Origin of the sequence: Klebsiella sp. RC2, from assembly GCF_014192815.1 — a bacterium.
Classification (GTDB): domain Bacteria; phylum Pseudomonadota; class Gammaproteobacteria; order Enterobacterales; family Enterobacteriaceae; genus Klebsiella; species Klebsiella variicola.
Map to the genome: position 1 here is coordinate 1 of NZ_JACHYL010000002.1, position 115343 is coordinate 115343.

At 57.9% G+C, this 115343-nt stretch carries 98 protein-coding genes, 1 tRNA gene and 2 pseudogenes (1 of these 101 running past the window's edge); 54 read left to right on the forward strand and 47 right to left on the reverse strand.

All coding sequences use genetic code 11. The features are described 5' to 3' along the window. Positions 1–588: 588 nt before the first annotated feature. The 4 genes from phoH to efeU all read right to left on the reverse strand — a co-directional run bounded on the left by phoH (position 589) and on the right by efeU (position 5179). Positions 589–1377 (reverse strand): phosphate starvation-inducible protein PhoH, encoded by a 789-nt coding sequence (phoH, locus tag FHW76_RS04900; protein ID WP_002898923.1) that lies wholly within the window; start codon positions 1375–1377, stop codon positions 589–591. A 504-nt stretch (positions 1378–1881) separates the two neighbouring features. Further along, positions 1882–3165 carry an iron uptake transporter deferrochelatase/peroxidase subunit gene (gene efeB, locus FHW76_RS04905; RefSeq protein ID WP_040975248.1) on the reverse strand — a complete coding sequence of 428 codons (1284 nt, stop codon included), beginning with the start codon at positions 3163–3165 and terminating at the stop codon, positions 1882–1884. A 4-nt stretch (positions 3166–3169) separates the two neighbouring features. After that, positions 3170–4297: an iron uptake system protein EfeO gene (gene efeO / locus FHW76_RS04910; protein ID WP_183476324.1), complete on the reverse strand. Its 1128-nt coding sequence runs from the start codon at positions 4295–4297 to the stop codon at positions 3170–3172. Positions 4298–4348: 51 nt separating this feature from the next. Further along, positions 4349–5179 carry an iron uptake transporter permease EfeU gene (efeU, locus tag FHW76_RS04915; protein ID WP_008805948.1) on the reverse strand — a complete coding sequence of 277 codons (831 nt, stop codon included), beginning with the start codon at positions 5177–5179 and terminating at the stop codon, positions 4349–4351. 270 nt (positions 5180–5449) lie between these two features. Between efeU and FHW76_RS04920 the strand changes: the two genes are divergently transcribed. Then, positions 5450–6634: a NupC/NupG family nucleoside CNT transporter gene (locus FHW76_RS04920; RefSeq protein ID WP_012968585.1), complete on the forward strand. Its 1185-nt coding sequence runs from the start codon at positions 5450–5452 to the stop codon at positions 6632–6634. 31 nt (positions 6635–6665) lie between these two features. Here the strand turns inward: FHW76_RS04920 and FHW76_RS04925 are convergent, their stop codons facing one another. Beyond that, complete coding sequence (locus FHW76_RS04925) at positions 6666–7100, reverse strand: DUF3574 domain-containing protein (protein ID WP_032729931.1); 435 nt, start codon at positions 7098–7100, stop codon at positions 6666–6668. Positions 7101–7233: 133 nt separating this feature from the next. After that, on the reverse strand, positions 7234–8742 hold the full coding sequence (gene putP / locus FHW76_RS04930; RefSeq protein WP_008805945.1) for a sodium/proline symporter PutP: 1509 nt from the start codon (positions 8740–8742) through the stop codon (positions 7234–7236). Between the two features lie 421 nt (positions 8743–9163). Between putP and putA the strand changes: the two genes are divergently transcribed. Next, entirely contained in the window at positions 9164–13126 is a 3963-nt protein-coding gene (gene putA / locus FHW76_RS04935; protein WP_183476326.1) for a trifunctional transcriptional regulator/proline dehydrogenase/L-glutamate gamma-semialdehyde dehydrogenase, read from the forward strand. A gap of 246 nt (positions 13127–13372) precedes the next feature. Beyond that, the gene (locus FHW76_RS04940; RefSeq protein WP_008805943.1) at positions 13373–13768 is read left to right on the forward strand and encodes a lysozyme inhibitor LprI family protein; all 396 of its coding nucleotides are present in this window, start codon (positions 13373–13375) and stop codon (positions 13766–13768) included. Here FHW76_RS04940 and rutR read toward each other — a convergent pair. Further along, positions 13765–14403, reverse strand: a complete 639-nt coding sequence (rutR, locus tag FHW76_RS04945) for an HTH-type transcriptional regulator RutR (protein ID WP_002898883.1) — start codon at positions 14401–14403, stop codon at positions 13765–13767. The two genes, FHW76_RS04940 and rutR, sit on opposite strands and share 4 nt — an antisense overlap. A gap of 284 nt (positions 14404–14687) precedes the next feature. Here rutR and rutA point away from each other — a divergent pair, with 284 nt between their 5' ends. From rutA to rutG, 7 genes are read left to right on the forward strand one after another with little or no spacing between them, the layout of a single operon-like run. Further along, on the forward strand, positions 14688–15779 hold the full coding sequence (gene rutA, locus FHW76_RS04950) for a pyrimidine utilization protein A (RefSeq protein WP_183476328.1): 1092 nt from the start codon (positions 14688–14690) through the stop codon (positions 15777–15779). Beyond that, positions 15779–16489, forward strand: a complete 711-nt coding sequence (gene rutB / locus FHW76_RS04955) for a pyrimidine utilization protein B (protein WP_183476331.1) — start codon at positions 15779–15781, stop codon at positions 16487–16489. Before rutA ends, rutB begins: the two co-directional genes overlap by 1 nt. Then, positions 16482–16874 (forward strand): pyrimidine utilization protein C, encoded by a 393-nt coding sequence (rutC, locus tag FHW76_RS04960; protein ID WP_012542267.1) that lies wholly within the window; start codon positions 16482–16484, stop codon positions 16872–16874. Before rutB ends, rutC begins: the two co-directional genes overlap by 8 nt. Next, positions 16871–17674: a pyrimidine utilization protein D gene (rutD, locus tag FHW76_RS04965; RefSeq protein ID WP_032729923.1), complete on the forward strand. Its 804-nt coding sequence runs from the start codon at positions 16871–16873 to the stop codon at positions 17672–17674. The genes rutC and rutD overlap by 4 nt, the downstream gene beginning before the upstream one ends. Then, entirely contained in the window at positions 17671–18261 is a 591-nt protein-coding gene (locus tag FHW76_RS04970) for a malonic semialdehyde reductase (RefSeq protein WP_012542269.1), read from the forward strand. Before rutD ends, FHW76_RS04970 begins: the two co-directional genes overlap by 4 nt. 10 nt (positions 18262–18271) lie before the next feature. Next, entirely contained in the window at positions 18272–18766 is a 495-nt protein-coding gene (rutF, locus tag FHW76_RS04975) for an NADH-dependent FMN reductase RutF (protein WP_012968592.1), read from the forward strand. A gap of 21 nt (positions 18767–18787) precedes the next feature. Then, complete coding sequence (rutG, locus tag FHW76_RS04980) at positions 18788–20110, forward strand: pyrimidine utilization transport protein G (protein WP_008805937.1); 1323 nt, start codon at positions 18788–18790, stop codon at positions 20108–20110. A gap of 685 nt (positions 20111–20795) precedes the next feature. On the opposite strand, the gene FHW76_RS04985 is transcribed toward rutG, so the two are convergent. After that, positions 20796–21734, reverse strand: a complete 939-nt coding sequence (locus FHW76_RS04985) for a DMT family transporter (RefSeq protein WP_008805936.1) — start codon at positions 21732–21734, stop codon at positions 20796–20798. Positions 21735–21896: 162 nt separating this feature from the next. Beyond that, positions 21897–22070 carry a general stress protein gene (locus FHW76_RS04990; RefSeq protein ID WP_002898708.1) on the reverse strand — a complete coding sequence of 58 codons (174 nt, stop codon included), beginning with the start codon at positions 22068–22070 and terminating at the stop codon, positions 21897–21899. A 117-nt stretch (positions 22071–22187) separates the two neighbouring features. Between FHW76_RS04990 and FHW76_RS04995 the strand changes: the two genes are divergently transcribed. The 3 genes from FHW76_RS04995 (at position 22188) to FHW76_RS05005 (ending at position 23351) form a co-directional block, all read left to right on the forward strand. Beyond that, positions 22188–22289: a hypothetical protein gene (locus FHW76_RS04995; RefSeq protein ID WP_224224868.1), complete on the forward strand. Its 102-nt coding sequence runs from the start codon at positions 22188–22190 to the stop codon at positions 22287–22289. A gap of 217 nt (positions 22290–22506) precedes the next feature. Then, a complete protein-coding gene (gene wrbA / locus FHW76_RS05000; protein ID WP_008805935.1) occupies positions 22507–23103 on the forward strand; it encodes an NAD(P)H:quinone oxidoreductase in 597 nt (198 codons plus the stop codon). Positions 23104–23123: 20 nt separating this feature from the next. Next, the gene (locus FHW76_RS05005; protein ID WP_008805934.1) at positions 23124–23351 is read left to right on the forward strand and encodes a YccJ family protein; all 228 of its coding nucleotides are present in this window, start codon (positions 23124–23126) and stop codon (positions 23349–23351) included. 67 nt (positions 23352–23418) lie between these two features. On the opposite strand, the gene agp is transcribed toward FHW76_RS05005, so the two are convergent. After that, positions 23419–24666: a bifunctional glucose-1-phosphatase/inositol phosphatase gene (gene agp / locus FHW76_RS05010; RefSeq protein WP_183476334.1), complete on the reverse strand. Its 1248-nt coding sequence runs from the start codon at positions 24664–24666 to the stop codon at positions 23419–23421. Positions 24667–24818: 152 nt separating this feature from the next. Between agp and FHW76_RS05015 the strand changes: the two genes are divergently transcribed. Next, a complete protein-coding gene (locus FHW76_RS05015; protein WP_012542276.1) occupies positions 24819–25268 on the forward strand; it encodes a helix-turn-helix domain-containing protein in 450 nt (149 codons plus the stop codon). Positions 25269–25383: 115 nt separating this feature from the next. Continuing rightward, positions 25384–26172 carry an SDR family oxidoreductase gene (locus tag FHW76_RS05020; protein WP_008805931.1) on the forward strand — a complete coding sequence of 263 codons (789 nt, stop codon included), beginning with the start codon at positions 25384–25386 and terminating at the stop codon, positions 26170–26172. Between the two features lie 20 nt (positions 26173–26192). Here FHW76_RS05020 and FHW76_RS05025 read toward each other — a convergent pair whose 3' ends face one another. Then, a complete protein-coding gene (locus tag FHW76_RS05025) occupies positions 26193–26414 on the reverse strand; it encodes a hypothetical protein (protein ID WP_008805930.1) in 222 nt (73 codons plus the stop codon). A gap of 256 nt (positions 26415–26670) precedes the next feature. Between FHW76_RS05025 and FHW76_RS05030 the strand changes: the two genes are divergently transcribed. Then, positions 26671–26793 (forward strand): small membrane protein, encoded by a 123-nt coding sequence (locus FHW76_RS05030; RefSeq protein WP_002898600.1) that lies wholly within the window; start codon positions 26671–26673, stop codon positions 26791–26793. Between the two features lie 119 nt (positions 26794–26912). Here FHW76_RS05030 and FHW76_RS05035 read toward each other — a convergent pair whose 3' ends face one another. After that, positions 26913–28304: an APC family permease gene (locus tag FHW76_RS05035; protein WP_008805929.1), complete on the reverse strand. Its 1392-nt coding sequence runs from the start codon at positions 28302–28304 to the stop codon at positions 26913–26915. A 353-nt stretch (positions 28305–28657) separates the two neighbouring features. Continuing rightward, positions 28658–30079, reverse strand: coding sequence for a glutamine synthetase family protein (locus FHW76_RS05040; RefSeq protein ID WP_008805927.1), 1422 nt, complete (start codon positions 30077–30079; stop codon positions 28658–28660). A 225-nt stretch (positions 30080–30304) separates the two neighbouring features. Here FHW76_RS05040 and puuD point away from each other — a divergent pair, with 225 nt between their 5' ends. From puuD to FHW76_RS05060, 4 genes are all read left to right on the forward strand, one after another. Further along, on the forward strand, positions 30305–31057 hold the full coding sequence (gene puuD / locus FHW76_RS05045; protein WP_162494428.1) for a gamma-glutamyl-gamma-aminobutyrate hydrolase: 753 nt from the start codon (positions 30305–30307) through the stop codon (positions 31055–31057). A 25-nt stretch (positions 31058–31082) separates the two neighbouring features. Beyond that, the gene (puuR, locus tag FHW76_RS05050; RefSeq protein ID WP_002898590.1) at positions 31083–31640 is read left to right on the forward strand and encodes an HTH-type transcriptional regulator PuuR; all 558 of its coding nucleotides are present in this window, start codon (positions 31083–31085) and stop codon (positions 31638–31640) included. Positions 31641–31960: 320 nt separating this feature from the next. After that, on the forward strand, positions 31961–33448 hold the full coding sequence (puuC, locus tag FHW76_RS05055) for an aldehyde dehydrogenase PuuC (RefSeq protein ID WP_183476570.1): 1488 nt from the start codon (positions 31961–31963) through the stop codon (positions 33446–33448). Between the two features lie 2 nt (positions 33449–33450). Further along, complete coding sequence (locus FHW76_RS05060) at positions 33451–34731, forward strand: FAD-binding oxidoreductase (protein WP_008805924.1); 1281 nt, start codon at positions 33451–33453, stop codon at positions 34729–34731. Here FHW76_RS05060 and FHW76_RS05065 read toward each other — a convergent pair. Next, the gene (locus FHW76_RS05065) at positions 34728–35690 is read right to left on the reverse strand and encodes a LysR substrate-binding domain-containing protein (protein ID WP_008805923.1); all 963 of its coding nucleotides are present in this window, start codon (positions 35688–35690) and stop codon (positions 34728–34730) included. The genes FHW76_RS05060 and FHW76_RS05065 overlap by 4 nt on opposite strands. An 82-nt stretch (positions 35691–35772) precedes the next feature. Here FHW76_RS05065 and FHW76_RS05070 point away from each other — a divergent pair, with 82 nt between their 5' ends. The 5 genes from FHW76_RS05070 to FHW76_RS05090 all read left to right on the forward strand — a co-directional run bounded on the left by FHW76_RS05070 (position 35773) and on the right by FHW76_RS05090 (position 42958). Continuing rightward, positions 35773–36858, forward strand: a complete 1086-nt coding sequence (locus FHW76_RS05070; protein WP_038422320.1) for a tartrate dehydrogenase — start codon at positions 35773–35775, stop codon at positions 36856–36858. 842 nt (positions 36859–37700) lie between these two features. Beyond that, positions 37701–39308 carry a BCCT family transporter gene (locus FHW76_RS05075; RefSeq protein ID WP_004201469.1) on the forward strand — a complete coding sequence of 536 codons (1608 nt, stop codon included), beginning with the start codon at positions 37701–37703 and terminating at the stop codon, positions 39306–39308. A gap of 36 nt (positions 39309–39344) precedes the next feature. Then, positions 39345–40469, forward strand: coding sequence for a carnitine monooxygenase, oxygenase subunit YeaW (gene yeaW, locus FHW76_RS05080; RefSeq protein WP_012968597.1), 1125 nt, complete (start codon positions 39345–39347; stop codon positions 40467–40469). 18 nt (positions 40470–40487) lie between these two features. Continuing rightward, a complete protein-coding gene (locus FHW76_RS05085; RefSeq protein ID WP_183476336.1) occupies positions 40488–41936 on the forward strand; it encodes an NAD-dependent succinate-semialdehyde dehydrogenase in 1449 nt (482 codons plus the stop codon). Positions 41937–41992: 56 nt separating this feature from the next. Beyond that, on the forward strand, positions 41993–42958 hold the full coding sequence (locus tag FHW76_RS05090) for a PDR/VanB family oxidoreductase (protein ID WP_008805919.1): 966 nt from the start codon (positions 41993–41995) through the stop codon (positions 42956–42958). Positions 42959–42995: 37 nt separating this feature from the next. Here the strand turns inward: FHW76_RS05090 and ptsP are convergent, their stop codons facing one another. Continuing rightward, positions 42996–45497 carry a phosphoenolpyruvate--protein phosphotransferase gene (ptsP, locus tag FHW76_RS05095; protein WP_023297345.1) on the reverse strand — a complete coding sequence of 834 codons (2502 nt, stop codon included), beginning with the start codon at positions 45495–45497 and terminating at the stop codon, positions 42996–42998. A gap of 308 nt (positions 45498–45805) precedes the next feature. On the opposite strand from ptsP, the gene FHW76_RS05100 reads away from it, so the two are divergent. Genes FHW76_RS05100 through FHW76_RS05120 form a run of 5 tightly spaced genes read left to right on the forward strand, consistent with a single transcriptional unit; the run spans position 45806 to position 50768 of the window. Beyond that, the gene (locus FHW76_RS05100; RefSeq protein WP_008805917.1) at positions 45806–46882 is read left to right on the forward strand and encodes a PTS fructose transporter subunit EIIC; all 1077 of its coding nucleotides are present in this window, start codon (positions 45806–45808) and stop codon (positions 46880–46882) included. A gap of 20 nt (positions 46883–46902) precedes the next feature. Beyond that, positions 46903–47223, forward strand: coding sequence for a PTS fructose-like transporter subunit IIB (locus tag FHW76_RS05105; RefSeq protein ID WP_004179264.1), 321 nt, complete (start codon positions 46903–46905; stop codon positions 47221–47223). Between the two features lie 49 nt (positions 47224–47272). Further along, positions 47273–49570 carry a formate C-acetyltransferase gene (locus tag FHW76_RS05110; protein ID WP_183476338.1) on the forward strand — a complete coding sequence of 766 codons (2298 nt, stop codon included), beginning with the start codon at positions 47273–47275 and terminating at the stop codon, positions 49568–49570. After that, a complete protein-coding gene (locus tag FHW76_RS05115; RefSeq protein ID WP_064323749.1) occupies positions 49536–50411 on the forward strand; it encodes a [formate-C-acetyltransferase]-activating enzyme in 876 nt (291 codons plus the stop codon). The genes FHW76_RS05110 and FHW76_RS05115 overlap by 35 nt, the downstream gene beginning before the upstream one ends. A 15-nt stretch (positions 50412–50426) precedes the next feature. Continuing rightward, on the forward strand, positions 50427–50768 hold the full coding sequence (locus FHW76_RS05120; RefSeq protein WP_008805913.1) for a PTS fructose-like transporter subunit IIB: 342 nt from the start codon (positions 50427–50429) through the stop codon (positions 50766–50768). Positions 50769–50781: 13 nt separating this feature from the next. On the opposite strand, the gene FHW76_RS05125 is transcribed toward FHW76_RS05120, so the two are convergent. Then, complete coding sequence (locus tag FHW76_RS05125) at positions 50782–51549, reverse strand: phytanoyl-CoA dioxygenase family protein (RefSeq protein ID WP_004183607.1); 768 nt, start codon at positions 51547–51549, stop codon at positions 50782–50784. A gap of 261 nt (positions 51550–51810) precedes the next feature. On the opposite strand from FHW76_RS05125, the gene FHW76_RS05130 reads away from it, so the two are divergent. Further along, positions 51811–52644 carry a helix-turn-helix transcriptional regulator gene (locus FHW76_RS05130; protein ID WP_008805911.1) on the forward strand — a complete coding sequence of 278 codons (834 nt, stop codon included), beginning with the start codon at positions 51811–51813 and terminating at the stop codon, positions 52642–52644. Here FHW76_RS05130 and FHW76_RS05135 read toward each other — a convergent pair. From FHW76_RS05135 to FHW76_RS05150, 4 genes are all read right to left on the reverse strand, one after another. Beyond that, on the reverse strand, positions 52641–53561 hold the full coding sequence (locus FHW76_RS05135; protein ID WP_008805910.1) for a GGDEF domain-containing protein: 921 nt from the start codon (positions 53559–53561) through the stop codon (positions 52641–52643). The two genes, FHW76_RS05130 and FHW76_RS05135, sit on opposite strands and share 4 nt — an antisense overlap. A 243-nt stretch (positions 53562–53804) precedes the next feature. Continuing rightward, entirely contained in the window at positions 53805–54833 is a 1029-nt protein-coding gene (locus FHW76_RS05140; RefSeq protein WP_110191077.1) for an ABC transporter ATP-binding protein, read from the reverse strand. 1 nt (position 54834) lies between these two features. Next, the gene (locus tag FHW76_RS05145; RefSeq protein WP_008805909.1) at positions 54835–56409 is read right to left on the reverse strand and encodes an iron ABC transporter permease; all 1575 of its coding nucleotides are present in this window, start codon (positions 56407–56409) and stop codon (positions 54835–54837) included. A gap of 21 nt (positions 56410–56430) precedes the next feature. Further along, positions 56431–57447 carry an iron ABC transporter substrate-binding protein gene (locus FHW76_RS05150; RefSeq protein ID WP_115655385.1) on the reverse strand — a complete coding sequence of 339 codons (1017 nt, stop codon included), beginning with the start codon at positions 57445–57447 and terminating at the stop codon, positions 56431–56433. A gap of 403 nt (positions 57448–57850) precedes the next feature. On the opposite strand from FHW76_RS05150, the pseudogene FHW76_RS26365 reads away from it, so the two are divergent. Both FHW76_RS26365 and FHW76_RS26370 read left to right on the forward strand, forming a co-directional pair. After that, positions 57851–58465 (forward strand): annotated as a pseudogene (locus tag FHW76_RS26365) (CSS-motif domain-containing protein); the annotation flags it as partial. A 159-nt stretch (positions 58466–58624) separates the two neighbouring features. Then, positions 58625–59386, forward strand: a pseudogene (locus FHW76_RS26370) (EAL domain-containing protein); the annotation flags it as partial. 38 nt (positions 59387–59424) lie between these two features. On the opposite strand, the gene FHW76_RS05160 reads toward FHW76_RS26370, so the two are convergent. The 4 genes from FHW76_RS05160 to FHW76_RS05175 form a co-directional block, all read right to left on the reverse strand. Beyond that, entirely contained in the window at positions 59425–59763 is a 339-nt protein-coding gene (locus FHW76_RS05160) for an STAS domain-containing protein (RefSeq protein ID WP_183476343.1), read from the reverse strand. A gap of 64 nt (positions 59764–59827) precedes the next feature. After that, positions 59828–62254, reverse strand: coding sequence for a glycogen/starch/alpha-glucan phosphorylase (locus tag FHW76_RS05165; protein ID WP_055322987.1), 2427 nt, complete (start codon positions 62252–62254; stop codon positions 59828–59830). A gap of 303 nt (positions 62255–62557) precedes the next feature. After that, a tRNA-Ser gene (locus FHW76_RS05170) sits at positions 62558–62645 on the reverse strand. Between the two features lie 146 nt (positions 62646–62791). After that, complete coding sequence (locus FHW76_RS05175) at positions 62792–64417, reverse strand: ABC transporter substrate-binding protein (protein WP_055322986.1); 1626 nt, start codon at positions 64415–64417, stop codon at positions 62792–62794. 268 nt (positions 64418–64685) lie between these two features. Between FHW76_RS05175 and yccA the strand changes: the two genes are divergently transcribed. Continuing rightward, positions 64686–65345 (forward strand): FtsH protease modulator YccA, encoded by a 660-nt coding sequence (gene yccA / locus FHW76_RS05180; protein ID WP_002898458.1) that lies wholly within the window; start codon positions 64686–64688, stop codon positions 65343–65345. Positions 65346–65433: 88 nt separating this feature from the next. After that, on the forward strand, positions 65434–65763 hold the full coding sequence (gene tusE, locus FHW76_RS05185) for a sulfurtransferase TusE (protein WP_002898457.1): 330 nt from the start codon (positions 65434–65436) through the stop codon (positions 65761–65763). On the opposite strand, the gene yccX is transcribed toward tusE, so the two are convergent. Genes yccX through FHW76_RS05200 form a run of 3 tightly spaced genes read right to left on the reverse strand, consistent with a single transcriptional unit; the run spans position 65760 to position 67450 of the window. Then, a complete protein-coding gene (gene yccX / locus FHW76_RS05190) occupies positions 65760–66041 on the reverse strand; it encodes an acylphosphatase (RefSeq protein ID WP_012542291.1) in 282 nt (93 codons plus the stop codon). The two genes, tusE and yccX, sit on opposite strands and share 4 nt — an antisense overlap. A gap of 48 nt (positions 66042–66089) precedes the next feature. After that, complete coding sequence (locus FHW76_RS05195) at positions 66090–66878, reverse strand: AraC family transcriptional regulator (protein WP_008805902.1); 789 nt, start codon at positions 66876–66878, stop codon at positions 66090–66092. A gap of 17 nt (positions 66879–66895) precedes the next feature. Next, positions 66896–67450 (reverse strand): YbhB/YbcL family Raf kinase inhibitor-like protein, encoded by a 555-nt coding sequence (locus FHW76_RS05200; RefSeq protein ID WP_008805901.1) that lies wholly within the window; start codon positions 67448–67450, stop codon positions 66896–66898. A 190-nt stretch (positions 67451–67640) separates the two neighbouring features. On the opposite strand from FHW76_RS05200, the gene rlmI reads away from it, so the two are divergent. Together rlmI and hspQ are read left to right on the forward strand one after the other, a co-directional pair. Further along, positions 67641–68843 carry a 23S rRNA (cytosine(1962)-C(5))-methyltransferase RlmI gene (gene rlmI / locus FHW76_RS05205; protein WP_183476345.1) on the forward strand — a complete coding sequence of 401 codons (1203 nt, stop codon included), beginning with the start codon at positions 67641–67643 and terminating at the stop codon, positions 68841–68843. Positions 68844–68902: 59 nt separating this feature from the next. After that, a complete protein-coding gene (gene hspQ / locus FHW76_RS05210; RefSeq protein WP_183476347.1) occupies positions 68903–69220 on the forward strand; it encodes a heat shock protein HspQ in 318 nt (105 codons plus the stop codon). Positions 69221–69249: 29 nt separating this feature from the next. Here the strand turns inward: hspQ and FHW76_RS05215 are convergent, their stop codons facing one another. Then, the gene (locus tag FHW76_RS05215) at positions 69250–69663 is read right to left on the reverse strand and encodes a CoA-binding protein (protein ID WP_002898434.1); all 414 of its coding nucleotides are present in this window, start codon (positions 69661–69663) and stop codon (positions 69250–69252) included. Between the two features lie 153 nt (positions 69664–69816). On the opposite strand from FHW76_RS05215, the gene mgsA reads away from it, so the two are divergent. Beyond that, positions 69817–70275, forward strand: coding sequence for a methylglyoxal synthase (gene mgsA, locus FHW76_RS05220; protein ID WP_008805898.1), 459 nt, complete (start codon positions 69817–69819; stop codon positions 70273–70275). Between the two features lie 11 nt (positions 70276–70286). Here the strand turns inward: mgsA and helD are convergent, their stop codons facing one another. Next, a complete protein-coding gene (helD, locus tag FHW76_RS05225; protein ID WP_012968608.1) occupies positions 70287–72341 on the reverse strand; it encodes a DNA helicase IV in 2055 nt (684 codons plus the stop codon). 124 nt (positions 72342–72465) lie between these two features. Here helD and FHW76_RS05230 point away from each other — a divergent pair, with 124 nt between their 5' ends. Both FHW76_RS05230 and yccS read left to right on the forward strand, forming a co-directional pair. Further along, the gene (locus tag FHW76_RS05230; RefSeq protein WP_008805896.1) at positions 72466–72912 is read left to right on the forward strand and encodes a YccF domain-containing protein; all 447 of its coding nucleotides are present in this window, start codon (positions 72466–72468) and stop codon (positions 72910–72912) included. Positions 72913–72929: 17 nt separating this feature from the next. Further along, positions 72930–75065, forward strand: coding sequence for a YccS family putative transporter (yccS, locus tag FHW76_RS05235; RefSeq protein WP_008805895.1), 2136 nt, complete (start codon positions 72930–72932; stop codon positions 75063–75065). Here yccS and FHW76_RS05240 read toward each other — a convergent pair. After that, entirely contained in the window at positions 75053–75664 is a 612-nt protein-coding gene (locus FHW76_RS05240; protein ID WP_183476350.1) for a TfoX/Sxy family DNA transformation protein, read from the reverse strand. The genes yccS and FHW76_RS05240 overlap by 13 nt on opposite strands. Positions 75665–76014: 350 nt before the next feature. Between FHW76_RS05240 and sulA the strand changes: the two genes are divergently transcribed. Next, the gene (sulA, locus tag FHW76_RS05245; RefSeq protein ID WP_008805893.1) at positions 76015–76524 is read left to right on the forward strand and encodes an SOS-induced cell division inhibitor SulA; all 510 of its coding nucleotides are present in this window, start codon (positions 76015–76017) and stop codon (positions 76522–76524) included. 352 nt (positions 76525–76876) lie between these two features. Then, the gene (gene ompA, locus FHW76_RS05250) at positions 76877–77929 is read left to right on the forward strand and encodes a porin OmpA (protein WP_008805892.1); all 1053 of its coding nucleotides are present in this window, start codon (positions 76877–76879) and stop codon (positions 77927–77929) included. A gap of 110 nt (positions 77930–78039) precedes the next feature. Here ompA and matP read toward each other — a convergent pair whose 3' ends face one another. Further along, entirely contained in the window at positions 78040–78492 is a 453-nt protein-coding gene (matP, locus tag FHW76_RS05255) for a macrodomain Ter protein MatP (RefSeq protein ID WP_008805891.1), read from the reverse strand. Positions 78493–78677: 185 nt separating this feature from the next. On the opposite strand from matP, the gene FHW76_RS05260 reads away from it, so the two are divergent. Next, positions 78678–80435 carry a Lon protease family protein gene (locus tag FHW76_RS05260; protein ID WP_012968609.1) on the forward strand — a complete coding sequence of 586 codons (1758 nt, stop codon included), beginning with the start codon at positions 78678–78680 and terminating at the stop codon, positions 80433–80435. Between the two features lie 69 nt (positions 80436–80504). Then, positions 80505–81023 (forward strand): bifunctional 3-hydroxydecanoyl-ACP dehydratase/trans-2-decenoyl-ACP isomerase, encoded by a 519-nt coding sequence (fabA, locus tag FHW76_RS05265; RefSeq protein ID WP_012542300.1) that lies wholly within the window; start codon positions 80505–80507, stop codon positions 81021–81023. Positions 81024–81091: 68 nt separating this feature from the next. Here fabA and rmf read toward each other — a convergent pair whose 3' ends face one another. From rmf to rlmKL, 6 genes are all read right to left on the reverse strand, one after another. Then, complete coding sequence (gene rmf, locus FHW76_RS05270; RefSeq protein ID WP_002898396.1) at positions 81092–81259, reverse strand: ribosome modulation factor; 168 nt, start codon at positions 81257–81259, stop codon at positions 81092–81094. A gap of 253 nt (positions 81260–81512) precedes the next feature. Beyond that, positions 81513–82076, reverse strand: a complete 564-nt coding sequence (pqiC, locus tag FHW76_RS05275) for a membrane integrity-associated transporter subunit PqiC (protein WP_008805888.1) — start codon at positions 82074–82076, stop codon at positions 81513–81515. Continuing rightward, a complete protein-coding gene (gene pqiB / locus FHW76_RS05280; protein WP_008805887.1) occupies positions 82076–83713 on the reverse strand; it encodes an intermembrane transport protein PqiB in 1638 nt (545 codons plus the stop codon). The genes pqiC and pqiB overlap by 1 nt, the downstream gene beginning before the upstream one ends. Then, entirely contained in the window at positions 83703–84971 is a 1269-nt protein-coding gene (gene pqiA / locus FHW76_RS05285) for a membrane integrity-associated transporter subunit PqiA (protein WP_012542302.1), read from the reverse strand. Before pqiA ends, pqiB begins: the two co-directional genes overlap by 11 nt. 14 nt (positions 84972–84985) lie before the next feature. Continuing rightward, positions 84986–86893, reverse strand: a complete 1908-nt coding sequence (locus tag FHW76_RS05290; protein ID WP_183476353.1) for an ABC transporter ATP-binding protein — start codon at positions 86891–86893, stop codon at positions 84986–84988. Positions 86894–86905: 12 nt separating this feature from the next. Then, positions 86906–89011, reverse strand: a complete 2106-nt coding sequence (gene rlmKL / locus FHW76_RS05295) for a bifunctional 23S rRNA (guanine(2069)-N(7))-methyltransferase RlmK/23S rRNA (guanine(2445)-N(2))-methyltransferase RlmL (protein ID WP_008805884.1) — start codon at positions 89009–89011, stop codon at positions 86906–86908. Positions 89012–89110: 99 nt separating this feature from the next. Between rlmKL and FHW76_RS05300 the strand changes: the two genes are divergently transcribed. Then, positions 89111–90220, forward strand: a complete 1110-nt coding sequence (locus FHW76_RS05300; RefSeq protein ID WP_012968611.1) for a YcbX family protein — start codon at positions 89111–89113, stop codon at positions 90218–90220. Here the strand turns inward: FHW76_RS05300 and zapC are convergent. After that, a complete protein-coding gene (gene zapC / locus FHW76_RS05305; protein ID WP_183476356.1) occupies positions 90217–90759 on the reverse strand; it encodes a cell division protein ZapC in 543 nt (180 codons plus the stop codon). The two genes, FHW76_RS05300 and zapC, sit on opposite strands and share 4 nt — an antisense overlap. A gap of 169 nt (positions 90760–90928) precedes the next feature. Beyond that, complete coding sequence (pyrD, locus tag FHW76_RS05310) at positions 90929–91939, reverse strand: quinone-dependent dihydroorotate dehydrogenase (RefSeq protein ID WP_002898303.1); 1011 nt, start codon at positions 91937–91939, stop codon at positions 90929–90931. Between the two features lie 248 nt (positions 91940–92187). Here pyrD and ssuE point away from each other — a divergent pair, with 248 nt between their 5' ends. Genes ssuE through ssuB form a run of 5 tightly spaced genes read left to right on the forward strand, consistent with a single transcriptional unit; the run spans position 92188 to position 96432 of the window. Next, the gene (ssuE, locus tag FHW76_RS05315) at positions 92188–92763 is read left to right on the forward strand and encodes an NADPH-dependent FMN reductase (protein WP_022066081.1); all 576 of its coding nucleotides are present in this window, start codon (positions 92188–92190) and stop codon (positions 92761–92763) included. Then, entirely contained in the window at positions 92756–93718 is a 963-nt protein-coding gene (locus FHW76_RS05320) for a sulfonate ABC transporter substrate-binding protein (RefSeq protein ID WP_012542306.1), read from the forward strand. The genes ssuE and FHW76_RS05320 overlap by 8 nt, the downstream gene beginning before the upstream one ends. Next, the gene (gene ssuD, locus FHW76_RS05325) at positions 93715–94860 is read left to right on the forward strand and encodes an FMNH2-dependent alkanesulfonate monooxygenase (RefSeq protein ID WP_012968613.1); all 1146 of its coding nucleotides are present in this window, start codon (positions 93715–93717) and stop codon (positions 94858–94860) included. Before FHW76_RS05320 ends, ssuD begins: the two co-directional genes overlap by 4 nt. A 10-nt stretch (positions 94861–94870) precedes the next feature. Then, positions 94871–95662, forward strand: coding sequence for an aliphatic sulfonate ABC transporter permease SsuC (ssuC, locus tag FHW76_RS05330; protein ID WP_008805877.1), 792 nt, complete (start codon positions 94871–94873; stop codon positions 95660–95662). Then, entirely contained in the window at positions 95659–96432 is a 774-nt protein-coding gene (gene ssuB / locus FHW76_RS05335; RefSeq protein WP_012542307.1) for an aliphatic sulfonates ABC transporter ATP-binding protein, read from the forward strand. The genes ssuC and ssuB overlap by 4 nt, the downstream gene beginning before the upstream one ends. 97 nt (positions 96433–96529) lie before the next feature. Here ssuB and pepN read toward each other — a convergent pair whose 3' ends face one another. After that, complete coding sequence (gene pepN / locus FHW76_RS05340) at positions 96530–99145, reverse strand: aminopeptidase N (protein WP_060876108.1); 2616 nt, start codon at positions 99143–99145, stop codon at positions 96530–96532. Between the two features lie 326 nt (positions 99146–99471). On the opposite strand from pepN, the gene pncB reads away from it, so the two are divergent. The 4 genes from pncB to FHW76_RS05360 all read left to right on the forward strand — a co-directional run bounded on the left by pncB (position 99472) and on the right by FHW76_RS05360 (position 105289). Next, positions 99472–100674 (forward strand): nicotinate phosphoribosyltransferase, encoded by a 1203-nt coding sequence (gene pncB, locus FHW76_RS05345; protein ID WP_032691145.1) that lies wholly within the window; start codon positions 99472–99474, stop codon positions 100672–100674. A 165-nt stretch (positions 100675–100839) separates the two neighbouring features. Continuing rightward, on the forward strand, positions 100840–102240 hold the full coding sequence (asnS, locus tag FHW76_RS05350; RefSeq protein WP_012542310.1) for an asparagine--tRNA ligase: 1401 nt from the start codon (positions 100840–100842) through the stop codon (positions 102238–102240). A gap of 591 nt (positions 102241–102831) precedes the next feature. Further along, entirely contained in the window at positions 102832–103911 is a 1080-nt protein-coding gene (gene ompK35, locus FHW76_RS05355) for a porin OmpK35 (RefSeq protein WP_008805872.1), read from the forward strand. Positions 103912–104098: 187 nt separating this feature from the next. Next, complete coding sequence (locus FHW76_RS05360; protein WP_008805871.1) at positions 104099–105289, forward strand: amino acid aminotransferase; 1191 nt, start codon at positions 104099–104101, stop codon at positions 105287–105289. A gap of 76 nt (positions 105290–105365) precedes the next feature. Here the strand turns inward: FHW76_RS05360 and FHW76_RS05365 are convergent, their stop codons facing one another. The 7 genes from FHW76_RS05365 to cmoM form a co-directional block, all read right to left on the reverse strand. Then, positions 105366–106013: an MBL fold metallo-hydrolase gene (locus FHW76_RS05365; protein WP_008805870.1), complete on the reverse strand. Its 648-nt coding sequence runs from the start codon at positions 106011–106013 to the stop codon at positions 105366–105368. A 13-nt stretch (positions 106014–106026) separates the two neighbouring features. Next, on the reverse strand, positions 106027–106578 hold the full coding sequence (locus FHW76_RS05370) for a YcbK family protein (RefSeq protein WP_004201403.1): 552 nt from the start codon (positions 106576–106578) through the stop codon (positions 106027–106029). Between the two features lie 303 nt (positions 106579–106881). Beyond that, on the reverse strand, positions 106882–108672 hold the full coding sequence (gene ldtD, locus FHW76_RS05375; protein WP_012542312.1) for a L,D-transpeptidase: 1791 nt from the start codon (positions 108670–108672) through the stop codon (positions 106882–106884). 200 nt (positions 108673–108872) lie between these two features. Beyond that, a complete protein-coding gene (gene mukB, locus FHW76_RS05380) occupies positions 108873–113321 on the reverse strand; it encodes a chromosome partition protein MukB (protein ID WP_172870632.1) in 4449 nt (1482 codons plus the stop codon). After that, positions 113321–114025 (reverse strand): chromosome partition protein MukE, encoded by a 705-nt coding sequence (gene mukE, locus FHW76_RS05385; RefSeq protein ID WP_004150840.1) that lies wholly within the window; start codon positions 114023–114025, stop codon positions 113321–113323. Before mukE ends, mukB begins: the two co-directional genes overlap by 1 nt. Then, on the reverse strand, positions 114006–115328 hold the full coding sequence (mukF, locus tag FHW76_RS05390; RefSeq protein WP_008805866.1) for a chromosome partition protein MukF: 1323 nt from the start codon (positions 115326–115328) through the stop codon (positions 114006–114008). The genes mukE and mukF overlap by 20 nt, the downstream gene beginning before the upstream one ends. Beyond that, a protein-coding gene (cmoM, locus tag FHW76_RS05395) for a tRNA uridine 5-oxyacetic acid(34) methyltransferase CmoM (protein WP_016160569.1) crosses the window boundary here: on the reverse strand, positions 115325–115343 show its end. It continues 782 nt past the right edge of the window; 19 of the gene's 801 nt are visible here — the last part of the coding sequence; its start codon lies off the right edge, out of view; it ends in the stop codon at positions 115325–115327. The genes mukF and cmoM overlap by 4 nt, the downstream gene beginning before the upstream one ends.

Sequence of the window (115343 nt, forward strand, 5' to 3'; positions counted from 1 at the left end):
ATATTCTCCGCTGGGGGGATGAGAACCCCCGACCGGGGTTCGACAACTGGCAACGCCAGTTGGACAGACCGCGAGCCTGCGAGCGGGCTGCCCCGCAGGGGCGAGCGAAGCGAGTCAATCCCCCCCTCACCGCCATATTCGAGATGAGAGCCTGTACGCAAGTACGGGCTCTTTTCTTTTATATTCTCCGCTGGGGGGATGAGAACCCCCGACCGGGGTTCGACAACTGGCAACGCCAGTTGGACAGACCGCGAGCCTGCGAGCGGGCTGCCCCGACAAAAACGCCGGGAGCGTTTTTGAACAACGCCTGCGTTGGCCCCGCAGGGGCGAGGCCCATGGATGGGCCGAGTAACGGCGAGCGAAGCGAGTCAATCCCCCCTCACCGCCATATTTTAAGAAGAGCTCGTACGCATGTACGGGCTTTTTTTTCGCTTGTGGCACCGCAGACATCCCCGGGGTCGGCAGCAATGCCTCCCCCGGCTACCAGACCGTACCCGCCAGGTAGCCCGGCTAAGCGCAGCGCCGCCGGGAGGATGCCCAAAAACAACAAAGCCCGGGCTAGCCCGGGCCTTGCTCACAGTATGACGATTAATAATAGGCTTTCAGCGTCCGCTGGCAGAGAGCCGAGCGCACGCAGTCATCGGTGGTGAAACGCACGATGCCGATCATCTCGTCTTCCTCAAAACGCGCCAGCGCATCACTCAGGCCAGATCTCACACCAGAGGGCAAATCGCACTGGGTGATATCGCCATTGACGATGACCGTCACGTTCTCCCCGAGGCGGGTTAAAAACATCTTCATTTGCGCAGCGGTCACGTTCTGGGCCTCGTCCAGAATCACCACCGCATTTTCAAAGGTACGTCCGCGCATATAGGCGAACGGCGCGATTTCCACCTTGCCGATTTCCGGACGCAGGCAGTACTGCATAAAGGAAGCCCCCAACCTTTTCACCAGCACGTCGTAAACCGGTCGGAAATAGGGCGCGAACTTCTCGGCGATATCTCCCGGTAAGAAGCCAAGATCTTCATCGGCCTGCAGAACGGGACGGGTAACAATAATTCTGTCCACATCCTTATGGATCAGCGCTTCAGCTGCCTTCGCCGCACTGATCCAGGTCTTGCCGCATCCGGCTTCGCCGGTGGCGAAAATCAGCTGTTTATTGTCTATGGCATTCAGATAATGCGCCTGAGCTTCATTGCGCGCCTCAATTGGGGAAGTATCACGGCTGTCCCGCGCCATGCCAATTGCTTCTACGCCACTCATTTGCACAAGCGATGTGACCGATTCTTCTTCACGCTGTTTATGGCTACGTGAATCCCGTCTCAGCACACGTTTTGCTTCACGACGAGCTTTGATCACTGCTTTTTGTCTTCCCATGGATAGCACCTTGCGTTGTAGGTTTACATCACACGCGTCAACATCGACGCGACTATGCGCACGAACGATTGAGGTTTGGCTTCCTTGTAAGCCATTGCTTGCCGGTAGAACTGACAACGAGTCGCGGCTACGCGCACCGCGTACCCTGCCAAGGTGGTAATAATTCGAAGCGGAAGGAGAAAGGGTAAGAAAATCGCTGCCGGAAGCGGGGCTTCCGTGCTGAAGAGTACGGTCTGTGGTTTTACGTTGTCCGGTACGGGACCTTACCATTCGCGATCTCCATAGTGAAACGTCACACTGCCGGGAACTACCGCGTATGTAATAAGTACATCAAAAAAGATTCTTAATGCAACTTATTTTTCACAATGACGCAACAAATAGTTCTTAAGCAAGTGTAGGAGACTATCGGTCATTTGTATTACAGAAATATAACACATGGCAGGAAATATAATAAAAAAGAGAAAAACAGCAGAAAACGCCCTGCCCTCACGGACAGGGTCGGTATCAGGCCTGCAGCAGCGACTCTCCCAGATAGTGCTTATCATCCACTACGCCGGGTAAAACAAAGAAGTAGCCCCCGCCGATGGGTTTGACGTACTCCTCCAGTGCCTCGCCGTTAAGCCGTTTCTGCACCGTCAGAAAACCCTTTTCCAGATCGTGCTGATAGCAAACGAATAACAGCCCCATATCCAGTTGTCCGGCGTTAGTGACGCCCAGCGAATAGCTGTAGCCGCGGCGCATCATCAGGCTGGACTGGGTTTCCGGCGTGCGAGGATTGGCCAGACGAATATGGCTATCCAGCGCAATGACTTCGCCGCCAGGATCTTTACTGTAATCCGGGGTATCGTGTTCGTTTTTCATCCCCAGCGGCGCACCGCTGTGCTTGTCGCGGCCAAAGATCGTCTGCTGCTCCTTGAGCGGCGTCCGATCCCAGAACTCCACGTGAAACTGGATAATTCGCGCCGCCTGATAGCTGCCGCCCACGGTCCAGGCCGGCTCGTCCTGATCGGCTGTCACCCACACGACTTTATCCATCAGCGCGCTGTCGTGGCTCGGCGGGTTAGCGGTGCCGTCCTTGAATCCCAGCAGGTTGATCGGGGTCTCTTTGCCTTTACTGCGCGCCGCGCTGTCGGAGATAAACCCTTCCCGCTTCCAGCGCACGCTCAGCAGATCCGGCGTATGTTTGATGACATCGCGCAGGGCGTGGATCACCGTATCCTGAGTATTGGCGCAGATCTGCAGCAGCAGGTCGCCATGGCACAGGGCGGCATCCAGTGAATCGTTGGGGAAGCGGGTCATCGGCTGCAGTTTTTTCGGCGCTTTATCCGCCAGGCCAAAACGCTCATCAAACAGTGAATGGCCAACCGAGACGGTCATGGTCAGGTTATCCGGTGCAATCCACGCCCCTAAGATGCCGGAATCCATCGGCGGCAGCCGGGGATTCGGCGTATCCGGCGCCGGGCCGCCCTGGGTTAAAAAGGCGATACGCTGGGTCAGCAGCCGAAACAGACGCTCGAGGTCAGCTTTATCTGACGCCAGCACATCGAACGCCACCAGCATCATCGAAGCCTGCTGCGGCGTCAGGATGCCCGCCTGATGCGGGCCGTAGAAGGGCTGTTTTTCCTGACGGGCGTCGGGTGTGAGCGTCCCGGGGGAACTTTCTGCTTTTGCCGCATGCGCCACCGGGCAGCCGCCGGTGATGGCCAGCGCGCCGCCAAGCGCGCCGATCCCTTTCAGTAAGCGACGACGTGACGGCTCGTTCACGTCGTGTGGTTTCTGTTGTGCCATCGACTTAGTCCAGACCCAGGATCCCGCGCAGCTGAGCCAGATCTTCCGCCAGGGTGGTGATCGGCCCTTTCAGCGCATTACGGTCAGCGGTGGTCAGCTTATCGTAGGTCTCGAAACCGTCTTTGGTGCGATATTTGCTGAGGATGCTGTCCACTTTCTTAAAGTTGGCGTCCACTTTCGCCAGCAGCGCGCTGTTCTCTTTTTGCAGCTGCGGACGCAGCAGGTCGACGATTTTCTGTGCGCCGTCAATGTTGGCCTGGAAGTCCCACAGGTCGGTGTGGCTGTAACGATCTTCTTCGCCGCTGATCTTGCTGGCTGCGACTTCCTCAATTAATCCTGCCGCCCCGCCCACCACTTTTGACGGCGGGAACGCCAGCTCGCTGATGCGTTTTTGCAGCTCCAGCACATCGCTGTTCAGCTGATCGGCATATTTTCCCATGCCCTTGACGCTGTTATCGCCAAACAGCGCCTTTTCCAGACGGTGGAAACCGGTGAATTTCGGATCTTCCGCTTTTTTCTCGAAGTCGTCTTCGCGGGCGTCGATGCTGCCGTCAAGGTCAGAGAACAGCTCGGCAATCGGCTCAATGCGCTCGTAATGCTGGCGCGTCGGGGCGTACAGCGCTTTCGCTTTTTCGATATCGCCCGCTTTCACCGCGTCGGTAAAGGCTTTGGTGCCGCTGACCAGCTGCGCGGTTTCCGCCGTCACATAGGCCTTATAAGCGGTGATCGCGTCGCCGAGGCTCAACACCGCATCCGCTTTCGCCGCGTCTTGGGTTGCTTCGCCGGTGACAATCAGTTTCCCTTTCGGGTTGGTGAGCAGGCCGCAGGTCATATCATATTCGCCTGGCTGCAGGTTAGCGGTGAGCTTTTGGGTAAAGCCCGGCGCGATGTTCTCACGCTCTTCCACCACCATGACCCCTTTCAGAATTTCCCACTCCAGCGCTTTCTGGCTATGGTTCTGAATAATAAACTGGGTTTTACCCGCTTTAACGGTCACCTGCATCGGCTCGCACTGCTTGTCGTTGACGGTGACTTTGACCTGCGGGATATCCGCAGCCTGAGCACCCAATGCAGAGCTGAGCAGCGCGGCCACGGTCGCCCGCAGCGCATTACGGCGAAAATGAATCATCATGATCATCCCTTTCGGTAAGTAGAGTGTCGCTTATAAGCTCGCAGCGCCCGGTCAGGCAGCCCGCGAGGCAGTGGTATTATTCCGCGGCGGCAGGGCAAACAGCACCAGCGCCGGGATCAGATAAAGCAGATAGACCGCCACTTCGCTAACGCTCGGGGTCTCCTGGTAGCCGAAGATCCCTTCAAGCAGTGTGCCGAACAGCGTATGCGTCGACAGCACGTTGCTCAGATCGAAGGCCGTATCCTGGAACAGGTTCCACAGGCCAGCCTCGTGGAAGGCGCGGATCGCCCCCGCGGCCAGGCCAGCGGCCACCAGCAGAATAAACAGGCTGGTCCATTTGAAGAACACGCCGAGGTTAAGGCGGATACCGCCCCAGTAGAGCAGGAAGCCCAGCACGATTGCCGTGGCCAGGCCCAGCAGCGCCCCCAGCGGCGGCCAGATGCCGACATCCTGCTGGAATGCCGCCAGCAGAAAGAAGACCGACTCCAGCCCCTCACGGGCAACGGCGAAAAAGACCATCATCACCAGCGCCCAGCCATGGTGATTACCGCGCTGCAGCGCCTTGTCCACGGCCTGCTCCAGTTGCTGTTTAACGTTGCGCGAGACATTGCGCATCCAGAAGACCATCCACGTCAGGATCACTACCGCGATGACCGCGACGATCCCCTCGAACAACTCCTGTTCGCGCTGAGGAAATTCCCCGGTGGTTTCGTTGATAAAAATGCCTAAGCCAAGACACAGCGCCGCCGCGAGGATCACGCCAATCCACATCACGCCAATCCAGTTGCCGCGCTGGGTGCGTTTCAGATAGCTGGCGATCAGGCTGACAATCAGCGCCGCCTCAAGGCCTTCGCGTAACATAATGAGAAATGGGACAAACATGCCAATACCCTTAAATGTAAAGCACCGTCAACGAATGCAAAAACAGGTAATATTTATGATAGTGATTATCATTACAATACTCAGAAACACAAGCGAAATGTTTAGAGAATGATGACTATCTGTAAATAAATCGCTGGCAAATAATGACTTACGAAAATATTCGCCTGTTATGAGGGAAAAGAATAAGCAAAGGATTTTTTACGCCAGATATTTACCCGTGGCGGCGGCTATGGCTAAATGGCGGCCTTATTGACCTGCGAAAAGAACAACATGACTGCATTTTTTCATTTCCTGCTGGCGCTGGTGGTGATCCTCGCCCTGGCCTGGCTTGTCAGCTACGACAGACAAAATATTCGTATTCGTTACATTCTCCAGTTGATTATTATCGAAATAGCGCTCGCCTTCTTTTTCCTGCACGCAGAAAGCGGCCTGTGGCTGGTGAAAAATATCTCCGGCTTTTTTGCTTCACTGTTAGGCTTTGCCGCCGAAGGGACCAATTTCGTCTTTGGCGGCATGAGCGAAAAAGGGTTAGCCTTTATTTTCCTGGGCGTCCTGTGTCCGATTGTGTTTATTTCCGCGCTGATTGGTATTCTTCAGCACTGGCGGATCCTGCCGATTTTCATTCGTGTCATCGGTACCCTGCTGTCGAAGGTAAACGGCATGGGTAAGCTGGAATCTTTCAACGCCGTCAGTTCGCTGATCCTCGGCCAGTCGGAAAACTTCATCGCCTACAAAGGCGTGCTGGGCGACCTCTCCTCACGGCGTCTGTTCACCATGGCGGCGACGGCCATGTCGACCGTATCGCTGTCGATTGTCGGCGCCTATATGACCATGCTGGATGCCAAATATGTCGTCGCGGCTCTGATCCTGAATATGTTCAGCACCTTTATCGTGCTGTCGGTGATTAACCCGACGCGGCCGGACAGCGAGCAGGAAATAAAACTCGAGAAGCTGCACGAATCGCAGAGTTTCTTTGAAATGCTCGGGGAATATATTCTGGCCGGCTTTAAAGTGGCGATGATTATTCTGGCGATGCTGATCGGCTTTATCGCCCTGATCAGCGCCATTAACGCGCTGTTCGCTACCCTGTTTGGTCTCAGCTTCCAGCAGATCCTCGGCTACGTCTTCTATCCGCTGGCCTGGCTTATCGGTATCCCGCTGAGCGATGCGCTGAACGCCGGCAGCATCATGGCCACCAAACTGGTCGCTAACGAATTTGTGGCGATGATTGAGCTGCAAAAGATTGCCGCCAGCATGACGCCGCGCGGGCTCGGCATTCTCTCGGTCTTCCTGGTGTCGTTTGCCAACTTTGCCTCGATCGGCATTATCGCCGGGGCGATCAAAGGCCTGAATGAACCGCAGGGCAATATCGTCTCCCGCTTCGGCCTGCGGCTGGTGTATAGCGCCACGCTGGTGAGCCTGCTTTCCGCCAGCTTCGCCGGGCTGGTGCTGTAAGACAAACGGCGGGGCTGCCCCCGCCGTTTACTCAGAACTGCACGCAGACCGGCTGGTCGACACGCATCACCGACTCCTGCGCGAAGCGTGATTTATAGCCCTGGCGCAGGGCTTCAATACCGGCCTCGCTCTGCGCATCGTTGCCATGGATCACCATCAGCGCCTTACTCTGCTCCCGCACCACCTGACCATTCTGGCCAAGCCACTGGCCGCGGGCATCAAACACCGTCAGCCCATCGCGAAAGCGCGGCGTGACGTCGCGGTCGACAAACTGTTGCCACTCTTCAGCAGTGATGTCTTTCCCCGCCGGGCGGCTCAGGCCGAAATAAAGCGTGGTTTGCACCATGGACCGATCCGCCGGGCAGGCGCCGGGCTTCGGCGCGCGGGTCGACGAACTTCCACCCGCCACGCAGCCGCTGAGTAACCCTGCCAGCACCAGCGCTATTGCACCCTGTCTGAACGTCATCTTTGCTATCCTCATTGTTATTAGTCAGGAAATATCAGCGGATTTTCAAATAATTAGCAAGGGTTATAATATTCCGGCCCGGCACCAGGCAAAAAAAACCCGCCAGCGGCGGGCTCGTGAGCGTCAGATGACCTTACTCAGCCGTGGCGCGTACCGGCGGCGGCGTATGATAATGGGCATCCGCTTCGGCGAAGCGCTGCTGCATGCTGGCCGACGGCGCTTTATCCAGCAGGCTAAAGACCACAATCCCCAGGCTACCGAAGATAAAGCCCGGAATAATTTCATACAGGCCCAGCCAGCCAAACTGCTTCCAGACGATCACGGTCAGGGCGCCAATCACCATCCCGGCCAGCGCGCCGTTACGGGTCATGCGCGACCACATCACCGAGAACAGCACCACCGGACCAAAGGCGGCGCCGAAGCCAGCCCAGGCGTAGCTCACCAGTCCCAGCACGCGGTTTTCCGGATTGGCCGCCAGGGCAATCGCCACCAGGGCAACCACCAGCACCATCATACGGCCCACCCACACCAGCTCTTTCTGGCCGGCGTTTTTACGCAGGAAGGCTTTATACAAATCTTCGGTGATTGCGCTGGAGCAGACCAGCAACTGACAGCTCAGGGTGGACATCACCGCCGCCAGAATCGCCGACAACAGGATCCCGGCAATCCACGGGTTAAACAGGATTTGCGCCAGTTCGATAAACACGCGCTCGGCATTCTGGTTCACCGCGCCCGCCAGGCTCGGGTTGTTATTGAAGTAGGCGATACCAAAGAAGCCGACCGCCACCGCGCCCGCCAGGCACAGGATCATCCAGGTCATACTGATGCGACGAGCATGAACGATACTGTGGTGCGAATCCGCCGCCATAAAGCGCGCCAGAATATGCGGCTGACCGAAATAGCCCAGCCCCCAGCCCATCAGCGAAATAATTGCCACGAAGTTCAGCCCCTTGAGCATGTCGATATTTTCGATGCTCTTTTGCTTAATGACTTCCAGCGAATCCCCAAAGCCGCCGACGGAAATAATCACGATCACCGGGGTGAGGATCAGGGCAAAAATCATCAGGCTGGCCTGCACGGTGTCGGTCCAGCTGACGGCGAGGAAACCACCGACGAAGGTATAGATAATCGTCGCCGCCGCCCCGGCCCACAGTGCGGTTTCATAACTCATGCCGAAGGTGCTTTCAAACAGACGCGCCCCCGCCACAATTCCCGATGCACAATAGATGGTAAAGAACAGCAGAATAACCAGCGCTGAAATAATTCTCAGCACCCGGCTTTTATCTTCAAAACGGCCGGTAAAATAATCGGGCAGCGTCAGGGCGTTATTATTCACCTCGGTATGCACGCGCAGGCGCCCGGCTACCAGCTTCCAGTTAATCCACGCCCCCAGCGTTAAGCCAATGGCAATCCAGCTTTCGGAAATCCCGGAGAGAAAAATGGCGCCCGGCAGGCCCATCAGCAGCCAGCCGCTCATATCCGAGGCGCCGGCGGAAAGCGCGGTCACAAATGGCCCCAGACTCCGTCCCCCGAGAATATAATCATCAAAGTTTTTGGTCGAACGCCAGGCTATAAACCCTATTAAAACCATACCAAAAATATAAACAATAAATGTCACCAGCATCGGTGTGCTAATAGCCATGCAAAGTCTCCAGAATTTTTATCGACAGCATCCCGCTTCGTCGTTTTTTTCCACTACCGGAACGGGGTAATGGTGCGTTGTTTAATTGGGCGACCGTATCCTGACGGAAGCTTCGGTTTTTCACAAATGATTTAACACAGCATTTACACGAAAACCCGACAGCGCAAAACGTCATTTTTTTAGAGGTTGCACTCTCTCACGTTTTTAAAGGTTGCACCAAACAAAAGTGTTAACTCACGCATACAAATACCCTATGAGCACGGGGTTAAAATTCTGCTATTTTAGGCATTATTTTTAACAAATCCGCCATTTCACGGCTTGCGTCACAAGCCATAATTAACAAGGTTGCACAAAGTTGCAACATAGTGGATATTTCCATGCAACCGCATAAGCCTAACGATAAATGACAGGAGTTTTGAGCATGGGCACCACCACCATGGGTGTTAAGCTTGACGACGCAACTCGCGAGCGCATTAAGTCCGCCGCGAGCCGTATTGACCGCACGCCGCACTGGCTGATTAAACAGGCCATCTTCAATTATCTGGAAAAGCTGGAAAACGATGAGACGCTGCCTGAGCTGCCGGCGCTTCTGAACGGCGCCGCCAATGAAAGCGATGAAGCGGGTTCACCGGCGGAAGAGCCGTATCAACCGTTCCTCGAATTTGCCGAGCAGATCCTGCCGCAGTCGGTGAGCCGCGCAGCGATCACCGCCGCCTGGCGTCGCCCGGAAACCGACGCGGTACCGATGCTGCTGGAACAGGCCCGACTGCCGCAGTCGCTGGGCGAACAGGCGCACAAGCTGGCGTATCAGCTGGCGGAAAAACTGCGCAACCAGAAGACCGCCAGCGGCCGCGCCGGCATGGTGCAGAGTCTGCTGCAGGAGTTCTCCCTCTCCTCACAGGAAGGGGTGGCGCTGATGTGCCTGGCGGAAGCCCTGCTGCGTATTCCGGATAAAGCCACCCGCGATGCGCTGATCCGCGACAAAATCAGCAACGGCAACTGGCAGTCGCACATCGGCCGCAGCCCGTCGTTGTTCGTCAACGCCGCCACCTGGGGGCTGCTGTTTACCGGGAAACTGGTGTCGACCCATAACGAGACCAGCCTCTCCCGCTCCCTGAACCGCATCATCGGTAAGAGCGGCGAACCGCTGATCCGCAAGGGCGTGGATATGGCGATGCGCCTGATGGGCGAACAGTTCGTCACCGGGGAAACCATCGCCGAAGCGCTGGCCAACGCCCGCAAGCTGGAAGAAAAAGGGTTCCGCTACTCCTACGATATGCTCGGCGAAGCGGCGCTGACCGCCGCCGACGCTCAGGCCTATATGGTCTCTTATCAGCAGGCGATCCACGCCATCGGCAAAGCCTCCAACGGCCGCGGCATTTATGAAGGGCCGGGCATCTCCATTAAGCTCTCCGCGCTGCACCCGCGCTACAGCCGCGCGCAGTATGACCGGGTGATGGAAGAGCTTTACCCGCGTCTGAAATCGCTGACCCTGCTGGCGCGCCAGTACGATATCGGCATCAACATCGACGCCGAAGAGGCCGATCGCCTGGAGATCTCCCTCGATCTGCTGGAAAAACTCTGTTTCGAGCCAGAGCTGGCCGGCTGGAACGGCATCGGTTTTGTTATTCAGGCCTACCAGAAGCGCTGTCCGTTTGTTATTGATTACCTGATTGACCTCGCCACCCGCAGCCGCCGTCGCCTGATGATCCGTCTGGTGAAAGGCGCCTACTGGGATAGCGAAATCAAACGCGCGCAGATGGAAGGCCTCGAAGGCTATCCGGTCTACACTCGCAAGGTCTATACCGACGTCTCCTACCTTGCCTGCGCGAAAAAGCTGCTGGCGGTGCCGAACCTGATTTACCCGCAGTTCGCCACCCACAACGCCCATACCCTGGCGGCTATCTACCAGCTGGCGGGCCAGAACTACTACCCGGGCCAGTATGAGTTCCAGTGCCTGCACGGCATGGGCGAACCGCTGTACGAGCAGGTGGTGGGCAAAGTCGCCGACGGCAAACTGAACCGGCCGTGCCGGATCTACGCCCCGGTGGGCACCCACGAAACGCTGCTGGCGTATCTGGTGCGCCGTCTGCTGGAAAACGGCGCCAATACCTCTTTCGTCAACCGTATCGCGGACAATACCCTGCCGCTGGACGAGCTGGTGGCCGACCCGGTCAGCGCGGTAGAAAAACTGGCGCAGCAGGAAGGCCAGGCCGGCCTGCCGCATCCGAAAATCCCGCTGCCGCGCGATCTCTACGGCAGCGGCCGCAGCAACTCCGCCGGTCTCGATCTGGCGAACGAGCACCGTCTGGCCTCCCTCTCCTCTTCCCTGCTCAACAGCGCCCTGCATAAATGGCAGGCATTGCCGATGCTGGAGCAGCCGGTGGCCGAAGGCGAAATGCAGCCGGTGGTTAACCCGGCAGAGCCGAAAGATATCGTCGGCTACGTCCGCGAAGCCAGCGACGCCGAAGTGCAGCAGGCGCTGACCAGCGCTATCAACAATGCGCCGATCTGGTTCGCCACCCCGCCGCAGGAGCGCGCCGCCATTCTTGAGCGCGCCGCGGTGCTGATGGAAAGCCAGATGCCGACCCTGATGGGGATCCTGGTGCGCGAGGCGGGTAAAACCTTCAGCAACGCCATCGCCGAAGTACGCGAAGCCGTCGACTTCCTGCACTATTATGCCGGCCAGGTGCGCGACGATTTCGATAATGAAACCCACCGCCCGCTGGGCCCGGTGGTCTGTATCAGCCCGTGGAACTTCCCGCTGGCGATCTTCACCGGCCAGATTGCCGCCGCGCTGGCGGCCGGCAACAGCGTGCTGGCGAAACCAGCCGAGCAGACGCCGCTTATCGCCGCCCAGGGCGTGGCGATTCTGCTGGAGGCCGGCGTGCCGCCGGGCGTTATTCAACTGTTGCCGGGCCGCGGGGAGACCGTGGGCGCCGCGCTAACCTCCGATGAGCGCGTACGCGGCGTGATGTTCACCGGCTCCACCGAAGTGGCGACGCTGCTGCAGCGCAATATTGCCAGCCGCCTCGATCCCCAGGGTCGCCCGACGCCGCTGATCGCCGAAACCGGCGGGATGAACGCGATGATCGTCGACTCGTCGGCGCTGACCGAGCAGGTGGTGATCGACGTCCTGGCTTCCGCGTTCGACAGCGCCGGCCAGCGCTGCTCCGCCCTGCGCGTCCTCTGCCTGCAGGAAGAGGTCGCCGACCATACGTTGACCATGCTGCGCGGCGCCATGAGCGAGTGCCGGATGGGCAATCCGGGCCGGCTGACCACCGATATCGGCCCGGTTATCGATGCGGAAGCGAAAGAGAATATTGAACGCCATATTCAGGCGATGCGCGCCAAAGGACGCACCGTCTACCAGGCGGTGCGCGAGAATAGCGAAGACGCAAGCGAATGGCGCCACGGGACCTTTGTGCCGCCGACGCTTATCGAACTCGATAGCTTCGACGAGCTGAAAAAAGAGGTCTTCGGCCCGGTGCTGCACGTGGTGCGCTATAACCGTAACGAGCTGGACAAACTGGTGGAGCAGATTAACGCCTCTGGCTACGGCCTGACGCTCGGCGTGCATACCCGCATCGACGAGACCATCGCCCAGGTCACCGGCAGCGCGAAGGTGGGCAACCTGTACGTCAACCGCAATATGGTTGGCGCGGTGGTCGGCGTGCAGCCGTTCGGCGGCGAAGGGTTGTCCGGTACCGGTCCGAAAGCCGGCGGTCCGCTGTATCTGTACCGTCTGCTCTCCAGCCGTCCGCAGGACGCGGTTGGCGTGACCTTCGCCCGCCAGGATGCGGAGCGCCCGCTGGACGCCCAGCTGAAAACGCTGCTGGGAAAACCGCTGCAGGCGCTGCAGCAGTGGGCGGCGGGCCGTCCTGAGCTGCAGGCGCTGTGCCAGCAGTACAGCGAGCAGGCGCAAAGCGGCACCCAACGCCTGCTGCCGGGGCCAACCGGCGAGCGCAATACCCTGACGCTGATGCCGCGCGAGCGCGTGCTGTGCGTGGCGGATAATGAACAGGATACGCTGATCCAGCTGGCGGCCGTGTTAGCGGTCGGCTGTGAAGTACTGTGGCCGGACAGCGTCCTGCAGCGCGATCTGGCGAAGAAGCTGCCGCGGGAGGTCAGCGAGCGCATTCGCTTTGCCAAAGCGGAGCAGTTACCTGGCCAGGCCTTCGACGCGGTTATCTACCACGGCGATTCCGACCAGCTGCGCGAGCTGTGCGAGCAGGTGGCGGCGCGCGATGGGGCGATAGTCTCCGTGCAGGGCTTCGCCCGCGGCGAAACCAACCTGCTGCTGGAGCGGCTGTATATTGAGCGCTCGCTGAGCGTTAACACCGCGGCGGCAGGCGGTAACGCCAGCCTGATGACCATTGGCTAAAACAGGCGCCCCCGGTGGCGCTGCGCTTACCGGGGCTACCTGTCTCATGGCACGGAGGACGGCCTGTATTGTAGGTCGGGTAAGCGTAGCGCCACCCGACAACATAACAATACAACGAGGTAGCCCGGATAAGGCGCTATGCGCCGCCATCCGGGAAATCGGCGCTGTGATCAGCTAATGACAGCCGACGTCAGCTGTGTTTAATTAAGGCTCCCGGACGGGAGCCTTTTTTATGGGAGCAGAACAATGAAACGCACGTTATTTGCCGTGATGGCCCTGCTGGCCAGCGGCGCGGCGCTGGCGGACGAGTGCAGCAACGCCAATACCCAAACCGAAATGAATCAGTGCGCGGCCGCGCAGTATCAGGCGGCCGACAAAAAACTGAATGACACCTGGCAGCAGGCCCTGCAGCGGGCGGTGGGTAAACAACAAACATTACTGAAGCAGGCGCAGCAGGCATGGATCGCCCTGCGCGACGCCGATTGCGCCTTTCTCGCGTCCGGCGCCGAAGGCGGCAGCATGCAGCCGATGCTGGTAAGCCAGTGCATGACCGATAAGAGCGTGGAGCGGGAGTCTTTCCTCGCCTCGCTGCTGCAGTGCGAGGATGGCGATCAAAGCTGCCCGCTGCCGCCGGCCAATTAACGGACGCGAATGCCTTCGATAATCATCCGCTGGACATTATCGACCGTTTGTTCAAAAAAGGCCGCGTCCTGCAGCGTGGCGCCGGTGACCGCCTCCACCTGGGTGGCAAAATCTGCGTAATGCTGGGTGGTGGCCCAGATCATAAAGATTAAATGCTGCGGATCGACCGGCGCCAGCTTGCCGCGGTCGATCCAGCCGGAGACAATCGCCGATTTTTCATCGACCAGCGCTTTCAGGTCCCCGGTCAGTTCGCCCATCAGCAGCGGCGCCCCCTGCAGCATCTCGAGGCAGAAGAGCTTCGAGGCCTGGGGGTGATCGCGGGACACCTCCAGCTTCAGGCGAATATATTCGCGGATCGCCACCAGCGGGCTGATATCCTCACGAAACGCCTTCAGCGGCGCCAGCCAGATGGCGAGGATCTGCTGCAGGACAGCCACATACAGCGCCTCTTTCGAAGGGTAGTAATAGAGCAGATTGGTTTTCGATACCCCGGCGCGCTCAGCCACCTGCTCCAGTCGCGTACCGTGAATACCAAATTGCGAAAATGCCTCCAGCGCGGCGGCCAGGATGGCCTCCTTTTTGGCGCTGACCGCTTGTGAACGTTTGCCGCTTTTCTTCACCGCCCCCTGTGCCATACATCCTCTCCTTCAGTTGACGCCACCAGCATAGCAAAAGCCCCGCGCCGACACGACCCCGTGCACCCTGATTGCGCATGACTGCCGTTTTTTCGTGCACTGATTTTGACCATCCAGTCCACTTTTTTATCGTCCTTTTTAGCAACTCAAAAGTAACACATTAATAACATTAGCATTTATAAAACTGGCATCGCCTTTGCTTTACCTTTTCTGCGAGGTGGTCCAGGGAGAGGCAGGATGCCGCACCACCGCAACCCATCTTCCATGACTGCAGAGAGGTAGGTATGAAAATTGGTGTTTTCGTTCCCATTGGCAACAACGGCTGGCTGATCTCCACCCATGCCCCGCAGTATATGCCGACCTTCGAACTGAATAAGGCTATCGTGCAGAAGGCCGAGCACTACCATTTCGACTTCGCGCTCTCCATGATCAAGCTGCGCGGCTTCGGCGGGAAAACCGAATTCTGGGATCACAACCTGGAGTCCTTCACCCTGATGGCCGGCCTGGCCGCGGTGACCTCGAAGATCCAGATCTACGCCACCGCCGCCACCCTGACGCTGCCGCCGGCGATTGTCGCCCGAATGGCCTCCACTATCGACTCCATCTCCGGCGGCCGGTTTGGCGTCAATCTGGTGACCGGCTGGCAAAAACCGGAATATGACCAGATGGGCATGTGGCCGGGAGATGACTATTTCGCCAGCCGCTATGACTATCTCACCGAATACGTTCAGGTGCTCCGTGACCTGTGGGGCACCGGGCGCAGCGATTTCAAAGGTGATTACTTCACCATGAACGACTGCCGGGTCAGCCCGCGCCCTTCGCAGCCGATGAAGGTGATCTGCGCCGGGCAGAGCGATGCCGGTATGGCCTTCTCCGCCCAGCACGCGGACTACAACTTCTGCTTTGGCAAAGGAGTCAACACGCCAACGGCCTTTGCCCCAACCGCCGCACGCATGATGCAGGCGGCGGAAAAAACCGGCCGCGACGTGGGGTCCTATGTGCTGTTTATGGTGATCGCCGACGAAACCGACGAGGCGGCGCGCACCAAATGGGAACATTACAAAGCGGGCGCCGATGAAGAAGCGCTGGCGTGGCTCACCGAGCAGAGTCAGAAAGACACCCGCTCCGGCAGCGATACCAACGTGCGCCAGATGGCCGACCCCACCTCGGCGGTCAACATTAACATGGGCACCCTTGTCGGATCGTATGCCAGCGTCGCGCGGATGCTCGATGAAGTGGCGAGCGTGCCCGGCACCGACGGCGTGCTGCTGACCTTTGATGATTTTCTTGCCGGCATCGACGCCTTTGGCGAACGCATTCAGCCGCTGATGCGCTGCCGGGACCACATTGCTCCTGTTACCCGTGAGGTGGCCTGATGATTACCCTTCCCGCTCGCCCGGAATCCCTGACCTTCGCGCCGCAGCAGAGCGCGCTGATTGTGGTCGATATGCAGAATGCCTACGCCAGTCAGGGCGGTTATCTGGATCTCGCCGGCTTTGACGTCTCCGCCACCCGGCCGGTTATCGACAATATTAATACCGCCGTCGCCGCCGCCCGCGCCGCGGGCATGCTGATTATCTGGTTCCAGAATGGCTGGGATGACCAGTATATTGAAGCTGGCGGCCCGGGCTCGCCGAACTATCACAAGTCCAACGCGCTGAAAACGATGCGTCAGCGTCCGGAGCTGCAGGGCAAGCTGCTGGCGAAAGGCGGCTGGGATTATCAGCTGGTGGATGAGCTGACGCCGCAGGAAGGCGATATCGTGTTGCCGAAACCGCGTTACAGCGGCTTCTTTAACACCCCGCTCGACAGCATTTTACGCAGCCGCGGCATACGCCACCTGGTGTTCACCGGGATCGCCACCAACGTCTGCGTCGAATCGACGCTGCGCGATGGCTTCTTTCTCGAATACTTCGGCATCGTGCTGGAGGATGCCACCCATCAGGCCGGCCCGGCCTTCGCCCAGCAGGCGGCGCTGTTCAATATTGAAACCTTTTTCGGCTGGGTCAGCGACGTCGAGAGCTTCTGCCACGCGCTGTCCCCCACCACCCCGCTGTCTTTAGCCAAGGAGAAACGTTATGCCTAAACAGGTGATTATTCCGCCAGGCACCACCACGCCGATTGCCCCCTTTGTTCCGGGGACGCTCGCCGACGGGGTGGTCTACGTCTCGGGCACCCTGCCGTTTGATAAGCAAAACAATGTGGTGCACATCGGCGACCCAAAGGCGCAAACCCGCCACGTGCTGGAGACCATCAAGAGCGTTATCGAAACGGCGGGCGGGAGTATGGCGGATGTGACTTTCAACAGCATCTTTATCACCGACTGGACAAATTACGCCGCGATTAACGAGGTCTACGCCGAGTTCTTCCCCGGCGATAAACCGGCCCGCTTCTGCATTCAGTGCGGACTGGTGAAGCCTGATGCGCTGGTGGAAATCGCCAGCGTCGCCCATATCGGCGCCCCGACATGATGAGGCTCAATATTGCTCCAGCCCCATGGCCCGGCGCGCCGGTGGTGGTCCTCAGCGCCGGTTTAGGCGGCGGCGGCGGCTACTGGCTGGCGCAGCGCGCGGCGCTGGAGGCACAGTATCAGCTGGTGAGTTATGACCATAACGGGACCGGGGAAAACGCCGGCCCGCTGCCCGTCGACTACAGCATGGCGACGATGGCCCAGGAGCTGTTCAGCGCCCTGCAGGCGACGGGGATCACCCGCTTTGCGCTGGTGGGCCACGCCCTGGGGGCGCTGATTGGCCTGCAGCTGGCGCTCGATCGCCCCGAGGCGGTGAGCGCCCTGGTGCTGGTCAACGGCTGGCTGACGCTGTCGCCGCACACCCGCCGCTGCTTCCTGGTGCGCGAGCGTCTGCTGCATGCCGGCGGCGCGCAGGCGTGGGTTGAAGCGCAACCACTGTTTCTCTACCCGGCGGAATGGATGGCCGCGCGCCTGCCGCGCCTCGAAGCGGAAGATGCGCTTGCCATCAGCCATTTTCAGGGCAAAGAGAATCTGCTGAAGCGGCTGCAGGCCCTGAAGCAGGCTGATTTTTCACGCCGTGCTGCGGCCATCGCCTGCCCGACGCTGATTGTCAGCGCCGCTGACGACCTGCTGGTCCCGGCCTCCTGCTCCCGCGTGCTGCAGGCGGCGATCCCCGGCAGCCAGCGTGTGGAGATGCCGTGGGGCGGCCATGCCTGTAACGTCACCGACGCCGATACCTTTAATACCATTTTATGCGACGGGCTGGCCGCTATGCTGCCGGTCGCCAGGGAGATCCGATGAACGACGCGATAAACCACACGGCCTGCGAGACGCTGTTTACCCAGGCCCGTACCCACAACGGCTGGCTCGATAAACCGGTGAGCGACGCGCAACTGCAGGCCATCTGGGACCTGATGAAAATGGGGCCCACCTCCGCCAACTGTTCGCCAGCGCGCATCGTGTTCGTCCGCAGCGCGGAAGGCAAAGAGAAGCTCGGCCCAACGCTCTCCAGCGGCAATCTGCAGAAAACCATGCAGGCGCCGGTGACCGCCATCGTGGCATGGGATAGAGCCTTCTACGACCGGCTGCCGACCCTGTTTCCCCACGGTGACGCCCGCAGCTGGTTTACCTCCAGCCCGCAGCTGGCGGAAGAGACCGCGTTTCGCAACAGCTCGCTGCAGGCGGCGTACCTGATTTTCGCCTGCCGCGCGCTGGGCCTCGACACCGGGCCGATGTCCGGTTTTGACCGGGAAAAAGTCGACGCGGCGTTTTTTGCCGACAACGGCTGGAAAAGCAACCTGCTGGTGAACATCGGCTATGGCGACCCCGGCAAGCTGTATGGTCGCCTGCCGCGTCTGTCCTTTGATGAAGCCTGCCTGCTGGCATAAGGAGTTGGCGATGGAGTTAGCGGACAAAGCGAGTTTTCGTGACGCCATGGCCCACGTCGGCGCCGCGGTTAACATTATTACCACCGATGGCCCGGCGGGCCGGGCGGGGTTCACCGCCAGCGCGGTCTGCAGCGTTACCGACACGCCGCCGACCCTGCTGGTCTGCCTGAACCGCTCGGCCTCGGTGTGGCCGGTGTTCAGCGAACACCACACGCTGTGCGTCAATACCCTGGCGGCCGGACAGGAGGCCCTGTCGACGCTGTTTGGCGGTAAAACGGCAATGGACGAGCGCTTTGCCGCCGCCGACTGGCAGACCGGCGCCACCGGCTGTCCGCGGCTGGAGGCGGCGCTGGTCAGCTTCGACTGCCGCATCGACCAGCGCGTCAGCGTCGGGACGCACGACATTCTGTTTTGTCACGTCGTGGCCATTACCCGTCACCCGGAGCCCCGGGGACTGATGTGGTTTGACCGCGGTTATCACACGCTTATGCGACCCGCTTGTTAACCTTTAACCCGGGATATCATCATGGCACTCTTCGATTTTCCTCGCTGGAAGTTGACCTCCCCCGCCGCTGAGTCCGGCGTTGTCGCCCCCGATGAACGCTTGTCGGCCGGGCAAACGCTGGTGATGGGCGTGCAGCACGCCGTTGCGATGTTCGGTGCGACGGTGCTGATGCCGTTGTTGATGGGGCTCGACCCCAACCTGTCGATTCTGATGTCGGGCGTCGGCACTCTGCTGTTCTTTGTCGTCACCGGCGGACGGGTGCCGAGCTATCTCGGCTCCAGCGCCGCTTTTGTCGGGGTGGTGATCGCCATTACCGGCTTTAACGGCCAGGGGCTGAACCCTCATCTGAGCGTCGCCCTTGGCGGGATCATCGCCTGCGGGCTGGTTTACACCCTGATTGGTCTGGTGGTGATGAAGATCGGCACCCGCTGGATCGAGCGCCTGATGCCGCCGGTGGTGACCGGCGCGGTGGTGATGGCTATCGGCCTGAACCTGGCGCCGATTGCCGTGCGCAGCGTGTCCGCCAGCGCCTTCGACAGCTGGATGGCGGTGTTGACCGTGCTCTGCATCGGCATAGTCGCGGTATTTACCCGCGGGATGCTGCAGCGTCTGCTGATCCTGGTCGGCCTGATCGTTGCCTGCGCACTGTACGCCCTGCTGGCTAACGGCTTTGGCCTTGGCAAACCGCTGGACTTCTCCCCCCTCGCCCAGGCGGCGTGGTTCGGGCTGCCGCACTTTACCACCCCATCCTTTAACGGTCAGGCGATGATGTTGATTGCGCCCGTCGCGGTGATCCTGGTAGCCGAGAACCTCGGGCACCTGAAGGCCGTCGCCGGGATGACCGGGCGCAATATGGACCCGTACATGGGGCGCGCCTTCGTCGGCGACGGGCTGGCGACCATGCTCTCCGGCTCGGTGGGCGGCAGCGGGGTCACGACCTATGCGGAGAACATTGGCGTCATGGCGGTGACCAAGGTCTATTCGACGCTGGTCTTTGTCGCCGCGGCGCTGATCGCGATGCTGCTCGGCTTCTCGCCGAAGTTTGGCGCATTAATCCACACCATTCCCGGGCCGGTGATCGGCGGCGCCTCGATCGTGGTCTTTGGCCTGATCGCGGTCGCCGGGGCGCGGATCTGGGTACAAAACCGCGTCGACCTCAGCCAGAACAGCAATTTGATCATGGTGTCGGTGACCCTGGTGCTGGGCGCCGGCGATTTCGCGCTGTCGCTGGGCGGCTTTACGCTGGGCGGAATTGGTACGGCCACCTTCGGGGCGATCCTGCTGCACGCGCTGCTTCATCGCGGGACGCGCGAGGCGAAGGAGGCCAGGGTAACGCCGGTGTAAGCCACATTAGCGCGGTGTTGGCACGTGGGCCTGGGTGGTGTGAGCCTGTAGGTCGGATAAGGCATTTATGCCGCCATCCGGCACCGCCGCAGGTACGGAGCCTGACCGACCGGCGGCGCTGCGCTGACGCGGGCCGACTGACCGTCAGGGCTGGATAATTTGATACGGTTATCGGTTTGCAACGGTTTCGCCCCGGCAAAACGGTTGTTCTGTGTTATTTCCGGGCAGATGGCGCTCCCGATAGGTCTTCTGCGTTATGCCTCTCCTGGCGCAGGGAGCGCACAGGGGGCGGCCAGTCGCCGCCGCCCCCTGTACCCCCGGGCTCCGGCCAGCAACATCGCCACTGCGTGGTACCTTCGACTTATCCCTGCAGGCTTCGGGTCGGGCCGAGGCAGCGTCCCTGCAAAACACGGCCCTCAGCCCGCATCCATGCGGGCTGCCCCGGCCTTCCGGGAACGTCTCAGCGATTTTGAGGCCGCCAACAACGGCAGTTTCAGCAGCCCCTACGCCAGCGGTGAGTTGGGGTTGTAGGCCGGGTAAGGCGCAGCCGCCACCCGGCATAAAAGCGACGCCGTGCCTGATGCCATCGCCCGGCGGCGCTGCGCTGGCCCGGGCCTGGAGACAATCAGAGCCGGACGAGTAGGCCAGCCAGGATAAGCGCCGCTGTAGGATCAGAAGCGTAAAATTATGGCTCGCGGCGATCGGCCAGGTCCGTGAGCGGCTGCGCATCGTCGTTTGTGGAAACCTGCGGCGGCGACTTGCGCTTCCACTTCAGCTCGCTCACCAGCACCCCTGCGAGGATCAAGACGCAGCCGAGCAGAGCCAGCAGCGGCAAACGCTCACCGGCCAGCCGGCCAAAAATACCGGCCCATACCGGTTCACCAGTATAGATAAGGGTGGCCCGCGTCGGCGAGACGCTGCGCTGCGCCCAGTTCATGGTCACCTGAATGATCGCGCTGAAAATCCCCAGCCCCAGCGCGACGCCGAGCAGGGCCGGCGTCAACGGCGGAACCGCCTCACCCGCCGGCTTCATGGCGGCGAAAGCCACCAGCGACGCGGTCGCCAGCTGCACGACCGTCACCCGGCGGACATCGACTTTCCCGGCCCAGGCGCTGATAAGGATAATCTCCGCCGCGATCGCCAGCGCGCTCGCCAGAGTAATCATCTCCCCCACGCCAAGCGCCAGCAGATTATTTTCCGGCCCGGCCAGCAGGATCAAACCGATAAACGCCAGCACAATCCCCACGCAGGACATCACCCCCGGCATACGGCCCAGGCACAGCCACTGCAGCAGCGGTACCAGCGGCACATACATCGCCGTGATAAAGGCAGATTTACTGCTGGAGATCGACTGCAGTCCCCAGGTCTGCAGGCCATACCCCAGCGCAATCGCCACGCCAATCGCCACCCCCGCCTTCACCTCCAGCCACGTCAGCCCCCGCAGGGTGCGCAGCGAGAGCAGGCCCACCGCCAGCGCGGCGGTCGCGAAACGCAGACCGACAAAAAACAGCGGCCCGCTGAGGCTCACCGCATACTGCACGGCAAGGAACGTCCCTCCCCAGAACATGGTGATCATGATGAGAAGAGCTTCCTGGCGGGTAATGGAGAATTTTAACGAAGACATAAGGCAGCCATGACGATTAACGGGCGACCAGTGTGCAATCCGCCCGGCGGGAGCGCAACCACCGACAGATAAAAAAACCGCCGGCAGATGCCGGCGGCGAGGGCGATGCGGTTGGGTCGGGGAGATTAACACCGCATCAAAGAGAACAGTGCGAGTCGCGCGTTAACTTTCACGACTACCATGACTGTTTTTACCCCCTTTTTTGCCAGCCTCTGAGGCGCGCTGAGGATCATTTTTAAAATTCCCCCCGCTATGCTGGCCACCTTTACGTCCTGCTTCTGATGCTCTTTCACGGTCTTCAGCAAAGTTGCCAGAACCGCCACGATGGTTTGCCATTACTGACCTCCATTAGGTTAGACATCATAGTGCATTACGCGGGAGCGGCGACGCCGCTGTCTTACCGCGTATCTATAAGGTTAGTGAATGACTGCCGCTGACGGCGGCAAATGAAATATCCAGAAACAAACCCGGGCGAAAAAAGCCCCCTCGCGGCGCGTACGGGTTCTAACCTGCTCTGCTGGCGGAGAAAAAATAGTCGGCAAAAATGTATCCTGATGCTACACCCTTGCCACACCAGCCAAAATGGCAGGCGCAACGCTTCCTCCTTCTCTCCCTTTCAGGCCGCGCGGTGCAAGGAAAAGTAAATAACGCTTTGTCATTTTGTTATAAATCAAATAAATGCCCGTTGGATTTGCACTCTCCGGCGGAGGCTTTATCTTTAAAGGTAACCAGCCATTTGGCTGGCTTATAACGCAACCGAGGAGTGATGGAAATGGCTAAAATTCTGGTGCTTTATTATTCCATGTATGGACACATTGAAACCATGGCTCACGCCGTCGCCGATGGGGCAAACCGGGTGGATGGCGTTGAGGTGGTTGTGAAGCGCGTGCCGGAAACCATGCAGGCTGAAGCATTTGCCAAAGCAGGCGGGAAAACGCAAAACGCGCCCGTCGCCACGCCGCAGGAACTGGCAGAGTATGACGCCATCATCTTTGGTACCCCAACTCGTTTCGGCAACATGTCCGGTCAGATGCGCACCTTCCTCGATCAAACCGGCGGTCTGTGGGCGTCCGGCGCCCTGTACGGCAAGATCGCCAGCGTATTCAGCTCAACCGGCACCGGCGGCGGACAGGAACAAACCATTACCTCGACCTGGACGACGCTGGCCCACCACGGCATGATCATCGTCCCGATCGGCTACGGCGCCCAGGAGCTGTTTGATATTTCCCAGGTCCGCGGCGGTACCCCTTATGGCGCGACCACCATCGCCGGCGGAGACGGCTCGCGTCAGCCGAGCGAGGAAGAGTTAGCCATCGCCCGCTATCAGGGCGAACATGTCGCCAAACTGGCCGTTAAAGTCCACGGCTAATCTTCTGCAGGAGGAGTAACATGCCAACTCAAGAAGCAAAAGCACATCGCGTCGGCGAATGGGCAAGTTTACGTAACACCTCGCCGGAGATCGCCGAGGCGATTTTCGAAGTCGCCCACTACGATGAAAAACTGGCGGAGCAAATCTGGGAGGAAGGCAGCGACGAAGTGCTGGCGCTGGCCTTTGCCAAAACCGATAAAGATGCGCTGTTCTGGGGTGAACAGACGATTGAGCGTAAAAACGTCTAGGACGTTTATTTCCGCCAGGTCTCGCCCTAACCTGCTAAAAAACCCGGATTGCTCCGGGTTTTTTACATTATTTCGCCGCCTCGTTGATCACCTTTTTAAAGGTCTCCAGCGGACAGAATCCCTGATCGTCAACCGGGCAGCCGTTAAGCGCCAGGGTGACCCGCTGCGGCGGGGCCTGCAGGGTTAACGCGTCGGCGTTACGCAGCTGTTCAGTACTTTGATAGACATACTCAATCTTCATCAGATAGCGATTACCGGCGCTGTCATGCCAGCGCTGAAACAGCAGTTTGCCGCCAATGGGCGTGCGCTCGTACTGGCCAGGTAGTTGATAAGGCTTAAAGTCCAGGGCCGTCAGCAGCGAGGCGATGTTCGAGTCGTGCCCCACCAGCAGCGTGACTTTCGCCTTGTTGGCCTCCTCGCCCACCAGCGCGTTATCGATATATTTAACCAACGGTTTGGCGACGTTTTGTGCCACCGCTACCGAGGTAAACAGACTATCCTGGTAGCCGTTCTTCAGCTTCGACAGCACCTGCCATTGCTTATCGCTGGTGATTTCCCCCCACGCCACCTGGTCTTTCGGGAAACCTTCATAATATTGCAGGGTGAAGGCGTCCACCAGCGAGTTGCCCACCTTCAGCGGACCGGAAACCCCCGGCTCCTGTTGATAACCGGCGCTAAAGGTATCTTTACCCTCGCTCAGCGAGCAGACCTGCTTCTCTTTGCAGGAGGGCGAGTTGCGGTAATCGATCATCGTCTCCAGCAGCTTATAGCTCTCGGTCAGTTGCATCCCCTGACGCTCTTTTTCCATCGCCTGCAGCGCTTTCTCGCGAAACGCGGGGGAGTCGTCGGTAATAACCGGGTTGAAGGTCGGGTCCATGGTGCCCATCTGCGGCTGATGGTGCACCGTGATACCGCAGCCCGGGAACGCGCCGGTGATAAAGAACTGCGCGGTGGCGACGGTGCGCTGCAGGCTGTTGGCATAGGCGTAAACCGCGTTTTCCGGCGGGCACTCACCGCCGGTCACCAGCTTCTGCTGCGCCAGCCATTCGCGCATATAGTGGCCCATATACACCTCCAGCACGCCGCCTTTGGTGGTCAGCTGGCCGCCCGGCACATCCCACTGCGGCCAGGCCTTGGCGGTGGACTGCTCGAGCACGCTGCCGTTATTGGCCAGCGGCGCACGCAGGTTGTGACGGCTCATGATCAGCACCTGCTGCAGCTGATACCCCTCCGGGGCGGCCGAGTCCTGCGCCTGAGCGCCAGCGGATAACATCACCGCGCCGGCAACGGCGGCGGCAAGTAGACGTTTTTTCATCCCTTCATCCTTAGTCGTTTATTATCATCGCGTTAATTGTGACGGATTTATGACATTTTTCCTGGTAATCGCTCGCAAACTTAGACCGTAGCCGAAAATTTCCCCTGCCGGGCAAAGAGTTTTATAATGAAACAATTAACCTGGAGGCTTTCGTGAAACGTACCCGTCTGGAAAACAGCTGTTGCCCTATCGCCCGCTCCCTCGATGTTATCGGCGACTGGTGGTCGCTGCTGATCGTCCGCGATGCTCTACGCGGGGTGCGCCGGTTTAGCGAATTCCAGAAAAACCTCGGTATTGCCAAAAACATGCTCGCCGGGCGGCTGAAAATGCTGGTGGATGAAGGCATCCTGCGCCTGCAGCCGGCCTCCGATGGCAGCGCCTGGCAGGAGTATGTCCTGACCGACAAGGGCCGTGCCCTGCAGACGGTGCTGGTCGCCCTCTCCCAGTGGGCAGACGACTATCTGTTCGAGCCCGACGAACCGGCGACCCGGCTCATTGACCGTCAGCAGCGCCAGCCCCTGCGTAAGCTGGTCCTGCAGGCGGCGGATGGCCGTGAGCTGGCCCCGGCAGACATCACCATCGCTATTCCGCTGAACGACTAAACGCTGCCCGCGGCAGGCAAAAATGAAAAAGTCCGGACAAAATGGTTGCATTATTAAACCTAATATCTCATGCTGAATTTGGTTTAATAATGCAACCTTTTACGAGGCAATTCTCATGACCCAACCATCGCACACTGCTTTTATCACTGGCGCGTCCTCAGGTATCGGCGCGATCTATGCCGAACGACTCGCCGCCCGCGGCTACAACCTGATCCTCGCCGCCCGTCGTGAAGACCGGCTGCTGGCGCTCGCCGACCAGCTGCAGGCGCGCTACGCCATCCAGGCCAGCATCCTCAAAGCCGATCTTAGCGAAGAGCACGGGATTGCCGCCGTAGAGCAGCGTCTGCAGCAGGATCCCGCCATCGACCTGTTCATTAACAACGCCGGCACCGCGAAAATGGCGGGTTTTCTCGCCAGTACGCCGCGGGAGCACCAGGCGATTCATACGCTCAATACCACGGCGCTGCTGCGCCTGAGCTATGCCGCGCTGGCCGCTTTCATCCCACGACGCCGGGGAACGCTCATTAATATTGCCTCCATCCTCGCGCTACATACGCTGCCAGGTAGCGCGGTCTACAGCGCCAGTAAAGCCTGGGTGTTGAGCTTCACCCGCGGTCTGCAGGATGAGTTTGCCGACAGCGGCGTGCGTATTCAGGCGGTATTGCCGGCGGCGACCGCCACCGATCTCTGGCCGACCTCCGGCGTGGCGTTGAACGCCCTGCCCACCGGCACGGTGATGACCACAGAGGATCTGGTGGACGCCGCTCTCAGGGGGCTGGAGATGGGGGAACAGGTCACCTTACCACCGGTTCATGACCTGGGACTGTGGGAGGCTTTTGAGCAGTCCAGACTGGCGCTGTTTACCAGCGCACGAACCGGACAGCCTGCGCCGCGGTATCGCTAAGCGGCACCTTGCGGCGGACATTACTCCGGTAGCGGAACCGCCGTCAGGGTACAAATGGCCTCGTGCTCGCCGCCGCGGCGATCGGTGATCACCACCTTATCGCCCGCTTTTTTGCCTTCACACGGCTTGAGGACCTGCTCCACGATCTGCTCGCGGCTCGCCTGACGTTCACTTTCAGCCTGGCTGGCAAAGGCAGACAGCGCCAGCACCACGCCCAGCAGGCTGAGGGATTTCTTATACATGACTGACTCTCAGATCGTTCTTATTCGCGGTCAGCGTAACCCGCTGTACGCCGCACTTCTGTAAAATCACTTAACGGAGTGTTACATCCTTTCAGGTGAAACCCGGGCGGTCACATTCCTGCGGGAAATATTTTATCACAACCCCGCCGCCGGATATTCTCGCGATGAGGCGTCATCTTTCAGACATATCCCGATGTTATCTTCAAACAGAGCCCTGTATCTTTTTCCCTTTCTAAACAGAATATTAGGTTGGTCTATGTCGGGTCTTATTCTCTTTATCGTCGCGGTGGCGCTGCTGGGCGTCGCCATCTACAGCCTGGTGTCGTACCTCAAAGAGCGGCGCGCCAGTCAGTTACCTGTCCATAAAAAGAAGAAATAATACCTTCCGTTCCCCGCCGTTTTCTGCTGATTTCTTTACCGTCCTGTACTGTCCCTTACCGAACCAAAAACGAAGGCAGGCCTGTGGGCCTGCCTTCGCTCAAGCGCAGTATCAAACGTTTATGACTCCCAGGCCTGCTCCGCTTTGGTGGCATCGAACTGCGGCGGCGGTTTACGGAAGCGTCGGGTCAGGTAAGCCAGGTACAGCAGGCCAAGCGCCGCCCACACCAGACCAAGCGTTAGCGAGGTGGCCTCGAGGTTGATCCACAGCACGCCCACCGTCAACGCGCCGACCATCGGCAACAGCAGATAGTGCAGCCGATCCTTCCAGGTTTTGTTATACCCCTTGCGCCGCCAGAAGTGGTTGAACACCGACAGATTTACGAAAGTGAACGCCACCAGCGCGCCGAAGTTGATCAACGCCGTGGCGGTCACCAGGTCGAAGAACAGCGCCGACAACGCAACGATGCCCACCATAATCACGTTCAGCGCCGGGGTACGCCATTTCGGATGCACATAGCCAAAAATGCGCTCCGGGAAGACGTTGTCGCGGCCCATCACGTACAGCAGACGGGAGACGCTGGCATGCGAGGCCAGGCCCGATGCCAGGGTGTTAACAAAGGTGGTGCACAGGAAAATCGACTGGAACAGCTTGCCGCCCACGTACAGCGCAATCTCCGGCAGCGCGGCATCGGGGTCTTTAAAGCGATGAATATCCGGGAAGAACAGCTGCATAAAGAACGACGCGACGATGAAAATAATGCCGCCGTACATCGCAGTAAGAAAAATCGCTTTCGGGATCACCCGTGCGGCGTCAGGGGTCTCTTCCGACAGCGTGGTCACCGCGTCGAAGCCGAGAAACGAGAAGCAGACAATCGTCGCGCCGGTAATAATCGGGATCAGATGCGCATTCTGGCTGATAAACGGCTGCAGCGACCAGACGGTCCCCACCCCCTCGCCTTTGTGCAGCCCCTGCACCACCAGAATGACAAACACCACCATGATCGAAATCTGCACGAGCACGAACAGGGTGTTGAAGTTGGCCACCAGGTTAACGCTTTTCAGGTTCGCGGCGGTCAGAATGGCGACAAAGGTGACCACCCACACCCATGGCGGCACCTCCGGGAACAGCGCCGAGAGATAGATCTTCGCCAGCAGGACGTTGATCATCGGCAGAAACAGATAATCGAGCAGCGACGACCAGCCGACCATAAAACCGACGTGCGGACTGATGGATTTTTGCGCGTAGGTATAGGCGGAACCGGCTTCCGGGAACTGACGCACCAGTTTGCCGTAGCTGATGGCGGTGAACAGCACCCCGGCCAGCGCCAACAGATAAGACGCCGGTACGTGGCCATTGCTGATGCCGGAGACGATGCCGAAGGTATCAAACACCGTCATCGGCGTCAGATAGGCCAGCCCCATCATCACCACTTGCCAGAGTTTGAGGGATTTACGCAGGCGTGGTCTGCCCGCCTGAGCGGCGTTATGCGCAGGAAGATTAATAGCCATCGCCCATTCCCCCCTTGCTGTTAACAGTTTGCGGGCCCAACGTCCGCGTGACAAACCTGCTTAGCAAAGGGGTAAGGCATAGATAAAAGGGTAAGACGGACCGGTGAGCGGTAGCTGGCTGGCATTCCATGCGGCCTGAGCGGCCTCCCTCTCCCTGCGGATATTTGAACATCTGCATCATCTCATTTCCTCGTCACACACTGTGTCGTTAACTGAAGCCCCGTTGCCGCCTGCGCTCCTTAACGCGACATCCGGGAAATGGCTGGGCTCCCAGCAAAAAGGACGACCAGGCTCCGCTCAGGCCGTATGATGCTACTGATTACCAAACTCATGGGCCCCTCGCGGGGCGACCATCAGGCGTTTTTCAACATCCACTCAATTTCGGTTTCTGTGATAAGACGCTCAAACTGCAGTAATTCATCATGCTTACAGGCATGGAAAACGTGGCAGAAACGCTCACCGAGGCGCTCGCGCAGATGATCGTTCTGCATAAACTCCCACAGCGCATCGCTCTGACGGATCGGGAACGGCAGGCCCTCTTGTTCCAGGCCGTTACCTTCCACCTCTTCCTGCAAAGGCAGCTGGGGGTTATCCAGCCCGTGCAGAATGCCGGCGAAAATCGCCGCCATCACCAGATACGGGTTGGCGTCTGCCCCCGCCACGCGATACTCCACGCGGTGGTTCTGCCGCTCGCCGCACGGAATACGCAAGGCCACGGTGCGGTTGTTATGCCCCCACGAAGCCTGCGTCGGGACGTACATCCCCGGCTGGAAGCGGCGATACGAGTTCACGTTCGGCGCCAGCAGCGCCATCGAGGCCGGCATCAGATCGATCATCCCGGCCAGCGCGCGTTTGAGCAGCACAGAGTCTTCCCCGTCGCCGTCCACCAGCACGTTTTCCCCTTTATTGTTCAGCATGCTGATGTGGATGTGCATCCCGCTGCCCGCATGCTCTTCATAAGGCTTCGCCATAAAAGTGGCGTGCATCTTATGCTTCTCCGCCATTAAACGCACGAGACGTTTTAACGCCAGCGCATCATCGCAGGCATCCAGCACGTTATCGGTATGGTGAAGGTTGATTTCAAACTGGCCCGGCGAGGCTTCCGCCACCGCGCCGTCGGCGGGGATCAGCTGCAGTTTGGCCAGCTCGTCGATGTCATAAAGCACGTCGGCAAAGTGGTTCAGGTTATCGACGGAGTAGACCTGGCTTTGGGTGTTGCGATCGTCGGTGCCCGGCGCGCACGGCGGCTGGAGGTAGCCTTCGGCGTCGCGTTTGCGGTCCAGTAAATAGAACTCCAGCTCTACCGCTACCACGGGGAACAGCCCGCGCTGGCGCAACTGCTGCCAGAGGCGGTTGAGTACGTTCCGCGGCTCAACGTCAAAGGGAGCGCCATCTTCATCAACCATGGTCAGCTGTACCTGGGCTATCGATTGTGGGTCAGCCGCCGAAGGCGTTAAGGTGCCGGGTACCGGAATGCAGCTGCGATCCGGTTCGCCCATATCCTGACCCAGGCCGGCCTCTTCCACCACATTGCCAAGAATATCCATTGCAAACACCGAGGCCGGGAAATAACAGCCTTTCTCCAGTTTGCTCAGGCCAGCAACCGGAATGCGCTTGCCGCGGAAGCAGCCGTTCAGGTCGGTAAGGAGGACATCGACATACTGGGTATCGGGGTAGGTTTCGAGGTAGCGCTTCACTTCTTTCGCGAACGCGCTGACCCGTCTCTCTTCCGTCTGCTGAACAAAGTTCTCAACTTCTACGATATTGGTTTCCATGATTCACCGCCATTGGTTGGGTTTCGGTCCTGTGCTCAGACCGTTAAATATAATGTCCACCCCATCGACTTTGTATGCAAATAAATTGTTTGTCAAATGTTAAATTAAGTTTGCAAAGGGCTATTTCCACTGCTAGATTGAGAAAATATTGAACGATATGGCCGTTAAACCCGCTATGGCGGTCATAATTTAGTCCACTTTGTGAGGGCGATCATGGAAAATATAATGTACAAGCCAGTTATTGGCGTCGTGATGTGTAGAAACAGGCTTAAGGGTCACCAGACCCAGACTCTGCAAGAAAAGTACCTGAATGCCATTGTTAACCACGGCGGACTGCCGATCGCCCTGCCGCATGCGCTGGCGGAGCCGGAGCTGCTGAACGCGTTAGTCGATAAACTGGACGGGATTTACCTGCCAGGCAGCCCCAGTAATGTGCAGCCGCACCTTTATGGTGAAAACGGCGATGAGCCTGACGCCGACCCCGGGCGTGATCTTCTGAGCATGGCGCTGATTAACGCCGCGCTCGAAAGGCGCATCCCCATTTTCGCCATCTGTCGTGGACTGCAGGAACTGGTTGTCGCCACCGGCGGGACTCTGTATCGTCGTCTGTTCGAGCAGCCTGAGCTCCTTGAACATCGTGAAGATCCTGAACTGCCCGTCGAGCAGCAGTATGCGCCGTCCCATCAGGTTGAGGTTCAGGAAGGAGGATTGCTGTCGCAATTGATACCGGGCTGCAACACGTTTTGGGTAAACTCGCTACATGGGCAAGGGGCAAAAACCCTGAGTCCGCAGCTGCGCGTGGAGGCGCGAGCGCCGGATGGACTGGTGGAAGCGGTCAGCGTGAACGATCATCCTTTCGCGTTGGGCGTACAGTGGCATCCTGAATGGAACAGTAGCGAATACGCCCTGTCGCGTATGTTGTTTGATGGTTTTATCACCGCCTGTCAGGGCCATCATGCTGAAAAGCGGCGGCGCTGACCACTACCGTTAAGGAAATGCAAATATGAGCGATGACGGACTGGCGCCAGGGAAACGTCTGTCAGAGATCCGCCAACAGCTGGGTCTCTCACAGCGTCGTGCCGCCGAACTGTCTGGGTTGACACATAGTGCCATCAGCACCATAGAGCAGGACAAAGTCAGTCCTGCCATCAGTACGCTGCAAAAGCTGCTGAAAGTCTATGGGCTGTCGCTCTCGGAATTCTTTTCTGAACCCGAAAAGCCGGACGAACCCCAGGTGGTCATTAATCAGGATGACCTGATTGAGATGGGAAGTCAGGGCGTTTCCATGAAGCTGGTTCATAACGGAAATCCGAACCGTACGCTGGCGATGATTTTTGAAACTTACCAGCCTGGAACCACGACCGGGGAGAGAATTAAGCATCAGGGTGAGGAGATAGGCACCATACTGGAAGGTGAGATCGTGCTGACCATTAACGGTCAGTCGTATCACCTGGTGGCTGGACAGAGCTATGCCATTAATACCGGCATCCCGCACAGCTTCAGCAACACCTCGGCAGGCATCTGCCGCATCATCAGTGCCCACACCCCCACCACATTCTGATTATTTAGCCTGAACGAGGTTCAGGCTTTCTTCAGGCCTGTCGCGGCGGAAAATCTATTTTCGTCGCGGCGAAGAAATCGTAGTAATTACGCCTGCGCCGTACGGAATATTATTTCCTGTTGGCCCCGAAATAATTAACGCCAGTGAATGGCGACTCGCTCCTGAATAATTCGGGTTGTAAACAACCTGTCGCCATTCAGGGGAATAAAACGGTATTCAACTCCGGGGATACATTATGCCCTGCGCCCGGCGCAGTGCCCCCGTGCAGCCTGAAAACGCCGAACTGATTAATGTGCCGATAATGTTTTTAAGGAGTCATGATGAATTTTCAGCACCTGGCTTACTGGCAGGAAAAAGCGAAAAACCTGGCCATTGAAACGCGCTTATTTATTAACGGCGAATATTGCGCCGCGGCCGATAATACCACCTTTGAAACGATCGACCCTGCCGCGCAGCAGACATTAGCGCAGGTCGCCCGCGGTAAAAAAGCCGACGTCGAACGGGCGGTGAAGGCCGCGCGCCAGGCTTTTGATAATGGCGACTGGTCGCAGGCCTCCCCCGCACAGCGTAAAGCGATCCTCACTCGCTTTGCTGATCTGATGGAGGCCCATCGTGAAGAGCTGGCGCTGCTGGAAACGCTGGATACCGGCAAACCGATTCGCCACAGCCTGCGCGACGATATTCCCGGCGCCGCCCGCGCCATTCGCTGGTATGCCGAAGCGCTGGATAAAGTCTATGGCGAAGTGGCCCCCACCGGCAGCAACGAGCTGGCGATGATCGTTCGCGAACCAATTGGCGTGATCGCCGCGGTGGTGCCGTGGAACTTCCCGCTGCTGCTGGCCTGCTGGAAACTCGGCCCGGCGCTGGCGGCGGGCAACAGCGTGATCCTCAAACCCTCAGAAAAATCGCCGCTCACCGCCCTGCGTCTGGCCGGGCTGGCGAAAGAGGCCGGCCTGCCGGACGGCGTGTTGAACGTGGTCAGCGGCTTTGGTGACGAGGCCGGGCAGGCGCTGGCCCTGCATCCTGATGTTGAAGTCATCACCTTCACCGGCTCCACCCGCACCGGCAAGCAGCTGCTGAAAGACGCCGGCGACAGCAATATGAAGCGCGTGTGGCTGGAAGCGGGCGGCAAGAGCGCCAACATCGTCTTCGCCGACTGCCCGGATCTGCAACAAGCGGTCAGCGCCACCGCCGGCGGCATCTTCTATAACCAGGGCCAGGTGTGCATCGCCGGGACCCGTCTGCTGCTCGAGGAGAGCATCGCTGACGAGTTTCTGGCGCGGCTGAAAACCGAAGCACAACACTGGCAGCCGGGTAACCCGCTCGATCCGGACACCACCATGGGCATGTTGATTGATAACGCCCATGCCGACAACGTGCACAGTTTTATCCGCGGCGGTGAAACCAAAAGCACGCTATTCCTCGACGGGCGGAAAAATCCGTGGCCTGCCGCCGTCGGCCCGACCATTTTCGTTGACGTCGACCCGGCATCGACCCTCAGCCGGGAAGAGATCTTCGGCCCGGTACTGGTGGTCACGCGCTTCAAAAGCGAAGAAGAGGCGCTGCTGCTGGCCAATGACAGCGACTACGGTCTCGGCGCCGCCGTGTGGACCCGCGATCTGTCACGCGCCCACCGCATGAGCCGTCGCCTGAAGGCTGGCTCGGTCTTCGTCAACAACTATAACGATGGTGATATGACCGTTCCGTTCGGCGGCTACAAGCAGAGCGGCAACGGGCGCGATAAATCGCTGCACGCGCTGGAAAAATTCACCGAACTGAAAACCATCTGGATTGCCCTGGAGTCTTGATCATGACTGAACATACCACTAGCTACTACGCCGCCAGCGCCAATAAGTATGAACCGTTCCCGACGCTGGAGGGATCCATCAACTGTGACGTCTGCGTCGTCGGCGGCGGCTACACCGGCCTCTCCTCAGCTCTGCATCTGGCCGAAATGGGCTACGACGTGGTGGTGCTGGAAGGGGCGCGCATCGGCTTCGGCGCCAGCGGCCGTAACGGCGGTCAGCTGGTCAACTCCTATAGCCGCGATATCGACGTCATTGAGAAAAACTACGGCCCGGATGCGGCCAAAATGCTCGGCAGCATGATGTTCGAAGGCGGCGATATTATTCGCGAGCGCATCCAGCGCTACCAGATCCAGTGCGATTACCGCCCGGGCGGCCTGTTCGTGGCGATGAACCATAAGCAGCTGGAAACCCTGGAAGAGCAGAAAGCCAACTGGGAACGCTACGGCAACACCCAACTGGAGCTGCTGGACAGAGAGGCCATTCGTCGTGAAGTGGACAGCGACCGCTACGTCGGCGCCCTGCTTGACCACAGCGGCGGCCATATTCACCCGCTGAACCTCGCCATCGGCGAAGCGGACGCCATTCGTCTGAACGGCGGCCGGGTGTATGAGCAGTCGCCGGTCACCCGCATCCAGCACAGCAGCCCGGCGGTGGTCAGCACCGCGCGCGGCCAGGTCACCGCGCGCTACGTGATCGTCGCCGGCAACGCCTATCTTGGCGATAAACTGGAGCCGGAGCTGGCGAAACGCAGCATGCCGTGTGGCACCCAGGTGGTCACTACCGCTCCGCTGTCGGAAGAGGTCGCCCGCTCGCTGATCCCGAAAAACTACTGTGTGGAAGATTGTAACTACCTGCTGGACTACTACCGTCTGACCGGCGACAACCGTCTGCTGTACGGCGGCGGCGTGGTCTACGGCGCGCGCGATCCGGACGACGTGGAGCGGCTGATTATGCCGAAGCTGCTGAAAACCTTCCCGCAGCTGCAGGGGGTGAAAATTGACTACCGCTGGACCGGCAACTTCCTGCTGACCCTGTCGCGGATGCCGCAGTTCGGCCGTCTCGATAACAATATTTACTACATGCAGGGCTACAGCGGCCACGGCGTGACCTGTACCCACCTTGCCGGACGCTTGATTTCAGAGCTGCTGCGCGGCGACGCCGAGCGGTTCGACGCCTTCGCCAAACTGCCGCACTACCCGTTCCCGGGCGGCCGCAGCCTGCGCATTCCTTTTACCGCCATGGGCGCCGCCTACTACAGCCTGCGCGACCGCCTTGGGGTTTAATCGCCTCTGCCGACGGCGCTGGCCGTCGGCTCATGCTGCGGATAGTGCTGCTGAAAGTAGTGGCGCAGAAACTCCACGGTGGTGCGAATTTTAGCCGACGTCGCCAACCGGGAGACATAGACTGCCCAGACGTTTGCAGGCTGAAAGAATTCCGGCAGCACATGCACCAGATGGCCGCTGGCGATATTCTCCCGGACGTCCCACCATGAACGTAACGCAATCCCCTGCCCGTCAAGACACCACTGATGCACAATTTCACCATGGTTGGACGACAGCGGCCCGGTCACCTTGATCGCATGCTGCCCCTCTTTGCTGTGCAACTGCCAGATGCCAAACGGATGATCGCGTTCTTTAATCACCAGGCAGGGTAAGGCGGCCAGATCGCTCAGCTGTTTCGGCGGTGGATGGCGGGCAAGGAATTGCGGCGAGGCGCAGAGCACGCGGTGGTTGGCCGCCAGCTGGCGGGCAATCAGATTCGGCGCGATATCATCGCCCACGCGAATATCGAGATCCACCCCTTCATTGACTAAATCCACCAGCCGGTCCTGGACATCGAAACGCAGTTCCAGCTGCGGGTACTGAAGGGCCAGCGCCGACAGCGCCGGGGCCACCACCCGGCGACCAAAGCCGAAGCTACTGATAATACGCAGCGTTCCCTGCGGCACCTGACGTACGTCGGAAAGCTCGTCCATCATCTCATCGACATCCTGCAAAATGCGCTGCGCCCATTCGTAGATCCGCTCCCCCTCCTCGGTAATGGTGACGCGGCGGGTGGTCCGGTGCAACAACACCACATTCAGGGTTTGCTCCAGCAGCGAAACCCGCTTGCTGACGAACGCCGGTGATACGCCAAGCTCTTCGGCGGCGGCGGCGAACCCGGCCCGGCGAGCGACCAGCATAAAGACGCGTAAATCATTTAGCAGCGGCAGATTATTCATGATCTGTGTTTTATGTTTCACCAGTTAGCGTGATTAATTATGAACCAGTCAATTATAGGATAGGCAGGTGGTCAAACATCATCGCTAAAAAGTGAGAACCGGAATGAAAAAAACCTATCGTATTGCCGCCATCCCGGGTGACGGAATTGGCAAAGAAGTTCTGCCTGAAGGGATTCGCGTGCTGCAAGCCGCCGCACAGCGTTGGGATCTGTCATTGAGCTTCGAGCAGATGGAGTGGGCAAGCTGCGAATATTATGCCCATCACGGCAAGATGATGCCGGACGACTGGCGCGAGCAGCTGCAGGGCTTCGATGCCATCTACTTCGGCGCCGTCGGCTGGCCGGATACCGTTCCCGACCACATTTCGCTGTGGGGGTCGCTGCTGAAGTTCCGCCGTGAGTTTGACCAATACGTCAACCTGCGTCCGGTGCGTCTGTTCCCCGGCGTCCCCTGCCCGCTGGCGGGTAAAAAGGCCGGCGATATCGATTTTTACGTGGTGCGCGAAAATACCGAAGGCGAATATTCCGCCCTCGGCGGGCGCGCCAATGAAGGCACCGAGCATGAAGTGGTGATTCAGGAGTCGGTCTTTACCCGCCGCGGCGTGGACCGGATCCTGCGCTACGCCTTCGAACTGGCGCAAAGCCGCCCACGCAAAACGCTGACTTCGGCGACCAAATCCAACGGTCTGGCGATCAGCATGCCCTACTGGGATGAGCGGGTGGAAGAGATGGCCAAAAACTATCCGGATATTCGCTGGGACAAGCAGCATATCGATATCCTGTGCGCCCGCTTCGTGCTGCAGCCGGAGCGTTTTGACGTGGTGGTCGGCTCCAACCTGTTCGGCGATATTCTCTCCGATCTCGGCCCGGCCTGTACCGGCACAATCGGTATTGCGCCGTCGGCCAATCTCAATCCGGAGCGCACCTTCCCGTCGCTGTTCGAGCCGGTTCACGGCTCCGCGCCGGATATCTACGGTAAAAATATCGCCAACCCGATCGCCACCGTGTGGGCCGGGGCGATGATGCTCGATTTCCTCGGCAACGGCGATGCGCGCTATCACGCCGCGCACAACGGCATCCTGGCGGCGATTGAGCAGGTGATTGCCAGCGGGCCGAAAACCCCGGATATGAAAGGCAGCGCGTCAACGCAACAGGTCAGCGACGCCATCTGCAAGGCCATTTTGGCGTAATTACCCCGGCCGCTCCCCGGTGGCGCGGCGCTTACCGGGGCTACAAAAGGCACGATAATGTAGATACTGTTATCGGTTTGCAACAGTTTCGCCCCGGGAAAAACGTTTGTTCTGTGTTATTTCCGGGCACATTGCGCTCCCGATATGTCTTCCGTGTTATGTCTCTTCTGGCGCAGGGAGCGCACAGGGGGCGGCCAGTCGCCGCCGCCCCCTGTACCCCCGGGCTCCGGCCAGCAACATCGCCACTTCGTGGTGCCTTCGACTTATCCCTGCAGGCTTCGGGTCGGGCCGAGGCAGCGTCCGTGCAAAACACGGCCCTCAGCCCGCATCCCTGCGGGCTGCCCCGGCCTGCAGGGAACGTCTCAGCGATGTTGAGGCCGCCAACACCGGCAGTTTCAGTAGCCATGAGGACAAGGTAGAGATCTTAAGCTCGCAATGGCACGGACCGTAGGTCGGGTAAGGCGTTAGCCGCCACCCGACAAAAAAACGACACCGCGAGTAGCGAGCACGGGTAAGGCGCAGCCGCTACCCGGGAAAACCCGCGCGCCTGGTCCTCCAACTCCCCTCTCTTTTCGCTATGCAGAATCCCCCACGATTGACAAGTGGACCGCATCACAGCGGTGAACTTTATTAATTCCTGAAAGGACAGAACCTGCGCCAATTCACCTTTTATTATTTCCGTTCCGTGTTTTATTGCTTCACGAATCGGCCAATTGTTTAATTCATGTAACGAAGAAATAATCCAATTGTTAATAGCTTTTTGCTACGAACCTTGACCCTACAGCGTGATAACAACGACAGGCTAAAGCCACCGACGGGCAATCATGCCCAGGAGATCACCCATGTTGAGCAACGTAAAGAAAAAAGATGTGCCGCTGATTGCCATCAGCCTGGCGGCCATTGTTTTCATCGCCGCTACATTAAGTCTCTTCCCGCAGCAAACCGCGCAGGCGGCTGATTCGATTTTTAACGGCGTGACCCGCCTGCTGGGTTCCACGGTACAGGTACTGGTGCTGCTGGCGCTGGGACTGGTGCTCTATCTGGCGACCAGCAAATACGGCAATATCCGTCTCGGCGAAGGTAAAGTCGAATACAGTACCCTCTCATGGCTGTTTATGTTTATCTGCGCCGGGCTCGGCTCCTCCACGCTGTACTGGGGCGTTGCCGAATGGGCTTATTACTACCAGACCCCGGGCCTGAACATTGCTCCGCAATCGCCGAAAGCGCTGGAATACAGCATCCCTTATTCTTTCTTCCACTGGGGGGTTAGCGCCTGGGCGACCTACACTCTCGCTTCGCTGATCATGGCCTATCACTTCCACGTGCGGAAAAATAAAGGCCTCAGCCTCTCCGGGATCATTTCAGCGATCACCGGAGTGAGTCCGCAGGGCTTCTGGGGCCGTCTGGTCGATCTGATGTTCCTGATCGCTACCGTCGGCGCGTTAACCATTTCGCTGGTGGTCACTGCCGCCACCTTCACCCGCGGCCTGTCAGCGCTGACCGGGCTGCCGGATAACTTCACCGTCCAGGCGTTTGTGATCCTGCTCTCCGGCGGTATTTTCTGCATGAGTTCGTGGATTGGCATCAACAACGGCCTGCAGCGCCTGAGCAAAATGGTCGGCTGGGGGGCGTTTCTGCTGCCGTTGGTGGTATTACTGGTTGGTCCGACCGAATTCATCACCAATAACATCATTAACGCCGTCGGCCTGACGACTCAGAACTTCCTGCAGATGAGTCTGTTTACCGATCCCCTCGGCGACGGCGCCTTTACCCGCAACTGGACCGTCTTCTACTGGCTGTGGTGGATCTCCTATACTCCGGGCGTGGCGATGTTCGTCACCCGCGTCTCCCGCGGGCGCAAAATCAAAGAGGTGATATGGGGACTGCTCCTTGGTAGCACCGCCGGCTGCTGGTTCTTCTTTGGGGTGATGGAAAGCTACGCCATGCACCAGTTCGTTAACGGCGTGATTAACGTACCGCAGGTGATGCAGACTCTCGGCGGCGAAACCGCCGTCCAGCAGGTCCTGATGTCGCTGCCGGCAGGTAAGCTGTTCCTCGCCGCCTATCTGTTCGTGATGATTGTTTTCCTCGCCTCGCACATGGATGCGGTGGCCTACACCATGGCGGCGACCAGTACCCGTAACCTGCGCGAAGGCGACGATCCGGATCGCGGCATGCGCCTGTTCTGGTGCGTGGTGATCACCCTCATCCCGCTATCGATTCTGTTTACTGGCGCTTCGCTTGAGACCATGAAAACCACCGTGGTGCTGACCGCCCTACCGTTCCTGGCCATTTTACTGATTAAAACCGGCGGCTTCGTGCGCTGGTTAAAACAGGACTACGCCCACGTGCCGGTCAATCAGATAGAAACCCATACGCCCGAGCCAATGATTAAAGCCGAGACGCTACCGGTTGGCACGGTACTCAAAGGCGACGGCCAGTCGCTGTAAAACCTCTTACTGACAATAATCACAAGGTGACCTTACATGAGCAATTTGAGCCCTGACTTTACTCTGCCGATTAACTTTTGCGCCAATCCGCAGGATGCCTGGACCATTCCGGCCCGTTTTTATACCGACAGCCAGGCGTTTGAACACGAGAAAGAGCGCATCTTCGCCAATAGCTGGATTTGCGTCGCCCACGGCAGCGAGGTCGCCCGGCCGAACGACTACATCACCCGGGAGATCATTGGTGAAAATATCGTTATCGTCCGCGGCCGCGACAACATTCTGCGCGCTTTCTATAACGTCTGCCCGCACCGCGGCCACCAGCTGCTGAGCGGTGAAGGTAAAGCCAAAAACGTGATTACCTGCCCCTATCACGCCTGGGCCTTCAAGCTTGACGGCAATCTCGCCCACGCCCGCAACTGCGAAAACGTGGCGAATTTCGATAGCGAAAAGGCAACGCTGGTGCCGGTTCGCCTGGAAGAGTATGCCGGCTTTGTGTTTATCAATATGAACCCGCAAGCGGAGAGCGTGGAAACGCAGCTGCCGGGCCTGCAGGACAAAGTGCTGGAAGCCTGCCCGGACGTGCATGACCTGAAACTGGCAGCGCGCTTTACCACTCTCACCCCGGCGAACTGGAAAAATATCGTCGATAACTATCTGGAATGTTACCACTGCGGCCCGGCGCACCCGGGCTTCTCGGATTCCGTACAGGTTGACCGTTACTGGCACACCATGCACGGCAAATGGACGCTGCAGTATGGCTTCGCCAAGCCGTCCGAGCAGTCGTTTAAATTCGAAGAAGGTACCGAAGCCGCGTTCCACGGTTTCTGGCTATGGCCGTGCACCATGTTCAACGTGACACCGATCAAGGGCATGATGACCGTGATCTATGAATTCCCGGTGGATGAAGAGACCACTCTGCAGAATTACGACATCTATTTCACCAACGAAGAGCTGACTGACGATCAGAAAGCGCTGATTGAGTGGTATCGCGACGTGTTCCGCCCGGAAGATTTACGCCTGGTGGAAAGCGTGCAGAAGGGGCTGAAGTCCCGCGGCTATCGCGGCCAGGGGCGCATTATGGCGGATAACAGCGGCAGCGGTATCTCCGAGCACGGTATCGCCCATTTCCACAATTTGGTGGCCCAGGTGTTCCAGCCGTAATCGTTGAAGGAGTTTGCTATGTCCGTGTTTCACTCAGATCTGTTTCGCCAGCAGGCGCTGATTGCCGGAAGCTGGCGCGACGCCGCCGACGGCACGACGCTTGCCGTCAGCAACCCTTCCACCGGCGCGACGCTCGGCCAGATCCCTAATATGGGTCGGTCGGAAGCGCAGCAGGCCGTGGATGCCGCCGCGGCCGCGCTGCCGGCCTGGCGCGCGCTTACCGCCGCCCAGCGCGCCGCGCTATTTAAGAACTGGCACCGCCTGATCCTCGAAAACAAAACCGCGCTGGCGCAGATCATGACCGCCGAGCAGGGCAAGCCGCTGGCGGAGGCGGAAGGCGAAATCGCCTATGCCGCCTCGTTTATCGAGTGGTTTGCCGAACAGGGCAAACGCGCCAACGGCGAAATAATCCCCTCCCCTGGCGCGGATAAACGCCTGATGGTGATCCGCCAGGGCGTGGGCGTCTGCGCGGCGATCACCCCGTGGAACTTCCCGGCGGCGATGATCACCCGTAAGGCCGGCCCGGCGCTGGCCGCTGGCTGCACGATGGTGATTAAGCCGGCTAACGAAACGCCGTTTACCGCGCTGGCGATGGCGGAACTGGCGAATCAGGCCGGGATCCCGCAGGGCGTTATTAACGTCGTTACCGGCCAGTCGCGCGAAATTGGCGCGGTGTTCACCGGCGATGAGCGGGTGCGTAAACTCTCCTTTACCGGCTCGACCGAAGTTGGCCGCGTACTGATGCGCCAGTGCGCGGAATCCATCAAAAAGCTCTCTTTAGAGCTCGGCGGTAACGCGCCGTTTATCGTCTTTGACGATGCCGATATCGATAAAGCGGTCGAGGGAGCGCTGATCGCCAAGTTCCGCAACGCCGGGCAAACCTGCGTCTGCGTTAACCGCTTCTATATTCATCGCGCCGTCTACGACCAATTCTGCGATAAGTTCGTGGCCCGCGTCGCCGCCCTGAAAGTGGGCGATGGCAGCGAGTCCGATGTACAGATTGGCCCGCTGATCAACGCCGACGCCGGGCGCAAAGTCCAGTCCCTGCTCGACGACGCCCTGACCCGCGGCGCAACGCTGTTAACCGGCGGTAAAGCGCACCCACTGGGCGGTAATTTCTTCACCCCTACGGTTATCGGCGACGTACAGCCGGGGTCACTGCTGCTGCAGGAAGAGATTTTCGGCCCGGTGGCCGCACTGGTGAAATTTGACGATGAGCAGCAGGTCATCGAACAGGCAAATGACACTATCTACGGCCTCGCCTCCTATTTTTACAGCAACGATGCCGCCCGTATCTGGCGCGTCTCCGAGCAGCTGGAATACGGGATGGTCGGCATCAATACCGGGCTGATTTCCAACGAAGTCGCGCCATTTGGCGGAGTGAAGCAGTCCGGCCTTGGCCGCGAAGGGTCGGAACACGGAATCGAAGATTACCTGGAGATGAAGTATCTCTGCCAGGGGTTGTAAATGTCCTCTCCCGGCGGCGGCGCTGGCCACGCCGGGATTTTTGATGGAGTTCAGCGATGTCTGATTATCAAATGTTTGAGGCGATCGTTCGCGATGTTGAACAGATCACCGCCCAGGTGAAGCGTTTTACGCTAGTGTCGCCGACCGGCGCCCCGCTGCCGGGATTCAGCGGCGGCAGCCATATTATCGTCCAGATGCAGGATGGCGAGCAGCGCTACAGTAACGCCTATTCGCTGATGAGCTCGCCGCTGGATACCACCAGCTGGCAGATTGCGGTGCGTCTTGAGTCGCCTTCCAAAGGCGGCTCGCGCTTTATGCACCAGCAGGTGCGCCCGGGCGATACCCTGACGGTGTCAACGCCCAACAACCTGTTCGCCATCGAACCACAGGCGCGAAAACATCTGCTGATCGCCGGCGGTATCGGCATCACGCCATTCTTGTCCCATATTCCGGAACTGGAACAACGGCAGGCCGACTGGCAGCTGCACTACTGTTTCCACGACGCCGACAATAATGCTTTCGTCGATGCGCTCAGCGCCGCGCCGTGGCGAGATCGGGTCAATGTTCATGTATCAGCGCTCGGCAGCCGTCTCGACCTGCCGCGCCTGTTCGCCGACCTCGAGCCCGGAACCCACGTGTATACCTGCGGCCCGGCGGCGCTTAACGAGGCGGTGAAAGCCGCCGCCGAACGCCATCAGGTGCCCGCCAGTCAGCTGCACTTTGAGCAGTTTATCGTTGAGGATAAAGGCGGAGAGGCGTTTACCCTGGTGCTGGCGCGTTCCGGACGCGAATTTACCGTACCGCAGGACATGACCATTTTGCAGGTTATTGAGAATAACAAAGCGGCGAAGGTGGAATGCCTGTGCCGCGAAGGGGTGTGCGGCACCTGCGAAACGATGATTCTGGAAGGGGAAGCGGACCACCGCGATCAGTATTACAGCGAGGAAGAGAAAGCCAGCCAGCAGAGTATGCTGATCTGCTGCTCGCGCGCCAAAGGCGGCCGGTTAGTGCTGGATTTGTAAAGCGCACACCGGCCGGCACCGCTGGCCGGTGTGCAGATCACAGTTCCAGCTCGCGGCGCAGCAGGTCGGCAATATCCTCGCTGCTCTCCGCGGATACCAGAGATTGACGGAACTCCGCGTGCATAATGCGCCGCGCCAGCCGCGAGAAGATACGCATATGCTGATCGCCCGCCGAGTGCTTATTCAGCGTCAGCATAATCACAAACTGCGCCTCTTCATCGCCCCACACCACCGGCTGCGCCAGGCGGGCGACGCTGATGGTCGACTGCTCAATATGCTCGGATTTACTGTGCGGAATGGCGAAGCTAAAGCCCAGACCAGTGGAGAACACCGCCTCGCGGGCCCACAGGTCGGCCTCCAGCTTACGCGGATAGCGGCAGCGTCCGGCCAGCAGCAGGTTATCCGTCATCCCTTTCAGCACCTCCTCCTTGCTGCGCCAGTCGCTATTCAGCGTAATGCACTCGGCGCTCACCAGCGGCACATCCTGCTGACGCATGCGGAACTGGGCCAGCAGATGCTCCACTTCCAGTGAGGTACGGCACTGCATGGCCTGATTCAGCAGCTGGCGGCAGGCGCGGCTGTCCAGTTGCGCCAGGCGCGATTTGGTCGCCGGGATCGCCGGCGCGCTCATGCTCAATTCATCTAAACCGAGGCCTACCAGCAGCGGAAGCACCGATCCTTTGGCCCCCAGTTCGCCGCACAGACCGATCCATTTCCCCTGCCGATGCACCGCCTGTACCGCATAGTCCAGCGCGCGCAGGAAGGCGGGATTCAGGCTGTTATAATGGCGCGTCACTTTCGCATTATCACGATCGACCGCCAGCAGATACTGCGTTAAGTCGTTGCTGCCGATGCTAAAGAAATCCACCTCTTCACAACACTGATCGATGATAAACATCACCGACGGCACTTCGAGCATGATGCCGAGCGGGATCTTTTCATCAAACGGGATCTGCTCGGCGCGCAGCGACTGTTTGGCCTCCGCCAGTCGCTCTTTCACCCACAGGATCTCTTCCATTGATGAAATCATGGGGATCATAATCTTCAGCGAGCCGTGCGCCGAGGCGCGTAAAATCGCCCGTAGCTGAGTGTGAAACAGCGCCTGATACTCTTCATAGATGCGCACCGCGCGGTAGCCGAGGAACGGATTGTTTTCCGCAGGGATGTTGAGATAGGCCACCGGCTTATCACCGCCGATATCCATAGTCCGCACGATAATGCTGCGCCCGGCAGCGGGTTCCAGCGCCTGGCAGAAGATGTTGTAGAGCTCATCTTCCGACGGCGCGCTCGGGCGATCCATATACAGCATTTCAGTGCGGAACAACCCTACCGACTGCGCGCCCTGGTTGAATGCCGCCACCGCTTCCACCGAATGGGCGATATTGGCGGCGATCTCCACGCGGATACCGTCTTGCGTCTGCCCGGCTTTATCCAGCCATACCTGCTGCTGTTGCCGGATTTGCGCCTGTAGCCAGGCCTCCTGCTGATAGTAGCGCGCTACCGCCGGACTCGGATCCACCACCAGCAGCCCGGCGTTGCCGTCAATCTGCACCTGCGTATCCACCCACGGCAGCAGCGCGGCTAAATCCACGCCTACCAGAGTAGGGATATTGAATGAGCGTGCCAGAATCACGGTATGCGAGGTGGTGCCGCCGCTGCGCAGCAGCAGCCCTTTGAGATGCGTTTTATCCAGTTCCAGAAACTGGCTGGGGGTCAGCTCGTCGGCAAGACAAATGGCCGCTTCCCGCAACTGGCCCGGCGCCGGGAAACGGGCTTCGCCGTAGATATGCTGTAACAGCTGGAAGCAAACGTCGCGTACATCCAGTACCCGCTCCTGCAGATAGCTGTTGCCGGAGTCGCGGAACTGGGCGCAGAAGTGGTCGCCGGTGGCGACAATCGCCTGGGCGCAGCTCAACCCGGTGAGAATACCGCCAAGCAGGTGCTGGCGCAGCGAGGCATCCGTCGCCAGCGAACGGTGAGCTTCCAGGATCGCGCTGGCGGTGCCGTCATTGTCCAGCAGCCGCAGCTCGATATCTTTCACCAGCAGGCGCAGGCCATTATCCAGCGCCGCCTGCTCCTGTTCGGGACTGGCGGCGACGGGCAGTTCGCCCAGCTCGTGCAGATCGCGTGATTTGAGATGAACCAGCGTCCCTCCCGCGCTGCCGGCGCACACCGGGTGGGCATGAAACAGCGTCGGGTTCAGCCGCGAAAGCGACTCTGGCACCGGCTGGACATCCAGCGTTGGCGCAGCGGGCAGCGGCGCGTCACAGTGGGGAAATTCATCGCGCATAAAAGCCGTTAACGCGGCGAATGCCTCAGCTTCATCTTCGCCGCTGATAAGCAGCTGGCAGGCGTCGCCCTTCAGGGTATTGCTGCCGATAATCGCCAGCGCGCTCTTGGCATTTCCGCCGGTCTCGCGGCGCAAGTTCCGCCACTCAACCGCTGATGAAAAACGGTTACACAGCGTTTCGACCAGACTGGCCGGACGCGCATGCACGCCGTTGGGCAAATCACATGTAAATTCAATGACCAGAGCCATCGCCTTCCTCCAGAGCAATCCATTATTTCCTCAAAAGTAATAAAAGACGGCCCCCGGGACTAGGTGATAAAACTGGCAATTACTGGACAATTGTACACACAATATTTTTTTATGCCCGCCATCACAATTCCACCCTGTTAGCGCTCATCTCTCCTGTCATCACTAAGATTTGAGGTGGATCGCAATTCTTTTCTCACCTTACAAATATCCAGTAAATGCACTTTTTCTCTACTGTTTTATGCGACGCCCTTTTTCTAATGTTGAGCCATCCATACTGTCACGGGCCCTACAGCGCTCAGGAGTAAGCAATGAACGAACTGGTGCAAATACTAAAAAATACCCGCCAGCATCTGATGACCGGCGTGTCACATATGATCCCCTTCGTGGTCTCCGGCGGGATCCTGCTGGCGGTCTCCGTCATGTTGTATGGCAAAGGCGCGGTACCCGATGCCGCCACCGACCCTAATCTGAAGAAACTTTTTGATATCGGCGTCGCCGGGCTGACGCTGATGGTGCCCTTTCTCGCCGCCTACATCGGCTACTCCATTTCTGACCGCGCCGCGCTGGCCCCCTGCGCCATCGGCGCCTGGGTGGGCAACAGCTTTGGCGCCGGTTTCTTCGGCGCGCTGATCGCCGGCATGATTGGCGGCCTGGTGGTCTATTACCTGAAAAAAATCCCCGTACATAAAGTTCTGCGCTCGGTGATGCCGATTTTCATCATTCCCATCGTCGGCACCTTTATCACCGCCGGGATCATGATGTGGGGGCTTGGCGAGCCGGTTGGCGCGCTGACCGCTAACCTGACCGGCTGGCTGCAGGGGATGCGCGAGGGCAGCATCGTGGTGCTGGCCATCATTATGGGTCTGATGCTGGCCTTTGATATGGGCGGCCCGGTGAACAAAGTAGCCTACGCCTTCATGCTGATTTGCGTTTCGCAGGGCGTCTACAGCGTGGTGGCTATCGCTGCCGTCGGTATCGCCGTACCGCCGCTGGGCATGGGGCTGGCGACGCTGATTGGCCGCAAATATTTCACCGCCGAAGAGCGGGAAACCGGCAAAGCCGCGCTGGTGATGGGCTGTGTCGGCGTGACCGAAGGGGCGATTCCCTTTGCCGCCGCGGATCCGCTGCGCGTCATTCCGGCCAATATGATTGGCGCCGCCAGCGGCTGCGTCACCGCCGCGCTGATGGGCGCCCAGTGTTACGCCGGCTGGGGCGGGCTCATCGTGCTGCCGGTGGTCCAGGGCAAGCTCGGGTTTGTTGCCGCGCTGCTGGTCGGCGCCTGCGTCAGCGCTGCCTGCGTCATCCTGCTGAAAGCCTTCGCCAAAAAGAAACCCACTGACGTCGCCGCTGACGATGAACTAGACCTTGATTTCGAAATTAACTAACAGACTGGAAGGAACAGATTATGACCCACATTATCGCTGTCACCGCCTGCCCGTCGGGCGTGGCTCACACCTACATGGCCGCTGAATCGCTGGAAAGCGCCGCCAAAGCCAAAGGCTGGCAGGTCAAGGTTGAAACGCAGGGTTCCATTGGCATTGAAAACGAACTGACGGCGGAGGAGATTGCCGCCGCCGATATGGTCATTCTAACCAAAGATATCGGCATCAAATTCGAAGAGCGTTTTGCCGGGAAAACTATCGTGCGCGTCAATATCAGCGATGCGGTCAAGCGCGCCGACGCCATCATGAACAAGATAGACAGCCACCTTTCCCAGAGCGCCTGAAGCCTTAAAAGGGCGCCTTCGCGCCCTTCGCCACAACATGGAGTTTATCATGACGAATCGTACCCAACGCCTGAAAGCCAGCCTGTTCGCCCAGCCGCGCGAAATCTCCCTTGAGCGCGCATTACTCTACACTGCCAGCCATCGGCAGACGGAGGGCGAGCCGGTGATTATCCGCCGGGCGAAAGCCACCGCGTGGATCCTCGATAAGGTGATGATTTCGATTCGTGAGGATGAACTGATCGCCGGCAACCGCACCGTCAAACCGCGGGCAGGGATTATGTCGCCCGAGATGGACCCCTACTGGCTGCTCAACGAGCTCGACGCCTTCCCGACCCGCCCCCAGGACCGCTTCGCAATAAGCGAAGAAGATAAGCAAATCTACCGCGAAACGCTGTACCCCTACTGGGAAAAGCGTTCAATGAAAGATTTCATCAACGGCCAGATGACTGAAGAGGTCAAGGCCGCCGTCAACACCCAGATATTTAGCGTGAACCAGACCGATAAAGGCCAGGGCCATATCATCATCGACTATCCACGGCTGCTGAATCATGGCCTTGGCGCCCTGGTCGCCGAACTCAAAACGCACTGCGCCCAGCAACCGGAGAACCCCTTTTATCAGGCGGTACTGATCCTGCTGGAAGCTTCCCAGCGCCATATTTTGCGCTACGCCGCGCTGGCCGAGGAGATGGCTGGGCACTGTCAGGACCAGCAGCGTCAGCAGGAGCTGTTAACCATCGCCGCTATTTCGCGCCACAACGCGCAACACCGGCCAACGGACTTTCCCCAGGCCTGCCAGCTGTTCTGGTATATGAATATCATTCTGCAGTACGAATCCAATGCCAGCTCGATTTCGCTGGGGCGTTTTGACCAGTATATGCTGCCGTTTTATCAGGCATCGCTGAATCAGGGTCAGGATCCCGCGTATCTCAAGGAGTTGCTGGAGTCGCTGTGGGTGAAATGCAACGATATCGTCCTGCTACGCTCCTCCAGCAGCGCGCGCTATTTCGCGGGTTTTCCCACCGGCTATACCGCCCTGCTCGGCGGGCTGACGGACACCGGGCGCAGCGCGGTCAACGTGCTGTCATTTTTATGCCTCGACGCCTATCAAAACGTTCAGCTGCCGCAGCCGAATCTGGGCGTGCGGGTCAACGAGCTGATTGATCGCCCGTTCCTGCGTAAAACCGCTGAGACCATTCGCCTGGGTACCGGGATCCCGCAGATTTTCAACGATGAGGTGGTCGTGCCGGCCTTCCTTAACCGCGGCGTGTCGCTGGAAGATGCCCGCGATTACGCGGTGGTCGGCTGCGTGGAGCTCTCTATTCCAGGGCGCACCTACGGCCTGCATGATATCGCCATGTTTAATCTGCTGAAGGTGATGGAAATTGTGCTGCAGGAAAATGAACATCAGCCTGACGTCACCTGGGACGGCCTTATCTGCCAGATCCGCGACAAAATCCGCCATTACATCAAGCTGATGGTCGAGGGTAGCAACATTTGCGATATCGGCCACCGCGACTGGGCGCCGGTCCCGCTGCTCTCCTCGTTCATTGAAGATTGCGTGCAGCACGGCAAAGATATCACCGCCGGCGGCGCGCGCTATAACTTCTCCGGCGTCCAGGGTATCGGGATCGCTAACCTGAGCGATTCGCTGTACGCCCTGAAGGGTATGGTCTTCGACCAGCAGCGTCTCAGCTTTGACCAACTGATGGCCGTGCTGAAAGCCAATTTCCAGACGCCGGAAGGGGAAAAGATCCGCGCCCGGCTGATTAACCGTTTTGACAAATACGGCAACGATATCGACGATGTCGACAATATTAGCGCCGATCTGCTGCGTTTTTACTGCAAAGAAGTCGAGCAGTATCTGAACCCGCGCGGCGGCCATTTTACCCCCGGCTCCTACACCGTCTCCGCGCACGTGCCGCTGGGTTCGGTGGTGGGCGCCACCCCGGACGGGCGACTGGCCGGCGAACAGCTGGCGGACGGCGGCCTGTCGCCGATGGTCGGTCAGGATTCCCAGGGGCCGACGGCAGTGCTGAAATCGGTCAGCAAGCTGGATAACTATCTGCTGTCGAACGGTACGCTGCTGAACGTCAAATTCACTCCGGCAACGCTGGCCGGCGACGGCGGCCTGAACAAACTGGCCGATTTTTTACAGGCCTTCTGCAAGCTCAAGCTGCAGCATATTCAGTTCAACGTGGTCAATGCCGACACCCTGCGTGAAGCGCAGCAGCGGCCGCAGGACTTTGCCGGTCTGGTGGTACGGGTCGCGGGCTACAGCGCCTTCTTTGTTGAGCTGTCAAAGGAGATTCAGGATGACATTATCCGCCGCACCGCGCATCAGCTGTGAGGTCATCGACACGCGCGCCGACCGGGCGCGTATTTTTAACCTCCAGCGCTACTCGCTCAACGATGGCCAGGGGATCCGCACGGTGGTCTTTTTTAAAGGCTGCCCTCATACCTGCCCGTGGTGCGCCAATCCCGAATCAATTTCACCCAGGATTCAGACCCTGCGCCGGGAGAGTAAATGCCTGCGCTGCACCCGCTGCCAGCAGGACGTCGCCGAATGTCCGTCCGGAGCGTGGGAACAGATTGGCCGCGATGTGACGCTGGATAACCTGTTGCAGGAGGTGCTGAAGGATGAGGTCTTCTTTCGCGCCTCCGGCGGCGGCGTCACCCTCTCCGGGGGCGAAGTGCTCATGCAGGCCGGGTTTGCCGCCCGCTTTCTCCAGCGCCTGCGCCAGTGGGGGATCCGCACCGCCATCGAAACCGCGGGCGACGGCGCTTTTGACCGCTTCCTGCCGGTGGCCGAAGCCTGCAATGAAGTGCTGTTTGATTTTAAAATCATGGAACCTGAGCGGGCGCGGTCGCTGCTGCGAATGAATCAGCCACGGGTGCTGGACAATTTTCGCCAGCTGGCGGCGAGAAAAATCAACCTGATCCCGCGGGTGCCGCTGATCCCGGGCTACACACTGAATACCGATAATTTTCGCCAAATTCTGGCGTTCCTCGCCCCTTTCGCGCTAAAAGAAATGCACCTGTTGCCGTTTCATCAATATGGCGAGCCCAAATACCGTCTGCTGGGCAACCCCTGGACGCTGGCCAGCGTGAAAGCGCCTGACGAAGCGGAAATTCAACCATATCGGGTGATGGCCGAAGCGGCCGGTTTCCACGTCACTATCGGCGGTTAACGCCAGGAGGATGTTATGGACTTCAATATTGTCGCCGTCACCGCCTGCGTCAGCGGGGTGGCGCATACCTACATGGCCGCCGAACGACTGGAAAAGGTCGGTCATCATGAAAAATGGCACCTGAAGGTGGAAACCCAGGGGGCGCTCGGCGTAGAAAATCGGATCACCGCGGAAGATATCGCCCGCGCCGAAGTGGTGCTGCTGGTGACGGATATCGAAATCGACGACCCCCAGCGCTTTCGCGGCCTGCGGACGATTAAAACCAGCATCAAGAGCTTCCTGCTGCAGCCGCAGCAGATCGTCGAGGCCGTGAAAAGCATCATGAAAAAGCCGGTCGTCTATGTAGAACTTCCCTGACCGGCGACAGGCCTTATTCTACATCCAGCAGCCATTTTTGCGCCGGCGTCAGGCGGCTTGCCGTCTCCGGCGTGAGCCAGCGCCGCTGGTCCTGCTGCGGCGTATCCGCACGATCGATATATAACCCATGCAGTACGCGTCGTCTGCTGCCTTCACGATTACGGGTGCCGCCGTGCCAGGCGTGGGCGTTGTAGATCATCACGCTGCCAGCCGGCGCGGCAAACACAATCTCATCGGGATGGGCCTGTTCCGGGTCGGCCAGCACCTCCTCCGGTAACTCGGGGCGGAGGTGGGTACCAGGAATGATCCGCGGCGCGCCGTTGGCGGCGCTCAAATCGTCTATCGCCCAGATGGTATTCACCAGGTGGACTTTGGGAAAATCCGGGCGCGGCTTTTTCCAGTCGGCGTGCAGCGGCTGGTGGCCGCCGTTATACAGCGCCTCGCGGGCGTTCAGGCTGGAGACTTTAAAATCCCCGTTGAAGATATAGCGACAAGCGGAGAGGATCAGCGGGTGTGACCAGACTTTCTCCCAGATAACCCCCTTATTAATCAGGTTAGCGATCCGCGTCGCCGTCGCCTCCTGATGGTGCTCCATCGCCAGATTATCGCCTTCGCGTTCAACCAGGGTGTCAATGAGCAGGCGCATTTCGCTCAGCCACTGGGCGTCAACGACGTTATGCACGACGGTGTAGCCGAGGGTGTCGAGCTCGTGTTTCATTTGCGCGCTGAGCGTCTGGCTGGCGCCTAACGCATCGAGAAAGTTAGCCGATGATGAGTTCATTTTACGTTCCTTTTTAACGTTCCGATAACACAAACAAACTCTACTGGTCCCTCCGCGGCATGACACGAGGCGAGCGCTACAAAAAACTGGACATACGTACGCGAGCCCACAAAGTGTGATGGACATCAATAATCTCTTTTCCGGCGATGCATGCGCTACAGCTGGCCGGCAATCCGCTGCGCAAAATGGCTAAACTAACGCTGCCGGGAAGGAAAAAATAGATTACCATCAACAGGATAATGCGCATGCTGAGGGCAAAGAATGATTGAAGATCTGCCGGATATACTGCATCGGTTAATCGGTCAAAAAGATCACCTACAGGTGAGATTTCCTGAGCCGGATATCTCCGTGCCTGCCCTCGCCTTCAACGTGCCGTTTCCGCGTCTGGAAATTGTGCTGGAGGGCCAACTGAATGAACAGGGACTGCCGCTGGCGGCCTCGACGTTAACCACGCTGCAGGTACTGTACGTGCAGGCGGGGAAGTGGACGCTGCCGCAGTGGACCGGTCCGGCCACTACCCTGAGCATTCTGTTTGGTCGGCAGAAACTGGGATTCAGTATTCAGCGCTGGGACGGAAAAAGCCTGCACACGGAAAAACAGAGCGTTTCCCGGCTTGGGCCGCGCGTGGGTTCCTACCTGTTGCTGAGCCTGAATGAAGTCAGCCTGCAGCCCGATCCGCTGACCGCGCGACTGGTGATCGCCGCGCTGCTGAGTCATTGTCGTGAACAGCTGGTCGGGCTGGAGATGCGCGTCAGCCGCAGCCGGGATCTGTTTCTCGCCGTCCAGGACTACCTCGAGGAAAATCTCAGTCTACCGCTGACGCGGGAATCGGTAGCCAAACGTTTTCACATCACGCCCAACTATCTATCGCATATTTTTCAGAAATCAGGCTCGGTGGGATTTAATGAGTATCTGACCCGGGTTCGCCTGGAAAAGGCGAAGCAGCTATTGCGCGGCTATGACCTGAAGGTGAAAGAGATTGCGCACAATTGCGGCTTTGTCGACAGCAACTATTTTTGCCGGGTTTTTAAACGCTACACAGAACGCTCGCCATCGGAGTATCGGCGACACTGCCGTAGCGCGCAGCAGGCCTAACCTGCCGCACCGGCAGATGGCGCCCACTCCACGCGGCCGCGGCCGTTATGCTTGGCCTTGTACAGCGCCTCGTCGACTTTACGGATAAACGTCTCCTGCGCTTCGCCTGGCCGCCAGGTTCCGACGCCAATGCTGATCGACAGCGGCGTCTGATGATTGATCAGGATGGTGCGAGCGTTAGCAAGGATCGACTGCGCCAGAGCGTGCAGCTCGGGCTCCGACAGGCCATCGACGATAATGGCGAACTCTTCCCCACCGATCCGCGCCGGCTGGACCTGCTCGCTGGTTAGTTTCGCCAGCTGTTTCCCCAGCGAAAATAACACTTCATCCCCCACCAGGTGGCCCCAGCTATCGTTGATTTTCTTAAAAAAATCGATATCCAGAATCATGAGTCCCAGCGCATGCCCGGACTTCTCGCGAATGGTATCAATGAAAAAACGCCGGTTGGGTAACTGGGTCAGTTCATCCTTCAGGGATTGCGAGCGCGCATCGACGTACAGCAAATTGATTCGCTCAATAATTTTGTAGACCCCCACCACGGTCAGCAGCATCCCGGAGAGGCGCAGCAGATCTTCGCAGTAGTAGCCCATCCAGCGCGGCTGAACCACGATCTCATCCATCACATCAAAGGTGCCGCCGGCAATCCACAACAGCAGCCCATAGCGTACCCAGTTGACGGCAATGTGGCTCATCCGCACCTTCGCCGAGCTCCACAGCATAAACACCAGAAACAACAACGCCAGCAGATCGATATAGAGGCCGGGGTTAGTCAGGATCTCGTGTCGTGTACCGACCGGAGGCGACACCAGGGCGCAGCCGACAGCAACAGCGACGATAACCAGCAGCGCAGGCAGGAGCGTCACCCGGGCCACAGCGGCCGGGCCGGGGCGATTCGCAGGAGTATGGAGTTCAGGCATAGCGGTGTCTCATGGTAACAACAGGGCCGATCGCGAGACAGGATAACAGTTAAGCGTAGCGGGACGAATGAAAAAGCGACGGTTCGGTAAAATGGCGGGAACTGGACTGACCCCGCGGAATTGTTCCAACGTACTACCACTCCATGGCGACGAGGTCAGTGGCGCGGATACTAGCGGCTTCATCCGCCATCTAATTAGCTTTCCGTGCGGCGCCGTCGATAGCCGGCGCCGCCTGCTCAGGGATTAGCCGCTAAACACTCGCGCCTTGCCGCTGACCGTCAGTCTCACCATCGCGCCGGGCTGCCACGCCGGCTGGCTCACGGTTCGCAGGACAATCGGCCGCTCGTGCCCAGCCATCGACAGCGTCAACGTGGAAAGCTGGCCTGAGAAATCGACATCGCGGATAATGGCGGTACTTTCCTGCGGCCCGCTCACACTGACGCTCAGCTGTTCCGGACGCAGCATCACCCTACCTTCGCCAGCAGGATGCAGTGCGTCCGTCGCCAGGACCCCCAGCGCGCAGCTTGCCCGGCCGGGGCTCAGGCGTGCGGGGAGGATCAGGGCATCGCCAAGAAATAACGCCGTCTCTTCATCCACCGGCTGCGAGTAAACCGTCAGCGGGGTTCCAACCTGGGCGAAGCGCCCCTGACGCATTACCGCCACCTGCGTAGCGAACGACAGCGCCTCGTTCTGGTCATGAGTCACCAGAATCGAGGCGATCCCCGTCTCGGCCAGCAGGTCCGCCGTCGCTTTGCGTGTGCTGGCGCGCAGCCCGGTATCCAGTGCAGAAAACGGCTCATCCAGCAGCATCAGCGCCGGCTGCTGAGCCAGCGCGCGGGCCAGGGCAACACGCTGCTGCTGGCCACCGGAAATTTCGTGTGGCCAGTGACTCGCCAGACCAGCGTCGAGGGCGACCATCTCCATCAACGCCCCCACGCGGCGACGCTTCTCCTCACGGCTGGCGTCGAGCCCCCAGGCGATATTGTCCGCAACATTAAGATGAGGAAACAGCGCCCCTTCCTGCGGAACATAGCCGATCCGTCGCTGGTGGGCGGGGACAAACACACCGTCGGCAAACAGAGACTTACCGTGCATGACGATCCGCCCGTGATCGGGCGTTTCAAAACCGGCGAGAATGCGCAGCAACGTGGTCTTCCCCGAGCCGGACGGACCAACAATGGCCGTCCGGCTCCCCGGCGCTACGGTCAGATTGAGATTATCGAGGACCAGCGCATCAGCGAAGGATTTCGAAATAGAAGACAATTCCAGCATGTTACAACCCTGCCATTTTTTTCGACTGCATATAAAGAACCGCGGTCAGCGGCAGCGAAATGACGATCATCAATAGCGCGTACGGTGCCGCCGCTACGTAGTCGATCTCACTGGTTAACGCCCAGAAACCGGTCGACAAGGTGCGGGTGCCTAACGGCGAAAGCAGTAGTGTGGCGGTGAGCTCATTGCTGACGCCAAGGAACACCAGCGCGGCACCTGCAGCCGCGCCCGGCGCGGCAAGCCGCATAGTGATACTCCACAGGGCGCGGGCCGGACTGCGTCCAAGACTACGGGCAACGTTTTCCAGCTCCACCGGCGCCTGCGCGATACCGGCGCGCAGGTTAATCAGCGCACGCGGCATAAACATCAACAGATAGGCCAGAAACAGCGTCACTTCGGTCTGGTACACCGGACGGGCGTAGTGGATGGTGACCGTCACCAGCGCCAGCGCGGTGACAATACCGGGCAGCGAGCTGGTGATGTAATTACACCCCTCCAGCAGGCGGAACAGCGGGCGCGGATAGCGCACGCCGAGCCACGCAATGGGGATCGCGCAAACCGTTGTCAGCAGCGCCCCGCCCGCCCCCAGGAGCAGGGTCTGGCGCAGAGAATGCCAGAGATCGGCATGCAGCCAGTTGTCGATGCCGCCCAGCCATAGCCAGCGGCACAGGACCAGTAAGGGAACCCCCATCGCCAGCATCACCAGCAGCAGAAGCAGTAGCTGCGCGCCAAAAGCGGCCCCTTTACCCAGCACAAGCCGCTTCTGCTCGCGGGCCGCCCCGGCGCCGATACGCGCGTAACGCGCTTTACCGCGTGAGGCGCTCTCAAGCAGCAGGATCGCCAGGCAGCACAAGGCCAGCACGCCTGCCAGCATATTGGCGGCCGGACCGCTGAAGGTCGACTGGAACTGATCGTAAATAGCGGTCGTGAAGGTATCGAAGCGGATCATCACATACAGGCCATATTCCGCCAGCAGATGCAGGGCCACCAGCAGCGCACCGCCGCAGATTGCCAGACGCAGCTGCGGGAGCACCACCCGGAAGAACACTTTCCACGGCGGCGTGCCCAGCGACGCGGCGACATCTTCAAGGGTGGGATCGAGGCGGCGCAGCACGGCCGCCACCGGCATATAAATAAACGGATAGTAGGCGAGCACCGAGAGAAACACCCCGGCGGAGAGGCCATGCAGCGAAGGCACGGCACTGACCCAGGCGTAGCTCTGGACAAAGGCCGGGATCGCCAGCGGGGCTACCGCCAGCGCCGACCACAGCTGCCGACCGGCAAGGGCAGTACGTTCCGTCAGCCAGGCCAGCGTCACGCCGAGCACAATGCTGATGGGGACCGCCAGCACCGTCAGCCACAGGGTATTGCTGAGCAGCTCCCCTACCCGCGGACGAAAGACCAGCGCTTTAATGGTCGGCCAGCCGGTGTCGAACCCAACCGCCACCACAAACCCTAACGGCAACAGCGCCAGCAATGAAAACAGCAGCGCTAACGCCACCATCGGAAATGCAGGACGCCTGCGCTCGGGCAGGCGTCCTGTTTTCTTTCCGAGCGACAAACTCAGAACAGACATAGCAACATCACTTCCTCAGGATCAGAGCAGGCCAGCCTGCGTCATCAGCTCAATGACCTTTTTACTGTTCAGCGAGGAAGGTTCTACCTTCGGTGCATCCAGATCTTTCAGCGGGGTCAGTTTCGGGTTAGAGGCCGCATCTACCCCCACGGCATACTCGAAGGCGTTATTGGTGCGCAGTGCATCCTGCCCCTGCTTGCCGGTGATCCATTTAATAAAGGCCTGCGCCTGCGCCTTATGTTTGCTGGAAGCCAGCACACCGCCTCCGGAAATGCTGACGAAGGCGCCCGGATCCTGGTGTTTGAAGTAATACAGTTGGGTGTTTTTGCTGTTCTCGCCGGTTTTGGACTGATCGACGAAGCGATAGTAGTGGTAGATCACCCCGCCGTCGATCTGTCCGGCGTTGACCGCTTTCATCACCGTGCTGTTGCCTTTATAGGCGACAAAGTTGGTTTTCATCGCCTTCAGCCAGTCGAGAGTCGCCTGCTCACCCTTCAGCGCCAGCATCGCGCTGACGATAGCCTGGAAATCAGCCCCCGATGGCGAAGCCGCCCAGCGCCCTTTCCACTCCGGTTTTGCCAGATCCATCAGGGAATGCGGCAGCTGCGCCTCGCTGATTTTCGCCGGGTTGTAGACAAAAACGGTGCTGCGCGCGGCAATGCCGATCCAGCGCCCATGCTGCGGACGGTACTGCGCCGGAACCTGCTGCAGGGTGGCGGCATCCAACGGGGCGAAAAGTTTGGCATTATCGACCAGCACCATCGACGGCGAGTTCTCGGTCAGAAACACATCGGCCGGCGACGCGGAGCCTTCCTGAACCAGCTGATTACCCAGTTCACTGTCATCGCCATTGCGCAGCGTGACCTTAATACCGGTCTCTTTGGTGAATCCATCCACCCACGACTTCACCAGATTTTCGTGCTGGGCGTTGTAAACCACAATCCCGTTCTGAGCGTCAGCCGCCATCCCCTGCGGCGCCAGAAACAGAGAAGCGGCAACCAGCGCTGCCGTATGGAGGGGCGATAAGCGAAATTTCATGAACGCATCCTTAATGAAATAGGGCAATAAACGGTAAATAGCCTGAGCGGAGAGGATTAAATCACAGCAAAAAAAGAATGATAATGAAAACAATTATCATAAACTTAAAAAAGCAAAAAATAGCGCCGGTCGGTTATTAGGGATTAGAAAATGCTTAAAACCATCCACTCCCGAAATTTAGATTAAGAAAACATTAAGCTGCGATTTTTTTATTACCTTCGTGACAGAACAGCCGCCTCTGCACGTTATCCGCGGTCTTTGCCGGCGGGTATTGTGATACTGATCATGTTTTTACATGCTCCGTCGTCGCGGAGGTTATCCCCCTTCTACGATCATTGGATAACGCCTTTACCGTCAGAGGGATGATTAACTTTATGCACACTCACCCTGGCACGCACGATAAATGAAAGAGATAAAGCGGCGAAACGCATGGATTGCCTTTTCCCTGGCGCTGGTGGTGTTTCTTGCTGGCGTGTTCGTCATTAACTGGCAACTGTGGCATTCGGACCAGGCGACTCATGTCGCGGCCGCCCGTCAGGCGGCGAAAAAGATCGCAGCCATTCTGGATGAGGCCCATGCGGCGACGGCCACGGCAATGAACGTTAGCCGCCGCGGTTGCTCCGTGCAGGGTCAGTTCCAGCTCGGGACTGAGGCCGCCCTGCAGCCGCATCTGCGCACGATCGTGCTGGTAAAAGATGGCCAGGTGTGGTGCTCGTCGCTACCCGGCAATCGGGTACTGACGCTCCATCCGGAATCCTTGCCTGATGAGCTGCTGCAACTGCTGCCCGCCAGGATGATGGTTAACAAGCGGCCGGTGCTGATCTATCACACGCGTTCAGCGCAGGTGAGAGTCATTGTCAGTATCAGCGACATCCATTTGCGCGATGCCTTGTATAGCGATGAGGATAACGCCGGGCTGGCGCTCTCGGTCAACCATCAGATGATCGCCAGATATGGCGATGTGGAGCCGCTGAAAGCCAGCCCACATCAGGATATATTTAGCTCACCGGACTACCCGTTTCGCATTATCTATCCCGAGTCGCCTTTTTTTAGCCCCGGCCGCTTATTTCAAAATGGTTTCGGTCTGCTGATTTTCATTTTCTCTGTCTCGCTATTGTTTTATTTCCTGCTGCGCAAATACCTCAATGTCTATACCTCTGAAGAAGAGAACCTGCGCTACGCCATCGCCCAGGGCGATATCGTTCCCTACTATCAACCGCTGGTGAACGGGAAAACCGGGGAGATCTACGGCGTGGAAATTCTCGCCCGCTGGCAATACACCACCGCGCAGCGGCGTTCGCCCGCGGAATTTATTCCACTGGCCGAACGTACCGGCTTAATTATCCCGCTGACCCGCAGCCTGATGGCGCAGGTCGCCGCCCAGATGAATCCCATCTTCAGTAAGCTGCCGGATGGGTTTCATATTGGCCTGAATATCAGCGTGTCACACATTAACGCCCCGTCGTTTATCGATGACTGCCTGCACTATCAGCGCGGCTTTGAGGGGAAAGCGGTGAAGCTGATGCTGGAGATCACGGAGCAGGAGCCGCTGTTGCTCAACGACGCGGTCGTGGACAAGCTCAATACGTTACACTCCCGCGGGTTTTCCATCGCGCTGGACGACTTTGGCACCGGCTATTCCGGGCTTTCCTGTCTCCACGAGCTGATTTTCGACTATATCAAAATCGATCAGAGTTTTGTCGGCCGGGTAACCGGGGAGGCGCCGTCAAGCAAGCTGCTGGACTGCGTGATAGAGATGGCCCGGACGCTGTCACTGCGCATCATTGCCGAGGGTGTCGAAACCCAGGTCCAGCTGGAGTATCTCAATCGCCAGAATATTCATCTGCTGCAGGGCTACTATTTCTGGAAGCCGATGCCCTACGTCGCGCTGGTGATGCTCCTGCTGAGCAAACCGAAGGCGCGGATTGTCGAAGAATAAGCGGGCGCTCCATCACCCGCGGGCCTGCACCAACGTCATCACTGAGTGAACGTGTTCAGCGCATCCTGTCGAGTCTCCTTAATGGAAAAGATGCGATCCATGCGGGTGAGCTTAAACAGGTTTTTAATCGTGTCATTGAGTGAACACAGCGCCAACTCGCCCTGACCGTTGACGCTTTTCAGAATGGATACCAGCGCGCCAAGACAACTACTGTCGATGAAATCGACGTGGCTCAGATCCAGCAGCACGTTTTTGGTATCCGGGTCGATAGCCTCCAGAACCTGCTGCTTAAACGCCTGCACGACGGAAGCATCCAGTCGGCGCACAAGAGGTACAATAATTTTTACGCCCTGCTCGATATGTAATTCAACGTTCATGCTCATCCTCAATAGTGACTGATATCCGTCGACGAGTCCCTTTTCCGCTCGGCGTGTTCTCTCTTTAGCAGGTGATACCCCAAATATCCCGGGCGTAGCCACGTATAGTTCTGTCGCTGGAAAATTCTCCCATCCGACAAATATTGAGTAAGGCCCGACGGTGCCATTGTTCCGGCAGTTCAAAATCGGCCATCGCCTGCCGCTGGACCTGACAATAACTGTCGAAATCCAGTAAATGACAGTAATGATCGCCCTCAGTCAACATGTGGTGAAGTGGTGCAAACAGCTCACGATCGCTGGTGAACAACCCAGACACGAGGGTATCGACAACACGCGCCATAGCCGGGTTCTGATGATAGAAATCATGGTGATGCCCAAGGCGCCGGCTCTCTTCAATCTCTTCCGCCACGGCGCCAAACAGATAAAAATTATCGATCCCCACGGCCTCGCGGATTTCGATATTCGCCCCATCATAGGTGCCGATGGTTAACGCGCCGTTCATGGCAAACTTCATATTGCTGGTGCCGGACGCCTCGGTCCCGGCGGTGGAAATTTGCTCGGAGAGATCTGTGGCCGGAATGATTTTTTCCGCCAGCGAAACTTTATAATCTTCGAGGAAAACTACTTTAAGCTGCCCGGCAACCTGCGGGTCGCGGTTAATTTTTCGGGCGACGGTATTAATCAACTGAATAATCAGCTTCGCCATCCGATAGCCCGGCGCCGCTTTACCCGCAAACAAATGCACCTTAGGCGCGATAGTTTTCCCTGTCTCTTTGATATCCAGATAAAGCGCGATCACGTGAAGAATATTGAGCAACTGACGCTTATATTCATGAATACGTTTGACCTGACAATCAAACATCGCCAGCGGATCGAGGACGATGCCATAGCGTTGAGCGACCAGCTGGCTGAGCGCGGTTTTGTTGGCAAATTTAATGGCCCGGATATTATCAATAACAGCAGTATCATCGGCCTGGCTTTCCAGACTGGACAGCAAGGGTAAATCGGTTGGCCACCCTTCCCCCAGCTGTTGGTGCAAAAAAGCGGCCAGGCCGGGGTTAGCCTGCTGCACCCAGCGTCGCGGCGTGACGCCATTGGTCTGATTAATGAATTTCTCCGGGGTCATAAAATAGAAGTCGGGCACCAGTTGTTTCTTGACCAGTTCCGAATGCAGCCATGCTACCCCGTTCACGCGATGGCTACCGACAATCGCCAGATTGGCCATACGGATTTGCTTATCGTGATGTTCGTCGATTAAAGACAGCGAGGATAACAGATGATTTTTATCCGGCCAGCGCCGGGCTACCTCTTCAAGGAAGCGATGGTTGATCTCAAATATAATTTGCAAATGACGCGGCAGCAGTTTTTCAAACAGCGTCACCGGCCAGGTCTCCAGCGCTTCCGGCATCAACGTATGATTCGTGTAGGCACAGGTGTTTTGCGTTATCTCCCACGCCTGCTCCCAGGGCAGCCGGTGTTCATCGACGAGGATACGCATCAGCTCCACCACCGCTAATGCCGGATGGGTGTCATTCAGCTGAATCGCCACATGCTGCGGCAGGAAAGTAATATCGTCATTAACCTCGGCATAGTCGCGAAATATATCCCGCAGCGTACAGGCCACCAGAAAATACTCTTGCGTCAGCCGCAGCTCTTTTCCGGTCAGCACCTCATCGGATGGATAGAGTATTTTTGAAATATTCTCCGACGCGATTTTATCACTCACCGCCTTGATATAATCACCGCGATTGAAAATATGGATATTAAAGGAGTCAGAGGCCACCGCGCTATAAAGCCGCAGCTTGTTGGTCGTCGTATCCCGGTAACCGGAAACGAAATAGTCATGGGGTATACCGATAATCGTTTTCCAGCCCAGCCACATTGGATTGTAATTGCCATCAACATCTTCGCTGTGTTCAATATAACCTCCCAGCGGGATCAGGATTTGCTGAGCATGATGTTCGACCAACCACGGGGAGTGCATGGAATGCCAGTCATCCGGATGCTCGATCTGCTGGTCATTTTGAAAGGATTGGCGAAAAAGACCATATTCGTATTTGATGCCATGCCCGGATGCGGCAATATCAAGGGTGGCCATCGAATCGATAAAACAGGCGGCTAAGCGCCCTAACCCTCCGTTACCCAGCGCGGCGTCGGGCTCTTCGTCAAGAAGGTGGTCAAGATCAAACCCCAGGTCATTCACCACCTGGTGCATCTCCGCCAGTAAATTCATATTCAAAAGGTTATTACGCAGCGACTGTCCCAGTAAAAACTCCATCGACAGATAGTAAACGCGCTTTTTACGTTCTTCACGTTGCCGCGTCTGGCTCAACAAAAAATGGTCCTGTTGAAAATGACGAATGGCCAGCGCCACCGCGTTAAAAATATCGCCATGCGTAGCTTTATTTAAGCTAACACACAATGTGTACTGTAATTGCTGTTCAACCAACGCCCGTAATTCTTTGATATTTTGCGGGTTAATGTCAGGCATGCTGACCTCTCTGGTCTCTGTATCTGCGTAAAAACCATGGCAGGTAAATCATCATTTTTCCAAGTATAGACGAAGATATTTTGCCGTATGGTTTTTATTCCTCAGCACCATTGCCGTTTATAACAAGAGGCTGAATAATTAAAATAACAACCATTTGCAATGGATTGATCGTCACCTTTTCGCCAGCGATAACGCTACAGACATGGCGGGTTTGCGGAGTCGGGAGGTGAAGGTGAAGTGCAGTCAGGACGGCTACAGGTAAAAGCAAAAAGGGGTTACCTTTCGGTAACCCCTTCTTTTATATGGCGGAAGCGCAGAGATTCGAACTCTGGAACCCTTTCGGGTCGCCGGTTTTCAAGACCGGTGCCTTCAACCGCTCGGCCACACTTCCGGTGTGAGGCGCACTATAAACACCTCGGCGGATGCTGTAAAGCACCATTTTGTTCAACTGCCTTAAAAACAAACAATCTTGTGTTATTCGTCTGAATTTCAGGCAGTTCGCACAGAAAATCAGCGCCCTCACCGCTATCCAGAGGGCTATTTTTTAATGTACATGTCTTTGGTGTAGTAATACCCCAGCTTATCCGGCGTGAAACCGCCCACCCTGGGTTTCACTAAATGGGTACGCACATAGTGATAGACCGGAATGGCGGGAACATCCTGCGCCAGCAGATCTTCCGCCTGCTGATAGTATTTGCCCCGTGTCGCTACGTCGGAGGCTTTCGCCGCATTGCGCAGGGCCTCATCGTAAGCAGGGTTGCTGTACTGACTGGTGTTCTCGCTATCACCGGTACGGAACGTATTGAGGAAAGTGGCGGCATCGTCGTAATCGGCGATCCAGGCATAGCGGACGGCGTCAAAGTTATGGGTATGCATGGTATCCAGCATCGTCTTCCACTCCTGGTTCTGCAGCTTCACCTCGACGCCGAGGTTTTTCTTCCACATAGAGCTGGCGGCGATGGCGATACGCTGGTGCGACTCATAGGTGTTATACAGCAGGGTAAAGACCAATGGGTGACTGTCATCATACCCCGCCTGCGCCAGCAGTTTTTTCGCCTCAGCAATCCGCTTCTCGCGCGGCCAGCTGGCGTAGTCCGGGTTGTGCAGCGTCACGCCGCCGATATCCGGCTGGCTGATCACCCAGGCCGGTCGCTGCCCCTGGCCAAGCACTTTTCCGGCAATGATATCTTTATCAAGCGCCATATTCAGCGCGCGCCGCACGCGGGCGTCGTTAAACGGCGGGCGGGTAGTATTGAATTCGTAGTAATAGGTCGCCAGCTGCGGCGAAACGTCCAGCTGATCGCCCATGGTTTTCTGCAACTGCGCAAACTGATTGATCGGCACCGTATAAACAATATCGATCTCCCCCGCTTTGTAGCGGTTGACATCGGCAGCCTCCGAAGAGATAGGCAGGTAAGTCACTTTATTAATAACGGTGTGCGCATTATCCCAGTACTTCGCATTACGTTCAGCCACCAGCCGCTCATTCACCACCCATTGGGTCAGCTTATACGGGCCGCTGGTGACGATATGCTCTGGTCGGGTCCATTTATCGGCAAAACGCTCCACCAGCACTTTGTCGATCGGTACCAGCGAAGGGTGCGCCAGCATCGCCAGGAAAGCGGCATTCGGCTGGCTCAGAGTGACCTGCAGCGTGGAGTCATTCAGCGCTTTCACCCCCAGCGTCTCGGGTCCCTTTTGCCCCAGGGCAATTTCGCGAGCGTTGGCGATATGCATATTGCCGGGATAGCTCGCATAGGGCGAGGCGGTGGCCGGCGAGACCAGCCGTTGCCAGCTCCAGACGATATCCTGCGCCGTGATGGCCGTGCCGTCGGACCAGGTCAGACCGGGGCGTAAATGGAAGGTCCATAACAGGTTGTCCTTGTTTTCCCAGCGCTCCGCCAGCCGGGGCTGGATCGCCCCCGCAGGCGTCACGCTGACCAGCCCTTCAAAGAGATCGCTAATGATGTTGAATTCAATGTCGCTCTCGACTTTATGCGGATCGAGTGAGGCAGGTTCACTGCCGTTATTTCTGACCAGCTCCTGCTTTTCCGCCAGCTGGGTGCCAGGCGGCACCTGTGCCGCCAGCGCCCCACCGGTTATGACCATCAGACTCATTGCCAGGAACGTTCGCGTGATGTGATTGTTTTTGTGTAATGTCATTTCCCTTTGCCTTTAACGTACGGAGTTATTCCCCCTTCCACACTTAGTCGCAGAATTTAAATAAAGCAATATATTTCAGCAACCTATAAGATTTCGATCGGCTCACCGAAGCGAAACGCGAAAACATATCGCTTTTCCCAATCCATGTAGAATTTTATGCTGGGCAAAAGCGGCAAAAGCTAAGTAAAGATGGGTAAAAGCATTAGGGCTTCACGCTTGTTTTTCTTATTCTTTATCCCTAATTACATTTGTCATAAGAGAGTGACTCATGGATCGCATAATTACATCATCGCGTGACCGTTCCTCGCTGCTCAGCACGCACAAGGTTCTGCGTAACACCTACTTCCTGCTCAGCCTGACGCTGGCGTTTTCCGCTATCACCGCCACCGCCAGCACGGTGCTGATGCTCCCTTCCCCGGGGCTGATTTTAACCCTCGTGGGGATGTACGGTCTGATGTTCCTGACCTACAAAACGGCGAATAAACCCACCGGGATTATTTCCGCCTTCGCTTTCACTGGGTTCCTCGGCTATATCCTTGGGCCGATGCTGAACGCGTACCTTTCTGCCGGCATGGGCGATTTGATCGGCTTGGCGCTGGGCGGCACCGCACTGGTCTTCTTCTGCTGCTCGGCCTACGTGCTGACGACGCGCAAAGATATGTCCTTCCTCGGCGGAATGCTGATGGCGGGCGTGGTGGTCGTCCTGATTGGTATGGTCGCTAACCTGTTCCTGCAGCTGCCGGCGCTTCATCTGGCGATTAGCGCGGTGTTCATCCTGATCTCTTCGGGTGCCATCCTGTTCGAGACCAGCAACATCATCCGCGGCGGTGAAACCAACTACATCCGCGCCACGGTCAGCCTGTATGTCTCGCTGTACAACATCTTTGTCAGCCTGCTGAGCATCCTGGGCTTCGCCAGCCGGGACTAACCGCTCCCCTGCTTCACCGAGGCCTCGCTTATGCGGGGCCTTTTTTTTTGCTACACTGCGGCCAGTTTCAGGCGGTATGTGAAAAATCATGTTTATTTTTGAAGGCAACGAAATTGAAACGGATAGCGAAGGCTATCTGAAAGATACCACCCAGTGGAGCGAGGCGATGGCGGAAGTCATTGCCGCGCAGGAAGGGATAACGCTCGCCGTTGAACACTGGGAAGTGGTGCGCTTTGTGCGCGAGTTTTATCTTGAATTCAACACCTCTCCGGCGATCCGCATGCTGGTGAAGGCGATGGCCAACAAGTTTGGCGAAGAGAAAGGCAACAGCCGCTATCTCTATCGCCTGTTCCCGAAAGGCCCCGCCAAACAGGCGACCAAAATCGCCGGGCTGCCGAAGCCGGTGAAGTGCATCTAATAGAGAATCGCGAATTTTTCCCAGCTGCGGGTGGGTTGATGGGGTTCGGTTAACACCCGGTCAACCCGCGCGCTGCGCGGCCCTCCGGCTTTCAGCCAGGCGATGAGTTTCTCCACCTGCTCTGCCTCGCCGCAGGCAAGCACTTCCACCCCGCCGTCGTCCAGATTACGGGCATAGCCGGTCAACCCCAGTTGCAGCGCTTCCCGCTGTGTTGAATAGCGAAATCCCACGCCCTGAACCGAACCGTAAACCCATGCCATCGTGCAGATACTGGCCATTATCATCTCCTTTTCGCTCACACTTTACGCTGAGGATAGCAAATTCGCTCAGCGTACGTGCTTCGGCAGTAAACCATAATGCTGACGGAAGCGCGCGGTAAAGCGCGATCCCGACTGATAACCGCTGTTCTGCGCGATTTCGCCTATTGGCCGCGAGGTGGTCTGCAGCTGCCCCAGGGCGTGAGCCATCCGCACCTCCTCGACGATCTGGCGAAAACTCTGCGATTCCTGCTGCAGCCGACGGCGCAGCGTGGACTCGCCGAGAAAGAGCATTTTCGCCACCCGCGACACGCTCCATGCCTGCGCCGGCGACAGCATGACCAGTTGTCGAACCTGCGCCGACAGATCCTGCTGCCGCTCGACGAGCAGCGGGCCCGCATAGCCCGCCTCGTGCAGGGCCAGCAGCAGGCCCATAGTCTGGTGGAGCTGTAGAGAGGTGGATAATCCCTCCCGCACCGCCTGCAGAACGCTTTGCCACATAAACGCCAGCTCTGTCGTCACCGGGGCGCAGAGCGAGGTCAGACGCCCTGGGGGTGGTTCGCTGAGATAACGGGTCTTAAACGTCGTCAGCAGCTCGGGGGTCAGCGACAGCAGATCGGAGCAAAACAGGCCGTTCTCCGGCTGGTTAATCACCTCCAGCTCAACGTCAGCCGGCAACACAATCAGCTGTTGCGGCGTCGCCAGCACCCGGCTCTCCCCTTGCACAATCACTTTGCTGCCGCGTTTCACCCGACAGAGCGCCGGGGAGAATAGCCGCACCCGATGCAGTCTGCACAGCCGTCGGGTGGTGACCTCTGCCGCGGTTAAGGCGTTATGCTGAAAGTGGATACTCTCCATCGGATCGACCCTTTATTTTAGCGCCCGGCCATCGCCGTCAACTGTACGCTGGCGAGAGCATGGCTGTGTAACAGATAGCCGACCAGCGCCCCGCTGGCCCCGGCATCCACCGGCAGCGTAGGGACATCCAGCGCCCATACCGTAAAGCGGTAGCGATGCGGTTTATCTCCCGCCGGCGGACAGGCGCCGCCGAAACCAGCATAGCCAAAATCGTTGCGGCCCTGTACCGCTCCGCCCGGCAGTGTAGCGCTGTTTTTATCTCCCGCGCCAGCGGGCAGCGAAAAGACGCTGCTGGCGATATTGACCACCGTCCAGTGCCACCAGCCGCTGCCGGTAGGCGCATCGGGATCTCTGACAGTGACCGCGAAGCTTCGCGTCCCCGCCGGGGCATTTTTCCATGCCAGCTGCGGAGAGACATTGCCTCCGGTACAGCCGAAACCGGCAAACCAGTGCTTCCGGGCCAGCGCCTGCCCGTCATGCATATCATCGCTGCTCACGCTAAACGGCGCAGCCATCGCGCCACTACTCACTGCCGCGACCATCGCCACGGCCATGCGGATACCTGTTTTCATCGTCTGCTCCTCGTTGGGGTGAGAAAACAGGGTATGAGAGTCCGCACAAACTGAATGTGCCGAAGCGCCTGCATTTTGTGCCGAAACGCTCACCTGTGCCTGCCGGGCGAAAGATGCTTGCGTGCGCCAGGTGTGCTACTCTACGCGCCATTTTTCGGTGCCGACATTCCCGTTGCTTAAAGGTAGCTCCATGACAGATTCCCTATTCCCCCGCTTAGTGTTAGCCAAAGGACGCGAGAAATCCCTGCTGCGTCGCCATCCGTGGATTTTCTCAGGCGGCGTCGCCCGCATGGAGGGTAAAGCCCGCAGCGGTGAAACCATCGATATTATTGACCATCAGGGAAAATGGCTGGCCCGCGGCGCTTACTCGCCGTCGTCGCAGATCCGCGCCCGCGTGTGGACCTTCGACCGCAATGAAGCCATCGATAGCGCCTTCTTTGAACGCCGCCTGCAGCAAGCGCAAACCTGGCGGGCATGGCTGGCCGAGCGCGATGGTCTCGACAGCTACCGTCTGATCGCCGGCGAGTCCGATGGGCTGCCGGGCGTCACTATCGACCGCTTTGGCAACTTTTTCGTGCTGCAGTTGCTCAGCGCAGGCGCCGAATACCAGCGGGCCGCCATCATCAGCGCCCTGCAGAACCTGTTCCCGGACTGCGCCATTTACGATCGCAGCGATGTCGCCGTGCGTAAAAAAGAGGGACTGGAGCTGGCCCAGGGGCCGGTGGTGGGCGAGCTGCCCCCGGCGCTGCTGCCGATCACCGAGCACGGCATGAAACTATTGGTTGATATCCAGGGCGGGCACAAAACCGGCTACTACCTCGACCAGCGCGACAGTCGCCTGGCTACTCGCCGCTATGTCGCGGATAAGCGGGTGCTGAACTGCTTCTCTTATACTGGCGGCTTTGCGGTGTCAGCGCTGATGGGCGGCTGCCGCCAGGTCACCAGCGTGGATACCTCTCAGGAAGCGCTGGACGTCGCCCGACAGAACGTCGAGCTCAACGGACTGGATCTGTCCAAAGCGGAATTTGTGCGCGACGACGTGTTCAAACTGCTGCGTAAATACCGCGATCAGGGAGAGAAATTCGACGTGATCGTGATGGATCCGCCGAAATTCGTGGAAAACAAAAGCCAGCTGATGGGCGCCTGCCGCGGTTATAAAGATATCAATATGCTGGCGATCCAGCTGCTGAACCCCGGCGGCGTGCTGCTGACTTTCTCCTGCTCCGGCCTGATGACCACCGATTTATTTCAGAAAATCATCGCCGATGCCGCAATTGATGCCGGGCGTGATGTACAATTTATAGAACAGTTCCGTCAGGCTGCCGACCACCCGGTGATCGCAACCTACCCGGAAGGGCTGTATCTGAAGGGGTTTGCCTGTCGCGTCATGTAACTTGAAAAACGAAACATGAGCCTCATATAGGGAGTATTCATGTTTCCCAGGAGGTGCCTATGATAGCCAGCAAATTCGGTATCGGCCAACAGGTCCGCCATACGCTCTTGGGCTACCTGGGTGTCATCGTCGATGTCGATCCCGAGTATTCACTCGCGGAACCGGAAGAGGATGAGATTGCCGCCAATGACGAACTGCGTGCGGCGCCCTGGTACCATGTGGTGATGGAAGATGATGATGGTCAGCCGATCCACACCTATCTGGCAGAAGCGCAGCTGAGCAGCGAAACCCGCGAGGAACACCCGGAACAGCCGTCCCTCGACGAACTGGCCAAAACGATTCGTCAGCAGCTGCAGGCTCCGCGCCTTCGCAACTAAAACAAAACCCCGCCAGGCGGGGTTTTTTGTTATTTTGCTAATCCCAGTCGCGGTAGCTCAATGGCCGGGCAACGATCCATCACCACGTTCAATCCGGCTTCTCTGGCCAGCACCGCGGCCTGCTCATTGATCACCCCCAGCTGCAGCCACAGCGTTTTCGCGCCGATGGCTATCGCCTCTTGCGCCACGCCCCACGCCGCTTCTGAATTACGGAAGACATCAACCATGTCGACCTTTTCCGGAACGTCGGCGAGCGTCGCATACCCTTGCTGTCCCAGCAGCGTCTTGCCCGCCACCTTCGGCGAAACCGGGATAACGTGATACCCCTGATCCAACAGATACTTCATGACCCGGTAGCTCGGGCGGTCAGGTTTATCGCTGGCGCCAACCAGCGCAATCGTCCGTGTCGACGTCAGGATGCCGGCAATATCGTTCTCTTTCATGGGTTCCTCCTGCTATTTCACCTAAGTGTATGCTAATCCGCAGCAGGCGGCCATCCAGGCTAACCCACAGATTCGACAAAATTTTCACCCCGATGCTTGCAGCGGCAGCCACATTCAGTAATCTGTCTGCAGGTCAAAATGTGGAATGAAAATATGGAACTGACAACTCGTACCCTGTCCGCGCAAAAACATATCGCGCTGGTGGCTCACGATCACTGTAAAGATATGCTGATGAAATGGGTCGCTCGCCATCAGGCGTTGCTGGCGCAACACGTTTTGTATGCCACCGGCACCACCGGTAACCTGGTCTCGCGGGCTACCGGACTGGAGGTCAATGCCATGCTGAGCGGCCCGATGGGCGGTGACCAGCAGGTTGGCGCGCTTATTTCAGAAGGCAAAATCGACGTGCTGATCTTCTTCTGGGATCCGCTGAACGCCGTGCCTCACGACCCGGACGTCAAAGCGTTGCTGCGCCTGGCCACCGTCTGGAACATTCCGGTCGCCACTAACGTCTCCACCGCTGACTTTATCATCCAGTCACCGCACTTTAATCAGCCGCTCGATATTCTGATCCCGGATTATCCGCGTTATCTTGCCGAGCGCCTGAAATAACCCACACGTGATTAGGGTTTCCTGGCCACCGGCACATCCAGGGCCTGCAGGATGTCGACAAACGGCGAAGGTTGCGCTTTGTTAAACAACAACCACACCCGATGACGTGCGCGGGTTATCGCCACGTACAGTAGTCGACGCTCCTCCGCATCAGGAAAATCTTCCGGCTGCGGCAGGAGCGCCTGCTCCATGATCGACTCGCGCGCCGGCGCGGGAAACGCATCCTCTCCCTCCTGCAGTCCCAGCACAATCACATAGTCCGCCTGCTGGCCCTTGCTGGCATGAATAGTCATAAAATCAAGCTGCAGATGCGGCCAGCGCGTCGCCGCCTTGTTGAGCGCGTCGGGCTTCAGATGATGGTAACGGGCAAGCAGCAGGATCCGCTGCTCGGGCTTAACGTAGCCGCTCAGTTTATCCAGTAAATCATCCAGCTTATCGTCGGCTAACAGCGTGACGGCCTTTTTATCGCCCGCCGTCAGGCTGTTCAGCGGCTTACTTAACTGATGCGGATTCTGCTGGATAAAGCCATTGGCGATTTCGCCAATGCGGCCGTTAAAGCGATAGGTGGTATCCAGCGCGCAGCTATCCCCTTCGCCAAAGTAATGATTAAACGCGGTGGTCAGGGAAAGCTGGGCCCCGCTGAACCGGTAAATCGCCTGCCAGTCATCCCCGACGGCAAAGAGCGTGGTTTGGCTGTTCTGCCGGCGTAATGCAGCCAACAGCGAGGCCCGCTGCGGCGAGATATCCTGAAATTCATCCACCAGAATGTGTTTCCAGGGGCTGACGAAGCGGCCTTTATCGAGAATATTGACCGCCTGATGGATCAGGCCGGAAAAATCGACCGCATTCTCGGCCTTCAGCGCCGCCTTCCACTCTTTCATCAGAGGCGACATCAGTTTCACCCGTTTACTGAACTGATCGCGTACCGCCTCCGGCGCCCCGGCAATCATCTCTGCCTGGGAGCCGCCGTGCATACGCATCAGGCTGACCCAGCGGTCGAGCCGGCTGGCCATACGCCGCTGCACCTTCTTGTCCTGCCAGAAATCGCCTTCCGGCAGTTGCCAGCCCATCTCCTCTTCCAGCCACAGGCGCCAGCCTTTCGCCTGCGCTTTTTTCTCCTGACACTGCTGCTGCCAGCTTTTCACGAGCAGCGCCTGACGAGCTGCGCTATCGCTTTCCAGTTTACTGATGGTGGGGACTTTTTTGCTGCCCTGCTGAATAATATGTAGCGCCAGCGAGTGGAAGGTACGCGCGGTGATATCGTCGGATGCAAGACGCTCGCGGATCCGCGCATCCATCTCTTGCGCCGCCTGGCGGCCGAATGCCAGTAACAAAATTTGCTCTGCTGCCGCTTCTCCCCGCGCCAGCAGCCAGCCTGCCCGCGCCACCAGCACCGAGGTTTTGCCGCTGCCCGCGCCCGCCAGCACCAGCAGGGAACGTTCGCCGTTCACCACCGCCCGTGCCTGTGAGGCATTAAGAGGGGACGACTCAACGCCGTCAAAAAAGCCGCGATACTGCTCAAGCATCGCCTCGGTGAAGGCCTGGTTATGGGCCAGGCGTGTCGCTTCAATATCCCCTAACCAGCGCTGACACTCCCGCCACAGCTCCCGACAGTTGTCAAAGGCCTCAAGCCGGCTGGTGGGCATCGGCAAACCAGTCAACGCCTGGCGAATGTTATCCTGCACATCCGCCACCTGCTGACGCGTCAACCATTTGCCTTCCGCACGGGTGCGCTCGATCGTCGCCAGCTGCCGCTTCAGTACGCCAGCGGCGATGTCACTCATTTCCGCGCTCCACTGCTCCCAGAGCGTTTGTAAATGGTGATAGAAGCGCTGCGTTTCGCTCCACTCGGTACCGTGCAAACGCACGACTTTGCTGTCAGGCAACACAAACTCCAGTTCGCCCCAGACCAGACCGCGCTTACAATGCACTGACAATAACTGATTGAAAGGGATAAGATACTCATGACGGTCGCCGGAAACCTTTACGCCGGCGTTCAGTAACTGCACCCGATCATAAGGGTGCTGAGCCATGCGTTTGCCCAATGTTGTCGCTTTAAGTTCCATATAATGTCGATTTTCAATCAGGGTGGATTGTTTTTCAGTTTAACCGCCCGGGACCAGGTGCTCCAGCGCAAAAAAACGTTACAATTGTCAGGTCTTATTATCCACAGGGCAAAACCGAGGCTTTATGCGTACCATTCTGAATATTTTGAACTTTATCCTTGGCGGTTTCGCCACCACTCTAGGCTGGCTGCTCGCCACGCTGGTTAGCATCGTTCTGGTCGTCACGCTGCCGCTGACCCGCTCCTGCTGGGAAATCACCCGACTCTCCTTATTTCCATACGGTAACGAGGCGATTCATGTGGATGAGCTGGAGCCGGGCCGTAAAAATGGCCTCCTCAACGCCGGCGGCACCGTGCTGAATATTCTGTGGTTCATTTTTTTCGGCTGGTGGTTGTGCCTGATGCATATTTTCAGCGGCATAGCTCAATGTCTGACCATTATTGGCATCCCGGTGGGGATCGCGAACTTTAAAATTGCTGCCATTGCCCTTTGGCCGGTAGGACGTCGGGTCGTCTCTGTGGAAACCGCGCGTGCCGCACGTGAAGCCAATGCGCGTCGTCGCTTTCAGTAACCGAACGGAACACGGACATGATTAGCCCCCTGCTACGCCGCTATACCTGGAACAGTGCCTGGCTTTATAACGTACGGATCTTTATTGCGCTCTGCGGCACAACGCTGTTTCCCTGGTGGATCGGCGAAGTCAAACTGACCATCCCTCTCACCCTTGGCGTTGTTGCCGCGGCCCTGACCGACCTCGACGACCGGCTGACCGGTCGTCTGCGCAACCTCGCCATTACCCTGGTCTGTTTTTTTATCGCCTCCGCCTCCGTGGAGCTGCTGTTTCCGTGGCCGCCGCTGTTTGCCCTCGGCCTGACCGTGTCTACCATCGGCTTTATTTTGCTCGGCGGCCTCGGCCAGCGCTATGCCACCATCGCCTTCGGCGCCCTGCTCATCGCCATCTACACCATGCTCGGCGTCACACTGTACGATCACTGGTATCTACAGCCGTTGTTCCTGCTGGCGGGGGCCGTGTGGTACAACCTGCTGACGCTGTCCGGGCACCTGATTTTTCCGATTCGTCCATTGCAGGACAACCTGGCGCGTAGCTATGAGCAACTGGCTCGCTATCTGGAGCTCAAATCCCGGCTGTTTGATCCTGACCTGGAGGATGAGAGCCAGGCGCCGCTGTACGATCTGGCCCTCGCCAACGGCCAGCTGGTTGCTACGCTTAACCAAACCAAGGTCTCGCTGCTAACCCGACTGCGAGGCGATCGGGGCCAGCGCGGCACCCGCCGCACCCTGCAGTACTACTTTGTGGCCCAGGATATTCATGAACGCGCCAGCTCATCGCATATTCAGTACCAGACTCTGCGCGATCAATTCCGCTACAGCGACGTGATGTTCCGTTTCCAGCGCATGCTCTCGATGCAGGCCCAGGCCTGCCAGAAGCTCTCGCGGGCGATTTTACTGCGCGAACCCTACCAACATGACGCCCATTTTGAACGCGCGTTTATGCATCTCGACGCGGCGCTTGACCGTGTGCGCGCCAGCGGCGCGTCCGACGAGCAGATCAATGCCCTTGGGTTTTTACTCAATAACCTGCGCGCTATCGATGCGCAGCTGGCCACGATTGAATCGGTGCAAACGACCGCGCCTGCCGGGAGCAACACCGAGACGCTGTTGGCCGACGACAGACTCGGCGGGCTGAACGACATCTGGCTGCGTCTGCGGCGCAACATGTCACCGGAGTCCGCTCTCTTTCGCCACGCGGTACGTATGTCGCTGGTGCTCTGCGCCGGCTATGCCTTTATCCAGTTTACCGGGCTCCAGCATGGCTACTGGATCCTGCTGACCAGCCTGTTTGTCTGTCAGCCGAACTATAACGCCACCCGCCACCGACTGGCGCTGAGGATCATCGGCACGCTGGTGGGGGTGGCGATCGGCCTGCCCGTCCTGCTGCTGGTGCCTTCGATTGAAGGGCAACTGGTGTTGATCGTGCTCACCGGCGTGCTGTTCTTTGCCTTTCGTAACGTGCAGTACGCCCATGCCACCATGTTTATTACGCTGCTGGTGCTGCTGTGCTTTAACCTGCTTGGCGAAGGTTTTGAGGTCGCGCTACCGCGCATTATTGATACCCTGATCGGCTGCGCCATCGCCTGGGCGGCGGTCAGCTTCATCTGGCCGGACTGGAAATTTCGCAATCTGCCGCGCGTCCTGGACCGGGCGATGAACGCAAACTGCCGTTATCTGGATGCCATTCTGGAGCAGTATCACCAGGGCCGCGACAACCGTCTGGCCTATCGTGTCGCCCGCCGTGATGCCTACAACCGTGATGCCGAACTGGCCTCCGTGGTCTCGAATTTGTCGACTGAACCGCGCGCGGATGGCGCCCAGCGCGAGACCGCTTTTCGCTTGCTGTGTCTCAACCATACCTTCACCAGCTACATCTCCGCTCTCGGTGCGCATCGGGAAAAACTGTCCACCCCCGATATTCTTGCCCTGCTGGATGATGCTGTTTGTTATGTTGATGACGCCCTGCACCATACCCCCGCCGATGAACATCGGGTGCAGAAGTCTTTGACCAGCCTGCAAAGCCGGATCCAGCATCTGGAACCGCGCGCGGACAGTAAAGAGCCGCTGGTATTACAGCAGATTGGCTTGTTGCTCGCGCTGCTGCCTGAAATTTGCCGCCTGCAACAACGCGTTCACGCTCAGACAGAATAACGGCGGCTGTCCCCTGCCCATTCGAGCAGCTCCTGACGCCGCAGCGTCGGGAGCGCGGCGGCGTGAACGCCGACAATCGCCCCCTCCAGCGCCAGCAAGACGTTGAGCGACAGAGAGGCGTTGTTTTCTCGTAGCCGTTGCCAGGCCTGCTGAGCGCCTACCTCCCGAAGCGTCCTGACATCCGGTATGCCCGCGTGGATCAGCTGCAATTCCATATGAAAGCTGATATTGGGTAAATCCTTCAGACGGCCCGACGCCCGTCGGTGGTTCTTTTCACGCTGCGCACTCTGCCACGACAACAGCGACAGCCGAAAAAGCTGAGTCTCATCGCACCACAATGCGTCGTCAATTTGATAATACTTCATCGGCACGATGCGCCCATGTCGGCGCAGCGTTAATAAAGGATTGCGATGTTCAACCCGATACGCGGCGCTCTGCTCGCAGGCCCTCAGGTAAATATCGCCCTCTGCCACCATCGCAAACACCGTATCATCAATGGCCAGGCTATAGCCGCCAAAAAGCGGACGAGAATGTAACTGACCCAGCGGCGAGACGCAGGCCTGAAATTGCGGGAACCGCGGACATACTAGTTTTCTCATGATCATTCCTTTGTTAATCATGTAATTAAACTTAAGTTGTTAACGGATCCGCTAAGAGAAAACATAAGGGACTTCCCGAACAGCAGCAAGATGATTTTCGCCGACTTTTCTACCAGAATGCGGTTTTGCGAGACGCTTTCAGAAAATCACTGACGTTGCTGCAATCAACAGGGTGGAAAGAAATCATTAGCCGGCATTAAGGATATCGTTGAGGAGAGGTGCGCATCGCTATAAATCAGACGCGGCGGGAAATGATTAAATTTCAGCCAGCAAAATGGCAAATTGCGGTTGATCTTTTCCCCAGGTAGATATACTGTATATGCATACAGTAACTACAGGCGGGATAGACTATGTTTACTTCAGCTCACGCAAATCGTTCAGCACAGGCTTCTGCTTCTGCAGGCCACTACGCTCATCGTTCTGGCGAACAGACCGCCAATGGGCTGATCAGTGAAATTGTCTATCGTGAAGATCAACCCATGATGACACAGTTACTGCTGCTACCTTTATTACAGCAGCTGGGTCAACAGTCTCGCTGGCAGCTGTGGCTCACGCCGCAACAAAAGCTTAGCCGTGAGTGGGTCCAGTCTGCCGGTCTGCCGCTGTCTAAAGTCATGCAAATTAGCCAGCTGTCACCCTGCCATACCGTAGACTCAATGATCCGCGCGCTGCGCACCGGTAATTATAGTGTGGTTATCTGCTGGCTAACGGAGGAGCTAACCGCGGAAGAGCACGAGCGTCTGGTCAATGCCGCCCAGGAAGGTTGCGCGATGGGATTCATCATGCGCCCGGTGAGAAATCAAGGCACGCTCGGCAGACAACTCAGCGGGCTAAAAATTCACTCCAATTTGTATCATTGAGTGAAATTAGGATTATTCCTGGAATTTTTTTTACCGATGGTAAAGACACAGCGTTTTTCAGGGACTTTTTCGCGCAATGCCTGTCACACGGGGATTTCTGCCTTTTTTCTGCGTACGAAAATCAACCATATTTGTTAAATATTGTGTACACAACCCTTTTTTTTCATATGCCTGACAGAGTTCACACTTGTAAGTTTCGAACTAAGTTGTAGACTTTACATCGCCAGGGGTGATCGGCTTACGCTGCATGTATCAGCATAGTTAACAACAAGTCACGCCCCGGGTGAAGGATTTAACCGTGAGGTCTTTTGTAACTTCATGGCGAATTTTGGATGATAATGAGGCGCAAAAAATGAAAAAGACAGCTATCGCGATTGCAGTGGCACTGGCTGGCTTCGCTACCGTAGCGCAGGCCGCTCCGAAAGATAACACCTGGTATGCAGGTGGTAAACTGGGTTGGTCCCAGTTCCATGACACTGGCTGGTACAACAGCTCTCTGAACAACAATGGCCCGACCCACGAAAGCCAGCTGGGCGCTGGTGCGTTCGGTGGCTACCAGGTTAACCCGTACCTCGGTTTCGAAATGGGTTACGACTGGCTGGGCCGTATGCCGTACAAAGGCGACCAGGTTAATGGCGCATTCAAAGCTCAGGGCGTTCAGCTGACCGCTAAACTGGGTTACCCGATCACTGACGATCTGGACATCTACACCCGTCTGGGCGGCATGGTATGGCGCGCAGACTCCAGCAACAGCATCGCTGGCGACAACCACGACACTGGCGTATCTCCGGTATTTGCTGGCGGCGTAGAGTGGGCTGTGACTCGTGACATCGCTACCCGTCTGGAATACCAGTGGGTTAACAACATCGGCGACGCGGGCACCGTTGGCGTTCGTCCGGACAACGGCATGCTGAGCGTGGGTGTTTCCTACCGTTTCGGTCAGGAAGATGCTGCACCGGTTGTAGCTCCGGCTCCGGCTCCGGCTCCGGAAGTGACTACCAAGCACTTCACCCTGAAGTCTGACGTTCTGTTCAACTTCAACAAAGCAACCCTGAAACCGGAAGGTCAGCAGGCTCTGGATCAGCTGTACACCCAGCTGAGCAACATGGATCCGAAAGACGGTTCTGCAGTTGTTATGGGCTTCACCGACCGTATCGGTTCCGAAGCTTACAACCAGCAGCTGTCTGAGAAACGTGCTCAGTCCGTTGTTGACTACCTGGTTGCTAAAGGCATCCCGGCTGGCAAAATCTCCGCACGCGGTATGGGTAAATCCAACCCGGTTACTGGCAACACCTGTGACAACGTGAAAGCTCGCGCTGCACTGATCGACTGCCTGGCCCCGGATCGTCGTGTAGAGATCGAAGTTAAAGGCTACAAAGAAGTTGTAACTCAGCCAGCGGCTTAAGTTATAACTGATGAAAAAACCCGCCTCGGCGGGTTTTTTTATGCCTTCTCTCCCGCTTTTGCGGTGGTGGGCCCCATATCAGAGTAGCCTCTGACAGGCCGCCGTAAAGACTACTCTTTGCCTAACAGTTCCTGCAGATCGTGTTTCAGGCTCGACATTTTGCTGGCGTACTTCTCTTTATGCTCAGCATCCTCAATCAGCTGCACGATGGTTTCGGACAAGGTTTTACCCCGCCGCTGCGCCAGGCCGGCAAGACGCTGCCAGACGACAAACTCCAGATCGATAGACTTCTTACGCGTGTGCTGATGCTCCGCGTTAAAATGCCGTTTTCGTCGCGCGCGGATGGTCTGCTTCATGCGGTTCATCAGCGCCGGATTCATATGCTGCTCAATCCAGGCATGCACCAGCACAGGTTCATTCTCGAGCGTCAGCAAGTCATCTACCGCAGCTTGCGCAGCGCTGGCCTCAATGTAGCGGGTAATCAGCTCACCTTCCCGGTGCTTCTTTACCAGATATTTCCATTTCCAGCCGCTTTCAAGATTTTCCAGTTGTTGATATTTCATTGCGATCTCAATGTGACCGTGTAACTCATTTCAGGATATCAGTTTTTTCCTGATGTGCTGAATATAAATCATTATTCGTGAGGTGTATGGCCGGGGAATCATCGGGGTAATCATAATCCTCCGTGTGCTCAGTCGCGGCATCAGGTATAATTGCGCGCTTTACATCTAACTAAAAAACAGCGACTTTGACCATTACGAAACTGACCCGAACCGACCTTGCGCCCGATATGGAACCTTATCAGGCGCTGTTTGCCCAAGCTGATCTCTCTCAACCGGCCCCCTCCCTCTCGGGCGATCTGCAGCCGCGTCTGTTCTACGCGCTTGAGCAATTGCTGTGCACGCCGGCAGTCTCCTCCTTCATGCTGGTGAAAGCCCCCGAAGAACCGGAGTATCTGCAATGGCTGACGGCAGAAACCCGTACGCTGCATGAACCTACCGCCCCGCTCTACGGGGTCCGCTATGACGTTGACGGCGCTCGCGTGACGCTCTCCCCGGCGCAACGGGCTGAGGATAATTTTGCCAGCACCGCCCCGGTCGTCGCGGCCGATTGGGTAGAGGCGGAACAGCTGTTTGGCTGCGTACGCCAGTTTAACGGCGACATCACCCTCCAGCCAGGCCTGGTTCATCAGGCCAATGGTGGCGTGCTGGTAATCTCGCTTCGCACACTGCTGGCGCAGCCGCTTCTGTGGGTGCGCCTGAAAAATATGGTGACCCGTCAGCGGTTTGACTGGCTCTCCATCGATGAGTCGCGCCCGCTGCCGGTCAGCATTCCCTCCATGCCGCTGAGCCTGAAAGTCATGCTGGTCGGCGAACGCGAATCGCTGGCGGATTTCCAGGAAATGGAACCAGAGCTTTGCGCTCAGGCGATCTACAGTGAGTATGAAGACACTTTGCAGTTTGCTGACGCCGAGACGCTGAAAGCCTGGTGCCAGTGGGTATGGCAAAATGCCCAGCAGCTGACGCTGCCAGGTCCGGCGGCCGACGCCTGGCCACTGCTGATCGATGAGGGGACGCGCTACACCGGCGATCAGGAGACCCTGCCACTCAGTCCGCTATGGATAGCCCGCCAGCTGCGGGAGGCCGCCGCCTTCTGCGAAGGCGAGGAGATTACTGGCGAAGAAATGCAGACGATGCTGGCACGCCGGGAGTGGCGTGAAGGCTACCTCGCAGAACGAATGCAGGATGAAATCCTGCAGGAACAGATCCTGATTGAAACCGAAGGCGAATGCGTCGGGCAGATCAACGCCCTGTCGGTGATTGAATTCCCCGGCCATCCGCGCGCATTCGGTGAGCCTTCGCGCATCAGCTGCGTCGTGCACATTGGTGATGGCGAGTTTATTGATGTCGAACGCAAAGCCGAGCTCGGCGGCAATATTCATGCGAAAGGCATGATGATCATGCAGGCTTTTCTGATGTCCGAGCTGGAGCTGGAGCAGCAGCTTCCGTTCTCCGCTTCGCTGACCTTCGAACAGTCCTACAGTGAAGTGGACGGCGACAGCGCCTCCATGGCTGAACTCTGCGCCTTAATCAGCGCGCTGGCCAATGTGCCGATTAATCAGAGCATTGCGATTACCGGTTCCGTTGACCAGTTTGGTCGCGTGCAGCCGGTCGGCGGTCTGAACGAAAAAATTGAAGGTTTCTTCACTATCTGTCAACAGCGCGGGCTAACCGGTAAACAGGGCGTCATTATCCCTGCGGCCAACGTTCGTCATCTCAGTCTTAGCCATGAGCTCCGTCAGGCCGTTGCCGAAAACCAGTTTGCCATCTGGGCCATTGACGATATTACCGAAGCGCTGCCGATGCTGACCCAACTGATGTGGGACGGTGAAGGGCAGACGCTGCGACAAACCATTCAGGAGCGGATAGCGCAGGCGACCCAGCAAGAGACTCGCCATCGTTTTCCGTGGCCGCTACGCTGGTTAGGTGGGACAAGTTCTAACTGATCGGACTTGTTCAGCTTACACGTGTTAGCTATCCTGCGTCCCGAACTTAAAATAAGGCTTACTGAAAACATGGTAGATAAACGCGAATCCTATACAAAAGAAGATCTTCTTGCCTCTGGTCGTGGTGAACTGTTCGGCGCGAAAGGCCCGCAGTTGCCAGCACCAAACATGCTGATGATGGACCGCGTCATCAAAATGAGCGAAACCGGTGGTAACTATGACAAAGGTTATGTTGAGGCGGAACTCGACATCAACCCGGACCTGTGGTTCTTCGGTTGCCACTTCATCGGCGATCCGGTGATGCCGGGCTGCCTGGGCCTGGATGCGATGTGGCAGCTGGTCGGGTTCTATCTTGGCTGGCTCGGCGGCGAAGGCAAAGGCCGTGCGCTGGGCGTTGGCGAAGTGAAATTCACCGGTCAGGTTCTGCCGACCGCGAAAAAAGTCACCTACCGCATCCACTTCAAGCGCATTGTTAACCGTCGTCTGATTATGGGCCTGGCGGATGGCGAAGTGCTGGTTGACGATCGTCTGATCTATACCGCGAACGATCTGAAAGTCGGCCTGTTCCAGGATACTTCCGCTTTCTGATAATTATCGGCAGCGATTAAAAGGCGAAGCCCCCGCTATGCGGAGGCTTCTTTTTTAAAGAGACAGTGTCAGGCCGTTAGTACCCTGTCCTCCATGGCTTCTCGCCAGCCTCCCAGCCACCATGAGCGTTGATTCAAGCTCTGGTATGGACACATTTCTTTCGATCTCCCCGCGATACCCGCTTGATATCCACGTTGATGTGCCCGTTCCAGGCGATCTCGTTTTTGTCTCTTCATGCCTCGTTTCCCTCATTCTTTGATCTGGTGGAAAAGAAAACAGTGGTCGCAAATTGTGCAGCCACGGGTTACGAATACCGCGAAATGAAGACAACGTCAATGCGCAAAATTCACGCCAGTGTCATATTTGTGACCTATATAAGAGTTCATTTTTTGTTCATTCGGCGCAGCGCTCGGTAACGAGCTGACCTGGCAAAAAAAATGCCGCGCGGCTCAGATGAACCGCGCGGCATATCACTTTTATGAAATTTACTTATGGCAGACGGTTAAGCTCGCCGGCAATGGCCACCGCCTCCTGGCTCCACGCCTGGGCCAGGGTCTTCACCATCGCGTCATAGCCATCCTGCTGCTGCTTGAGCACGATGTTAAACGGGCGCTTAATCAGCTGTCCCTGATGCTTCAATAGCCACTCGCCGCTGACGATAACCCGCCCGTCGTAGCGCCCGTGAAAGCCATTTACCGCCACATTGAGCGTATCCTGCTCGCTGCCCAAGGGTTGGGACGACACTACCCAGCCCGGCAACTGCTGGCTGAGGTTTGCCACCAGCGTAGTACGCAGCTGCTGGTCCAGCGGGCTGGCCCACAGATTATTATTGGCGATTACATACTGCACATCGGTGGTTTGATAGACCACTCCATTGCCCGCCAGATAATCCGGGATGCTGACCTGCTCAACCCACAGCAGACGTGCCCCCTGGCTGGCGGCGCTCTGCGCGCCGCCCTGCACCACCGGCAACTGGTAATATGTTTTGCTCTCACCGCCGCTACTGCACGCCGTCATCACGCAAACGGCTGCCACCAGTAACCATTTTTTCATTATTTCGCTCCCTTCGGCTGTGGGTCTTTTTTATCCTTCGCCTCAAATACCAGCGCATTGCTCTTATCATTGAGCGTTTTCAGGACCGGCTGCAGCTCACGCAGCACCTGATCCAGACGCTGCATATCGGCCACCATCTTATTGTAGGCCGCGGAGCCCGGCTGGAAGCCCTGCATGCTGCGGTTCAGCTCGCGCAGCGTCGTCTGCATATCGGCAGGTAGCTGCTGCATCGACTGACTGGAGGTGATCTTATTCAGACTATCCAGCGTGGTCTGTACATGCTGCATGGTCTTCTCGCTTTGCGCCAGCGTACTGGTTGCCTGTTCCAGTAGCGGATTGAGCGGCAGGTTATTGATTTTATCCAGCGCATCCATCAGACGCTGCTGGATCTGCGCCAGTCCACCGCTAATGGTCGGGATAATCGGATAGCCGTTAAACTCCTGAATTTTCCCACGCGGCGGCGCTTTCGGATAGAAGTCGAGATCGATATACAGCGCGCCGGTCACCAGGTTACCGGTTTTCAGCGAGCCGCGCAGTCCGCGGTTGATCAGATCGTCAATGTGAGCGCGAATATTCGGATCGCCGCCGAGCTGGTTGACCAGACGCTGCGGTTCAACCCGCACTTCCACCGGAATGCGATAGTCATCGTTCAAACGCTGCTTCAGCCCAGGAATAAAGAACGGCACTTTGCCGACGGTTCCCAGACGGATGCCGCGGAACTCCACCGGCGCGCCGGGCTGCAGGCCACGAACCGAGTCTTTGAAGAACATCACGTAATCGATATGCTCGGTAAAGACCGAATCCTGGATGCTCTTCTGATCGTCAAACAGGTGATATTCCGTTTTGTTCGCCACCGGCTCGCCGAGGTCCAGTCCTTCCGGAATATCGAAGCTCACCCCGCCGCCAAACAGCGTCGACAACGAGCCCATCTCGACGCGCATCCCCGCCGCGGTCAAATCAACGGCGATCCCGCTGTCCTTCCAGAAGCGAACGTTAGTGGTCACCAGGCGGTCATTAGGCGCGTTGATGAACAGCTGATAAGTGATATGACGTTTCTGCGCATCAAAGGTGCTGGTTTCCACCGACCCCACGCGATAACCGCGGAACAGCACCGGGTCGCCTGGCGACAGCTGGCCTGCCTTGCTGCTTTCCAGCAAAATCCGGATCCCCTTGGCATCCGGCGAGGCCAGCGGCGGAGAATCCAGCAGCGGATACTGCGCCGGCACCGAACCTTTCGACCCCGGCTGCAGTTCAATATAGGCCCCGGACAATAATGTCCCGAGACCACTGATCCCCTCGCGCCCTACCTGCGGTTTCACCACCCAGAAGACGGAATCGTTATGCAGTAATTTCTGCATGCCGGAATTGAGGCGAGCTTTGATTTCCACGTGGGTTAAATCGTCGGTCAGCGTCGCGCTCTCTACCACCCCAACATCCACGCTGCGGCTCTTGATCCGGGTTTTTCCCCCTTCAATGCCTTCCGCGTTAGTGGTGATCAGCGTGACCTCTGGTCCCTGATGGCTGTAATGATAAAACAGGATCCACGCTCCGATCAGCGCAGTGACGATAGGGAAGATCCACACCGGTGACCAGTTCTTCACCTTCTGCACTTTCGCTTCTCCGCTCTTATTTTCCATGTTGTTGTATTTCCTCATGGCTTGAATCTGGCTCACGATCCCACAGTAAACGGGGATCAAACGTCATCGCTGAAAACATGGTCATCACCACCACCAGCGCAAACATGACCGCGCCGATGGCGGGATAGATATTCATCAACCCTCCCATGCGCACCAGCGCAGAGAGCACGGCGATGACAAAAACGTCAATCATTGACCAGCGGCCAACAAATTCCACCACTTCATAAATCAGATGCATGCGTTCCGAATCGCGCGCGCCGTTGCCGTTAGCATTCCAGCACAGCCAGGCGATAGCGATCATCTTCAGCGTCGGCACCATAATACTGGCGATAAAGATCACCAGCGCCACCGGATAGGAGCCCTCGCTCCACAGTAACACCACCCCGGCCATAATGGTCGACGGCATTTTATCGCCCAGCAGATCGGTGATCATGATCGGCATAATATTGGCGGGAAGATAGAGAATAAATGAGGTCACCAGCAGCGCCAGCGTCCACTGCAGGCTATTTTTACGCCGCGCCGTCCCTTTGCTGTGACAGCGCGGGCAGACGGTCTGGTCGGCCGGTAACACCGCCGTGCAGCAGCCGCAGGAGCGCAGCCCCTGGCGGATCCCGGCTACCCCGACCTTCAGCGGCTGGGTAATCGCCGGCATAGGGGCAATATCATCCCATAGCCAGCGGCGGTCGACGCACTGGAAGGTGCGTAACTGCAGCAGGCAAAACATGCACCAGGGAATAAAGCTCAGGCCGATGCCGATATCGCCGTAGGCCATCAGTTTGACGAAGCTCACCAGCACGCCGGCAAGAAAGATCTCCGCCATGCCCCAGGTCTTGAGGTGAAACAAAATGCGCGCCAGAAACGCCTTAAGCCCAGCGGGCATCCTGACCCGATTGACCAGCAGCAAAATGGTGACCAGACAAAAGGCCGGTACCAGTTGCACAAAGAGTAAAAAGAAGGTGCCGAGGCTGGCGTAATCCTCGGTAAACAGCACGTTGGGAATTTCCAGCAGCGCTATTTCGCTGCTGATGCCACCCACTTTCATATAGATAAAAGGAAAGAGGTTGGCCAGCAGCAGCATAAACAGCGCGACCAGCGCGTAAGCCGTGGGACGCTGGCGAGGCGCGTCCCACGTGGTGGTTAACGTTGTACCGCAGCGCGGGCAGGCGGCTTTCTGGCGATGCTCAAGCTGCGGCAAAGCCACCAGCAAATCACATTGGGGACATAAAATATGTCGCGCAGCATGATGGTGATCGCACATGACAACTCCTCGGCTCAGGCGCCGTTCTTTAATCCTTCGAGATATTCCCAGCGTTCAAAGGCGGCTTCCAGCGCCTGCTCCGCTTCGGCCAGCTGCGCCAGCACTTGCTGCGTACGATCGTGCGATTGGCCAAAGAAGTCAGGATCGGCTACCTGCTCCTGCAGCGTTTGCAGTTCGGCCTCAAGCGTTTCCAGCTTCTGCGGCAGTTGCTCCAGCTCGCGCTGCAGGTTATAGCTTAGTTTGTTCCCGCCGCGTTTGACAGTTTCTGCTTTTGGATGAGCGACTTCCGTCGTTTTTTTAACGATCGTCTGCTTTTGCGCCAAAGACTGGGCCTGCTGACCGCGGGCGTCGTGATAACCGCCTACGTACTGACCAATATGGCCGCCGCCTTCGAAGATCCAGCACTCGGTCACGGTATTGTCGACAAACTGACGATCGTGGCTGACCAGCATCACGGTGCCCTGATAGCCATCGATCAGCTCTTCCAGCAGCTCCAGCGTTTCGACATCAAGGTCGTTTGTCGGTTCATCGAGAATCAATAAGTTACTGGGTTTCAGGAACAGTCGCGCCAGCAGCAGACGGTTACGCTCCCCGCCGGACAGCGCGCGGACTGGCGTCATCGCCCGTTTCGGATGGAACAGGAAGTCCTGCAGATAGCCCAGCACGTGCCGCGGCTTACCGTTAACCATCACCTCTTGCTTACCTTCGGCGAGGTTATCCATCACCGTCCGGTCCGGATCCAGCTCTGCACGGTGCTGGTCGAAGTAGGCGACTTCCAGCTTGGTGCCAACGTGGATCCGCCCGCTGTCGGCCTGCAACTGGCCAAGCATCAGCTTCAGCAGCGTGGTTTTCCCGCAGCCATTGGGGCCGATCAGGGCAATCTTATCGCCGCGCTGGATTTGCGCGGAGAAATCTTTCACCAGCACTTTGCCGTCAACCTGATAGTTGACGTTCTCCATTTCGAAAACGATTTTGCCGGAGCGCGAAGCCTCTTCCACCTGCATCTTCGCACTGCCCATCACTTCCCGGCGCTCGCCGCGCTCGCGACGCATCGCTTTCAGGGCGCGAACGCGGCCTTCGTTGCGGGTACGACGCGCTTTAATCCCCTGGCGGATCCACACCTCTTCCTGGGCCAGCTTGCGGTCGAATTCAGCATTCTGCAGCTCTTCAACCCGCAGCGCTTCTTCTTTATCCAGCAGATACTGATCGTAATTGCCCGGATAGGTCACGAGCTTGCCGCGATCGAGATCGACGATGCGCGTCGCCATGTTGCGGATGAAGGAGCGGTCGTGCGAAATAAAGATAATGGTGCCTTTAAAGCTTTTCAGGAACCCTTCCAGCCAGTCGATAGTTTCGATATCGAGGTGGTTCGTCGGTTCATCCAGCAACAGCACGCGCGGCCCGCTGACCAGGGCACGGCCCAGCGCCGCTTTACGCAACCAGCCGCCGGAAAGCGAAGCCAGCTGCGCGTCGGCGTTAAGACCAAGCTGCTCGATCACTTCATTGATGCGGCTATCCAGCTGCCACAGGCCCAGGTTATCCAACTGTTCCTGCAGACGGGCCAGTTCATTTAAATTTTTGTCGCTCGGGTCGGTCATCACCTGATGCGAAACATCATGGTAGGCCTTCAGGTAAGCGGCCTGTTCGGCGATCCCTTCGGCGACGAAATCGTACACCGTACCGGCAACGTTGCGCGGCGGATCCTGCTGCAGACGCGCGACGATCAGATCCTGTTCATAAATAATACGCCCGTCATCCAGCCCCTGTTCACGGTTAAGGATCTTCATCAGGGTCGATTTACCGGCGCCGTTGCGCCCAACCAGACAGACGCGTTCGTTATCTTCGATATGCAGTTCAGCATTATCCAGCAGCGGCGCATCGCTGAATGAAAGCCAGGCGCCGTGCATACTAATCAGTGACATTCTTTATTCCTTTCAGGCTGCAGTAATCAGCCAGCAGTTGTGGATCTGACGGTTGCGGGCAAAATCCTGCGACAGCGTTTTTTGCGAAATCTCTTGCGCCTTCAGGCCAAGCGCCGCCAGCCCGTCATGATCCATACGGAAACCGCGTTTGTTGTTCGAGAACATAATGGTGCCGCCTTTACGCAGCAGACGTTTCAGATCGGTCATCAGGCGAATATGATCGCGCTGCACGTCAAAGGCATCTTCCATTCGTTTGGAGTTAGAGAAAGTCGGCGGATCGATAAAGATCAGATCGAACTGCTCGGTGCTTTCCCGCAGCCAGCCCAGCACGTCAGCCTGCATCAGGCGATGCGCACGACCGGTCAGGCCATTGAGACGCAGGTTGCGCTCCGCCCACTCCAGATAGGTACGCGACATATCCACCGTGGTCGTAGAGCGCGCGCCGCCCAGACCGGCGTGGACGCTGGCGCTGCCGGTATAGGAGAACAGGTTAAGGAAATCCTTACCCTTGCTCATCTGGCCGAGCATACGACGGGCGATACGGTGGTCGAGGAACAGACCGGTATCGAGGTAGTCGGTGAGGTTAACCCACAGGCGCGCGTTGTACTCCTGCACCTCGATAAAGTCGCCCTTCTCCGCCATCTTCTGATACTGGTTTTTACCCTTTTGCCGCTCGCGGGTCTTCAGCACCAGCTTGTTGGGGGCGATTTCCAGCACGGCGATGGTCGCCGCGATAATATCAAACAGACGCTGGCGCGCTTTGTGCGCATCGACGGTTTTCGGCGGCGCATACTCCTGGACCACCACCCAGTCACCGTAGCGATCGATCGCCACGTTATATTCCGGCAGATCGGCATCGTACAGGCGATAGCATTCAATGCCTTCCTGACGGGCCCACTTTTCAAATTTCTTCAGATTCTTACGCAGACGGTTGGCAAAATCTTCCGCCAGCATCGCCGGCTTGCCGCCTTCGCTTTCCGCCAGGTGATAGTTTTTCTGTATGCAGTCCAGCGGGCCGTTCTTCGCTTTGAACTGTTTATCGGCACGCAGCTGCAGGCAGCTCAGCAGTTCCGGCGAGGCGCTGAACACCGACAGGTTCCAGCCGCCAAACTGACTTTTCATGATCCGGCCCAGCAGGCTGTGCAGGGCAATCAGCGCCGGTTCGCTTTCCAGGCGCTCGCCGTACGGCGGGTTGCTGATCACGGTGCCGTACGGGCCTTTCGGCAGCGGGTTATTCAGCTGGGCGACGTCTTTGACTGCAAAATCGATCAGCTCGCCGATGCCGGCCCGGCGGGCGTTGCGGCGCGCGCGCTCAATGACGCGCTCGTCGACGTCAGAGCCATAGAAGCGCGACCCATAGGCCGCCAGCCCCTGGCGGGCGCGGGTTTGCGCTTCCGCCTTCACCTCTTTCCAGATAGCGTCATCGTGCTGCGCCCAACCGCCAAAGCCCCAGTGGCCGCGGTGCAGACCCGGCGCACGATCGGTCGCCAGCATCGCCGCTTCAATCAGCAGGGTACCGGAGCCGCACATCGGATCGAGCAGCGGCGTACCCGGTACCCAACCAGAGCGCATGACGATCGCCGCCGCGAGGTTTTCTTTGATCGGCGCCATACCGGTACCATCGCGGTAGCCGCGCAGATGCAACCCTTCCCCGCTCAGATCCAGGGAGATATGCGCCGTCTCTTTGTTCAGCCAGACGTTGATCCGCAGATCGGGCGACTCACGATCGACATTCGGGCGCGGCAGGTTTTTACGCGTGAAGCTGTCGACGATGGCGTCTTTGACTTTTAATGCGCCATACTGGCTGTTGCGGATCTCGTCATTGAGGCCGCTAAAATGTACCGCGAAGGTGGCGCCAGGGTTAAACATCTCCGTCCACGGAATGGCCTGTACGCCGAGGTACAGATCCAGATCGCTGTATACGCGACACTCGCCCAGCGGCAGCATGATGCGCGAAGCCAGCCGGCTCCACATCAGGCTTTGATACAGCAGGCGCGTATCCCCCTGAAAATGGACCCCGCCCTGGACGACCTGGCAGTCCGTCGCGCCAAGTCCTTCCAGTTCAGTTTTTAACAGCTCTTCCAGCCCACGAGCCGTACTGGCAAACAGAGAATTCATATCGTCACTTTTACTTAAAGAAAATTGGTGCGCATTATAGCCAATATGTGCCCTATGTCATAAAGTTATAGGCTTATTTTTGGAACCCGGAGGCAGCGTATGGTAACGCTCTCGCGACTTTTTATTCATCCCGTTAAATCCATGCGCGGCATGGGCCTGACCCACGCCTTTGCTGATATCAGCGGCCTGGCCTTCGATCGCCTGTTTATGGTCACCGAAACCGACGGGACCTTTATTACCGCCCGCCAGTTTCCGCAAATGGTAAAATTTATTCCGGCGCCGCTGCATGATGGCCTTCACCTGACCGCGCCGGACGGCAGCAGCGCCGTGGTGCGTTTTAGCGATTTCGCCCTGCAGGCCGAGCCCACCGAAGTCTGGGGCAACCATTTCACCGCCCTTATCGCACCCGCCGCCGTTAACCAGTGGCTCAGCGGCTTTTTCAAGCGCGATGTCCAGCTGCGCTGGCTGGGACCGCAGTTAACCCGCCGGGTGAAGCGCCACGATGCGGTACCGCTCTCCTTCGCCGACGGCTACCCGTACCTGCTGGCTAACGAGGCCTCGCTGCGCGATCTGCAGCAACGCTGCCCGGCCAGCGTAAGCATAGAACAGTTTCGTCCTAACCTCGTGGTCACCGGCGCGGCCGCCTGGGATGAAGATAGCTGGAAAGTGATCCGCGTCGGCGAAGTGGTGTTTGACGTCGCTAAGCCATGCAGCCGCTGCATTTTTACCACCGTCAGTCCAGAGCGCGGGCAGAAGCATCCCACCGGGGAGCCGCTGGAAACCTTAAAGCGTTTTCGTACTGCGCTGGACAATGGCGATGTCGATTTTGGCCAGAACCTGATTGCCCGCAACAGCGGGGTGATCCGGGTGGGTGATGAAGTCGAAATCCTCGCCCGCGGCCCGGCGAAAGCCTACGGCGCCGGCGAGAGCGACGATACTCCGGCCCCGGAAGCGCAGCAGCAAGCTACGGTTGCCATCGAATGGCAGGGTCAACAGTTTAGCGGGAATAACCAGCAGGTGCTGCTGGAGCAACTGGAGCAACAGGGCATTCGCGTACCCTATTCGTGTCGGGCAGGGATCTGCGGCAGCTGCCGCATTCGGCTGGAAGAGGGCGAAGTCAGCGCGTTAAAGAAAAATGCGGTCGCCGGGGACGGCACCATTCTCGCCTGCAGCTGCGTACCGAAAACGGCGCTGCGCCTGGCGCCTTAAACCGCCTGTCCCAGGCTGTAGCTGACCGCGCTCTGCGCCGGCTGCAGCCTGTCGTTCATGATTTTAATAACGTCGCCTAACTGCATCACGCGCCCGGCAAGGGTGAGACCCGGCTGGGCAAGCAGACAAAGCGCGGCGTTATCTCCCGGCTCCACCACCAGCAAATTCACCTGCTCCCCGGTATCGCTCAGCCAGACGCAGGCGGCGTCGCCGCCGCTCGGCTGCCACTGGTGGGGATGAGCGATAAAGTGCCAGCTTTTCGGCATCTGCGGTTTGAGAAAACGGATCGCGGTTAACGCATTGAGGACTAATTCCGCTCGCTGTTCTTTCGACAGTTCGAGATCGCGACATTTTTCTTCAAAGGAGAAATAGAGCGCGGCGTCATCGACGCAGAATCCCGACGGCGCAAAGGCATCCGGGGTCAGCATTCGCCGGGCGAAGCGCGAGCGAAATAACATGCCATTGGCCAAATCGAGCATCATGCGGTCATACTCTTCATCGTAATACCAACGCCAGTTATCGTCAGGTTTAATGCGCATTTTTCCCCCTGTCCCCTTTCATACGCCTCTGCAAAGTTGTTGCGACTTGCCGCAGAATATTTTCTAAAATTAAGAAAAGTCTAAAATGTTTAAATAAGCAACAGTGAGGGAATATAAAACAACCAGGGCCGGAAATAAAGCCCTGGGTGGGTTTCAGCGGAGGAAAAGATTAGATGTGGGTAACAATTTCTTTAATCAGCGGCGGACCTTTAAAAATAAATCCGGAATAGATCTGCACCAGCGATGCTCCGGCGGCTATCTTTTCTCGCGCAGCAATCACCGAATCAATACCGCCCACGCCGATGATAGGCAAACGACCATTCAGCTCAGCGGAGAGCATACGGATAATTTCAGTGCTCTTTAATTGTAATGGACGACCGCTAAGCCCACCGGTCTCATCGCAATGTTTCATTCCCTGAACCAGAGAACGATCGAGGGTGGTATTGGTTGCAATTACCCCATCAATATTATGACGCACGAGGCTATCGGCAACCTGGATCAATTCCTCTGGTAAAAGATCCGGCGCGATCTTCACGGCGACCGGAACATATTTCTGATGCTTTTGCTGCAGCTCAAGCTGCTTATTTTTAATACCGGAGAGTAAATCATCGAGCGCTTCACCGTATTGCAGCGTACGCAGCCCCGGGGTATTCGGTGAGGAGATATTAATGGCGATATACCCGGCGTAAGGATAGACTTTTTCCATACAAATCAGGTAATCATCTTTACCGTGCTCCACCGGCGTATCTTTATTTTTGCCGATATTGATGCCCAGCACGCCGTCAAAATGCGCCTTTTTCACGTTCTCAACCAGGTTATCAACGCCATGGTTATTAAAGCCCATGCGGTTGATCAACCCCTCGGCATCCACCAGACGGAAGATCCTCGGTTTATCGTTGCCCGGCTGCGGACGCGGGGTGACGGTGCCGATCTCAATCGAACCAAAACCCATCGCGCCCAGCGCGTCAATGCATTCCCCATTTTTATCCAGCCCGGCCGCCAGACCCAGCGGATTTTTAAAGGTCAGCCCCATGCAGGTAACGGGCCTGGCCGGTACCTTCTGGCGAACCAGCATTTCCAGCGGCGTCCCGGTGACACGGCGTAATTGTTGAAAGGTAACTTCATGAGCGCGCTCAGGATCGAGCTGAAAAAGGGCTTTACGAACGAAGGGGTAGTACATGAACTCTCCTGGATTCCCGGTGTGCAAACCGGGGGCGTATTATGTGCGATCCGCAGCTGAAAGGGAATTGACCTGCGACAAAAAATCACCCATCAGCGCAAACGATTACCTCTCCCCGCGCCGTTATGCGCTTTTCGGCTATCTAACGGTGGATAAATCATTTAGGGAAATAATGGTGCTCTGTCACACTCACTGCAAATGTTATCAATTATAGATAAATGCAAACATTTAGTTATAAGGAGAGAGAGATGCGCGTCATTACGCTTGCGGGCAGCCCGCGTTACCCTTCCCGTTCCAGCGCCCTGCTGGAATATGCCAGAGAGACGCTCACCGCCGCCGATATCGAAGTCTGCCACTGGCATCTGCAGAACTTTGCCCCGGAAGACCTCCTGTACGCTCGCTTTGACAACCCGGCGCTACAAACGCTCAATGAGCAACTGTCCGGGGCCGACGGTCTGATTATCGCCACGCCGGTGTATAAAGCCTCGTTTTCCGGCGCCCTGAAAACCCTGCTCGATCTGCTTCCTGAGCGCGCGCTGGAGGGCAAAATCGTGCTACCGCTGGCCACTGGCGGCACCATCGCCCACATGCTGGCGGTGGACTACGCTCTGAAACCCGTCCTGAATGCCCTGAAGGCCCAGGAGATCCTCCATGGCGTCTTCGCCGATGACAGCCAGGTCACGGATTACCAGCATAAGCCGCAGTTCACCCCTAACCTGCAGCGGCGCCTGGATGAGTCCCTGGAGACCTTCTGGCAGGCGCTGCATCGTCCCAGCAGCCGCGCCCCGTCGTTAACGTCTCTGCGTGGGGTGGAACATGTTTAATCCTCTCCGCGCGCTGACCCTCGGCGGACTGCTGTTGTTCTCCGCGCTGGGCCACGCCGCCCCGGCGGCGCCCGATGCCCTGCGCATTGGTTATCAGAAAGGCAGCGTCAGCATGGTGCTGGCGAAGAGCCATCAGCTGCTGGAGCAGCGCTATCCGGGCACCCATATCTCGTGGATTGAATTCCCGGCCGGTCCGCAGATGCTGGAGGCGCTGAACGTCGGCAGCATTGACATCGGCAGTACTGGCGACATTCCGCCTATCTTTGCTCAGGCGGCGGGCGCCGATCTGGTCTATATCGGTTCGGAGCCGCCCAAGCCCAAAGCGGAAGTCATCCTGGTGGCGCAAGGCAGTCCTATTCACAACGTTGCCGAATTAAAAGGGAAAAAGGTCGCTTTCCAGAAAGGTTCCAGCTCCCACAATCTGCTGCTGCGCGCCCTGCAGCTGGCGGGCCTGAAATTTAGCGATATTCAGCCGGTTTACCTTGCCCCCGCCGATGCGCGCGCCGCCTTCCAGCAGGGTAATGTCGACGCCTGGGCCATCTGGGATCCGTACTACTCCGCCGCGCTGCTGCAGGGCGGCGCACGGGTACTTACTGACGGAACCGATCTGAAACAGACGGGATCGTTCTATCTTGCTTCCCGACCCTACGCTGAACGCAATGGCGCTTTCATTGAAGGCGTACTCGATACCTTTACTCAGGCCGATGCCCTGACCCATAGCCAGCGCGCGCAAAGCATTACGCTGCTGGCGAAAACGATGGGATTACCGGAAGCGGTGATCGCCAGCTATCTGGACCATCGTCCCCCCACCTCAGTAACCCCGGTGAGCGCCGAAACCGCCGCTCGCCAGCAGCAGACGGCCGACCTGTTCTATGAGAACAAGCTGGTGCCGAAAAAAGTTGATATCCGGGCCCGTATCTGGCAGCCCGCCGCCGCACAAGGAGCGAAATCATGAGTCTGAATATGTTCTGGTTTTTACCGACCCATGGTGATGGTCGTTATCTGGGCACCGAAGAGGGCGCCCGTCCGGTCGATTACGGCTATCTGCAGCAAATCGCGCAGACGGCGGATCGGCTGGGGTTCACCGGCGTGCTGATCCCGACCGGACGCTCATGTGAAGATGCCTGGCTGGTTGCGGCCTCGATGATCCCGGTGACGCAGCGGCTGAAATTTCTTGTCGCCCTCAGGCCTAGCGTGGTGTCGCCGACGGTAGCCGCCCGCCAGGCGGCGACCCTGGACCGACTGTCAAACGGCCGGGCGCTGTTCAATCTGGTCACCGGCAGCGATCCCGCCGAGCTGGCCGGCGACGGCGTCTTCCTCGACCACACCGAGCGCTATGAGGCCTCAGCTGAATTTACCCACATCTGGCGCAAGCTGATGGAGGGAGAAACCGTCACCTTTAACGGCAAGCATCAGCGCGTTCGCGACGCTAAGCTGCTGTTCCCGCCGCTCCAGCAGCCCCGTCCACCGCTCTATTTCGGCGGATCGTCTGACGTCGCGCAGGATCTGGCCGCCGAGCAGGTCGATCTCTATCTCACCTGGGGTGAACCGCCGAAGCAGGTGGCAGAGAAGATTGCTCAGGTCCGGGAGAAAGCGGCCCGGCATGGGCGCCGGGTGCGTTTTGGCATCCGTCTGCACGTGATCGTGCGGGAAACCAACGAGGAAGCCTGGCAGGCGGCGGACAGCCTTATCTCCCACCTTGATGATGAAACGATCGCCCGCGCCCAGGCGGCCTTCGCCAGAACCGACTCCGTCGGTCAACAGCGAATGGCGGCGCTGCACAACGGTCGACGCGATCAGCTCGAGATCAGCCCCAACCTGTGGGCCGGCGTCGGCTTAGCGCGCGGCGGCGCCGGTACTGCGCTGGTGGGCGATGCCGCCACCGTTGCCGAACGAATCAATGAATACGCTGCGCTGGGTATTGATAGCTTTATCTTCTCCGGCTATCCGCATCTGGAAGAGGCGTATCGGGTCGGCGAGCTGTTGTTCCCCCTGCTCGACGTCGCCGTGCCGTCTATCCCGCAGCCGCAAAACCTGCGCCTGCAGGGGGAAGCGGTCGCCAACGAGTTTATCCCGCGTAAAGTGGCGCAAAGCTGAGGAGACACTGATGGCAAAATCAACCCATCCCCTGTTGTTACGCCTCGCCCCCTGGCTGCTGCCGGTGGGGACGGTCATTGTCTGGCAGCTGGCCTCGTCCGTCGGCTGGCTCTCGACGCGGGTGCTTCCCTCGCCGGAGGGGGTATTGAAAGCGTTCTGGACGCTCTCGGCCAGCGGTGAGCTGTGGCAGCATCTGGCCATCAGCTCGTGGCGGGCGCTGGTCGGCTTCGCCATCGGCGGCTCCATCGGGCTGGTGCTCGGCCTGATTAGCGGCCTGTCACGCTGGGGCGAGCGCCTGCTGGACACCTCGATCCAGATGCTGCGCAATGTGCCGCATCTGGCGCTGATCCCGCTGGTGATTTTATGGTTCGGCATCGACGAGACCGCCAAGATCTTCCTTGTGTCGCTGGGCACTCTGTTCCCGATCTATATCAACACCTGGCACGGGATCCGTAATATCGACCGTGGGCTGGTAGAGATGGCGCGCAGCTATGGTTTATCCGGCTTCGCGCTGTTCCGTCACGTGATTTTACCCGGCGCCCTGCCCTCAATTATGGTCGGCGTGCGTTTCGCTCTTGGCCTGATGTGGCTGACGCTTATTGTCGCTGAAACCATCTCGGCGAATGCCGGTATCGGTTATCTGGCGATGAATGCGCGTGAATTTCTACAAACCGACGTGGTGGTGGTCGCCATCATTCTTTACGCCATCCTTGGCAAACTGGCCGATGTCTGCGCCCAGCTGCTGGAACGGCTCTGGCTGCGCTGGAACCCGGCGTATCATCTTCAGGAGGCTAACGCATGAACACTGCCCGTCTGACCCCAGGTATCCCGCTGCTGCTGAACGGGGTGACGAAACGCTATGGCGATAACACTATTCTTAACGAGCTGGATCTGCATATTCCCAGCGGCCAGTTTGTGGCGGTGGTGGGCCGCAGCGGCGGCGGCAAGAGTACCCTGCTGCGCCTGCTGGCGGGTCTGGAAAAACCGAACGCTGGCGAGCTGCTGGCGGGCGCGACACCCCTGGCGGCGATCCAGGACGACACCCGGATGATGTTTCAGGATGCGCGCCTGCTGCCGTGGAAAACGGTGATTGATAACGTCGGGCTGGGGTTAAAAGGCGCCTGGCGCGACGCCGCCCTACAGGCATTGGCCAGCGTCGGACTCGAGAGCCGTGCGCAGGAGTGGCCGGCGGCGCTGTCAGGTGGGCAAAAGCAGCGCGTTGCGCTGGCCCGCGCGCTGATCCATCGCCCGCGCCTGCTGCTGCTGGACGAGCCGCTGGGAGCGCTGGACGCCCTCACCCGTCTGGAGATGCAGGAGCTGATCGTCTCTCTGTGGCAGGAGCATGGTTTTACGGTCCTGCTGGTGACGCACGACGTCAGTGAAGCGGTGGCCATGGCCGACCGGGTGCTGTTAATTGAAGAGAAGAAAATTGGCCTCGATTTGAACGTGGATATTCCGCGACCGCGGCGCACCGGGTCGGCGAAGCTGGCCGAGCTGGAGGCAGAGGTGCTGGATCGGGTGATGAAACGCGGCGACAGCGAGCGTGCGCCGCGTTTGTTTAGTCATGGCTAACTAACGTCCCCGGCCCGCGCTTCGCTCGGCCGGGCTACCAAATCGCACAGCGCTGTAGCCCCGGTAAGCGAGAGCGCAACCGGGGATTTTGCCACCGTTACGCCAGCGCCTTACTGATTTTCTCGAACAGATCGCCGGAGAGATTCTCCAGCCCCTTCAACTGCTCCAGCGCAGCGCGCATCAGCGCCTGTCGCTTCTCATCATAACGCTTCAGACGAATCAACGGCTCAATCAGTCGCGACGCCACCTGCGGGTTGCGCTGGTTAAGTTCGGTCAGCATCTCCACCAGGAACTGGTAGCCGCTGCCGTCTTCAGCATGGAACGCCGCCGGGTTGCTGCTGGCGAAAGCACCGATTAACGACCGCACACGGTTCGGGTTGCTCATGCTGAATGAACGGTGATTCAGCAGACCACGCACTGTTTCCACCACATTGGCCGCCGGGCTGGTGGACTGCAGGATAAACCACTTATCCATCACCAGACCGTCCTGATGCCATTTATCGTCATACTCCTGCATCAGCGCATCGCGGCTCGGCAGCTCGGCGGCAACCGCTGCCGACAGGGCGGCCAGCGCGTCGGTCATGTTATCCGCCTGGTGATACTGCGCCGACACCAGCTTATCGCCCAGCGTTGGCTCCGCAAACGCCAGATAGCGCAGGCAGGTATTGCGCAGGGCACGCTTACCAATATCGGCGTGCTCCACACGGTAGCTGTCGAGTTTATTGGCGTGATAAACAGCGAGGAATTCGTCCGCCAGTTCGTTCGCCAGAGTGCGGGTGAGCGCTTCGCGCACGGTGGCGATGGCGATCGGATCGATAATGGCGAACATCTCGGCGATTTCGTTGGCCGACGGCAGGGTTAAGATCTCGGCGGCCAGCGCCGGGTCAATCTTCTCGTCCAGCAGGATGGCGCGGAAGGCGTCCGCCACATGCACCGGCAGCGACAGCGGCTGTCCCTGCTGATGACGGTTGACGTTCAGCTTGATGTAGGTCGCGAGCAGGCTCTGCGCCGCATCCCAGCGCGAGAAATCATTCCGCGCATGGCGCATCAGGAAGGTGAGCTGCTGATCGCTCCACTTATATTCCAGTTTCACTGGTGCTGAAAATTCGCACAGCAGCGCCGGCACCGGCTGGAAATAGACGTTATCGAAGACGAAAGTCTGCTCGGCCTGAGTTACATTGAGCACGGGGTGCAGCGGATGGCCGCCCTTCTGCAGGGGGATCACCTTGCCTTCGTTATCGTACAGCTCAATGGCAAACGGGATATGCAACGGCTGCTTCTCGGCCTGCTCGGCGGTCGGCGGCGTACGCTGGCTGATGGTCAGCGTGTACTGCTCGGTTTCCGGGTTGTAGTCGTCATGCACGGTGACGATTGGCGTACCGGACTGGCTGTACCAGCGGCGGAAGTGTGACAGATCGACGTTAGAGGCATCCTCCATCGCCTGGACGAAATCATCGCAGGTGGCGGCGCTGCCGTCATGGCGTTCAAAGTACAGCTGCATCCCTTTCTGGAAGTTTTCTTCACCCAGCAGGGTGTGCAACATGCGGATCACTTCGGCACCCTTTTCATAGACCGTCAGGGTGTAGAAGTTGTTCATCTCGATAACCATATCCGGACGGATCGGGTGCGCCATCGGGCTGGCGTCTTCGGCAAACTGTAGCCCGCGCATGGTGCGCACGTTGTTGATGCGGTTCACCGCCCGTGAGCCGAGGTCGGAACTGAACTCCTGATCGCGGAACACGGTCAGCCCCTCTTTTAGGCTGAGCTGGAACCAGTCACGACAGGTGACGCGGTTGCCGGTCCAGTTATGGAAATATTCATGACCAATCACGCGCTCAATATCAAGATAGTCTTTATCGGTGGCGGTATCGGTACGGGCCAGGACATATTTGGAGTTAAAGACGTTGAGTCCTTTGTTCTCCATCGCGCCCATATTAAAGAAGTCGACAGCGACAATCATATAGATGTCGAGGTCGTACTCGAGGCCAAAGCGCTCCTCATCCCATTTCATGGAATTTTTCAGCGAGGTCATTGCCCACGGCGCGCGGTCGAGATTGCCGCGATCGACGTACAGCTCCAGCGCCACTTCACGACCGGAGCGAGTGGTAAAGGTGTCACGCAGGACGTCAAAATCACCGGCCACCAGCGCAAACAGGTAGCACGGTTTCGGGAACGGATCCTGCCACTGTACCCAGTGACGGCCATTCTCCAGCTCTCCCTGCGCCATGCGGTTGCCGTTGGAGAGCAGGAACGGGTATTTCGCTTTGTCGGCGATGATTTTGGTGGTAAACCGCGCCAGCACGTCCGGGCGGTCCAGGTACCAGGTAATATGGCGGAAACCTTCCGCTTCGCACTGAGTACACAGCGCTTCGCCTGACTGATACAGGCCTTCCAGCGCGGTGTTTGCCGCCGGGCTGATCTCATTGACGATGGTCAGGGTGAAATGCTCCGGCAGACCGCCGATCACCAGCTGATTGTTTTCTTCTTTATAGTTACTCCACGGCTGGCCGTTCACTTGCAGCGCGATCAGGGTCAGATCTTCGCCGTCGAGGCGCAATGGCACATCAGACGCAGCCGCGTGGCGGGAGACCTTGCTCTCGGCCGTAACGACGGTTTTTGCGGCATCCAGGTCAAAGGTCAAATCGATATCGCTAATCAGATACTCCGGCGCACGATAGTCGTGGCGGTATTTGGCTTGGGGCTGTTGTGTCATAAAAAACCTTTCGCATCTTGGGTAAAGTGTCGTCCCAGTCTATTCCCGTTGTGTCAATCGCGCTATGCAGAATCTTCATCTTTTCAATGTGAAACACGAAAACCGCTACATTTTGTTAACACGCGCGGCACGAAATGCCCTCGACCCGACGCAAAGCTTGTGGTGTGATCCATGTTCAATATATTAAACTAGGCCTCGCAAATGACCGTCAGCGTCGCCATCGCTCGCCATCGCGGGACAGAGCCGGGTAATAAAGGTATACTCCGCCTCCTTTTTTCGCGTTGGTTTGGATGGAACGCTCCAGTGAGAGGATGCTACTGCGCACCATGACACAATTCACTTCTCCTGTACTGCACTCGCTGCTTGATACGGATGCCTACAAGCTGCACATGCAGCAGGCTGTCTTCCACCGCTACGGCGATGTGCATGTGGCGGCGGAGTTTCGCTGCCGCGGAGACGACCTTCTCGGCATTTATGCCGACGCGATCCGCGAGCAGGTGGAGTCCATGCGCGACCTGAGACTGCGGGATGATGAATATCACTGGTTGTCCACCCTTCCCTTTTTCCGCCAGGATTATCTCGACTGGCTGCGCGATTTTCGCTATGACCCGCGCCAGGTCACGGTCAGCAATGACAACGGCAAGCTGAACATTCGCCTTACCGGCCCGTGGCGTGAAGCCATCATGTGGGAAGTCCCGCTGCTGGCGGTGATAAGCGAGCTGGTCCATCGCTATCGTTCACCAGAAATGGGCGTCGATCAGGCGCTGAACACGCTGGAACATAAGCTAGGCGACTTCGCCAGCATGACCGCTGGCCTCGATATGCGCGCCTTCCGCCTGATGGACTTCGGCACCCGCCGTCGTTTTTCACGCGAAGTGCAAGAGGCCATTGTGCAACGTCTGCAGCAGGAGCCGTGGTTTGTCGGCACCAGCAATTACGATCTGGCTCGTCGTTTACATTTAACCCCGATGGGCACCCAGGCGCACGAATGGTTCCAGGCCCACCAGCAGATCAGCCCGAACCTCGCCAGCAGCCAGCGGGCGGCCCTTGCCGCCTGGCTGGAAGAGTATCCCGACCAGCTGGGCATCGCGCTGACCGACTGCATCACCATGGATGCGTTCCTGCGCGATTTTGGTCCGGAATTCGCTACCCGCTATCAGGGTTTGCGCCATGACTCCGGCGACCCGGTGGAATGGGGTGAAAAAGCCATCGCCCATTATCAGAAGCTGGGCATCGATCCGCTGAGCAAAGTGCTGGTCTTCTCCGATAATCTCGATCTCGCCAAAGCGGTCGATTTGTATCGCCACTTCGCCTCGCGGGTGAAATTGAGCTTTGGTATCGGCACCCGTTTAACCTGCGATCTGCCGCAGGTTAAACCGCTCAATATCGTGATTAAGCTGGTGGAATGTAACGGCAAACCGGTGGCGAAACTCTCCGACAGCCCGGGGAAAACCATCTGCCACGATAAGGCCTTCGTCCGCGCCCTGCGCGAGGCGTTCGACCTGCCGCCGATTAAAAAGGCGAGCTAATTCCCCTAAGGAGCCTTTCAGGCTCCTTTTTCTTTATTATTTATTGCCGAATTATCCGCTTATGATGCGAAATCTACTTGTCTGATGGAAGATGACAGGTAACATAGATATCCCCCCGCTGTAGGGGGAAGAGACTTTTTTATTGGACTACATAGAGAGATTATTATGAGCGTTGTGCCTGTAGCCGACGTACTCCAGGGCCGCGTTGCCGTTGACAGCGAAGTCACGGTCCGCGGATGGGTGCGTACCCGCCGAGATTCTAAAGCTGGCTTTTCATTCCTCGCCGTCTATGACGGTTCCTGCTTTGATCCTGTACAGGCCGTTATTAATAATTCTCTGCCCAATTACAATCAGGAAGTGCTGCGTCTGACCACCGGTTGCTCGGTGATTGTCACCGGTAAAGTCGTGGCTTCCCAGGGCCAGGGTCAAAGCTTTGAGATCCAGGCGACCAGCGTGGAAGTCACCGGCTGGGTGGAAGACCCGGACACCTACCCGATGGCGGCCAAGCGCCACAGCATCGAGTATCTGCGTGAAGTAGCGCACCTGCGTCCGCGCACCAACCTGATTGGCGCGGTAGCTCGCGTGCGTCATACCCTGGCGCAGGCGCTGCACCGATTCTTCGACGAACAGGGCTTCTTCTGGGTTTCCACCCCGCTGATCACCGCTTCCGATACCGAAGGCGCCGGCGAAATGTTCCGCGTGTCGACGCTGGATCTGGAAAACCTGCCGCGTAACGATCAGGGCAAAGTCGACTTCGATAAAGACTTCTTTGGTAAAGAGTCGTTCCTGACCGTATCCGGCCAGCTGAACGGCGAGACCTATGCCTGCGCACTGTCGAAAATCTACACCTTCGGCCCAACCTTCCGCGCCGAAAACTCCAACACCAGCCGCCACCTGGCGGAGTTCTGGATGCTGGAGCCGGAAGTCGCCTTCGCGAGCCTGAACGATGTTGCTGGTCTGGCGGAAGCGATGCTCAAGTACGTCTTTAAGGCGGTACTGGAAGAGCGTGCGGATGACATGCAGTTCTTCGCCGAGCGCGTAGACAAAGACGCTATCGACCGACTGCAGCGTTTCGTCTCCGCTGACTTTGCCCAGGTGGATTACACCGATGCCGTCACTATCCTGGAAAACTGCGGCAAGCAGTTTGAGAACCCGGTTTACTGGGGCGTGGATCTCTCCTCCGAGCACGAGCGTTATCTGGCCGAAGAGCACTTCAAAGCGCCGGTCGTGGTGAAAAACTACCCGAAAGACATTAAGGCCTTCTACATGCGCCTTAACGAAGACGGTAAAACCGTCGCGGCAATGGATGTCCTGGCGCCGGGTATCGGTGAGATCATCGGTGGTTCCCAGCGTGAAGAGCGTCTCGACGTGCTGGACGCACGTATGGCAGAGATGGGGCTCAACAAAGAAGACTACTGGTGGTATCGCGACCTGCGCCGCTACGGCACCGTACCGCACTCCGGCTTTGGTCTGGGCTTCGAACGTCTGATCGCTTACGTTACCGGCGTGCAGAACGTCCGCGATGTCATTCCGTTCCCGCGTACCCCGCGCAACGCGACATTCTAAATTTTTCTGACATAAACCTGAAAGGCCAGCGCAAGCTGGCCTTTTTTTATGTCAATTACTGTTAGCAAAATTCAACAAACTTAAACATCAAGACCTGGAAATCACATTTATGTTACGCACTGTTTCGGTGCACACCGGTGATGCAGATCGCACTTTATGTTCATATCAGAGCAAAACCCCTGATAAATTTGCTCATTTTTTAACCATTCGCCGCACGTCTTGCCAAGACAGAGGCTGAATAAAAAGAAGACGAATTCAACACATAAAATGAACGAATTGCCGCTTATCCAAATTAATCATAAATAATTCATATAGATAGATAAGCGATGGCGTTTTACCTCATCAGGTGGAACGGAATTTTGATTAAGTTCACAAAGTTCCCCAAAATACACATTTAGTTACATGATTTTTCGTTTTGTTACTCATATGAGATATTCGTAGCATTTTCCGGCTAGCGAAACGTTGTCGCGGATGGAAAGATGCCTTCAGACACCAAACTCTCATCAATGGTTCTGTAATTTTTTATTGACAGAACTTATTGACGGCAGTGGCACGTGTTCATATAAAAAATATTAATGAGGGTAATAAATAATGATGAAGCGCAATATTCTGGCAGTGGTGATCCCTGCCCTGCTGGTAGCCGGTGCAGCCAACGCTGCAGAAATCTATAACAAAAACGGCAACAAACTGGACTTCTATGGGAAAATGGTCGGCGAGCACGTCTGGACCACCAATGGCGACACCAGCAGCGACGATACCACCTATGCCCGTATCGGCCTGAAAGGCGAAACTCAGATCAACGATCAGCTGACCGGTTACGGCCAGTGGGAATACAACATGGATGCGTCCAACGTTGAAGGTTCCCAACCGACGAAAACCCGTCTGGCGTTCGCGGGTCTGAAAGCGGGCGAATACGGTTCATTCGACTACGGCCGTAACTACGGCGCGATCTACGATGTCGAAGCAGCAACCGATATGCTGGTTGAATGGGGCGGCGACGGCTGGAACTACACCGACAACTACATGACCGGCCGTACCAACGGCGTGGCAACCTACCGTAACTCTGACTTCTTTGGTCTGGTTGACGGTCTGAGCTTCGCGCTGCAGTACCAGGGTAAAAACGACCACGACCGTGCGGTTCGCAAGCAGAATGGCGACGGCTTCAGCACCGCAGCCACCTACGCGTTCGACAACGGTATCGCACTGTCTGCAGGCTACTCCGGCTCCAACCGTAGCGTCGATCAGAAAGCTGACGGCAATGGCGACAAAGCCGAAGCCTGGGCAACCTCTGCAAAATATGACGCCAACAACGTCTATGCAGCGGTCATGTACTCTCAGACCTACAACATGACTCCGGAAGAAGATAACCACTTCGCGGGCAAAACCCAGAACTTTGAAGCTGTCGTACAGTATCAGTTCGACTTCGGCCTGCGTCCGTCCATCGGTTACGTGCAGACCAAAGGTAAAGACCTGCAGTCACGTGCTGGCTTCTCCGGCGGCGATGCGGATCTGGTTAAATACATCGAAGTGGGTACCTGGTACTACTTCAACAAGAACATGAACGTCTACGCTGCGTATAAATTCAACCAGCTGGACGACAACGATTACACCAAAGCGGCTGGCGTAGCCACCGACGACCAGGCGGCCGTGGGTATCGTTTACCAGTTCTAATCTGCAGTACACCCCTTCGTGATATGCCTTCAAAGCAGGACTTCGGTCCTGCTTTTCTGTATTCGTGAGGCAAAGATCGTATCTTTCGAAAACCTTCTCGCTTTTTGTCGCAAACGGTTGGCAATTCGTTATTCTCCCGTTAACCTGATAGCGGATTTCCCTTCAGTAATCACAATGGAACCTCGTCATGTTTGAGAACATTACCGCCGCCCCAGCCGACCCGATTTTAGGTCTGGCCGATCTGTTTCGTGCCGATGACCGCCCTGAAAAAATTAACCTCGGAATTGGTGTTTACAAGGATGAAACCGGTAAAACACCCGTTCTGACCAGCGTCAAGAAAGCAGAGCAGTACCTGCTGGAAAATGAAACGACTAAAAACTATCTGGGCATCGATGGTATTCCTGAATTTGGTCGCTGCACCCAGGAGCTGCTGTTCGGTAAAGGCAATGCGATTATCGCTGATAAACGCGCCCGCACTGCGCAGACCCCTGGCGGTACTGGCGCTCTGCGTGTCGCGGCTGACTTCCTCGCCAAAAACACCGACGTGAAACGCGTGTGGGTGAGCAACCCAAGCTGGCCGAACCACAAGAGCGTGTTTACCTCTGCCGGGCTGGAAGTGCGCGAATATACCTACTACGACGCCGCTAACCATGCGCTGGACTTTGAGGGTCTGCTGGCCAGCCTGACCGAAGCCCAGGCCGGCGACGTGGTGCTGTTCCACGGCTGCTGCCACAACCCGACCGGTATCGATCCGACGCTCGACCAGTGGCAGCAGCTGGCTCAGCTGTCAGTGGAAAAAGGCTGGCTCCCGCTGTTTGATTTCGCCTACCAGGGCTTTGCCCGCGGTCTGGAAGAAGATGCTGAAGGTCTGCGCGCCTTTGCTGCGCTGCACAAAGAGCTGCTGGTCGCCAGCTCCTACTCGAAAAACTTTGGCCTGTACAACGAGCGCGTCGGCGCCTGCACGCTGGTCGCCGCCGATCAGGAGACCGTTGACCGCGCATTCAGTCAGATGAAATCGGTGATCCGCGCCAACTACTCCAACCCGCCTGCGCATGGCGCCTCCGTGGTCGCCACCATTCTGAGCAACGATGCGCTGCGTGCGATCTGGGAGCAGGAGCTGACCGATATGCGCCAGCGCATCCAGCGTATGCGCCTGCTGTTCGTCAACACCCTGCAGGAGAAAGGCGCGAGCCGCGACTTCAGCTTTATCAGCCAGCAGAACGGCATGTTCTCATTCAGCGGCCTGACTAAAGAACAGGTGCTGCGCCTGCGTGAAGAGTTCGCCATCTATGCGGTTGCTTCCGGACGTATCAACGTGGCCGGGATGACGCCTGACAATATGGCGCCGCTGTGCGAAGCCATCGTCGCAGTACTGTAAGCGACAGCGTGCTCTAAGCGAGATAAAAGAAAAAGGCCGCAAATGCGGCCTTTTTTATGTGTTCGCGTCATGTCTGTTACCAGACCGGCATCTCATCCTGCAGGAACGGGTTGTTACGGCGTTCCTCACCCAGCGTCGACAGCGGACCATGGCCGGGAATAAAGGTCACGTCATCGCCCAGCGGCAACAGCTTATCCTTAATGGCCGCAATCAGCTGTCCATGGTCGCCGCGTGGAAAATCGCTGCGCCCCACCCCGCCTTTAAAAATCACGTCTCCGGAAATGAGCAATCGGGAAGCGTCATCAAAGAAGACCACGTGACCCGGCGTATGGCCCGGACAGTGCAGTACCTGCAGCGCCACATTCCCTACATTGACCACATCGCCTTCATTGAGCCAGCGATCCGGACGCAGCGGCTGGCAATCCTCCAGGCCGAACATCCGGCTTTGCGCCGGCAATCCTTCCAGCCAGAACTCATCTTCTTTTTCCGGACCAATAACCGGTACGCCATAATGCTGCGCCAGTTCCGCAGCGGCGCCGACGTGATCGAGATGGCCATGCGTCAGCAGGATCTGCATCAGCGTGACGCCCGCCTCCGCCACCACCGCTTTGATACGTTCAGCATCGCCGCCAGGATCGACCAGCGCCGCCAGGCGGGTTTGTTCGCACCAGATGAGAGAACAGTTCTGCGCGAACGCGGTAACCGGAATAATACGATAGTTCATGACGCTCCTTTCGTTACCAGTGCCTTACGGGACCGGTATCAATATGCACAAAGTTACTACGTGGGTAATATCCTACACCACCTGCGCGCATAGATAACGCCGCTTTGCGAATATTGCTTAACGAAATACCTTCAATATGGAAATCCATTGCCTGCCCCTTGGTGTGATAGCTGTGTTTTGCCACACCACGGCTTCGTGCGCGAAGCTCATCATTGGTATCGAGGGAACGATAACCAGAAATAAGCTGGACAGGTTTGTTGGTGCCAAGCAATCCCTGCAACCGATAAAGATGATCGAACAGATTTGGATCGATGGACTTAATTTTATTCGCGCGGTAATCACGGAAAAAATGATTAAGTCTTGCTAATTCATCCTGAATATAGCCTCTGCCATCGAAAAACTCCGCCTTGAGCGATTCACCGGTATGCAGGTTATTCAGCGTCAAAATACGCGGGCGGGGGGTCGAGAGGGTGGCAAATGCCGGCGCAGGGAGAATGGCGGCAGCACCCAGCGCAGCACCACCCAACGCCAGCAATCTGCGGCGATTAGCGTCAAATTTGTCCATGATAATCAGGTCTACAGTCAATGAATCGTTATATACTTTTTCCGCATCGCGCGAGGCTAACCGCCAGCTCGCCATCGCTCGCCACAGCCGTGATGCTGTCCGGCAAAGGAGAGCGTTCGCGCTGACCGCGCTACGCATTGAGCGGAATGATATGTATATGCACTTCTGGCGCACGAAAGGCACCTTACCGGGCATTATTGCCAACGTCAAGGCAGCCTCACCCCAGGAAAATCGGGCGCTGCAGAGGAGCAGCGCCCTTTTTTACCCAGTGCTAGGACAACAAAATCCATTGAACTACTTCATTTACCTGATTAATTGTTCCGCTTTCGTCAGAATTTGTGCACTGGATCGCGCGGTGAGATCGTAATTGTAAATATCTGTTCGATATTGTGTACGTCCATCAGCGTCCACAAAAGCCGTTAAGTAATATAAATTCACCGGTATATTTTGCCGAATATTGACATAGCGCGTATCCCCTTGCTTCAGGGCATCGGAAATACGCGTGTCGTTCCAGCCCGCATCCTGCAGCAACATATTGGCCAGCTCCGAGGCCTTATTGACGCGTACGCAGCCGGAGCTGAGCGCGCGAACATCTTTCTGGAACAGATTATGGTTCGGCGTATCGTGCAGATAAATAGCATCTGAACTCGGCATATTAAACTTGTAGCGGCCCAGTGAGTTACGCGCTCCAGGCGCCTGCTGAAAACGGAACGGTAAATTATTCTCGGTGATGGTCGACCAGTCGACCCGATAAGGATCGATGGTCTCTTTACTGTTCCAGCCGCGCATCACGGTGTAGCCATGCTGCTCCAGATAGCCTGGATTGTTACGCACCTTCGGCAGGATATCTTTGCGCGCCAGCGTCGGCGGCACGTTCCACGGTGGATTGACCACCACGTTGTTCAGCGCGCTGCTCATCATTGGCGTTTTGCGGTCCGGACGCCCGACGATCACCCGCGAGGCCAGCACCTGGCTGCCATCCTGGTAATAGACCAGCGAGAAAGCGGGAATATTCACCATAATGCCGGTCGACAGTTTGCCCGGTAGCAGGCGTAAACGCTGAATATTCAAGGCCAGCACCCCCGCACGCTGCGCGGAAGAGACGTTGAGCCAGTCGCGGGTGGACTGGCCAATGACGCCATCCGCACCCAGCCCCTGCATGGCCTGAAAGCGCTTAACCCCCTCCACCAGCTGGCGATCGTACACGCCGCGCGCCGCGGGTTTGCTCTTTTTCTTCGCCGACGGGCTCACCACATCGCCGGGCAGAACGATATTGGCGGTATTGTCCAGCATCCCGGTACGCTGGAGGATCTCGCGCAGGGCACCGATATCATTGCTCCATTCGCCGGGGCGCAGCGAGCCGCTACCGGTCATCTGCGGCCACGGGCGAGAATCAGCCACCAGCGCCAACAACGACTGGTGCATGGCCTCATACTGCGGATGATGCGGCGCCAGGCCAGCGATAAACGCTGGCAGGGAGCCATTGTCCAGCGCCAGCTGCCACTGGTTAATCACCGATAGCGGCGGGGTCGCCATCTTGTACGGCGTCGAGCTATATAGCCAGCGGGTCCCCTGGGTGGGGATGCCGCTGATAAAGTGCAAATAGCCCATCATGGCATCCGACAACACCACATCGCGCGCCATGCCGCTGACGGCGGGATCGGTCAGCAGGCTGACCCAGGTGGTAAACTGCGGCTGAAAACCGGCGATGGCGATCTCCGCCAGCTGCTGCTGGAACGCCTGCACCGCCTCGCGGTTCTCCCACATCGGTTTCATATCTCTGGCGGCGTACAGCGACACCAGCGGATTGATAAAGACAGGTTTGTACCCTGCCGGCAACAGCGCCTCGATCTGGGCGCGACTGTTTGCCGCCGCCTCCATCGACAGCGGCTGCTCACCGGCCAGCTTCGCGACCGCCGGCGATTGCCCATCGCTTTGCGTCAGCGCGACGGAAAGCTCTCCAGGCGTAGCGGAGCTATCACCAGGTACGACTTCAGGCTCTGCGGCCTGGACATTGAACAGCGGAGCAAATGCCAGTGCCAGGCTCAGGCTGAGCGCTGACAATGGACGACCATACCGTTTCTTTAGCAACATCCCTTGCCCCCTGTTGTCACACATTGCCGCCCACAAATTAGTGGGCTTTATCACAGTATATAAAGACGGAAAGGCTTTTGCCTTACCTAATGTAAAGAAGCTTAAAGATTATACCACCCAGGCATACCAGGCTGGATAGCAAAAAGGGCAACTTAACGTTGCCCTTTTCAGCGCTTAGCCGCCAGAATTTAGCCGCAGCCTCAGGAGGCGTCGGCCGTTCCCGGCAGTGCTTCCGGTACCGGTGCGGCAAAACCGCGCAGGCCGACAACGTGTACGTGTTCGTGATTATTAAACACTTTACGCACCAGTTTATAGGTCGTGCCTTTTTCCGGGCTGATATTTTCCGGCGCCGCGATAATCAGCTGCATCTCCAGACGTTCGCACAGCTCGAACAACGTGGCGATGGAGCGGGCGTCGAGACGCGCCGCTTCATCGAGGAACAGCAGACGGCAAGGCGAGATATCCTTGCCGCGCAGGCGACGAGACTCATCTTCCCAGCTCTGCACCACCATTACCAGAATCGACATCCCGGTACCGATCGCTTCCCCGGTCGACAGCGCGCCGGACTCCGCGCGCAGCCAGCCGTCGGAGCCGCGGTTAACTTCCACTTCCATCTCCAGATAGTTGCGGTAGTCGAGTAGCTCTTCGCCGATGGTTTGCGGCGTGCGCTGCCCCATGTCGATCTGCGGGTTCAGGCGCTGATACAGCTTGGCCAGCGCTTCCGAGAAGGTCAGGCGATTGCTGTTAAACAGATCCTGATGCTGCTCATGCTGTTCAGACAGGACATCCAGCAGCGTCGAGTGGGTCTCGCGCACGTTAACGTTCAGACGCACGCTGTTAACCTGGCCGAACGAGACGCTCTGCAGACCCTGGTTGAGCATCCGGATACGATTCTGTTCACGCTGAATGGTTTTGCGAATGATATTCGCCACGCTGCGGGAACTGATCGCCAGCTTCTGTTCGCGGTTGGTCAGCTCTTCGGTCAGACGACTGAGCTCGATCTCCATCTGCTCGATCGCTTCCACCGGGTCATCGGTACGAATAATATCCTGACGGATACGCTCGCGCAGATGCTGATAGACGGCGACGAAGAACTGGATTTTGCGCTCCGGACGTTTCGGATCTTCCGAAATACGCAGCACGTCGCGCAGATGTTCGTTATCGGCGACCGCCAGACGCAGCGCACCGAGCGCCTTATCCGACATCGAACGCAGTTCGTCGGCAGAGAGATAGGCCAGTTCGCGGCGATGCAGACGACGTTCGACGCCATTGTCTTTCACCAGACGCATCACCGCGCACCAGCCCGCCTTGGCGCTGACAACCTGCTCACGCATTTCGCAGTAATCGCGTTCCAGCTTGCGCAGTTTACGGGTCAGGTTGTCCATTTCCGCTTCGCAGAAGGTCAACGCTTTTTCCAGCTGATTGCGACGGGAGCGGTTGTTGCTCAGCTGCGTGTGCAGCTCGTCACGACGCTGACGCGCGCGCTCTTCCGCCCCGGCATCGGCACGCACGCCGATATCCTGCAGCTCTTTATACAGATCGTTGAGCAGCTCTTTTTTGGTGTCATACGAGCTCTTCAGCGACGCCAGCACCTGGTTGTACTGGTTCAACTGCGCAACGTGGCTACGCATCGCTTCGCGCGCGCGGCTACGCTCAGATTCCGCTTGTTGCAGACGCTGGCGCAGCTTCTCGTTGAGATCGCTGTTGCCACTGAGCATCTCCGCCGAATCGGAGTAGCTGAAGTGGGCCCGGCGCTGCACGACTTCCGCCAGCGCAAAGGCCTGCTGACGCGCATCGCGCTGGGTTTGCTGCGCATAGGCGTAATCTTCTTTCAGCTGCTCAAACTGCTCCGGATCGCTCTGCAATACCGAGACGATCGGCTCCAGCTTCGCCAGCTGATTGCCATGCTGCTGAATAAAGCGCACTGCCTCCTGCGCTTCGTCCAGACGTTCCTGGATCTCGTCCACGCGGTCAGCCAGCGTATCATCCGCCAGCAGGTTCAGGCGCGGCAGCAGGCGGTTGAGCGCCGACACGCCCTCTTTCGCCTGCTCATACTGCACGCGGTTCTGTTGGTTATCGCTCTCATGGGCGTTCAGCGCACGCTCCAGCTCGCCGCGGCGGCTGTTAAGCTTGCGGATCTCTTCTTCCGGATCGTCCTCGAAAGCCACCGCCAGATGGCTGCCAATGAAGCGGCTGAAAGCCTGGTGAAGACGCTGGGTTTTCTGCACGTCGAACGACAGGGTCGCGAAACGCTCGGAGAGACTCTCACGCTCAGCATGCAGTGTTTCGATGCGATTTTCGCGCGCCGCGCGACCAAACAGCGGCAGCGTTGGGAAACGTGAATAACGCCACTGGCGGTCGGCAATCTTCACCACCACCGCTTTTTCCAGCTCGTCAACGCTGAACACGCTGTCGTCGAAGGACTGCGGATCGCCTTCGATCAGATACAGGTCTTCCGGACAATCTTCCAGCCCTTCGAGCTGCTCCGCCACCTGCGACAGATCCGGCACCACGATCGCATGGCGCGATGGGCCATACAGCGCGGAGAAGTACGGCGCATCTTCGAGGCTAACGTCGTCATAAATTTCCGACAACAGGACGCCGCCAAAGCGCTCCGCCAGCGCGTTCAGACGCGGGTCTTCAGAGCCGCCCGGCTGACTGAGTCGCTCGATCTCTTCGTCGATGGCACGCTTGCGGGCGCCGACCTCGTCACGTTCAACGATAGCCTCACGCTCACGCTCCAGCAGCTGCTGCAGGTATTCGGTGACCTCCTGGCCGGACTCAAACTGTTCGCCGCTCTGCTCGCACAGCTGGTTGAGACTGTTCTGCGCCGCCAGCCAGATCGGCGCCCGGCGCATCAGCGTCTGGGTGCGCGACTGCAGTTGCTCCAGCTCCTGACGCAGGGTCATGCGCTGTTCCTGAGCGTTAGAGACGCTGTCGGCCAGCGACGCGATGCGCGCTTCCAGCTCCTGATGCAGCGTTTCCAGATCGTCGATATCGTAGCGTTTGCCCTGGCGTTTGCAGAACTCAGCCAGCTGACGCTCGGCGTCCTGCTGCTCGCGCAGACGCTGTTCCAGCTCGTTGAGACGGCTGCGCAGCCCCTGCGCCTGCTCGGCCTGGTGGCGCTGGTTAACGCCGTCGCGCAGCAATTCGCGCGCCACGTCCCAGGCTTCATTACGCGCCAGCGGGCCGTTAATCGCCGCCACCAGCTGGTACGCCTGTTCGAACTGGCTGTGCGCGGTTTGCGCCACGCTCATTTTCTGTTCCAGCGACAGCATTTTCTCCGTCGCTTCCTGCTCTTTCGCCTGGAAGGTTTCCAGCCACTCGTCGGCGCTCTCTGGCGTCAGATCCGGCAGATGGCACAGCGCCTTCGCGCGCTCCAGCGCCTGCAGCGCCTGGTTATACTGAATGGCGCGGGTCTGCTGGACGTCGAGCGCCTGCTGATAGTCGGCGAGCTGGTTTTTCAGCTCATCCACTTCCAGTTCTGCGGCTTCGGCGCGGGCTTCGTTCTCTTCCTGCAGGTCGGTGGCTTCCGCCACCACTTCATTCTGCTCTTCCAGACGGATCTGCAGCTCATCGAGATCCGCTTCGTAGCGCTCAATTTTTTCCTGCTGACGCAGGGCGGTCTGCACCAGGTTCAGGTGATCGCTGGCGGCCTGGTAATCGGCTTCCAGATCGCCCTCCGCGCCGTTGTGCTCCTGCAGCTCGCGCGCCATCTCGACGTGCTTATACTGCTCGGCCGCCAACTGCGAACGCGAGGTAAAGAGATCGCGACGATACTCCAGCGCCTTATCCAGGTGAATGCGCCGCTCGTTGGCGTGACGCATATAGTCCGCCGCCACGTAGTTGGTGGCTTCGCTGATCAGGTGTTTAAACAGATCGCGATCGGACTGGGTAACGCGAATGGCTTCCAGCGTCATGCGGTTTTCCCGCAGCGCCGCTTCCATATCCTGGAACGCTTTACGCACGCCGCTGTTTTCCGGCAGCAGGTAGTCGCGCAGCGAGCGGGTAATGGTGCTGGAGATCCCGCCGTACAGCGAGGCCTCAATCAGGCGGTAGTATTTGCTACGATCGGAGGCGGAACGCAGACGACGCGCCACCACGCCCAGATCGAACATTAGCGAGTGATATTCGGTGATCGAGTTGAACTGTTTAAACTGGACGCCTTCCATCGCCTCGAGTTTGTCTTTCAGCTCATTGAGACTGACCACGCGCGCCTGACGATCGTTCAGCGTTTCGGTCAACAGCTGGGTCGGCAGGATAGAGGTCGGCAGTCCCTGAATGGCGAACGGCTTAATATCGACTTTACGATCGCGTCCGGCGACCTGTTGTAGGCGCACGCCGACCACCACGCGCTGGTGGCGGGAGTTGATCACATCGAGTACCGAGTAACACACCCCGGCGCGCAGCTTACCGTGCAGGCCTTTATCGCGTGAGCCGCTGGTGGCCCCCGCTTCGGTGGTGTTACGGAAGTGCAGCAGGGTTAAATCCGGGATCAGCGCCGTGACGAAAGCCGCCATGGTCGTGGACTTACCCGCGCCGTTCCCCCCGGAGAGGGTGGTCACCAGTTCATCAAGATCAAAGGTCCGGGCAAAGAAACCGTTCCAGTTAACCAGCGTTAGCGAGCGAAACTTACCGCGTTCAATCATTACTCTTCCTCCCCGCTATCCGGCTGGTTTTCTTCATTCTCATCATTGAGCTGCAGGTGATTTTCCAGAGCCATCGCTTCCCCGTCGCGGATCAGGCGGCGCTGCGCCTCGCGCGGGTCGTCGCCGGCGCGCACATCGGCGCCAAAGCGGAATACCGATTCGGTAATGCGAAACTTGCTGCTGTCATGGCCCATAAACCACACCATCCCCAGGCGGCGCAGGCGGTTAAGCGACGCGCGCATTTTTTCCTGCAGCTTCTGGCGGTCCAGATCCGAACCGGTGGAACGATTGTTCACCAGCTTCAGCAGCCTGGATTCATCCGCCAGGGTCAGCAGTTCGTCATAGAGCTCCTGCTGGGTGAAAATCCCTTCGTTTGCCAGGCGCTCCGGGCTGAGATAGAGATAGCAAAGAATTTTGCCCACCATCATATCCAGCTCCGACAGCACCGAGCGCGAAATCAGCGTGGTGGAGCGCGGGCGCAGATAGAAGAACCCTTCCGGAGCGCGGATCAACTCGACGTTATAGCGAGCGTAAAATTCTTCCAGGTAATCCTGGAAATCCATCAAAAATGCGTGATTATCCAGCTCGTCGAGACCGATATGACGGCCCGCGCGCAGGGCGCTGTCCAGCGCCGGAAATAACGGATTGGCCAACGCCTGCGCCAGCTTAACCGGCATCACTTGTTCAATATTTGTCAATGACATGCGCCTGTACCTTGGCTCCGTAATCATTAATCGGCTGCCATTTTGCCGGCAGTCCGGTGAAATCTGCCTGGGCGACGCCCAGCTGTACCGCCTGATCCACGACGATCCGCGCCACGTCGAAGTGACGTCCGCGCGGATACTGCGCCAGGAACTCCCGCGCCACCAGGCCGAGGTCCAGCGGTATTCCCTTCTCTTTATAGACCGCCAGCTGCGCTTCGATCAGCGCCGCCAGCTGCTCGCGAATTTCGTTAAACTCTTCAAATTCGAGATCCGCCGGCAGTTCGCCGGTGACCTCTTCATCGCGCAGCGCCATCTCTTCATCGCGCATATCCAGCAGACGGTCGGCGTTGGCGTAAGTCAGCGCCCACGGTTCATCAAAATAGGTCTGTACCGACTGGCGCAGACGCTGGGCGAAGACGCGGTTCTTATCCATATCGATAGCGGTACGGATAAACTTGTGCACATGGCGGTCGTAGCCGATCCACAGGTCAATCGCCTGCTGACCCCAGCTGACGATGCGGTCGAGTTTGCTTTGCAGGTCGAATACCAGCCGGTCGACAAAATGCAAATCGTCGCGCGCCATGGTCGAATCCTGAATGCGCAGCAGATTCGCCTGCAGTTTATCCCCCGCCGCATCCAGCGTATCCTGCAGTTCGCGCAGGGTGCCAGAGGTTTCCGACAGCAGCAGTTCACAGCTGGAAATCGCCGCGCGCCAGTCTTTATTTAACAACTGTGCGATATCGTCTTTCACCAGCTGCTGCTGCTCATCCATAATGCGCTGCGTCAGGTCGATGCTGTCGAAAATTTCCGCCACGGAATATTTCAGCGGAGCGAAAACATTGCGATGCCAGTGGAACTCATCCCCGCCCTCTTCTGCCGCATCCGCCGCACGCTTCAGCTCGCCGGCGACGATCGACAGCTGCATCGAGAGACGCAGCGTCGAGAATTCACGCTGACGGATATAGTAATCGGTGATCCCGATCCCCAACGGCGTCAGGCGATAGATCGCATTGCCTTCGGTAATTTCGCTGGTAAAGCGGTTCAGCAGACGCTGGCGCACCAAATCGTTGATCGCATTATTGGCGCGCTGGCTGATGGTTTCGCTGGTCTGCTCAAACGCATCACTGACGTGGCGGAACGCATCCACCAGTTCTCCCTCGCTCATTTCCCCTTCCAGCCGTTCGCCGTTCAGCGTGGCGACCGCCAGCAGAAAAGAGAGTCTGTCGACCGGCAGCGAGATAGAAAAATCATTTTTCCTGGCCCAGGCAACCAGTTCGGGGACTGTCTGGGAAAATTCACTCATACTTTATCCTTGCAT

Coding starts and splice junctions, on each gene's coding strand:
- phoH (WP_002898923.1), bottom strand. CDS start 1,377: ATGGGAAGACAAAAAGCAGTGATCAAAGCTCGTCGTGAAGCAAAACGT.
- efeB (WP_040975248.1), bottom strand. CDS start 3,165: ATGGCACAACAGAAACCACACGACGTGAACGAGCCGTCACGTCGTCGC.
- efeO (WP_183476324.1), bottom strand. CDS start 4,297: ATGATGATTCATTTTCGCCGTAATGCGCTGCGGGCGACCGTGGCCGCG.
- efeU (WP_008805948.1), bottom strand. CDS start 5,179: ATGTTTGTCCCATTTCTCATTATGTTACGCGAAGGCCTTGAGGCGGCG.
- FHW76_RS04920 (WP_012968585.1), top strand. CDS start 5,450: ATGACTGCATTTTTTCATTTCCTGCTGGCGCTGGTGGTGATCCTCGCC.
- FHW76_RS04925 (WP_032729931.1), bottom strand. CDS start 7,100: ATGACGTTCAGACAGGGTGCAATAGCGCTGGTGCTGGCAGGGTTACTC.
- putP (WP_008805945.1), bottom strand. CDS start 8,742: ATGGCTATTAGCACACCGATGCTGGTGACATTTATTGTTTATATTTTT.
- putA (WP_183476326.1), top strand. CDS start 9,164: ATGGGCACCACCACCATGGGTGTTAAGCTTGACGACGCAACTCGCGAG.
- FHW76_RS04940 (WP_008805943.1), top strand. CDS start 13,373: ATGAAACGCACGTTATTTGCCGTGATGGCCCTGCTGGCCAGCGGCGCG.
- rutR (WP_002898883.1), bottom strand. CDS start 14,403: ATGGCACAGGGGGCGGTGAAGAAAAGCGGCAAACGTTCACAAGCGGTC.
- rutA (WP_183476328.1), top strand. CDS start 14,688: ATGAAAATTGGTGTTTTCGTTCCCATTGGCAACAACGGCTGGCTGATC.
- rutB (WP_183476331.1), top strand. CDS start 15,779: ATGATTACCCTTCCCGCTCGCCCGGAATCCCTGACCTTCGCGCCGCAG.
- rutC (WP_012542267.1), top strand. CDS start 16,482: ATGCCTAAACAGGTGATTATTCCGCCAGGCACCACCACGCCGATTGCC.
- rutD (WP_032729923.1), top strand. CDS start 16,871: ATGATGAGGCTCAATATTGCTCCAGCCCCATGGCCCGGCGCGCCGGTG.
- FHW76_RS04970 (WP_012542269.1), top strand. CDS start 17,671: ATGAACGACGCGATAAACCACACGGCCTGCGAGACGCTGTTTACCCAG.
- rutF (WP_012968592.1), top strand. CDS start 18,272: ATGGAGTTAGCGGACAAAGCGAGTTTTCGTGACGCCATGGCCCACGTC.
- rutG (WP_008805937.1), top strand. CDS start 18,788: ATGGCACTCTTCGATTTTCCTCGCTGGAAGTTGACCTCCCCCGCCGCT.
- FHW76_RS04985 (WP_008805936.1), bottom strand. CDS start 21,734: ATGTCTTCGTTAAAATTCTCCATTACCCGCCAGGAAGCTCTTCTCATC.
- FHW76_RS04990 (WP_002898708.1), bottom strand. CDS start 22,070: ATGGCAAACCATCGTGGCGGTTCTGGCAACTTTGCTGAAGACCGTGAA.
- wrbA (WP_008805935.1), top strand. CDS start 22,507: ATGGCTAAAATTCTGGTGCTTTATTATTCCATGTATGGACACATTGAA.
- FHW76_RS05005 (WP_008805934.1), top strand. CDS start 23,124: ATGCCAACTCAAGAAGCAAAAGCACATCGCGTCGGCGAATGGGCAAGT.
- agp (WP_183476334.1), bottom strand. CDS start 24,666: ATGAAAAAACGTCTACTTGCCGCCGCCGTTGCCGGCGCGGTGATGTTA.
- FHW76_RS05020 (WP_008805931.1), top strand. CDS start 25,384: ATGACCCAACCATCGCACACTGCTTTTATCACTGGCGCGTCCTCAGGT.
- FHW76_RS05025 (WP_008805930.1), bottom strand. CDS start 26,414: ATGTATAAGAAATCCCTCAGCCTGCTGGGCGTGGTGCTGGCGCTGTCT.
- FHW76_RS05030 (WP_002898600.1), top strand. CDS start 26,671: ATGTCGGGTCTTATTCTCTTTATCGTCGCGGTGGCGCTGCTGGGCGTC.
- FHW76_RS05035 (WP_008805929.1), bottom strand. CDS start 28,304: ATGGCTATTAATCTTCCTGCGCATAACGCCGCTCAGGCGGGCAGACCA.
- FHW76_RS05040 (WP_008805927.1), bottom strand. CDS start 30,079: ATGGAAACCAATATCGTAGAAGTTGAGAACTTTGTTCAGCAGACGGAA.
- puuD (WP_162494428.1), top strand. CDS start 30,305: ATGTACAAGCCAGTTATTGGCGTCGTGATGTGTAGAAACAGGCTTAAG.
- puuR (WP_002898590.1), top strand. CDS start 31,083: ATGAGCGATGACGGACTGGCGCCAGGGAAACGTCTGTCAGAGATCCGC.
- puuC (WP_183476570.1), top strand. CDS start 31,961: ATGAATTTTCAGCACCTGGCTTACTGGCAGGAAAAAGCGAAAAACCTG.
- FHW76_RS05060 (WP_008805924.1), top strand. CDS start 33,451: ATGACTGAACATACCACTAGCTACTACGCCGCCAGCGCCAATAAGTAT.
- FHW76_RS05070 (WP_038422320.1), top strand. CDS start 35,773: ATGAAAAAAACCTATCGTATTGCCGCCATCCCGGGTGACGGAATTGGC.
- FHW76_RS05075 (WP_004201469.1), top strand. CDS start 37,701: ATGTTGAGCAACGTAAAGAAAAAAGATGTGCCGCTGATTGCCATCAGC.
- yeaW (WP_012968597.1), top strand. CDS start 39,345: ATGAGCAATTTGAGCCCTGACTTTACTCTGCCGATTAACTTTTGCGCC.
- FHW76_RS05085 (WP_183476336.1), top strand. CDS start 40,488: ATGTCCGTGTTTCACTCAGATCTGTTTCGCCAGCAGGCGCTGATTGCC.
- FHW76_RS05090 (WP_008805919.1), top strand. CDS start 41,993: ATGTCTGATTATCAAATGTTTGAGGCGATCGTTCGCGATGTTGAACAG.
- ptsP (WP_023297345.1), bottom strand. CDS start 45,497: ATGGCTCTGGTCATTGAATTTACATGTGATTTGCCCAACGGCGTGCAT.
- FHW76_RS05100 (WP_008805917.1), top strand. CDS start 45,806: ATGAACGAACTGGTGCAAATACTAAAAAATACCCGCCAGCATCTGATG.
- FHW76_RS05105 (WP_004179264.1), top strand. CDS start 46,903: ATGACCCACATTATCGCTGTCACCGCCTGCCCGTCGGGCGTGGCTCAC.
- FHW76_RS05110 (WP_183476338.1), top strand. CDS start 47,273: ATGACGAATCGTACCCAACGCCTGAAAGCCAGCCTGTTCGCCCAGCCG.
- FHW76_RS05115 (WP_064323749.1), top strand. CDS start 49,536: ATGACATTATCCGCCGCACCGCGCATCAGCTGTGAGGTCATCGACACG.
- FHW76_RS05120 (WP_008805913.1), top strand. CDS start 50,427: ATGGACTTCAATATTGTCGCCGTCACCGCCTGCGTCAGCGGGGTGGCG.
- FHW76_RS05125 (WP_004183607.1), bottom strand. CDS start 51,549: ATGAACTCATCATCGGCTAACTTTCTCGATGCGTTAGGCGCCAGCCAG.
- FHW76_RS05130 (WP_008805911.1), top strand. CDS start 51,811: ATGATTGAAGATCTGCCGGATATACTGCATCGGTTAATCGGTCAAAAA.
- FHW76_RS05135 (WP_008805910.1), bottom strand. CDS start 53,561: ATGCCTGAACTCCATACTCCTGCGAATCGCCCCGGCCCGGCCGCTGTG.
- FHW76_RS05140 (WP_110191077.1), bottom strand. CDS start 54,833: ATGCTGGAATTGTCTTCTATTTCGAAATCCTTCGCTGATGCGCTGGTC.
- FHW76_RS05145 (WP_008805909.1), bottom strand. CDS start 56,409: ATGTCTGTTCTGAGTTTGTCGCTCGGAAAGAAAACAGGACGCCTGCCC.
- FHW76_RS05150 (WP_115655385.1), bottom strand. CDS start 57,447: ATGAAATTTCGCTTATCGCCCCTCCATACGGCAGCGCTGGTTGCCGCT.
- FHW76_RS05160 (WP_183476343.1), bottom strand. CDS start 59,763: ATGAACGTTGAATTACATATCGAGCAGGGCGTAAAAATTATTGTACCT.
- FHW76_RS05165 (WP_055322987.1), bottom strand. CDS start 62,254: ATGCCTGACATTAACCCGCAAAATATCAAAGAATTACGGGCGTTGGTT.
- FHW76_RS05175 (WP_055322986.1), bottom strand. CDS start 64,417: ATGACATTACACAAAAACAATCACATCACGCGAACGTTCCTGGCAATG.
- yccA (WP_002898458.1), top strand. CDS start 64,686: ATGGATCGCATAATTACATCATCGCGTGACCGTTCCTCGCTGCTCAGC.
- tusE (WP_002898457.1), top strand. CDS start 65,434: ATGTTTATTTTTGAAGGCAACGAAATTGAAACGGATAGCGAAGGCTAT.
- yccX (WP_012542291.1), bottom strand. CDS start 66,041: ATGGCCAGTATCTGCACGATGGCATGGGTTTACGGTTCGGTTCAGGGC.
- FHW76_RS05195 (WP_008805902.1), bottom strand. CDS start 66,878: ATGGAGAGTATCCACTTTCAGCATAACGCCTTAACCGCGGCAGAGGTC.
- FHW76_RS05200 (WP_008805901.1), bottom strand. CDS start 67,450: ATGAAAACAGGTATCCGCATGGCCGTGGCGATGGTCGCGGCAGTGAGT.
- rlmI (WP_183476345.1), top strand. CDS start 67,641: ATGACAGATTCCCTATTCCCCCGCTTAGTGTTAGCCAAAGGACGCGAG.
- hspQ (WP_183476347.1), top strand. CDS start 68,903: ATGATAGCCAGCAAATTCGGTATCGGCCAACAGGTCCGCCATACGCTC.
- FHW76_RS05215 (WP_002898434.1), bottom strand. CDS start 69,663: ATGAAAGAGAACGATATTGCCGGCATCCTGACGTCGACACGGACGATT.
- mgsA (WP_008805898.1), top strand. CDS start 69,817: ATGGAACTGACAACTCGTACCCTGTCCGCGCAAAAACATATCGCGCTG.
- helD (WP_012968608.1), bottom strand. CDS start 72,341: ATGGAACTTAAAGCGACAACATTGGGCAAACGCATGGCTCAGCACCCT.
- FHW76_RS05230 (WP_008805896.1), top strand. CDS start 72,466: ATGCGTACCATTCTGAATATTTTGAACTTTATCCTTGGCGGTTTCGCC.
- yccS (WP_008805895.1), top strand. CDS start 72,930: ATGATTAGCCCCCTGCTACGCCGCTATACCTGGAACAGTGCCTGGCTT.
- FHW76_RS05240 (WP_183476350.1), bottom strand. CDS start 75,664: ATGAGAAAACTAGTATGTCCGCGGTTCCCGCAATTTCAGGCCTGCGTC.
- sulA (WP_008805893.1), top strand. CDS start 76,015: ATGTTTACTTCAGCTCACGCAAATCGTTCAGCACAGGCTTCTGCTTCT.
- ompA (WP_008805892.1), top strand. CDS start 76,877: ATGAAAAAGACAGCTATCGCGATTGCAGTGGCACTGGCTGGCTTCGCT.
- matP (WP_008805891.1), bottom strand. CDS start 78,492: ATGAAATATCAACAACTGGAAAATCTTGAAAGCGGCTGGAAATGGAAA.
- fabA (WP_012542300.1), top strand. CDS start 80,505: ATGGTAGATAAACGCGAATCCTATACAAAAGAAGATCTTCTTGCCTCT.
- rmf (WP_002898396.1), bottom strand. CDS start 81,259: ATGAAGAGACAAAAACGAGATCGCCTGGAACGGGCACATCAACGTGGA.
- pqiC (WP_008805888.1), bottom strand. CDS start 82,076: ATGAAAAAATGGTTACTGGTGGCAGCCGTTTGCGTGATGACGGCGTGC.
- pqiB (WP_008805887.1), bottom strand. CDS start 83,713: ATGGAAAATAAGAGCGGAGAAGCGAAAGTGCAGAAGGTGAAGAACTGG.
- pqiA (WP_012542302.1), bottom strand. CDS start 84,971: ATGTGCGATCACCATCATGCTGCGCGACATATTTTATGTCCCCAATGT.
- FHW76_RS05290 (WP_183476353.1), bottom strand. CDS start 86,893: ATGTCACTGATTAGTATGCACGGCGCCTGGCTTTCATTCAGCGATGCG.
- rlmKL (WP_008805884.1), bottom strand. CDS start 89,011: ATGAATTCTCTGTTTGCCAGTACGGCTCGTGGGCTGGAAGAGCTGTTA.
- FHW76_RS05300 (WP_012968611.1), top strand. CDS start 89,111: ATGGTAACGCTCTCGCGACTTTTTATTCATCCCGTTAAATCCATGCGC.
- zapC (WP_183476356.1), bottom strand. CDS start 90,759: ATGCGCATTAAACCTGACGATAACTGGCGTTGGTATTACGATGAAGAG.
- pyrD (WP_002898303.1), bottom strand. CDS start 91,939: ATGTACTACCCCTTCGTTCGTAAAGCCCTTTTTCAGCTCGATCCTGAG.
- ssuE (WP_022066081.1), top strand. CDS start 92,188: ATGCGCGTCATTACGCTTGCGGGCAGCCCGCGTTACCCTTCCCGTTCC.
- FHW76_RS05320 (WP_012542306.1), top strand. CDS start 92,756: ATGTTTAATCCTCTCCGCGCGCTGACCCTCGGCGGACTGCTGTTGTTC.
- ssuD (WP_012968613.1), top strand. CDS start 93,715: ATGAGTCTGAATATGTTCTGGTTTTTACCGACCCATGGTGATGGTCGT.
- ssuC (WP_008805877.1), top strand. CDS start 94,871: ATGGCAAAATCAACCCATCCCCTGTTGTTACGCCTCGCCCCCTGGCTG.
- ssuB (WP_012542307.1), top strand. CDS start 95,659: ATGAACACTGCCCGTCTGACCCCAGGTATCCCGCTGCTGCTGAACGGG.
- pepN (WP_060876108.1), bottom strand. CDS start 99,145: ATGACACAACAGCCCCAAGCCAAATACCGCCACGACTATCGTGCGCCG.
- pncB (WP_032691145.1), top strand. CDS start 99,472: ATGACACAATTCACTTCTCCTGTACTGCACTCGCTGCTTGATACGGAT.
- asnS (WP_012542310.1), top strand. CDS start 100,840: ATGAGCGTTGTGCCTGTAGCCGACGTACTCCAGGGCCGCGTTGCCGTT.
- ompK35 (WP_008805872.1), top strand. CDS start 102,832: ATGATGAAGCGCAATATTCTGGCAGTGGTGATCCCTGCCCTGCTGGTA.
- FHW76_RS05360 (WP_008805871.1), top strand. CDS start 104,099: ATGTTTGAGAACATTACCGCCGCCCCAGCCGACCCGATTTTAGGTCTG.
- FHW76_RS05365 (WP_008805870.1), bottom strand. CDS start 106,013: ATGAACTATCGTATTATTCCGGTTACCGCGTTCGCGCAGAACTGTTCT.
- FHW76_RS05370 (WP_004201403.1), bottom strand. CDS start 106,578: ATGGACAAATTTGACGCTAATCGCCGCAGATTGCTGGCGTTGGGTGGT.
- ldtD (WP_012542312.1), bottom strand. CDS start 108,672: ATGTTGCTAAAGAAACGGTATGGTCGTCCATTGTCAGCGCTCAGCCTG.
- mukB (WP_172870632.1), bottom strand. CDS start 113,321: ATGATTGAACGCGGTAAGTTTCGCTCGCTAACGCTGGTTAACTGGAAC.
- mukE (WP_004150840.1), bottom strand. CDS start 114,025: ATGTCATTGACAAATATTGAACAAGTGATGCCGGTTAAGCTGGCGCAG.
- mukF (WP_008805866.1), bottom strand. CDS start 115,328: ATGAGTGAATTTTCCCAGACAGTCCCCGAACTGGTTGCCTGGGCCAGG.